The 112,219-nt window shown below is 70.8% G+C and carries 101 protein-coding genes and 1 tRNA gene (1 of these 102 only partly in view); 55 read left to right on the top strand and 47 right to left on the bottom strand.

Features of this window, described 5'->3' with window-relative positions; all coding sequences use genetic code 11:
• The 5 genes from ACIQOU_RS09745 to ACIQOU_RS09725 form a co-directional block, all read right to left on the bottom strand.
• Positions 1-1,064, bottom strand: the 5' portion of a protein-coding gene (locus ACIQOU_RS09745; protein WP_401535596.1) for a peptidoglycan D,D-transpeptidase FtsI family protein. Its footprint begins 424 nt before the window's first position; only the first 1,064 of its 1,488 coding nucleotides appear in the window; the start codon lies at positions 1,062-1,064; its stop codon lies off the left edge, out of view.
• Positions 1,061-2,506: an FtsW/RodA/SpoVE family cell cycle protein gene (locus ACIQOU_RS09740; RefSeq protein WP_401535594.1), complete on the bottom strand. Its 1,446-nt coding sequence runs from the start codon at positions 2,504-2,506 to the stop codon at positions 1,061-1,063. Before ACIQOU_RS09740 ends, ACIQOU_RS09745 begins: the two co-directional genes overlap by 4 nt.
• A gap of 27 nt (positions 2,507-2,533) precedes the next feature.
• The gene (locus ACIQOU_RS09735) at positions 2,534-4,087 is read right to left on the bottom strand and encodes a Stp1/IreP family PP2C-type Ser/Thr phosphatase (protein WP_401535821.1); all 1,554 of its coding nucleotides are present in this window, start codon (positions 4,085-4,087) and stop codon (positions 2,534-2,536) included.
• A 98-nt stretch (positions 4,088-4,185) separates the two neighbouring features.
• Entirely contained in the window at positions 4,186-4,698 is a 513-nt protein-coding gene (locus ACIQOU_RS09730; RefSeq protein WP_401535592.1) for an FHA domain-containing protein, read from the bottom strand.
• A 10-nt stretch (positions 4,699-4,708) separates the two neighbouring features.
• Entirely contained in the window at positions 4,709-5,626 is a 918-nt protein-coding gene (locus ACIQOU_RS09725) for an FhaA domain-containing protein (RefSeq protein ID WP_401535590.1), read from the bottom strand.
• Between the two features lie 488 nt (positions 5,627-6,114).
• Here ACIQOU_RS09725 and ACIQOU_RS09720 point away from each other — a divergent pair.
• From ACIQOU_RS09720 to ACIQOU_RS09680, 9 genes are all read left to right on the top strand, one after another.
• Positions 6,115-6,201: transfer RNA gene (locus tag ACIQOU_RS09720), tRNA-Leu, on the top strand.
• 429 nt (positions 6,202-6,630) lie between these two features.
• On the top strand, positions 6,631-7,377 hold the full coding sequence (locus tag ACIQOU_RS09715; RefSeq protein ID WP_401535587.1) for a GNAT family N-acetyltransferase: 747 nt from the start codon (positions 6,631-6,633) through the stop codon (positions 7,375-7,377).
• A gap of 247 nt (positions 7,378-7,624) precedes the next feature.
• Positions 7,625-8,647, top strand: coding sequence for an LLM class flavin-dependent oxidoreductase (locus ACIQOU_RS09710; protein WP_401535585.1), 1,023 nt, complete (start codon positions 7,625-7,627; stop codon positions 8,645-8,647).
• A gap of 24 nt (positions 8,648-8,671) precedes the next feature.
• Positions 8,672-9,913, top strand: coding sequence for an acetyl-CoA carboxylase biotin carboxylase subunit family protein (locus ACIQOU_RS09705; protein WP_401535583.1), 1,242 nt, complete (start codon positions 8,672-8,674; stop codon positions 9,911-9,913).
• The gene (locus tag ACIQOU_RS09700; protein WP_401535581.1) at positions 9,910-11,133 is read left to right on the top strand and encodes an acetyl-CoA carboxylase biotin carboxylase subunit family protein; all 1,224 of its coding nucleotides are present in this window, start codon (positions 9,910-9,912) and stop codon (positions 11,131-11,133) included. The genes ACIQOU_RS09705 and ACIQOU_RS09700 overlap by 4 nt, the downstream gene beginning before the upstream one ends.
• A gap of 45 nt (positions 11,134-11,178) precedes the next feature.
• Positions 11,179-12,273 carry a glutamate-cysteine ligase family protein gene (locus tag ACIQOU_RS09695; RefSeq protein ID WP_401535580.1) on the top strand — a complete coding sequence of 365 codons (1,095 nt, stop codon included), beginning with the start codon at positions 11,179-11,181 and terminating at the stop codon, positions 12,271-12,273.
• 29 nt (positions 12,274-12,302) lie between these two features.
• Positions 12,303-14,096, top strand: coding sequence for an asparagine synthase (glutamine-hydrolyzing) (asnB, locus tag ACIQOU_RS09690; RefSeq protein ID WP_401535578.1), 1,794 nt, complete (start codon positions 12,303-12,305; stop codon positions 14,094-14,096).
• Positions 14,093-15,097 (top strand): PrpF domain-containing protein, encoded by a 1,005-nt coding sequence (locus tag ACIQOU_RS09685; RefSeq protein WP_401535577.1) that lies wholly within the window; start codon positions 14,093-14,095, stop codon positions 15,095-15,097. The genes asnB and ACIQOU_RS09685 overlap by 4 nt, the downstream gene beginning before the upstream one ends.
• A 2-nt stretch (positions 15,098-15,099) precedes the next feature.
• A complete protein-coding gene (locus ACIQOU_RS09680) occupies positions 15,100-16,371 on the top strand; it encodes an MFS transporter (RefSeq protein WP_401535576.1) in 1,272 nt (423 codons plus the stop codon).
• 181 nt (positions 16,372-16,552) lie between these two features.
• On the opposite strand, the gene ACIQOU_RS09675 is transcribed toward ACIQOU_RS09680, so the two are convergent.
• Complete coding sequence (locus tag ACIQOU_RS09675) at positions 16,553-17,086, bottom strand: NUDIX hydrolase (RefSeq protein WP_401535574.1); 534 nt, start codon at positions 17,084-17,086, stop codon at positions 16,553-16,555.
• Positions 17,087-17,166: 80 nt separating this feature from the next.
• Positions 17,167-17,820 carry an FMN-dependent NADH-azoreductase gene (locus ACIQOU_RS09670; protein ID WP_401535572.1) on the bottom strand — a complete coding sequence of 218 codons (654 nt, stop codon included), beginning with the start codon at positions 17,818-17,820 and terminating at the stop codon, positions 17,167-17,169.
• 150 nt (positions 17,821-17,970) lie between these two features.
• On the opposite strand from ACIQOU_RS09670, the gene ACIQOU_RS09665 reads away from it, so the two are divergent.
• The 4 genes from ACIQOU_RS09665 (at position 17,971) to ACIQOU_RS09650 (ending at position 21,212) form a co-directional block, all read left to right on the top strand.
• Positions 17,971-18,333: a winged helix-turn-helix transcriptional regulator gene (locus ACIQOU_RS09665; RefSeq protein WP_401535571.1), complete on the top strand. Its 363-nt coding sequence runs from the start codon at positions 17,971-17,973 to the stop codon at positions 18,331-18,333.
• Positions 18,334-18,490: 157 nt separating this feature from the next.
• On the top strand, positions 18,491-19,915 hold the full coding sequence (locus ACIQOU_RS09660) for a DUF2252 domain-containing protein (RefSeq protein WP_401535569.1): 1,425 nt from the start codon (positions 18,491-18,493) through the stop codon (positions 19,913-19,915).
• Between the two features lie 82 nt (positions 19,916-19,997).
• The gene (locus ACIQOU_RS09655; protein ID WP_401535566.1) at positions 19,998-20,825 is read left to right on the top strand and encodes a hypothetical protein; all 828 of its coding nucleotides are present in this window, start codon (positions 19,998-20,000) and stop codon (positions 20,823-20,825) included.
• A gap of 57 nt (positions 20,826-20,882) precedes the next feature.
• Complete coding sequence (locus ACIQOU_RS09650) at positions 20,883-21,212, top strand: rhodanese-like domain-containing protein (RefSeq protein ID WP_401535820.1); 330 nt, start codon at positions 20,883-20,885, stop codon at positions 21,210-21,212.
• Between the two features lie 363 nt (positions 21,213-21,575).
• On the opposite strand, the gene ACIQOU_RS09645 is transcribed toward ACIQOU_RS09650, so the two are convergent.
• Genes ACIQOU_RS09645 through paaA form a run of 5 tightly spaced genes read right to left on the bottom strand, consistent with a single transcriptional unit; the run spans position 21,576 to position 25,192 of the window.
• Positions 21,576-22,637, bottom strand: a complete 1,062-nt coding sequence (locus ACIQOU_RS09645) for a 2Fe-2S iron-sulfur cluster-binding protein (RefSeq protein WP_401535564.1) — start codon at positions 22,635-22,637, stop codon at positions 21,576-21,578.
• Positions 22,637-23,191: a 1,2-phenylacetyl-CoA epoxidase subunit PaaD gene (paaD, locus tag ACIQOU_RS09640; protein WP_401535562.1), complete on the bottom strand. Its 555-nt coding sequence runs from the start codon at positions 23,189-23,191 to the stop codon at positions 22,637-22,639. Before paaD ends, ACIQOU_RS09645 begins: the two co-directional genes overlap by 1 nt.
• Positions 23,185-23,907 (bottom strand): 1,2-phenylacetyl-CoA epoxidase subunit PaaC, encoded by a 723-nt coding sequence (paaC, locus tag ACIQOU_RS09635; protein ID WP_401535560.1) that lies wholly within the window; start codon positions 23,905-23,907, stop codon positions 23,185-23,187. Before paaC ends, paaD begins: the two co-directional genes overlap by 7 nt.
• Positions 23,904-24,191 (bottom strand): 1,2-phenylacetyl-CoA epoxidase subunit PaaB, encoded by a 288-nt coding sequence (gene paaB, locus ACIQOU_RS09630; RefSeq protein WP_401535558.1) that lies wholly within the window; start codon positions 24,189-24,191, stop codon positions 23,904-23,906. The genes paaC and paaB overlap by 4 nt, the downstream gene beginning before the upstream one ends.
• Positions 24,188-25,192 (bottom strand): 1,2-phenylacetyl-CoA epoxidase subunit PaaA, encoded by a 1,005-nt coding sequence (gene paaA, locus ACIQOU_RS09625; protein ID WP_401535556.1) that lies wholly within the window; start codon positions 25,190-25,192, stop codon positions 24,188-24,190. Before paaA ends, paaB begins: the two co-directional genes overlap by 4 nt.
• 242 nt (positions 25,193-25,434) lie before the next feature.
• On the opposite strand from paaA, the gene ACIQOU_RS09620 reads away from it, so the two are divergent.
• Genes ACIQOU_RS09620 through ACIQOU_RS09610 form a run of 3 tightly spaced genes read left to right on the top strand, consistent with a single transcriptional unit; the run spans position 25,435 to position 28,176 of the window.
• Entirely contained in the window at positions 25,435-26,208 is a 774-nt protein-coding gene (locus ACIQOU_RS09620; protein ID WP_401535554.1) for a DUF5819 family protein, read from the top strand.
• The gene (locus tag ACIQOU_RS09615) at positions 26,205-27,425 is read left to right on the top strand and encodes an HTTM domain-containing protein (protein ID WP_401535552.1); all 1,221 of its coding nucleotides are present in this window, start codon (positions 26,205-26,207) and stop codon (positions 27,423-27,425) included. Before ACIQOU_RS09620 ends, ACIQOU_RS09615 begins: the two co-directional genes overlap by 4 nt.
• Before the next feature lie 10 nt (positions 27,426-27,435).
• Positions 27,436-28,176 carry a TrmH family RNA methyltransferase gene (locus ACIQOU_RS09610; RefSeq protein WP_401535550.1) on the top strand — a complete coding sequence of 247 codons (741 nt, stop codon included), beginning with the start codon at positions 27,436-27,438 and terminating at the stop codon, positions 28,174-28,176.
• Between the two features lie 6 nt (positions 28,177-28,182).
• Here ACIQOU_RS09610 and paaN read toward each other — a convergent pair whose 3' ends face one another.
• On the bottom strand, positions 28,183-29,874 hold the full coding sequence (gene paaN / locus ACIQOU_RS09605) for a phenylacetic acid degradation protein PaaN (protein ID WP_401535548.1): 1,692 nt from the start codon (positions 29,872-29,874) through the stop codon (positions 28,183-28,185).
• A 148-nt stretch (positions 29,875-30,022) separates the two neighbouring features.
• On the opposite strand from paaN, the gene ACIQOU_RS09600 reads away from it, so the two are divergent.
• Positions 30,023-31,540 (top strand): 3-hydroxyacyl-CoA dehydrogenase, encoded by a 1,518-nt coding sequence (locus ACIQOU_RS09600; RefSeq protein ID WP_401535546.1) that lies wholly within the window; start codon positions 30,023-30,025, stop codon positions 31,538-31,540.
• Positions 31,537-32,127 carry a TetR/AcrR family transcriptional regulator gene (locus ACIQOU_RS09595; protein WP_401535544.1) on the top strand — a complete coding sequence of 197 codons (591 nt, stop codon included), beginning with the start codon at positions 31,537-31,539 and terminating at the stop codon, positions 32,125-32,127. Before ACIQOU_RS09600 ends, ACIQOU_RS09595 begins: the two co-directional genes overlap by 4 nt.
• Before the next feature lie 45 nt (positions 32,128-32,172).
• Here the strand turns inward: ACIQOU_RS09595 and ACIQOU_RS09590 are convergent, their stop codons facing one another.
• Entirely contained in the window at positions 32,173-32,673 is a 501-nt protein-coding gene (locus ACIQOU_RS09590) for an Lrp/AsnC family transcriptional regulator (RefSeq protein WP_401535541.1), read from the bottom strand.
• Between the two features lie 174 nt (positions 32,674-32,847).
• Here ACIQOU_RS09590 and pdhA (ACIQOU_RS09585) point away from each other — a divergent pair, with 174 nt between their 5' ends.
• The 7 genes from pdhA (ACIQOU_RS09585) to ACIQOU_RS09555 are packed head-to-tail and all read left to right on the top strand — an operon-like array spanning position 32,848 to position 41,028.
• A complete protein-coding gene (gene pdhA / locus ACIQOU_RS09585) occupies positions 32,848-33,984 on the top strand; it encodes a pyruvate dehydrogenase (acetyl-transferring) E1 component subunit alpha (RefSeq protein WP_401535539.1) in 1,137 nt (378 codons plus the stop codon).
• On the top strand, positions 33,981-34,985 hold the full coding sequence (locus ACIQOU_RS09580; protein ID WP_401535537.1) for an alpha-ketoacid dehydrogenase subunit beta: 1,005 nt from the start codon (positions 33,981-33,983) through the stop codon (positions 34,983-34,985). The genes pdhA (ACIQOU_RS09585) and ACIQOU_RS09580 overlap by 4 nt, the downstream gene beginning before the upstream one ends.
• Positions 34,985-36,556 (top strand): dihydrolipoamide acetyltransferase family protein, encoded by a 1,572-nt coding sequence (locus tag ACIQOU_RS09575; protein WP_401535536.1) that lies wholly within the window; start codon positions 34,985-34,987, stop codon positions 36,554-36,556. The genes ACIQOU_RS09580 and ACIQOU_RS09575 overlap by 1 nt, the downstream gene beginning before the upstream one ends.
• A gap of 53 nt (positions 36,557-36,609) precedes the next feature.
• Complete coding sequence (locus ACIQOU_RS09570; RefSeq protein WP_401535534.1) at positions 36,610-37,545, top strand: DUF6457 domain-containing protein; 936 nt, start codon at positions 36,610-36,612, stop codon at positions 37,543-37,545.
• Positions 37,542-38,924: a molybdopterin molybdotransferase MoeA gene (locus ACIQOU_RS09565; RefSeq protein WP_401535533.1), complete on the top strand. Its 1,383-nt coding sequence runs from the start codon at positions 37,542-37,544 to the stop codon at positions 38,922-38,924. The genes ACIQOU_RS09570 and ACIQOU_RS09565 overlap by 4 nt, the downstream gene beginning before the upstream one ends.
• Entirely contained in the window at positions 38,921-40,018 is a 1,098-nt protein-coding gene (locus ACIQOU_RS09560) for a potassium channel family protein (RefSeq protein WP_401535532.1), read from the top strand. Before ACIQOU_RS09565 ends, ACIQOU_RS09560 begins: the two co-directional genes overlap by 4 nt.
• A gap of 41 nt (positions 40,019-40,059) precedes the next feature.
• Entirely contained in the window at positions 40,060-41,028 is a 969-nt protein-coding gene (locus ACIQOU_RS09555; RefSeq protein ID WP_401535530.1) for an NAD(P)H-quinone oxidoreductase, read from the top strand.
• Positions 41,029-41,046: 18 nt separating this feature from the next.
• Here the strand turns inward: ACIQOU_RS09555 and ACIQOU_RS09550 are convergent, their stop codons facing one another.
• On the bottom strand, positions 41,047-41,295 hold the full coding sequence (locus tag ACIQOU_RS09550) for a hypothetical protein (RefSeq protein WP_401535529.1): 249 nt from the start codon (positions 41,293-41,295) through the stop codon (positions 41,047-41,049).
• Between the two features lie 322 nt (positions 41,296-41,617).
• Positions 41,618-41,884 (bottom strand): hypothetical protein, encoded by a 267-nt coding sequence (locus ACIQOU_RS09545; RefSeq protein WP_401535528.1) that lies wholly within the window; start codon positions 41,882-41,884, stop codon positions 41,618-41,620.
• 116 nt (positions 41,885-42,000) lie between these two features.
• Between ACIQOU_RS09545 and ACIQOU_RS09540 the strand changes: the two genes are divergently transcribed.
• A complete protein-coding gene (locus ACIQOU_RS09540) occupies positions 42,001-42,540 on the top strand; it encodes a bacterial proteasome activator family protein (protein WP_401535527.1) in 540 nt (179 codons plus the stop codon).
• A 298-nt stretch (positions 42,541-42,838) separates the two neighbouring features.
• Here the strand turns inward: ACIQOU_RS09540 and ACIQOU_RS09535 are convergent, their stop codons facing one another.
• Positions 42,839-44,464, bottom strand: coding sequence for a protein kinase (locus ACIQOU_RS09535; RefSeq protein ID WP_401535526.1), 1,626 nt, complete (start codon positions 44,462-44,464; stop codon positions 42,839-42,841).
• 376 nt (positions 44,465-44,840) lie between these two features.
• On the opposite strand from ACIQOU_RS09535, the gene ACIQOU_RS09530 reads away from it, so the two are divergent.
• Complete coding sequence (locus tag ACIQOU_RS09530; RefSeq protein WP_401535525.1) at positions 44,841-46,424, top strand: protein kinase; 1,584 nt, start codon at positions 44,841-44,843, stop codon at positions 46,422-46,424.
• A gap of 28 nt (positions 46,425-46,452) precedes the next feature.
• Here ACIQOU_RS09530 and ACIQOU_RS09525 read toward each other — a convergent pair whose 3' ends face one another.
• The 3 genes from ACIQOU_RS09525 to ACIQOU_RS09515 form a co-directional block, all read right to left on the bottom strand.
• Positions 46,453-47,493, bottom strand: coding sequence for a phosphotransferase (locus tag ACIQOU_RS09525; RefSeq protein WP_401535524.1), 1,041 nt, complete (start codon positions 47,491-47,493; stop codon positions 46,453-46,455).
• Between the two features lie 65 nt (positions 47,494-47,558).
• Positions 47,559-47,990, bottom strand: a complete 432-nt coding sequence (locus ACIQOU_RS09520; RefSeq protein WP_401535523.1) for a pyridoxamine 5'-phosphate oxidase family protein — start codon at positions 47,988-47,990, stop codon at positions 47,559-47,561.
• A gap of 131 nt (positions 47,991-48,121) precedes the next feature.
• Complete coding sequence (locus tag ACIQOU_RS09515; protein WP_401535522.1) at positions 48,122-48,781, bottom strand: response regulator; 660 nt, start codon at positions 48,779-48,781, stop codon at positions 48,122-48,124.
• A 376-nt stretch (positions 48,782-49,157) separates the two neighbouring features.
• Between ACIQOU_RS09515 and pdhA (ACIQOU_RS09510) the strand changes: the two genes are divergently transcribed.
• The 3 genes from pdhA (ACIQOU_RS09510) to ACIQOU_RS09500 are packed head-to-tail and all read left to right on the top strand — an operon-like array spanning position 49,158 to position 52,768.
• Positions 49,158-50,339, top strand: a complete 1,182-nt coding sequence (gene pdhA, locus ACIQOU_RS09510; protein ID WP_401535521.1) for a pyruvate dehydrogenase (acetyl-transferring) E1 component subunit alpha — start codon at positions 49,158-49,160, stop codon at positions 50,337-50,339.
• Between the two features lies 1 nt (position 50,340).
• Complete coding sequence (locus ACIQOU_RS09505) at positions 50,341-51,321, top strand: alpha-ketoacid dehydrogenase subunit beta (RefSeq protein WP_401535520.1); 981 nt, start codon at positions 50,341-50,343, stop codon at positions 51,319-51,321.
• 10 nt (positions 51,322-51,331) lie between these two features.
• Entirely contained in the window at positions 51,332-52,768 is a 1,437-nt protein-coding gene (locus tag ACIQOU_RS09500; protein WP_401535519.1) for a dihydrolipoamide acetyltransferase family protein, read from the top strand.
• Between the two features lie 134 nt (positions 52,769-52,902).
• On the opposite strand, the gene ACIQOU_RS09495 is transcribed toward ACIQOU_RS09500, so the two are convergent.
• Positions 52,903-53,802 (bottom strand): D-alanyl-D-alanine carboxypeptidase family protein, encoded by a 900-nt coding sequence (locus tag ACIQOU_RS09495; protein ID WP_401535518.1) that lies wholly within the window; start codon positions 53,800-53,802, stop codon positions 52,903-52,905.
• Between the two features lie 210 nt (positions 53,803-54,012).
• On the opposite strand from ACIQOU_RS09495, the gene ACIQOU_RS09490 reads away from it, so the two are divergent.
• Both ACIQOU_RS09490 and ACIQOU_RS09485 read left to right on the top strand, forming a co-directional pair.
• Positions 54,013-54,675 carry a GntR family transcriptional regulator gene (locus tag ACIQOU_RS09490; RefSeq protein WP_401535516.1) on the top strand — a complete coding sequence of 221 codons (663 nt, stop codon included), beginning with the start codon at positions 54,013-54,015 and terminating at the stop codon, positions 54,673-54,675.
• The gene (locus ACIQOU_RS09485) at positions 54,672-55,982 is read left to right on the top strand and encodes a nitrate/nitrite transporter (RefSeq protein ID WP_401535515.1); all 1,311 of its coding nucleotides are present in this window, start codon (positions 54,672-54,674) and stop codon (positions 55,980-55,982) included. The genes ACIQOU_RS09490 and ACIQOU_RS09485 overlap by 4 nt, the downstream gene beginning before the upstream one ends.
• Before the next feature lie 181 nt (positions 55,983-56,163).
• On the opposite strand, the gene ACIQOU_RS09480 is transcribed toward ACIQOU_RS09485, so the two are convergent.
• Positions 56,164-56,988 carry a maleylpyruvate isomerase family mycothiol-dependent enzyme gene (locus ACIQOU_RS09480; RefSeq protein ID WP_401535513.1) on the bottom strand — a complete coding sequence of 275 codons (825 nt, stop codon included), beginning with the start codon at positions 56,986-56,988 and terminating at the stop codon, positions 56,164-56,166.
• A gap of 178 nt (positions 56,989-57,166) precedes the next feature.
• On the opposite strand from ACIQOU_RS09480, the gene ACIQOU_RS09475 reads away from it, so the two are divergent.
• Positions 57,167-57,961 (top strand): carbon-nitrogen family hydrolase, encoded by a 795-nt coding sequence (locus ACIQOU_RS09475; RefSeq protein ID WP_401535512.1) that lies wholly within the window; start codon positions 57,167-57,169, stop codon positions 57,959-57,961.
• 75 nt (positions 57,962-58,036) lie between these two features.
• Here ACIQOU_RS09475 and ACIQOU_RS09470 read toward each other — a convergent pair whose 3' ends face one another.
• Positions 58,037-58,531 (bottom strand): LURP-one-related/scramblase family protein, encoded by a 495-nt coding sequence (locus tag ACIQOU_RS09470; RefSeq protein WP_401535510.1) that lies wholly within the window; start codon positions 58,529-58,531, stop codon positions 58,037-58,039.
• A gap of 106 nt (positions 58,532-58,637) precedes the next feature.
• Between ACIQOU_RS09470 and ACIQOU_RS09465 the strand changes: the two genes are divergently transcribed.
• Positions 58,638-60,512, top strand: coding sequence for an NHL domain-containing thioredoxin family protein (locus ACIQOU_RS09465; protein ID WP_401535508.1), 1,875 nt, complete (start codon positions 58,638-58,640; stop codon positions 60,510-60,512).
• A gap of 72 nt (positions 60,513-60,584) precedes the next feature.
• Here the strand turns inward: ACIQOU_RS09465 and ACIQOU_RS09460 are convergent, their stop codons facing one another.
• From ACIQOU_RS09460 to ACIQOU_RS09450, 3 genes are all read right to left on the bottom strand, one after another.
• On the bottom strand, positions 60,585-60,821 hold the full coding sequence (locus ACIQOU_RS09460; RefSeq protein WP_401535507.1) for a DUF6458 family protein: 237 nt from the start codon (positions 60,819-60,821) through the stop codon (positions 60,585-60,587).
• Positions 60,822-60,942: 121 nt separating this feature from the next.
• Positions 60,943-62,235 (bottom strand): M18 family aminopeptidase, encoded by a 1,293-nt coding sequence (locus ACIQOU_RS09455; protein WP_401535506.1) that lies wholly within the window; start codon positions 62,233-62,235, stop codon positions 60,943-60,945.
• A gap of 212 nt (positions 62,236-62,447) precedes the next feature.
• Positions 62,448-64,274 carry an acyl-CoA dehydrogenase gene (locus tag ACIQOU_RS09450; RefSeq protein ID WP_401535505.1) on the bottom strand — a complete coding sequence of 609 codons (1,827 nt, stop codon included), beginning with the start codon at positions 64,272-64,274 and terminating at the stop codon, positions 62,448-62,450.
• Between the two features lie 143 nt (positions 64,275-64,417).
• Between ACIQOU_RS09450 and ACIQOU_RS09445 the strand changes: the two genes are divergently transcribed.
• Positions 64,418-64,882, top strand: a complete 465-nt coding sequence (locus ACIQOU_RS09445) for an SseB family protein (RefSeq protein ID WP_401535504.1) — start codon at positions 64,418-64,420, stop codon at positions 64,880-64,882.
• Between the two features lie 151 nt (positions 64,883-65,033).
• On the top strand, positions 65,034-66,008 hold the full coding sequence (locus ACIQOU_RS09440) for a pirin family protein (RefSeq protein ID WP_401535503.1): 975 nt from the start codon (positions 65,034-65,036) through the stop codon (positions 66,006-66,008).
• 125 nt (positions 66,009-66,133) lie between these two features.
• Here ACIQOU_RS09440 and ACIQOU_RS09435 read toward each other — a convergent pair whose 3' ends face one another.
• Positions 66,134-67,072 carry a Bro-N domain-containing protein gene (locus ACIQOU_RS09435; protein WP_401535501.1) on the bottom strand — a complete coding sequence of 313 codons (939 nt, stop codon included), beginning with the start codon at positions 67,070-67,072 and terminating at the stop codon, positions 66,134-66,136.
• 145 nt (positions 67,073-67,217) lie between these two features.
• Between ACIQOU_RS09435 and ACIQOU_RS09430 the strand changes: the two genes are divergently transcribed.
• A complete protein-coding gene (locus ACIQOU_RS09430; RefSeq protein WP_401535500.1) occupies positions 67,218-68,291 on the top strand; it encodes an AI-2E family transporter in 1,074 nt (357 codons plus the stop codon).
• On the opposite strand, the gene ACIQOU_RS09425 is transcribed toward ACIQOU_RS09430, so the two are convergent.
• Positions 68,234-70,417, bottom strand: coding sequence for a SpoIIE family protein phosphatase (locus ACIQOU_RS09425; RefSeq protein ID WP_401535498.1), 2,184 nt, complete (start codon positions 70,415-70,417; stop codon positions 68,234-68,236). The two genes, ACIQOU_RS09430 and ACIQOU_RS09425, sit on opposite strands and share 58 nt — an antisense overlap.
• 210 nt (positions 70,418-70,627) lie before the next feature.
• Here ACIQOU_RS09425 and aspS point away from each other — a divergent pair, with 210 nt between their 5' ends.
• The 5 genes from aspS (at position 70,628) to ACIQOU_RS09400 (ending at position 77,340) form a co-directional block, all read left to right on the top strand.
• Positions 70,628-72,391: an aspartate--tRNA ligase gene (gene aspS / locus ACIQOU_RS09420; protein ID WP_401535497.1), complete on the top strand. Its 1,764-nt coding sequence runs from the start codon at positions 70,628-70,630 to the stop codon at positions 72,389-72,391.
• 204 nt (positions 72,392-72,595) lie between these two features.
• Positions 72,596-73,537, top strand: a complete 942-nt coding sequence (locus tag ACIQOU_RS09415) for a dioxygenase (RefSeq protein WP_401535496.1) — start codon at positions 72,596-72,598, stop codon at positions 73,535-73,537.
• 257 nt (positions 73,538-73,794) lie between these two features.
• On the top strand, positions 73,795-75,162 hold the full coding sequence (locus tag ACIQOU_RS09410) for an MFS transporter (protein WP_401535495.1): 1,368 nt from the start codon (positions 73,795-73,797) through the stop codon (positions 75,160-75,162).
• 56 nt (positions 75,163-75,218) lie between these two features.
• Positions 75,219-75,719, top strand: a complete 501-nt coding sequence (locus tag ACIQOU_RS09405; protein ID WP_401535494.1) for a hypothetical protein — start codon at positions 75,219-75,221, stop codon at positions 75,717-75,719.
• A gap of 271 nt (positions 75,720-75,990) precedes the next feature.
• On the top strand, positions 75,991-77,340 hold the full coding sequence (locus tag ACIQOU_RS09400; protein WP_401535493.1) for a polysaccharide lyase family 1 protein: 1,350 nt from the start codon (positions 75,991-75,993) through the stop codon (positions 77,338-77,340).
• A gap of 111 nt (positions 77,341-77,451) precedes the next feature.
• Here the strand turns inward: ACIQOU_RS09400 and ACIQOU_RS09395 are convergent, their stop codons facing one another.
• Positions 77,452-77,799: a hypothetical protein gene (locus ACIQOU_RS09395; protein ID WP_401535491.1), complete on the bottom strand. Its 348-nt coding sequence runs from the start codon at positions 77,797-77,799 to the stop codon at positions 77,452-77,454.
• A gap of 158 nt (positions 77,800-77,957) precedes the next feature.
• Between ACIQOU_RS09395 and lepB the strand changes: the two genes are divergently transcribed.
• A complete protein-coding gene (gene lepB, locus ACIQOU_RS09390) occupies positions 77,958-78,716 on the top strand; it encodes a signal peptidase I (RefSeq protein ID WP_401535489.1) in 759 nt (252 codons plus the stop codon).
• On the opposite strand, the gene ACIQOU_RS09385 is transcribed toward lepB, so the two are convergent.
• Both ACIQOU_RS09385 and ACIQOU_RS09380 read right to left on the bottom strand, forming a co-directional pair.
• Complete coding sequence (locus tag ACIQOU_RS09385) at positions 78,625-79,623, bottom strand: helix-turn-helix domain-containing protein (protein WP_401535488.1); 999 nt, start codon at positions 79,621-79,623, stop codon at positions 78,625-78,627. The two genes, lepB and ACIQOU_RS09385, sit on opposite strands and share 92 nt — an antisense overlap.
• A gap of 281 nt (positions 79,624-79,904) precedes the next feature.
• Positions 79,905-80,375: an ATP-binding protein gene (locus tag ACIQOU_RS09380; RefSeq protein WP_401535487.1), complete on the bottom strand. Its 471-nt coding sequence runs from the start codon at positions 80,373-80,375 to the stop codon at positions 79,905-79,907.
• 156 nt (positions 80,376-80,531) lie between these two features.
• On the opposite strand from ACIQOU_RS09380, the gene ACIQOU_RS09375 reads away from it, so the two are divergent.
• The 4 genes from ACIQOU_RS09375 to ACIQOU_RS09360 all read left to right on the top strand — a co-directional run bounded on the left by ACIQOU_RS09375 (position 80,532) and on the right by ACIQOU_RS09360 (position 82,194).
• A complete protein-coding gene (locus ACIQOU_RS09375) occupies positions 80,532-81,407 on the top strand; it encodes a helix-turn-helix domain-containing protein (protein ID WP_401535485.1) in 876 nt (291 codons plus the stop codon).
• A complete protein-coding gene (locus tag ACIQOU_RS09370) occupies positions 81,404-81,607 on the top strand; it encodes a DUF397 domain-containing protein (RefSeq protein ID WP_401535484.1) in 204 nt (67 codons plus the stop codon). Before ACIQOU_RS09375 ends, ACIQOU_RS09370 begins: the two co-directional genes overlap by 4 nt.
• Positions 81,608-81,784: 177 nt before the next feature.
• Positions 81,785-81,988, top strand: coding sequence for a DUF397 domain-containing protein (locus tag ACIQOU_RS09365; protein ID WP_401535483.1), 204 nt, complete (start codon positions 81,785-81,787; stop codon positions 81,986-81,988).
• Positions 81,985-82,194, top strand: a complete 210-nt coding sequence (locus tag ACIQOU_RS09360) for a DUF397 domain-containing protein (RefSeq protein WP_401535482.1) — start codon at positions 81,985-81,987, stop codon at positions 82,192-82,194. The genes ACIQOU_RS09365 and ACIQOU_RS09360 overlap by 4 nt, the downstream gene beginning before the upstream one ends.
• 5 nt (positions 82,195-82,199) lie before the next feature.
• Here the strand turns inward: ACIQOU_RS09360 and ACIQOU_RS09355 are convergent, their stop codons facing one another.
• The 3 genes from ACIQOU_RS09355 to ACIQOU_RS09345 form a co-directional block, all read right to left on the bottom strand.
• The gene (locus ACIQOU_RS09355) at positions 82,200-83,090 is read right to left on the bottom strand and encodes a TIGR03619 family F420-dependent LLM class oxidoreductase (RefSeq protein ID WP_401535481.1); all 891 of its coding nucleotides are present in this window, start codon (positions 83,088-83,090) and stop codon (positions 82,200-82,202) included.
• 60 nt (positions 83,091-83,150) lie between these two features.
• The gene (locus tag ACIQOU_RS09350; RefSeq protein ID WP_401535480.1) at positions 83,151-83,774 is read right to left on the bottom strand and encodes an NADPH-dependent F420 reductase; all 624 of its coding nucleotides are present in this window, start codon (positions 83,772-83,774) and stop codon (positions 83,151-83,153) included.
• Positions 83,775-83,853: 79 nt separating this feature from the next.
• Entirely contained in the window at positions 83,854-84,588 is a 735-nt protein-coding gene (locus ACIQOU_RS09345; protein ID WP_401535479.1) for an SDR family NAD(P)-dependent oxidoreductase, read from the bottom strand.
• A gap of 338 nt (positions 84,589-84,926) precedes the next feature.
• On the opposite strand from ACIQOU_RS09345, the gene ACIQOU_RS09340 reads away from it, so the two are divergent.
• Positions 84,927-85,517, top strand: a complete 591-nt coding sequence (locus ACIQOU_RS09340) for a TetR/AcrR family transcriptional regulator (protein ID WP_401535478.1) — start codon at positions 84,927-84,929, stop codon at positions 85,515-85,517.
• Positions 85,518-85,605: 88 nt separating this feature from the next.
• Here the strand turns inward: ACIQOU_RS09340 and ACIQOU_RS09335 are convergent, their stop codons facing one another.
• The 4 genes from ACIQOU_RS09335 to ACIQOU_RS09320 all read right to left on the bottom strand — a co-directional run bounded on the left by ACIQOU_RS09335 (position 85,606) and on the right by ACIQOU_RS09320 (position 90,757).
• On the bottom strand, positions 85,606-85,728 hold the full coding sequence (locus ACIQOU_RS09335; RefSeq protein ID WP_401535476.1) for a hypothetical protein: 123 nt from the start codon (positions 85,726-85,728) through the stop codon (positions 85,606-85,608).
• A gap of 653 nt (positions 85,729-86,381) precedes the next feature.
• Positions 86,382-87,785, bottom strand: coding sequence for a LuxR C-terminal-related transcriptional regulator (locus tag ACIQOU_RS09330; protein WP_401535474.1), 1,404 nt, complete (start codon positions 87,783-87,785; stop codon positions 86,382-86,384).
• Between the two features lie 288 nt (positions 87,786-88,073).
• Positions 88,074-89,243, bottom strand: coding sequence for a nitric oxide synthase oxygenase (locus tag ACIQOU_RS09325; protein ID WP_401535472.1), 1,170 nt, complete (start codon positions 89,241-89,243; stop codon positions 88,074-88,076).
• Between the two features lie 233 nt (positions 89,244-89,476).
• A complete protein-coding gene (locus tag ACIQOU_RS09320; RefSeq protein ID WP_401535470.1) occupies positions 89,477-90,757 on the bottom strand; it encodes a PucR family transcriptional regulator in 1,281 nt (426 codons plus the stop codon).
• A 331-nt stretch (positions 90,758-91,088) separates the two neighbouring features.
• On the opposite strand from ACIQOU_RS09320, the gene ACIQOU_RS09315 reads away from it, so the two are divergent.
• Positions 91,089-92,162, top strand: coding sequence for a pyridoxal phosphate-dependent aminotransferase (locus ACIQOU_RS09315; protein ID WP_401535468.1), 1,074 nt, complete (start codon positions 91,089-91,091; stop codon positions 92,160-92,162).
• 346 nt (positions 92,163-92,508) lie between these two features.
• Here ACIQOU_RS09315 and ACIQOU_RS09310 read toward each other — a convergent pair whose 3' ends face one another.
• The 5 genes from ACIQOU_RS09310 to ACIQOU_RS09290 form a co-directional block, all read right to left on the bottom strand.
• The gene (locus ACIQOU_RS09310) at positions 92,509-93,534 is read right to left on the bottom strand and encodes an SAM-dependent methyltransferase (protein ID WP_401535467.1); all 1,026 of its coding nucleotides are present in this window, start codon (positions 93,532-93,534) and stop codon (positions 92,509-92,511) included.
• A 54-nt stretch (positions 93,535-93,588) separates the two neighbouring features.
• Positions 93,589-94,782: a cytochrome P450 gene (locus tag ACIQOU_RS09305; RefSeq protein WP_401535464.1), complete on the bottom strand. Its 1,194-nt coding sequence runs from the start codon at positions 94,780-94,782 to the stop codon at positions 93,589-93,591.
• A 334-nt stretch (positions 94,783-95,116) separates the two neighbouring features.
• Positions 95,117-97,393, bottom strand: a complete 2,277-nt coding sequence (locus ACIQOU_RS09300; RefSeq protein ID WP_401535462.1) for an ABC transporter permease — start codon at positions 97,391-97,393, stop codon at positions 95,117-95,119.
• Positions 97,390-98,064 carry an ABC transporter ATP-binding protein gene (locus ACIQOU_RS09295; protein ID WP_401535461.1) on the bottom strand — a complete coding sequence of 225 codons (675 nt, stop codon included), beginning with the start codon at positions 98,062-98,064 and terminating at the stop codon, positions 97,390-97,392. Before ACIQOU_RS09295 ends, ACIQOU_RS09300 begins: the two co-directional genes overlap by 4 nt.
• A gap of 72 nt (positions 98,065-98,136) precedes the next feature.
• Complete coding sequence (locus ACIQOU_RS09290; RefSeq protein WP_401535459.1) at positions 98,137-98,547, bottom strand: hypothetical protein; 411 nt, start codon at positions 98,545-98,547, stop codon at positions 98,137-98,139.
• Positions 98,548-99,066: 519 nt separating this feature from the next.
• Between ACIQOU_RS09290 and ACIQOU_RS09285 the strand changes: the two genes are divergently transcribed.
• From ACIQOU_RS09285 to ACIQOU_RS09275, 3 genes are read left to right on the top strand one after another with little or no spacing between them, the layout of a single operon-like run.
• Positions 99,067-99,810 carry a hypothetical protein gene (locus ACIQOU_RS09285; protein ID WP_401535457.1) on the top strand — a complete coding sequence of 248 codons (744 nt, stop codon included), beginning with the start codon at positions 99,067-99,069 and terminating at the stop codon, positions 99,808-99,810.
• Positions 99,807-100,658 (top strand): UbiA family prenyltransferase, encoded by an 852-nt coding sequence (locus ACIQOU_RS09280; protein ID WP_401535456.1) that lies wholly within the window; start codon positions 99,807-99,809, stop codon positions 100,656-100,658. Before ACIQOU_RS09285 ends, ACIQOU_RS09280 begins: the two co-directional genes overlap by 4 nt.
• A gap of 28 nt (positions 100,659-100,686) precedes the next feature.
• Positions 100,687-101,472, top strand: coding sequence for an aminotransferase class IV family protein (locus ACIQOU_RS09275; RefSeq protein ID WP_401535455.1), 786 nt, complete (start codon positions 100,687-100,689; stop codon positions 101,470-101,472).
• A gap of 330 nt (positions 101,473-101,802) precedes the next feature.
• Here the strand turns inward: ACIQOU_RS09275 and metG are convergent, their stop codons facing one another.
• Both metG and ACIQOU_RS09265 read right to left on the bottom strand, forming a co-directional pair.
• Positions 101,803-103,521 (bottom strand): methionine--tRNA ligase, encoded by a 1,719-nt coding sequence (gene metG, locus ACIQOU_RS09270; RefSeq protein ID WP_401535453.1) that lies wholly within the window; start codon positions 103,519-103,521, stop codon positions 101,803-101,805.
• A 143-nt stretch (positions 103,522-103,664) separates the two neighbouring features.
• The gene (locus tag ACIQOU_RS09265) at positions 103,665-105,824 is read right to left on the bottom strand and encodes a VWA domain-containing protein (RefSeq protein WP_401535451.1); all 2,160 of its coding nucleotides are present in this window, start codon (positions 105,822-105,824) and stop codon (positions 103,665-103,667) included.
• Positions 105,825-106,057: 233 nt separating this feature from the next.
• On the opposite strand from ACIQOU_RS09265, the gene ACIQOU_RS09260 reads away from it, so the two are divergent.
• The gene (locus tag ACIQOU_RS09260) at positions 106,058-108,124 is read left to right on the top strand and encodes a PhoX family protein (RefSeq protein WP_401535450.1); all 2,067 of its coding nucleotides are present in this window, start codon (positions 106,058-106,060) and stop codon (positions 108,122-108,124) included.
• A 157-nt stretch (positions 108,125-108,281) separates the two neighbouring features.
• On the opposite strand, the gene ACIQOU_RS09255 is transcribed toward ACIQOU_RS09260, so the two are convergent.
• Positions 108,282-109,229, bottom strand: a complete 948-nt coding sequence (locus ACIQOU_RS09255; protein ID WP_401535448.1) for a LysR family transcriptional regulator — start codon at positions 109,227-109,229, stop codon at positions 108,282-108,284.
• A gap of 206 nt (positions 109,230-109,435) precedes the next feature.
• On the opposite strand from ACIQOU_RS09255, the gene snpA reads away from it, so the two are divergent.
• The gene (gene snpA, locus ACIQOU_RS09250) at positions 109,436-110,107 is read left to right on the top strand and encodes a snapalysin (protein WP_401535447.1); all 672 of its coding nucleotides are present in this window, start codon (positions 109,436-109,438) and stop codon (positions 110,105-110,107) included.
• A gap of 155 nt (positions 110,108-110,262) precedes the next feature.
• Here the strand turns inward: snpA and ACIQOU_RS09245 are convergent, their stop codons facing one another.
• Positions 110,263-111,225, bottom strand: coding sequence for a hypothetical protein (locus ACIQOU_RS09245; RefSeq protein WP_401535445.1), 963 nt, complete (start codon positions 111,223-111,225; stop codon positions 110,263-110,265).
• Between the two features lie 409 nt (positions 111,226-111,634).
• Between ACIQOU_RS09245 and ACIQOU_RS09240 the strand changes: the two genes are divergently transcribed.
• Entirely contained in the window at positions 111,635-112,096 is a 462-nt protein-coding gene (locus tag ACIQOU_RS09240; protein WP_401535444.1) for an SH3 domain-containing protein, read from the top strand.
• Positions 112,097-112,219: the final 123 nt, after the last annotated feature.

The raw sequence follows: 112,219 nt of genomic DNA, 5'->3' as shown, positions 1-112,219 counted from the left end.
GAGGCGACCATGGCCATCTGCAACGGGGTCGCGGCGGTGTTGAACTGGCCGATGGAGGAGAGCGCCGTTTCCGAAGCGTTCATGTTGTCGGAGAAGACCGAGGCGCTGGAGCGGACCGGCGTGAACTGCTCCTCGTCGAAGCCGAACTTCTTCGCCTCGGCGAGCATCTTGGCGTTGCCGAGGTCGGCGCCGATCTTGCCGAACACGGTGTTGCAGGAGTAGCGGAGCGCGACGCGCATGGTCGCGTTCTTGCAGGGGATGTTGCCCTCGTTCGGCAACGGGGTCGTGGTGCCCGGCATGATCCAGGGCAGCGGGGTGTCCGTGGCCGAGTCGGGGTCCGTGTAGAGCTTGTTCTCCAGCGCGGCGGCGGCGGTGACGACCTTGAAGGTGGAGCCCGGCGGGTAGGTCTCGCGCAGGGCCCGGTTGAGCATCGGGTCGCTCGCGTCGTTCTTCTTCTGGAGCGCGGTCCAGTTCTTGGAGTCCGTGGTCGTGGAGTTACCGGCGAACGACGACGGGTCGTAGGACGGGTAGGAGGCCAGCGCCAGGATCTTGCCGGTGGACGGGTCGATGGCGGCGACGGCGCCCTTGCCGTTCTGCTTCTTGAGGCCGTTGTAGGCGGCGGCCTGGGCGGCGGAGTTCAGCGTGGTGACGACGTTGCCGCCCTGCTTCTGCTTGCCCGTGACCATGTCGAGGGTGTTGCGGAAGAAGAGCCGGTCGTCGTTGCCGGTGAGGATGCCGTCCTCGATGGACTCCAGCTGGTTGGCGCCGAAGGCCTGGGAGGCGTACCCGGTGACGGGCGCCCACATGGGCCCGTTCTTGTAGGTGCGCTTGTACTCCAGGTCGTTCAGACCGGACTTGCTGGTCTTCGTGGAGCCGGTGATGGGATCGCCGTCGACGATGATGTCGCCGCGCGGGGCGGAGTAGCGGGCGATCGTGACGCGGCGGTTCTTCGTGTCGTTCTTGAGGCTGTCGGCCATGACGTACTGGAGCCAGTTGTCGCGCACCAGCAGGGCGAGGACCAGCAGACCGCAGAAGATCGCGATCCGGCGCAGGGGCTTGTTCACGGGCGGACCACCTGGGTCATCTCGGCGTCGGGGTCAGGGGCGGGCGCGGGTGCGGGACGGCGCGCGGTGTCGCTGATTCTGATCAGGATGCCGATCAGGGCCCAGTTGGCGATGACGGAGGAACCGCCGTACGCCAGGAACGGCATCGTCATACCGGTCAGCGGGATCAGGCCCATGACGCCGCCGGCGACGACGAAGACCTGGAGGGCGAAGGCCCCGGAGAGGCCGATGGCGAGCAGCTTGCCGAACGGGTCGCGGGCGGCCAGCGCGGTACGGATGCCGCGCTCGACGATCAGGCCGTAGACCAGCAGGATCGCCATCAGGCCGGCCAGGCCCAGCTCCTCGCCGAAGGTGGCGAGGATGAAGTCGGAGTTGGCGGCGAACCGGATCAGGTCCGAGTGACCCTGGCCCCACCCCGAGCCGAGGGTGCCGCCGGAGCCGAAGGCCCACAGGGCCTGCATGGCTTGTTCGGAGTGGAGAACGCCATCACTGGCGCCGCTCTGGCTGAGCTTGTACTCGCGCAGCGGGTTGAGCCAGGCCTCCACACGGGTCTGGATGTGCGGTTCGAACGACGCCACACCGACCGCGCCAGCCGCGGACATCAGCAGACCGAAGACGATCCAGCTGGTCCGCTCGGTGGCGACGTACAGCATGATGATGAACATTCCGAAGAACAGCAGCGAGGTGCCGAGGTCCGTCTCGAAGACCAGGATCAGGATCGAGATCAGCCAGACCACGATGATCGGTCCGAGGTCGCGGCCGCGCGGCAGGTACAGGCCCATGAAACGGCGGCTGGCGAGGGCGAGCGCGTCGCGCTTCACCATCAGGTAGCCGGCGAAGAACACAGCGAGCACGATCTTCGCGAACTCGCCCGGCTGGATGCTGAATCCGGCGACGGAGATCCAGATCTTGGCGCCGTAGACGTCGAGCCCGAGGCCCGGGATCAGCGGCAGCAGCAGCAGAAACACCGCCGCCACCATCGAGATGTAGGTGTAGCGCTGGAGGACGCGGTGGTCCTTGAGGAAGACCAGCACGACGGCGAACAGGGCGATGCCCATCGCCGTGTACAGCAGTTGGGTGGTCGCTTTGCCACCGGCCACATGGATCGACTGGAGCAGCTTTGACTGGTCCAGTCGCCAGATGGCCACGAGCCCGAGGCCGTTGAGGAGGGTGGCCAGGGGCAGCAGCAGGGGGTCCGCGTAGCGGGCGAACTTCCGCACCACGAGGTGGGCGATGCCGGCCAGCAGACCGAGGCCGCAGCCGTAGCTCAGCAGACCCGACGGCACCGAGTCGTTGATGGCCAGGCCCACGTTGGCGTAGGCGAACACCGGGATGGCGACGGCGAAGACGAGCATCGCCAGTTCGGTGTTGCGGCGGCTCGGGGCGCCGATGGCGCCGATCGTGGACGTGTGGTGCGTCGGCGAGTTGGTTGTACTGCTCATCGTGTGACGGGGCCTCTCACGGCTTGCCTACTGCTTACCGCACAGCGAGACGACCTTCTGCTCCTCCTCCGAGAGGCTGGGGCCGGGGCTGGGGGTCGGGGCGGTCGCGGACTTGGTCGGGGACGGTGAGGTCGAGGTGCTCGGACTCGGTGTTGCCTTGGACGTGAGCGAGGCGGGGCTGGTTCCCGTGGTCCCGCCGGCCTCGCCCGCACCGGTCTTCGCGCTGTTCTCGCTCTCGGACGCCTGGCGCTCGGACTCCTTCTGGCAGGCGGAGGCCTGCACGGAGAGTTCGTCGATCTTCGACTGGGCGTCGCGCAGACCGCCTTCGGCGATCGTGGCCTTGACCTGCTTCTGCTGGTACACCGGCAGGTACTTGAGTTCGATCTCGGGGTGGTCCTTCTCGACCTTCGAGAGCGAGACCCAGGCCAGGTCCTGGCTGATGCCGCGGTAGAGCGCGATGTGCTCGCCCTGGGTGCCGACGTAGTACTGGGTCTGCGTCCAGCGGTAACCGCTGTACAGGCCGCCGCCGATCACGGCCAGGGCGAGAACGGCGTAGAACGATCTCTTCAGCCAACGGCGGCCCTTGCTGGGCTTGATGAAGTCCTCGTCGCTGTAGGCGCCGAAGCCGCCGGCCGGCAGATAGCCGGTGTCGCCGGAGCCGGGCGGGCCGAACTCGCCGCCCTGTCCGGGGACTTGGCGGCCGAGCCCGGAGGCGCGGCCGGCCGGGGTCTGCATGAAGCTGCCGTCGTGCGTCTGGTGCTGGTTCTCGGCGACGGCGCCGACGACGACCGGGGTGTCGGAGAGCTGACCTGCGAGGGTGTCTCCGGTGTCCAGGTCGAGGACGTCGGCGATGATCACGGTGATGTTGTCGGGGCCGCCGCCGCGCAGCGCGAGCTGGATCAGCTCCTGCACGGTCTCCTGCGGGCCCTGGTAGCTGGCGAGGGTGTCTTCCAGGGTCTGGTGGGACACCACGCCGGAGAGGCCGTCGGAGCAGATCAGATAGCGGTCGCCGGCCCGGACCTCACGGATCGACAGGTCGGGTTCGACATGGTCGCCGCTGCCCAACGCCCGCATGAGCAGGGATCGTTGGGGGTGGGTGGTGGCTTCTTCCTCGGTGATGCGGCCCTCGTCGACCAGGCGCTGTACCCAGGTGTGGTCCTGCGTGATCTGGGTGAGGACGCCGTCGCGCAGCAGGTAGGCGCGCGAGTCGCCGACGTGGACGAGGCCGAGGCGCTGGCCGGTCCACAGGAGGGCGGTGAGCGTGGTGCCCATGCCCTCCAGCTGGGGGTCCTCCTCGACCATCGAGCGCAGCTGGTCGTTGGCGCGCTGGACGGCGACGCCGAGGGAGGTGAGGACGTCGGAGCCGGGGACGTCGTCGTCGAGGGCGACGATGGTGGAGATCGCCTCGGAGGAGGCGACCTCGCCGGCGGCGGCGCCGCCCATGCCGTCGGCGATCGCGAGCAGGCGGGGACCGGCGTATCCGGAGTCCTCGTTGCCCTCCCGGATCATGCCTTTGTGCGATCCGGCGGCGAAGCGCAGTGACAGACTCATGCGCACCTCGCCCGTCGGCTCCGGGTACATCCGCACGGTGCCCACCCTCCGGTCGGGAGCGCGCCGGGGCCCTGGCTGCCGGCCGCCGTTGCGTGCTCGCTCCGCTCGCGCTCGTTCATGACGTGGTACTACTTCCGCAGCTCGATGACGGTCTTGCCGATGCGGATCGGCGCGCCCAGCGGGATCGGCGTGGGAGTCGTGAGCCGGTTCCGTTCGAGATACGTGCCGTTGGTGGAGCCCAGGTCCTCGACGATCCACTGGCCGTCGCGGTCCGGGTAGATCCTGGCATGGCGGCTGGAGGCGTAGTCGTCGTCCAGCACGATGGTGCTGTCGTGCGCGCGGCCCAGCGAGATGGTCTGGCCCTGCAACGCGACGGTCGTGCCGGTGAGGATGCCCTCGGACACGACGAGCTTGGTCGGTGCGTTACGGCGCTGGCGGCCGGCCGCCGGTTGCTGCTGGCGCTGCGGCGGCGGGGTCTGGCGCTGGCCCTGCTGGGCCCGCCCCGCGTCCCGTCGCGAGCCGCGCTGTGTGACGCGCGTTCCGAACAGGTCGCTGCGGATGACCTGCACGGCCACGATCACGAACAGCCACAGTACGGCCAGGAAACCCAGCCGCATGACCGTGAGGGTCAGCTCTGACATTGCCCCCGCTTCACCCTTCGGCTTGCCGGTAAATGATGGTGGTGCTGCCCACGACGATCCGCGAGCCGTCGCGGAGCGTAGCGCGGGTGGTGTGCTGCCCGTCCACCACGATGCCGTTGGTGGACCCGAGATCCTGGATCGTCGAGGGCGAACCGGTCCGGATCTCACAGTGCCGGCGGGAGACGCCGGGGTCGTCGATCCGCACGTCGGCTTCGGTGGAGCGGCCCATCACCAGCGTGGCGCGCGAGATCTGGTGGCGGTTGCCGTTGATCTCGACCCAGTAGCGGGTGCGGGAGCCAGGCGCGGACGCGCCGACCGGGCCGGTGGGACCGGTGGGGCGCTGGGCGGGCTGGGGGTAGCCGTAGCCGCCGGGACGTCCGCCGGGGGGCGGAGCGGCGGGCATCGGCGGGGTTCCGGGCGGGCCGGAGGGGGGGCTCGTGGGGCTCGCGGCCGGCGGGTACCCGTAGCCGCCGGGGGTGCCGCCCGGTGCGGGGCGGCGGGTGGCGGGTGCCGGGTTCGCCGGGGCGGCGGGGCCCGCGGCCTGCTGGTCGGTGGAGGAGGCGAGGGTGCGGCTGCGGACCCGGTAGAGACCGGTGTCGAGGTCGTCGGCCTTCTCCAGATTGACCTTGATCGGCCCCATGAAGGTGTAGCGCTGCTGCTTCGCGTACTCGCGCACCATGCCCGCGAGCTCGTCGCTGAGCTGGCCCGAGTAGGGGCTCAGGCGCTCGAAGTCGGGTGTGCTCAGCTCGACGATGAAGTCGTTGGGTACGACGATCCGGTCGCGGTTCCAGATGGTGGCGTTGTTGTCGCACTCACGCTGGAGCGCTCCCGCGATCTCGACAGGCTGGACCTCGGACTTGAACACTTTGGCGAAGGTGCCGTTGACCAAACCTTCGAGGCGCTGCTCGAACTTCTTCAGGACTCCCATGGGGCACCTCCTCCATAGCGGCTGCCGTAGTGGTTCTTCCCGCCCTGCGGGCGATGCACTGCCTGATACTGCTTACTGATCGTATCCACGCGCCGGTTGATCGGCTGGTTCCCCCTGTCGGCCCCGTCGCGCTCCCGCGCACTCCTTCTGCTGTCTTCTGCCCAGGATGGTAGAGGTGGCCACTGACAAGTGTCCCGCACCAGACTGTGGGCCCGAACCTGCTCCTGGTGAGACGGCCGGTTCCGGTACGAGGTTGATACGTGAACGGATGTTCGTCGATACGGAGTGAAGGGCTCGTCGGTTCGATGATGGCGACGGGTTCAACGGGTTCAACGGGTTCAACGGGTTCGACGGGCCGGTGCGCAGGGCGTCCCAGGTGGGCGGATGCCCCTTCGGAAGCGAGGTGAACCCACCCCTGCCAGCGTGCTAATGTTCTGCGTGTCGGAAGGCGCCGCACCGCAAGGAACGGACCGGAAGACACACCCAATGCGCGGGTGGCGGAATAGGCAGACGCGCTGGATTCAGGTTCCAGTGCCCGAAAGGGCGTGGGGGTTCAACTCCCCCCTCGCGCACCAGCGAGCATCGATGTAGGTGCTCTGCTAGGAACGACGGAACGGCCCTCATCACGATGGTGATGAGGGCCGTTCTGCTGTGTGTGCTCAAGAACACGAGGGCCGCCGACGCCAGGAAGGCGCCGGCGGCCCTCGTGCTGGGGTGCGTGATCTTTGGTTGTCGGGTTCGGGTGCCGGGCCCGGCGTTGTGGGCGCGGGCGGATTCGCCGGCTGCGGAGGGGGTGCCGGACGGAGTTCGGTGCCAGGTCCATGGGGGTCCTGTGAGGAAGGTCTCAGGGGTTGGCGGTGTGGCCCTTGGGGTTCAGGGGGCTGGTGGCTTGATCTTGCGGTGGTGTGCGGGGTGGCGGCGGGACCGCTCGGCGTTCTGCGTGGCGGGGTTGGCTCAGGGGGTGAGCTTCTCGGCGCTGTGGAGATCTCCGCCAGAATCGGGCAATGAGGGAGATCGGTAGTTGCGAGGACCTGAAAGCCTGCTGTGCCGGAGACGCCTTGTGCATGTGGGCGGCGCAGGGTCTGGACGGGCGTAGCCGGGCGTGGGCGAGTGACGATCGGCGTGCGGTTGTCGTCGCCGGAGCGGCCCTCTCGGCGCGGGACCGGCTGGCGGTGTGGGGAGACCCCGACGCCGGAGTCCCGTTGGTCCGGCGGGTGCTGGCCCAAGTGGGGCCTACCTACCGGCCGTTCGGCGACAGCACCTTGATCGACGTACTCGTCCGGGAGATCCCAGGGCTGACAGCGGCCGGCACCTTCGGCTGGATGGACCGGCGGGGATTCGTGGATGACGTGCGGCCGGCCGACAGCGCGGCGGCATGGCTCCCGGGCTGCGCGCTCGGTGAGGTCGAGCTGCTTGTCGAGATGAGCTTCCCGGACTCCTACGCGAAGCCAGAGGTGCCCGGCGTCGAGCGGTGGGCGGGGGTACGGGACCACGCTGGTCGGCTGGCAGCTGTGGGCGCGCTCGCCTGGTGCGCACCGACGGTCGGCTTCCTGTCCGGCGTCGCGGTGCACCCGGGGGCACGCAAGCGCGGATTCGGACAGCAGGTCTGCGCTTTTCTCGTCACTGAGGCATTGAAGGTCCACGGGGCGGCGGCACTGATGGTGAACGACTGGAATCACGCCGCCCGGCGGCTCTATGAAGGCATGGGCCTGCGATACAGGCCTCTGAGCGCGGCTACGCTCCGCGCATAAAGTCTCGTCGGCCATGAGAATCTATTCGTTCTCTGTGGGTACCTTGTTGGCCGAAAAGGGCACTACTGTCACTCGTTGGCTCGTATAGATTTCCGCTGGCTTGCATAACGCAGGGAACGGGTCGGGCGTCGGAGGACTGAGCCAGCGGCTTGGTGACTTCGCCGTCTCGGGGGAAACGGGCGGACATGCTAGACGTCTGGAATGAGCTACCACCGCAGCCCAACGGGTCGTATACGGCGGACCGTTCATGACCGAGTGGTCGAAACGCGTTCGAGCGGGTCTGAATCTCACGGTCCAGTACCCGCCCGGCGAGTCCGCGGTCGCCGCGCTGGCCGATCACCTGCGCATCGTCGAGGCCGTACGTGACGCCGGCTGGGATTCCGTCTTCGTCGCTCAGCACTACCTGAGCGAGGGGATGGCCCACCTCCAACCCCTCCCTCTCCTTGGCCTGTTGTCCTCTGTCGCCGGAGACATGCGACTGGGCGCCGGCATCTGCCTACTGGCCTTGCAGAACCCCGTGGACGTGGCCGAGGCGTACGCCACGGCGGACGTCATCAGCGGCGGGCGACTGGTCTTCGGCGCGGGACTGGGATACCGGGGCGTGGAGTACGACGCGTTCGGCGCGATCGCCGGCAGCCGTGTCGAGCGGTTCACCCGGAATCTGGATCTCGTCACGCGTCTCTGGCAGGGCGAGGCCGTCGACGCCGATCTGCCGTGGTGCCGATTGGACGGCGCCCGGCTCTCCACGCTGCCCCTCCAGCGGCCACGCCCCCCGGTCTGGTTGGCGGCCAACAGTGACAAGGCCGTCCGCAGGGCGGCGCGCCTCGGCGACGCCTGGATGATCAACCCGCATGCGGCGATGACCACGGTGGAGCGGCAGATGGAACTCTTCCGTGCCACGCGGGCCGAGGCGGGACTGCCTCCCGCGGTCGACGTGCCGTTGATGAGGGAGGTCGTCTGCGCACCCGACCGGGCGACCGCCGTGGCTCGCGCGCGCCGTCATCTCGCCGACAAGTACGCCGTCTACCGGCGTTGGGGACAGGACTCCGTCCTCCCCTCGGACGACCGCTTCGACGCCGAACCCACCGAGCTGTCCCGTGATCGTTTCGTCATCGGGGACCCGCAGGACTGTCTGCTCACCCTGCGGGACTGGATCAAGCGCGTCGATGCCACGGAGGTCGTCCTCCGCGTGCACTGGGCGGGAGCGCCCGTCGAGGAAGCCCTGGAGTCGGTCGAACTGCTCAGTACCGAAGTACTGCCCCACCTGTAGGTGGCGATGGAGGAGACGCGCACCATGTCACACAACCCGCGAGTACTGGTGATACGCCCGGCGAAAGAGCGTGAGTCGTCGCTGCGTACGCTGGCTCGCACCGGGGCGGAGATCGTCGTCGCCGACCACCCTGACAACGATCTCTCGGGTTTCGCCGATGTCCAGCTGCCGCTGCCGAGTCTGCCAGGTGCCTTTCGGTCGGGCCGGGTGGCAGACCTGGAGGAACGCATCAGTGACTTCCACGCCCGGTTCCCGCTGACGGCCGTGATGGCGGACTTCGATTATCTGCTGCCCCTCGTCGGTCGGCTCAACGAGCGGCTGGGCCTGCGAGGTCACACCGAGCGGTCCGGGCTGCTGTGCTCCAACAAGCGGCTTCAGCGGGCCGCTCTCGATGAGGCGGGCGTCGCCCAGCCGCGGTGGGCACCCTGCCCGGACACCGCAACGGCCCAGGACTTCGCCAAGTCGGTCGGGTGGCCGGTGGTGGTCAAACCGGCCGACCGATCGGCGAGTTGCGCGGTGTCCGTGGTGCGGGACAAGGACCACCTGGACTCCGCCGTGAACGCGGCGCTCGCCGAGTCCTGGGGCGCGGACGTGATCGTCGAGCAGTACCTGGACGGGCCCGAGTTCAGCGTCGAGGCCGTCATCGCCGATGGCGTAGTGACCACGGTGGCAGTGACCGGCAAAGGCATCGGCGGCCGCACGGGAGTGCTCAAGCTCGACGCGGAGATCCCCGCACGGCTGCCCGCCGGGGACAGGACAGCGGTCGAACAGGTCGCGGCCGAGGCCGTGCTCGCCTGCGGTCTGCTGAACGGCCCCGCGCACACGGAGATCCGCCTGACCAGCTCCGGCCCGCGCGTCGTGGAGGTCAACGGCCGCATCGGTGGCGTGTTCATCAGCCACATGGTCCAGGCGGTCACCGGAGTGGACCTCTACCGGGCCTGGTACGACGTCCTGCACGGCAACTCCCCCAGCCTCGACCCGCAACAGCGCGGGTTCGCGGTCCGCCGTTGCCTGTCCGAGGCGGAGGGCCTGGTCGAGTCCGTGGACATCGGCACACCGTCACCCGAGGTGAGGGAACGGCATCTGCTGACCCGGTGCTTCGTGCGCGCGGGGGACCAGTTGACCGCGATCAGCAACGGCAACGAGATGCGAGCCGTCGTCGTCGCCTTCGCCGAGGACCGCGAGGAAGCCGTGACGGCAGCCGAGGCCCTTGCCGCGCACGTGACCATTCGCACCACTCCGCTGCCGGAGGCGATCGCGCGATGAGCCGCGTACTGATTCTCAACCGCTACCGGCTCCAGTCCGCCGCGTTCCACCGCTGGCTGCACGCCGAGCACGAGCTGTTCCTGCTCAACTGCGCCACGCGAGCCGTCGACCGGCACCCGGAAGCCGCCGCGATCCGGTCCCGGTACCGCGACATCGCGGAGTTCGACGACTACACCACCAGCCCGGCGGTCACCGAGACAGCTCGGGACTGGATTCGCCGCTACAGCATCGACACCGTCATCGCCTTCTCCGAGTACGACGTGCTGCGAGCGGCCCTGCTCCGTGACGAGTTCGGCCTCGCGGGCCAGGGCGTGGCCAGCGCCGAGGCCTACCGCGACAAACTGGTCATGAAGCGGCTGCTTGACAGGGCCGGGCTGCCGATCGTGCCGTACCGTTCGCTGGAGCGAACCGGAGACCTGGAGCGGTTCGCCTCCGACGCGGGATACCCCGTTCTGGTCAAGCCGCGTACGGGGACCGGTTCCCGCGGCATCCGGCGCCTCGACGACGAGCCGTCCGCCGTCGGCTTCGAAGAAGAGCAGGGCGCGAACCTGCGCGATTACCTGGCCGAGACCTTCACCCCTCATGAACTCCTGCACTGTGACGGCGTGTTCGTCGAGGGGCGGGCGGTCTTCAGCGAGGTCTGGTCCTGGTCCACGACGTTCCTGGACATCGTCGAGGGGCCCGTGCCCACCATGGCCATCACCCTGGACCGGGACGACCCACGCCGGGAAACCGTGGTACGGCTCGCCGAGGAGACGCTCCGCGGGTTGCCCACTCCCCGGGTGACCGCCTTCCACATCGAGTTCTTCGACACGGTGAACGGCATCGTCGTCAACGAGGCGGCCAGCCGCATCGGCGGGGGGCGTATTCAGCCGACCCTGCGCCGGCTGCACGGTGTCGACCTCGTGGAGCTGGCCGCCCGTCACCAGACCGACTCCGCTCCCGAATCCCTCGTACCCGGGCCCGCCGCGCCCACCGGGGGCTTTCTGATCGCCTACGACCACGGCGACGTACGCGGCACCGCACCCGCTGAGTGTCCGCTGCCCGGCATCAGCCACTACGAGACCGCCCTGCCGCACACCTCGGGCGACACCGCCGACGTCGCCTCCTCCTCGTACCTGGTCAGCGCGGTGGCTCTCGGTGAGAACCGTCAGCAGACCGCGGATCGCCTGCTGGCCACGCACCACTGGTTCCTGGACAACGTCACTCCGGCCCTCTGACCTCTTCGCCTCGCCCAGTCATCTCCCACGAAGGGACACTTCGCCATGCCCGGATACGACCCCGACGCCTACCGCATGGGTATCGAGTTCGAGTACCAGCTCGTCTCCGCCGAAGGCCGACCGCAGCACTGGAAGGAACTCTCCTTCCCGCTCCTGAAGGACGTCATCGCCAAGTCCAACGCACCGTCCAACGACTACATGGTGGTCAAATACCCCGGCTCCGACCAGCGCAGCTTCTACCTGGAGGGGTACGACCTCACGGACGACGCCGGCGAGATCGTGGACCTGCACGTCAAGGGCATAGAGATCAGCACCCCGATCGCCTCCGACGTGTACGAACAGCAGGAGTACCTCGTCCAGCACTACAAGGAGATGCAGGGCCTGCTCGCGGAGGTCGGACTGCGCAGCAGCGCCTACGGGGCGCACCTCAGCCAGGACGAGTACCGGGGCCCACGTGGTGGCCGAGGCGTCGAGGGCTGGGCCGCAGCCGAGACGGCGATGATGACCTGGGGCATCCACATCAACGTGAGCTTCCCCGACGCCGTCGAAGCCCGCCTCGACCGGGACTATCTGCAAGCGAAGTTCGACTGGTTCGGCCCCGCTCTCATCCTGCTCAGCGCCAACACACCGGTACGGGGCGAAGGCCCCTGGACCGTGGACGGCGTGGTCGGCAAGTCCGAGCGTTCCTACCGGCGCAGCTTCACCCGGCGGCCGATGTACTTCCGAGACGAACAGCACCACCGCAAGGAGGTCACCTGCTTCGACATCACCAACCGGCTCGACCTCATTCGGGGCTACACCGCGCTGGTCGCCGGGTTGATGCTCGAAGGAGGCGACATCGACTACGTGGCCGGCCCGTTCGCCGACCACAATATGCGGTCGGCCGCCCTGCACGGTTATCAGGCGCCTCTGCTCGACCGGCACTTCCAGCCTGTCGACACCGGCGCGCTGGTCGACGACGCCCTGGACCGGGCCACCGCGGGACTCGCCGGTCAGGGCCTGGACAGCGGTCCGCTCGACGTCCTGAAGCTCCTCGCCGCGCAGCGCCGTTGCCCCGCCGACGACACCCTCGACGCCTGGTACGCCCAGCCGGACTGGAACGCCTTCCTCGCGCGGTACAGCGATCTCACCGACCACTGACCTTCCGAAAGAGGACGGATTCCACGCCCATGTGCCGTGTATTCGGCCTGCTCGACCCTCGACTGAACCACGATGAACTGCACCGGCAGGGCCACGAACTGGCCCGGTCGCTGCGCCACGGCGGTCCGGACGGGCACGCACACCGAGTCTTCGACGGAATCCTTGTCGGCGGGACCAGACTGGCCATCTCCGACCCCGAGCAAGGGTGGCAGCCGTTCACCACCGACGGCTTCACGGTCTTCTACAACGGCGAGATCTACAACGCGCCCGCACTGCGCCGCACCCTCGCAGCCAGTGGCGTGCGCTTCCGTACCCGCTGCGACGGGGAGGTGCTGGCGCCGCTCCTGGCCCGGCACGGGGCAGCCGCCGGTGAACTGCTGGATGGCATGTTCACCGTCGTTGCCTATGAGCACCGCACCCGGCGGCTCATCCTGCTCCGGGACCGGTCGGGGATCAAACCGCTCTACCTCTTCCACGAGGGCGGGCGGTTCGGGTTCGCCTCCGAGATCCCGGCGCTGCTGGCGCTGCGCGGCGGACGGGCCCAGCCGGACCTGGACGGACTGGACCGGTACCTGCGTCTGAAGGCCGTCTTCGGCGCCGCGCCCGAGCCGGGGGCACTGGGCGACCCCACCCTTGTGGAAGGGGTGCGCTCGCTCCCTCCCGGACACGCGCTCCAGCTCTCACCCGACGCGCCACCCACCATGACCGCCCTGGCAGAGGTGCCCGCGCGGGCCCGCAGCACCGACCCCGCGGAGGACCTCGCCAAGCGGTTCCCCGATCTGATCGCCGAGATGCTTCCGACGGATGTGCCCTACTGCGCGGTGCTCTCAGGCGGGCTCGACTCCTCGGTGGTCGCCACACTGGCCGCTCGGGCGGGCGGCTCGCTCACGGCCTTCACCGTGGTCCCCCGCCGTCCGTCGGCCTATACCGAGCTGCCCTTCGCTCAGCAGGTCGCCCAGGCCACCGGGGCTCGGCTCGAACAGGTCGCGGTGGGCGGTGCGGACCTGCCCGAGCTGCTGCCCGAGGTGGTCCGCGCGCTCGGCCAGCCCAACTCCGATCCGATCATCGTCAGCACCTACCGGCTGTTCCAGACCGTACGAGCGGCCGGCTACCCGGTGGCACTCACCGGTGACGCGAGCGACGAGGTCTTCGGTGGATACGACCGGTTCCGCTCGCTCGCGCAGAGCGGCGACCTCGGCGCCTACCGGCAGGCGCTGTCCGGGGTCCCTGCCGCATGGCGTCGTCGCCTCTACAGCGAGGACACCCTGCACGCTCTGCACAGCCGCCGACGGCCGGACGACACCCCACTGGACCTGTCGTGCGCCGACCGCGACCCCACGGAGGCGGTGACCACGTTCGAGCTGCGACACCGGCTGCCGGTCTACCACTTGCAGCGGCTGGACCACCTCAGCGCCGCCCACTCCGTCGAGGCGCGCGTGCCCTTCTGCCGCGACGACGTCACCGCCCTCGGCCGATCCCTGCGCACATCCGACAAGCTGGGGCCCGACGGGGCCGTGAAGGTACCGCTGGCAACCGCGGCCACCCGGCACGGGTGGGCCCCGGAATCCGTCGTCGACCGGCCCAAGCAGCCCTTCACCTTCCGGCTGTCCGAGCACCTGTTGGAGGACGGGGGCACGGCCCTGGAATGGGCCCGACAGGTTCTCACGGACCCCAGCGCCCAGCGCGGTCTGTTCGATCAGGAGCACGTGGAGAAGACCCTCGCGGAGTTCGAGGAGCAGCGCAGCGAGTTCCTGGCACACGCCGTGTGGTCCCTGCTCGTCCTGGAGCTGTGGCTGCAACAGATCTCCGGAGGCAGGCGATGACCACGCTCACCCATGAGTCGGTCAGGGCGGTCGGTGTCGACATCGGCCTGTGGACAGTCGGCGGCGCCGCCGCTCCCACGCTCGTCGTCGCCAGTTCCCGTCGCCTCGTCGATCCGCTCCCCGTACTGGAGACCGCCGTCGCCACCATCGGCCGGCCGGTGAGCAAGGTCGCCCTGGCTCACCCGGCGGCCGACGGTCCTTCGGCGGACGCCGAGTACGTCTTCGCACAGGTCGTCGAGCGGGCCGACGGCAAGGCACTCGACCTCACCCCGGAGTGCGGGCACTCCATGCTCGCCACCGCCACCCATCTGTGGGCCCGCGGCCGGGTCCGACCCGCAGGCGGACCGCTCAGACTGCTCACCCACCGCTCGGGCTCGCCCAGGGTGGTGGAGTGCCGGATCGAGTCGCTCGACGCACGAGCCGGTGCCTACACGGCGGGGCTCGCGTTCCCGCTCAACGCTCACACGACGGACGGCGGAGCCAGGTCGGCGGACGAGGACTTCCCGCTGGGCCGGACACCGCTCTGGCTGCGTGTCACGGGCTCGCGCCTTCCCCTGCCCGTCATCGTCGTGCAGAGCGGCAACCCGTACGCCTTCGTGGACGCGTCGGCTCTCGGTATCACCGGCCGGGACGCGCTGATGGCGGCTGGGGAGGACATTCGCCAGGCGCTGCGGGAAGTCCGGGCACAGCTGGCGCCCCGGCTCGGGCTGGGGCAGTCCGAGGTACTGCCGAAGCCGGCTCTGGTGGTCCGCACGGAACAGGGCGACACGTACGCCCGCGCGCTGTCCACCGATCACTGGCACCCGGGACTGGCCCTCACCGGCCTCGTCGCGCTGGCCACGCTGACGGCCGATACCACGACGGAGGACACCGACCTCGTGATCGGGCATCCCGGAGGCACATCGGAGATCGGCCTGCGCACCCGGCCGGATGGTTGCCGGGTGGTGGTGGTCGCCGACCGTCGAGTGACCCGTCTCGCCCAACTGCCCCTGGAAATCTGACCATGCGTCTCATCCCCGATGACCGTACCCAGCGCTGGCTGGCGCTGGGCAACCTCGTCAACATGGCGGGGACGGGAGCCACCCTCTCGGCTCTCGTGATCTTCCTGGCCCAGGTCAAACATCTGCCTCTGGCGCAGGCGGCCTCACTGCTCACCGTCAGTGGCCTGGTCGGCGTCCTGGGCGCCGTACCTCTCGGACAGCTCAGTGACCGGTGCGGGCCGCGGGCTGTGGCCATCGGAGCGGAACTGGTCTGCGCGGCCGCCACCTGCGTCCTGCTGCTGGCCGGGAATGTGTGGATCTGCGCCTTGGCGCTGGCCACCAAACAGCTGGCGACCAGCGGGAACACGGCCGCCCGCGCGACCCTCATGGGCAAGCTCGTACCACCCGAACGGCGCGCGGCCCTGCGTGCCTACCAGCGCAGCGTCACCAATGTGGGTTTCACCGTCGGCGCCCTCGGGTCGGGACTGGTCCTGGCCTCGGACAGCACGGCGGCGATCTACGCACTGCTCGGCGTGGACGCGGTGACTTTCTGTTTCAGCGCCTTCGCCACGGCACGGTTGCCTCGGGTGGATCGCGGCTCCCGAGGGCGCGGACTCGCCGCCGACGCGCTGAGCGACCCCGGCTACGTGTCCGTGGCAGCGCTCAACGCGTTGCACTCGCTGAACCGGTCCGTGGTGTCCGTAGGAATCCCGCTCTGGGTGATCTACGGCTCCTCGCTCCCGCGCTGGGCGGTGTCCGCCGCCATGATCCTCAACACGACCGTCATCGTCGTGCTCCAGGTTCCGCTCAGCAAACAGGCCGAGGACGTCCGCCGATCCGGTCGGGCTCTGCTCACCGGAGGCCTCTGCACTGCGGTGGGCTGCGCCGCGCTGGCCCTCGGCGCCACCTTGCCGACGGCTGCCGTGTGGCTGCTGTTCGTCCTGGCCTGTCTGACACTCGCCCTCGGTGAGATCCTGGGTGCCGCCGCGGGCTGGACGCTCTCGTACGACCTGGCCCCCGATGAGCTGCTGGGACAGTACCAAGGGCTGTGGCAACTCATCGCGGACGGTTCGTCGAAGGCGGCAGGCCCTGCCGTCATCGGCGGGGCGGTCGCGGTCGGCTCCCTCGGCTGGACCGCGCTGGCAGGAGGATGTGCCCTACTGGCCGTGGCCAGTCCCCCCATCGTCAGCTGGGCACCGACCCGGACACGCAGACACCGCACGGCCAAGAACACCGGCCCCGGTGTCGCCGCCGAGGCTGCTGTAGCGGAACGCCACCGTGCTGAACCCACCTGACCGGCGCAGGGTGCCCGCCACAGCCGTGAGTACCTGGCCTCTGTCGCCGCCGAACTCGACAGGCGCCCACGCACAACGCTCGGCCGGGAAACCCCGGCCGAGCGCTCGCCAAGCTGCTCGCGGCTCGATCAACTCACCACGGGTTGCCATGCCCCCTGGAATTCGCCCGGGCCGGGGGTTTTCACGTGGTGGTGGAGGTGAGGAGCAGGGCCATGACGCCTACCAGGGTTGCGCTGCTGACTATCTGGCGGGTGGTGATCATGTGGGGGATGTCGGTCAGGGGAATCCACTCGACGCGGTCGGACTCGTTGCGTTCCGTGGGTTCGCCGATGCGGCGCAGGCCGTCCGCGCGGAAGACGAAGTGCCGGGAGTCGGTGATGCCGGCGGCCGGTTGCGCGTAGACCAACTCCCGCGTCGTCTCCGGGCGCCAGCCGGTCTCCTCCTCCAGTTCGCGGGCGGCGGCCGTGGCCGGGCTCTCGCCGTCCTCGATCAGGCCCATGGGCAACTCCCAGGCCCAGGTGTCCGTGACGAAGCGGTGGCGCCACATCATCAGGACGCGGTCCTGGTCGTCCACGGCCGCGGTGACGGCGAGGTCGCGCAGCCGCACCACGTGGTAGTCGGTGCGGACGCCGTCGGGTTGCTCCACGTCCAGCGAGCGCAGGCGTACCCACGGGGTGTCGTGAATCGTGCGTTCGCCGTGGATCGTCCACTTCATGGCTGCCTGCTTCCGTCCGGGGCCCGCTTCTTCTCGGTGGCCCAGTAGATCGTGAGGCACCGGGAGTCGGTAGGGCGCGGTCAGGCGGCCTGGGGGGTGGACAGGGACGTGGCCTGCTGGGCGGCCTCGGTCAGGGCGCGGGCGCGGGAGGCCTCGTAGAGGGGGATCAGGTCGGCCATCGCCGGGTTGTGCGGGGCCATCGTCAGCTCCGGGACGATGAAGCGCAGGTCGGTGGCGAGGGCGTCGGCGAAGATCGCGCTCAGGTAGTTCTGGACGTACTCGTAGCCCTCGCGCGGGGTGCCGGGCGCGTAGGAGCCGCCGCGGCTCGCGACCACGGTGACCGGGACGCCCTTGATGCGGGAGTCCTCGGCGTTGGCGGTGCGGCCCATCAGGATCACGTTGTCCAGCCAGGCCTTGAGCGTCGAGGGGATCGTGAAGTTGTACATCGGGGCGCCGATCAGGACGGCGTCCGCGCGCTCCAGTTCCTCGATCAGCTCCAGTCGCTCGGCGAACGCCGCCGCCTGCTCGGGCGTGTGCGTCGACGGGTCGGCGAAACCGGCGGTGTGGGCGTCGGCGGTGAGGTGCGGCACCGGGTGTGTGGCCAGGTCGCGGTGGATCACCGTGCCGTCCGGGTGCTGCTCGGTCCAGGCCTGCCGGAAGGCGTCCGTGACGGCGCGGGAGGCGGAGGCGCCGGCCGGGAGCACGGAGGAGTCGATGTGCAGAAGCGTAGGCATGAGGTCTCCCTGGGGGGGCGTGGGCAGGGCGGTAGGCGGAGCGCGGGCCGACGGGCCCGGACGCCTCGCTGAGGAATCGTTCCTAACTATGAATAGCATAGCCACTTACTTTTTTTCATCCGCGTACGGTGAGGCAGTACTCTGGGCGGCATGACGGGCGAGGAACCACACGGCCCCGGGGCGTGCAAGAAGGTCGATGCCGGGATCTCCCGCGTCTTCCAGTTGCTCGGGAAACGCTGGACCGGGCCGATCGTGGCCGTACTGACCGGCGGTCCCGCCTACTTCGTCGACCTGCGACGCGCGGTGCCGGGCATCAGCGAGCGCATGCTCTCCGACCGGCTCACCGAACTCGCCGCCGCCGGGCTCCTGGTGCGGGAGGTGGACGAGGGGCCGCCGTTGCGGGTCTCGTACCGGCTCACCGAGGCGGGGGCGGCGTTGGAACCCGCGCTGGGGAAGCTCAAGGAGTGGGCGGCGGCCCATCTGCCGGAGGAGCAGCGGCCGCAGGGGTGTTGAGGTGCGGGGCGGCCCTGGTTGTCCACAGGGGTGGGCGGGGTGCGGGTGCCAGGTTGTCCACAAGTCGCCGGTTGTCCACAGGGTCTGACACGTTTCGGCCACCCGCTGTACGGTCGGCACGAGTTGATGTCCGTGCGGTGCGGGGGAGGCGGTCGTGGTGACCGGAGTGGATGGCGTCGAGGTTCCGGCGGGGCGGGCGCGGCGGTTGGCGCGGGTGCCGGGGCTGGCGGAGTTCCCGGCCACGGGGTCGCCCAAGGACGAGGGGAAGGCGCTGCGCAAGGCTCTTCCGAGGTCCGCGCACGCCTCGTTCGACGTGGACGGTTCACGGCCGGACGCGGTCACCGCCGTCGAGGAGTCCCATCGCGGCCGGATTCCCGAGCTGACGCCGATACGGGCGGGCCGGATGGCGGCCACACCGTTCGCCTTCCTGCGCGGCTCGGCCGGTCTCATGGCCTACGACCTGGCCCGCACCCCGATGACCCGCATCCGCGCCCAGCTCTGCGGCGACGCCCACGCGGCCAACTTCGGCCTCTACGGGGACGCGCGCGGCGGTCTGGTGATGGATCTGAACGACTTCGACGAGACCGTCGAGGGCCCCTGGGAATGGGATCTGAAACGGCTCACCGCCTCCCTGGTGCTGGCGGGCCGCGAGGCCGGTGCCGACGAGGACCGGTGCCACAAGGCGGCCAGGGACGCGGCCGGTGCCTACCGGCGCACGATGCGGCTGCTGGCCAAGCTCCCGGTGCTGGACGCGTGGAACGCGATCGCGGACGAGGAGCTGGTCTCCCACACCGACGCCCATGACCTGCTCGGCACCCTGGAGCGGGTCTCGGAGAAGGCGCGGGCCAACACCAGCGGACGGTTCGCCGCGAAGTCGACCGAGCCGACCGAGGACGGCGGGCGGCGCTTCGTCGACGCCCAGCCGGTGCTGCGCCGGGTCGCCGACGCGGAGGCCGAGGCGGTCACCGCGTCGCTGGCCGCCTACCTGGACACGCTCTCCGAGGACCGCCTCCCACTGCTGGCCCGGCACGCGGTGCACGACGTGGCCTTCCGGGTCGTCGGCACGGGCAGCGTCGGCACCCGGTCCTACGTCGTCCTGCTCCTCGACCACCGGGGCGAACCGCTCGTCCTCCAGGTCAAGGAGGCCCGTCCGTCGGTGCTGGTCCCGCACCTGGCGACGGCCGGTTTCGAGACGCCCGCCGTCGCGCACGAGGGGCGCCGGGTGGTGCTCGGGCAGAAGCGGATGCAGGTGGTCAGCGACATCCTGCTGGGGTGGACGACGGTGGCCGGGCGGCCGTTCCAGGTACGGCAGTTCCGCAACCGCAAGGGCAGCGTGGACCCCGCCGCGCTCGCCGCCGACCAGATAGACGACTACGGCCGGATGACCGGCGCCCTGCTGGCCCGCGCCCACTCCCACTCCGTCGACCCCCGGCTGATCGCCGGGTACTGCGGGAAGAACGAGGAACTGGACGACGCGCTGGCCGACTTCGCCGTCGCCTACGCCGACCGCACCGAGGCCGACCACGCGGCTCTGGTCGCCGGTGTGCGGGCGGGGCGGGTCGCGGCGGAGCTGGGGGTGTGACCCGGTGCCGGGGCGGTACGCGAGGTGGGGGCGGGTTCGGGCGGCCGGGTTCGGGGGCCGGCGGGTGGCCTAGGCTGGGCGGGTGACGAGCTCCGGATCTGATGGTGAGGCGCAGGCGGCGGCCGAGGGCGGTGCGGCGCGGCCCGAGGAGCGGTTGGAACGGGCGGTCCGGGCTGCCGAACAGGCGCTGATCGAGTACGAGATCGCGGTGGAGACGTTCCGCGTCGAGGTGGAGAACTTCTCCCGGCTGCACCACCAGAAGCTCGGCCCCATGTACACGCGCCTCGACGAGCTGGACGCCCGGATCGCCGAGCTGACGGCCGAGCGCACCGGTGACCCCGAGGACCGGCGCAAGGCGGACGAGGCACGGGCCCGCGTGATGCCGATGCCGGGTGTCGAGGAGCTGTTCCACGGCTGGATGGACGGCGAGGGGCTGTTCCCGGAGGCCGTGGCGATGCTCACCGACCAGCCGGTGCGGCCCCCGCAGCGGGTCCGCCCCAGCGACGAGGTCCGCAAGCTCTACCGCGAGCTGGCCCGCAAGGCCCACCCCGACCTGGCGCCGGAGGACAGCGAGCGGGCGCGGCGCGAGGAGTTCATCACCCGGGTCAACGCGGCCTACGCGCGCGGTGACGAGGCGCAGTTGCGCGAGCTGGCCGAGGAGTGGGCCCGGGGCCCGGTGCCCGAGGAGCGCGGCCCGAGCCACAGCGAGGACCTGTACGCCCGGCTCGAATGGCTGAGCCGGCGCAAGGAACTGCTCACCCTGGTCGCCAAGGAGATGGAGGAGAGCGCGATCGGCTCCATGCTGCGGCTCGCCCCCGACGACCCCGACCAGCTGCTGGAAGAGATCGCCGAGCAGCTGCTCGCCCAGGTCGCCGCGCGCGAGGAAGAGCTGGCCGCACTGCTCGGGTAGGCGGGTGTGGCGCCGCCCGGGTCGGGTAGCGTCAGGGACATGCAATTCGGAGCTGGTGTGCCCACGGTCGAGGTCGGTGACCTCAAGGACGGCGACTTCCTGCTGGACGTCCGCGAGGACGACGAGTGGCAGGCGGGCCATGCCGAAGGGGCCCTGCACATCCCCATCAGTGAGTTCGTGGCCCGGTACGGCGAGCTGACCGAGGCCGCCCCGCAGGACGGCCGGGTGAACGTCATCTGCCGCTCCGGCGGCCGTTCCGCCCAGGTCACGATGTATCTGGTGCAGCAGGGCATCGACGCGGTGAACGTCGACGGCGGCATGCAGCTGTGGGCGGCGGCGGGCCGACCCGTGGTGACGGACGAGGGCGCGACCGGCGTCGTCGTCTGACGAGTACGGGGAGCACGGGGTGCGTGCGGGGCGGGCGCGTGACGTGCGTTCGCCTTGCGGCGGGCGGGAGTTCGGGTTCGTCTCGCGGTGCGGGGGAGCTGGGCTTTCCGGCCTTCGGGCGCAGGACGCCGGGTGCTGGGTGCTGGGTGCCGGGTGATTGGCTCGGCTCCGATGCCGGGTGACGGTCCTGGCTCCGGTGGCCTGTGACTGTTCTGGCTCCGGTGGCGGGTGCTTGGCTTCGGTGACTGGTGACTGGTGCCCGGTGCCCGGTGGCCGGTGCCTGTTCTGGCTCCGGTGGCCGGTGGCCGGTGACTGTTGTGGTTCCGGTGGTGGGGGCTTCTTTTCGGTTCGGGGGCGGTGTTTCTACCGGTCGAAGTCGACCTCCACCTTCTCCGTCACCGGGTGGGACTGGCAGGCCAGGACATAACCCGCCGCCGTCTCCTCCGGTTCCAGGGCGAAGTTGCGGTCCATGCGGACCTCGCCGGAGACCAGGAAGGTGCGGCAGGTGCCGCAGACGCCGCCCTTGCAGGCGTACGGGGCGTCGGAACGGTTGCGCAGGACGGTGTCGAGGACGGACTCGCCCGTCTGGGCCGGCCAGGTACCGGCGCGGCCGTCGAGGCGGGCGGTCACCGTGCTGTGCGCGGGGGCCGGGGTGGCCGACGGCGCGGCGGCGGTGTCGACGTGGAAGATCTCCTCGTGGATGCGGGCGCGGGGGACGCCGATCTCGCGCAGCGCCCGCTCGGCGCCCTGCACCAGGCCGAACGGCCCGCACAGGAACCAGCCCGCCACCGCCGCCACCGGAAGCAGCGCGGGCAGCAGCCCGGTCAGGCGCTCCCGGTCGAGCCGTCCGGAGGGCAGTCCGGCCTGCTGTTCCTCCCGGGAGAGCACCGTGACCAGCTGGAAGCGGCGCGGGTAGCGGTCCTTGAGGTCGGCGACCTCCTCCAGGAACATCGTCGACGCCGTCGTCCGGTCGCTGCGGATCAGGCAGAACCGGGCCTCGGGCTCCCGGGCGAGGAGGGTCGAGACGATCGACAGGACCGGCGTGATGCCGCTGCCGCCGACGATCGCCGCGTACAGGCCGGGTGCGGGGTCGAGGGTGAAGCGGCCGGCCGGGGTCATCACCTCCACCTCGTCGCCGACGTTGATCTCCTTGAGCGCGTGCGTCGAGAACGCGCCGCCCTCCACCAGCCGCACCCCGATCCGCAGGGTGGCCGGGCCGGTGGCGTCGGGGGCGGGGGCCGGGGAGCAGATGGAGTAGGTGCGGCGGACCTCGGCGTCCTCGACGGTGCGGCGCACGGCGAGGTGCTGGCCGGGGGCGTGGCGGTACTGCGCGCGCAGGTCCTCGGGGACGGTGAGGGTGAGGGCGACGGAGTCGTCGGTGAGCCGGTCGACCGCCGCCACCGGGAGGGGATGGAAGCGGGCCATCACAACTCCTTGAAGTGGTCGAAGGGTTCACGGCAGGCCAGGCAGCGGCGCAGCGCCTTGCACGCGGTGGAGGAGAAGCGGCTGAGCAGCTCGGTGTCGGTGCTGCCGCAGTGCGGGCAGGGCACGGGGGGCAGCGTCGGCGCCGGGAGGGCCTGCGTCGGGGTTCCGGTGCGGGTGTGGGTGGGGCCCAGGGTGAGGGGGACCGGCTCCGAGGCGGCGCGGACGCGCGGGGGCGCTATGCCGAACTCCCTTAGCTTGCGGCGGCCTTCGTCGGTGATGTCGTCCGTCGACCAGGCGGGCGCGAGGACCGTGCGCACGGTGACCTCGGTCATCCCGTGGGCGTGCAGCAGTCGTTCGATGTCCGCCGACATCGCCTCGATCGCCGGGCAGCCGGTGTAGGTGGGGGTCAGCTCGACCTCGGCCGCGTCGGTGCCGTGCAGATGCACCGCGCGGACCACGCCCAGCTCGGCGAGGGTCAGCACGGGCAGCTCGGGGTCCGGCACCGAACCGGCGAGGGCCAGCAGCCGTGCCTCCAGGGCGGTGGCCGTCACCATGACGCCCCCGGGTGGCTGCGGTGCAGGTGCTGCATCTCGGCGAGCATCCGCCCGAAGGGCTCGGTGTGCAGGCCCTGTCGTCCCGCACCGGCCGTCCACGCGCCGGAGTCGGGGCCCTCGGGGACCGGCAGGGTGGCCCGGCGCAGGATCGCGCCGACCGATGCGCGCCACGCGGAGTGCAGCGCGTCGGTGTCTACGTCTAGGCCGTCGACCGGCTGGAACATCTCGCCGGTGAACCGCCACAGCGCCTCGCACCCGGCCCGCATCCGCGCGTGGCTGACGTCCGTGCCGTCGCCGAGCCGCAGCGTCCACTGCTCGGCGTGGTCGCGGTGGTAGGCGACCTCCTTGACGGCCTTCGCCGCGAGGCCCGCGAACTCGCCGGTACCGGCGGCGAGTTGCTCGTACAGCAGATGCTGGTAGGTGGAGAAGTAGAGCTGGCGGGCGATGGTGTGGGCGAAGTCGCCGTTGGGCTGCTCGACCAGCTGGAGGTGGGTGAAGGCGCGTTCCTCGCGGAGGTAGGCGAGGTCGTCCTCGTCGCCTGCCGTCGACAGCAGGACCCGGGCGTGGCCCAGCAGGTCCAGGGCGATGTTGGCGAGGGCGACCTCCTCCTCCAGCACGGGCGCGCGGCCCGCCCACTCGCCCAGGCGGTGGGAGAGGATCAGGGCGTCGTCCCCGAGGGCGAGGGCGGCCGTCGTCGTCGCGGTGGTGGCGGTCACAGGTGTTTCACCCCGTCCGGGATCTCGTAGAACGTCGGGTGCCGGTAGGGCTTGTCGGAGGCGGACTCGAAGAACGGGTCCTTCTCGTCCGGCGAGGAGGCGGTGACCGAGGCCGACGGGACGACCCAGATCGAGACGCCCTCGCCGCGCCGCGTGTACAGGTCACGCGCGTTGCGCAGGGCGAACTCCGCGTCCGGCGCGTGCAGGCTGCCGGCGTGGGTGTGCGCGAGGCCCCGGCGGGAGCGTACGAAGACCTCCCACAGCGGCCAGTCGGTGTCGGTCATGCCCGTGCTCCTTGTGCCGCGTCCGCTGTCGGGTCGGTGTGCTTGGCCGCGTACGCGGCGGCGGCCTCGCGGACCCAGGCGCCGTCCTCGTGGGCCTGCCTGCGCTGGGCGAGCCGTTGGTCGTTGCACGGGCCGTTGCCCTTGAGGACCTCGCGGAACTCCGTCCAGTCGATCGGGCCGAAGTCGTGCCGTCCCAGCGCGTCGTTCCACCGCAGGTCGGGGTCGGGGAGGGTGAGGCCGAGCGACTCGGCCTGCGGGACGCAGATGTCGACGAAGCGCTGGCGCAGCTCGTCGTTGGAGTGGCGCTTGATCTTCCACGCCGTCGACTGGGCGGAGTGCGCCGACTCGTCGTCGGGCGGGCCGAACATCATCAGAGACGGCCACCACCAGCGGTCCACCGCGTCCTGCGCCATCGCGTGCTGCTCGGGGGTGCCCCGGCTGAGGGCGAGGAGCAGCTCGTAGCCCTGGCGCTGGTGGAAGGACTCCTCCTTGCAGATCCGCACCATCGCGCGCGCGTACGGACCGTAGGAGCAGCGGCACAGCGGGACCTGGTTGGTGATCGCGGCGCCGTCCACCAGCCAGCCGATCGCGCCGACGTCGGCCCAGGTCAGCGTCGGGTAGTTGAAGATCGAGGAGTACTTCTGGCGGCCGGAGTGCAGCTTGTCCAGCAGCTCGTCGCGGCCGGTGCCGAGGGTCTCGGCGGCGCTGTACAGATACAGGCCGTGGCCCGCCTCGTCCTGGACCTTGGCCATCAGGATGGCCTTGCGGCGCAGCGAGGGCGCGCGCGTGATCCAGTTGGCCTCCGGCTGCATGCCGATGATCTCCGAGTGGGCGTGCTGGGCCATCTGTCGCACGAGGGTGGCGCGGTAGGCGTCCGGCATCCAGTCGCGTGGCTCGATGCGCTCGTCGGCGGCCACGGCGGCGTCGAAGGCGCGCTGGTAGGCACCGGGGTCGGCGGTCTCCTCGCCGGTGTACGTCTCGTGCGCCGCTGCTGTCGCCATGCGGTCCCCCTCGACCTGGGCTGGGTCCGGAACTCTGCTCCCGACCGATCGTTCGGTTCGTGCGATTCCATGGTGGGTCGGGCGTCGTAAGGTGTCAACCGCTGTGGATAACTCGTCGGGGTCGACCTCGGCGGGCGTTGCCCGGGCTGTCCGCGGGGGCTGTGAAGCACGGCCCGGCCTGAGTACCGTTCCCGTGCGAGAGCGGCGGACGGCCGACGGACCGGATCGGGAGACGGGGCGGAATGGACGCGTACGACACGGGGGCGGAGCGGACGCGCGACCCCGGCCTCCCCGTCCAACCGGCGCCCTCGCCCCCGGAGCCCGCCGCCGAGCCCGCCGCCGAGCCCGTCGAACCGGCCCCCGCCGAGCCGCCCCGCACCGGGGTGGCCGCGCTCTCCCCCCGTTACCAGGTCGGGGCCGCGCTGGCGCTCGCCGTCGTCGCCGTGACCGTCTGCGTCCACCTCGGGATGATCTTTCTCCATGTCGCGCCCTCGAACACGCTGACGAAGCAGCACGGCAAGGCGATCGACGACTGGGTGTACCCGGAGTTCGAGCAGAACTGGAAGCTGTTCGCGCCGAATCCGTTGCAGCAGAACATCTCCGTGCAGGTGCGCGCCGATGTCGGCACGGCGGACGGCGTGGTGCGCACCACCGGCTGGTACGACCTGTCGGCGCAGGACGGCCGGGCCATTGACGGCAACCTGCTGCCCAGCCACACCGACCAGAACGAACTGCGCCGCGCCTGGGACTTCTTCGTCTCCACGCACGGCGCGGACAACCGCCCCACCGGTCGGCGCGGCGCGCTCTCCGAGACGTATCTGCGGCGCATCGTGCTGCTGCGGCTGGCACGCGACGACGCGGCCGGCCGGGGCGGCACCGTGCAGCGCGTCCAGGTGCGCTCGCGCACCACCAACGTGCCGCCGCCCCCCTGGAGCGACGAGAAGGTCTCCGACCAGCCGATGTACCGGATGCTGCCCTGGTGGCCGGTGACGGACGACGACGGGAGCGCCCAGTGAACCGATTCGCCGCGTCGGTCTCCGCCGCCATCGCCCGCGTCACCGGGTCCGCGCTCGGGCCCTACCAGAGTGCCGTGATCCGGATCGGGTTCAGCGCGACCTGGCTGCTGTTCCTGGTGCGCGAGTTCCCGCACCGGCAGGAGTTGTACGGCCCGGACGGCCCCTGGGACTGGGATCTGGCGCAGCAGCTGATCGCGGGCAATCACGCCTTCACGGTGCTGATGTGGTCGGATGCGCAGGGCTGGTTCACGGCGGTGTACCTGTTCGCGGTGGTCACCGCCGCGCTGCTGCTGCTCGGCTGGCGCACCCGCACGCTGTCCGTGCTGTTCATGGTCGGCGTGCTGTCGCTACAGAACCGCAGCATCTTCATGGGCGACGGCGGCGACAACGTCCTGCATCTGATGGCGATCTACCTGGTGTTCACGCGCTGCGGCCAGGTCTGGTCGCTGGACGCCCGCCGGGCCTCTCGCGCGCGGGACGCACGCGCGCGGGGCGAGCAGGTCACCGATCGCGTCGGACCCGCGCTGTGGGTCGTCCTCGGCTTCGTGCTGGTCGTCGCCACCTCGGGGGGCCTCCTCGACGACACCGATCCGACCGTGCCGGTGATCCTCTACCTGGTCTGGCTGGGCGTGGCGGTGCGGTGGATCGTCGAACGGCGGGCCACGGGGCGTGAGCCGCGGATTCTGCTGGACGTGATCACCGACGTCGCGCACAACGGCGCCCTGTTGGTGATCATGGCCGAGGCCTGTCTGATCTACGCGACGGCCGGCTGGTACAAGATCCAGGGCACCCGCTGGCAGGACGGCACCGCCGTCTACTACCCGCTGCACCTGGACTACTTCTCCCCCTGGCCCGCCCTCGCCGACCTGCTCGCAGGCAGCGGCACCGTGGTCATGCTGGTCACCTACGGGACGGTGATCGTGCAGGTCGCCTTCCCGTTCACACTCTTCAACCGGCGGGTCAAGAACGTCCTGCTCGCGCTGATGATGGTTGAGCACGCCGTGATCGCTGTCGTCCTCGGGCTGCCGTTCTTCTCGCTGGCGATGATCGCGGCGGACGCCGTCTTCCTGCCGACGTCGTTCCTGCGCCGCCTCGGCGGCTGGGCGGCACGCGCGCGGGGCGCCGTTCCTGACCGGCGCGGCGGCCGGGCGGCGGTGCCCGCACCGCGCTCGGCCGAGGCCACGGTGGCCGCGGACCCGCCATCCACGCGCACGTAGGCTGCACGCCATGACCGACCCCGTGAGCGTCTGGCACCAGCGCGCCGACACCGCCGTCCTGCTCGACGGCTTCCACGCCCTCAAGCATGCCGTGCGCTTCGGTGCCGACATCCCGGTGGCGGTCACCACCGACCGGACGGCCACCCTCGATCTCGCCGACGACCTCGCCCCCGACGTGCGCGACACGCTGGCCGCGCTCCTCACCGAGGTGCCGCAGGCGACGTACACGGCGCTGGTGCCGCGCCCGCATCCCACAGCCGTCGCCGCCCTCGCCGTACGGCCCTCCCGCGCCGCGCAGCTCGGGACGCTGGCGCGGCTGTCGCGGACCGCGCCCGTCGTCGTCCTCGACAACCCGCGCAACCTCGGCAACGCGGGCGCCGTGATCCGGCTCGCCGCCGGGTTCGGGGCGACCGGTGTCGTCACCACCGGCACCCTCGACCCGTGGCATCCGACGGTGGTGCGGGCCGGGGCCGGGCTGCACTTCGCGACCGCCGTGGAGCGCCTGGAGGTGGCGGAGCTGCCGGGTGGGCCGCTGTTCGCGCTGGACCCCGAGGGCGACGACATCCGGGGCGTCACGCTCCCGGACGACGCCGTCCTCGCCTTCGGTTCCGAGCGCAGCGGGCTGTCCGGTGCCCTCCGCGCGCGTGCCGACCGGCTGCTGGCGCTGCCGATGCGGCCCCAGGTCTCCAGCTACAACCTCGCGACCAGCGTGGCCATGACGCTGTACCACTGGAGCGCCGCGACCCTCTGAGGGCCGCTACGCGGGCCGGCGGACCTCGATGACGCGGAAGCGGTTCGCGACGAACGCGGCGTCCGTGAGGGCCGCGTTGGCCGCCGGGTTGCCGCCCGAGCCGTGGAAGTCGGAGAAGGCGGCCGTCTGGTTGACGTACACCCCGCCCGTCAGGTTCAGCGACAGCTGGGCCGCCTCCTGGAGGCAGACCTCCTCGACGGCCCGCTCCACCTCCGGGTCCGTGGTGTACGCGCCGACCGTCATCGCGCCCTTCTCACGGACCGTGCGCCGCAGCAGCTCCACCGCGTCGGCCGCCGAGTCCACGGCGACGGCGAAGGAGACCGGGCCGAAGCACTCGCTCATGAACGCGGCCTCGTCGTCGGGCTTGGCGCCGTCCACCGTGACGATCAGCGGGCTGCGCACGGTCGCCCCGGGGAACTCGGGGTTCGTGATCTCCCGTGAGGCCAGGGCGACTTCGCCGAGACCGGCCGCGGCCTCCAGGCGGGCCTTCACGTCCGGGTTGACCAGCGCGCCCAGCAGGCCGTTGGCGCGCGCGTCGTCGCCGAGCAGGCCGTCGACCGCGCGGGCGAGGTCGGCCACCACCTCGTCGAAGGTGCGCGGCCCGTCCTCGGTACGGATGCCGTCGCGGGGGATCAGTAGGTTCTGCGGGGTCGTGCACATCTGGCCGCTGTACAGGGAGAGCGAGAACGCCAGGTTGGCGAGCATCCCCCGGTAGTCGCCGGTCGACTCGACGACGACCGTGTTGACGCCCGCCTTCTCCGTGTAGACCTGCGCCTGACGGGCGTTGGCCTCCAGCCAGTCACCGAAAGCCGTCGAGCCGGTGTAGTCGACGATCCTGATCTCGGGGCGGACCGCGAGGGTCTTGGCGATGCCCTCGCCGGGGCGCTCGGCGGCCAGCGCCACCAGGTTCGGGTCGAAGCCCGCGTCGGCGAGCGCCTCGCGCGCGATGCGCACGGTCAGCGCGAGCGGCAGCACCGCGCGCGGGTGCGGCTTCACCAGGACCGCGTTGCCGGTGGCGAGGGAGGCGAACAGGCCGGGGAAGCCGTTCCACGTCGGGAAGGTGTTGCAGCCGATCAGCAGCGCGATGCCGCGCGGGACCGGGGTGAACGTCTTGGTCAGCTCCAGCGGGTCGCGCTTGCCCTGCGGCTTGGACCACTCGGCGCTGCCCGGGGTGCGGACCTGCTCCGCGTACGCGTACGCCACCGCCTCAAGACCCCGGTCCTGCGCGTGCGGGCCGCCTGCCTGGAACGCCATCATGAAGGCTTGGCCGCTGGTGTGCATGACCGCGTGCGCGAACTCATGGGTGCGGTCGCTGATCCGCTTCAGGATCTCCAGGCAGACCACCGCGCGGACCTCCGCGCCCGCCTCCCGCCACCTGCCCTGACCGGCTCGCATCGCGGGCAGCAGCACATCCGGGTCGGCGTGCGGGTACGTCACGCCCAGCTCGATGCCGTAGGGCGAGACCTCCGCGCCCGTCCAGTCGTCGGTGCCGGGCTGGCCGAGGTCGAGGCGGGTGCCCAGCAGGGCGTCGAAGGCGGCCTTGCCCGCGGCCGCGTCCAGACTGCCGTGCTCGCCGTAGGCCTTGGGGTGTTCGGGATGCGGGGACCAGTACGCGCGCGTACGGATCGCCTCCAGCGCCTGGTCGAGCGTGGGCCGGTGCTCGGCGATCAGCGCGTGGGCGGACGGTTCGGCGGCCATGCGGGACCAACTCCTCGTCTGGAGAACTCTTCTTCGAGCTCATGACCTGGGCGGAAACAGCCGGACAGAGTTAGAGTAACCGAACGATCGGTCGGGACAAGGGGGACCGCCGCATCTGTGGAAAACCTTGTGCGGGAGGATCGCGGCCATGACAGCACTGGACCTCAGCAGCCCCGTGGCCGTCGTGGGCACCGGCACCATGGGGCAGGGCATCGCCCAGGTGGCGCTGGCCGCCGGTCACGCCGTTCGGCTGTACGACTCCGTCGCCGGTCAGGCCGGGCGGGCCGTCGACGCGATCACCGCCCGGCTCGACCGGCTGGTGGCCAAGGACCGGCTCACCCCCGCCGAACGCGACGGGGCGCGGCGACGGCTGCTGCCCGCCGCGCACCTGACCGACCTCGCCGACTGCGCCCTCGTCGTCGAGGCCGTCGTGGAGCGGCTGGACGTCAAACAGGAGCTGTTCCGGCAGCTGGAGGACATCGTCGGCGAGGGCTGTCTGCTCGCCACCAACACCTCGTCCCTGTCGGTGACCGCCGTCGGCGGCGCCCTGCGCAACCCCGGCCGCCTCGTCGGCCTGCACTTCTTCAACCCCGCCCCGCTGCTGCCGCTGGTCGAGGTGGTCTCCGGGTACGCCGGTGACGTCACGTCGGTCACGCGCGCGTACGAGACGGCACGCGCGTGGGGCAAGACGCCGGTCGCCTGCGCGGACACCCCGGGCTTCATCGTCAACCGCATCGCCCGGCCCTTCTACGCCGAGGCGTTCGCGGTCCACGAGGCCCAGGGCGCCGACCCGGCCACCATCGACGCCGTGCTGCGCGAGTGCGGCGGCTTCCGGATGGGCGCGTTCGAACTGACCGACCTGATCGGCCAGGACGTCAACGAATCCGTCACCCACTCGGTGTGGAACTCCTTCTTCCAGGACGTGCGGTTCAGCCCGTCCCTCGCCCAGCGCCGCCTCGTCGAGTCCGGCCGCCTCGGCCGCAAGACCGGCCAGGGCTGGTACGAGTACGGCGACGGCGCCGAGCCCGCCGAGCCGCACACCGCCGAGCCCGCGCGACGGCCCGCTCACGTCGTCGTCGAGGGCGACCTCGGCCCCGCCGCCGACCTGGTCGCGCTGATCCGCGAGGCGGGCATCCCGGTCCGCGAGGAGGACGAGGACCACGGCAGCCGCCTGGTGCTGCCCGGCGGCGGCCATCTGGCGCTCGCCGACGGGCAGACCTCCGTGGAGTTCCGCGACGTCGTCTACTTCGATCTCGCCCTGGACTACCGCCGGGCCGGCCGCATCGCCCTCTCCGCCTCCCAGGACACCTCCCCCGCCACCCTCGCCGAGGCCACCGGCCTCTTCCAGGCGCTCGGCAAGGACGTCAGCGTCATCGGTGACGTCCCCGGCATGATCGTCGCGCGGACGGTCGCCCGGATCGTCGACCTCGCGCACGACGCCGTCGCCAAGGGCGTGGCCACCGAGGAGGACATCGACACCGCGATGCGCCTCGGCGTCAACTACCCCCTCGGCCCCTTCGAATGGAGCCGGAAACTCGGCCGCAACTGGGCCTACGGCCTCCTCGACGACCTCCATCTGCGCGACCCCTCGGGGCGCTACGCGCCGTCCCTGGCGCTCTACCGGCACGCGTACGCCACCGACAAACGGGAGGGCGGCACCTCATGACCACCGCCAAGCGCGACACCTACACCCCCGAGACGCTGCTCTCCGTCGCCGTCCAGGTCTTCATCGAACGCGGCTACGACGGCACCTCCATGGAGCACCTCTCCAAGGCGGCCGGCATCTCCAAGTCGTCGATCTACCACCATGTGGCCGGCAAGGAGGAGCTGCTGCGCCGGGCCGTCAGCCGGGCCCTCGACGGGCTCTTCGGGATTCTCGACGAGGAGCACGCGCGCGTGGGCGACGCCGCCGGGCGTCTGGAGTACGTCGTGCGGCGGATGGTCGAGGTGCTGCTCGCCGAGCTGCCCTATGTGACGCTGCTGCTGCGGGTGCGCGGCAACACCGACACCGAGCGGTGGGCGCTGGAGCGGCGCCGCGAGTTCGACCACCGGGTGGCCGAACTGCTCGCGGCGGCCGCCGCCGAGGGCGACGTCCGCGCCGACGTGGAGGTGCGGCTCGCGACCCGGCTGGTCTTCGGCATGATCAACTCCATCGTCGAGTGGTACCGGCCCGAGGTCCGGGGGATGGGCGAGCGCGAGGTGGCCGAGGCGGTCGTACGGCTGGTCTTCGGAGGGCTGCGCGCGGACGGGTGAGCCCGGTCCGGGGGCTTGGAGGCGGCTGTCGCGGGGGCGGGGCGGTCAGATCTGCGGGTCCAGGTCCTCTTCCTCGAAGACCAGCAACGTGCGCGTGCTGAGCACCTCGGGCATCGCCTGGAGCCGGGTGAGGACCAGCTCGCGCAGCGCCCTGTTGTCCGGCGTGTGCACCAGCAGCAGCACATCGAAATCGCCGCCCACCTGGGCGATGTGGGAGGCCCCCGGCAACTGTCTCAGCTGCTCGCGCACGGTCCGCCAGGAGTTCTGGACGATCTTCAGGCTGACGTATGCCGAGGTGCCCTGACCGGCCCTTTCATGGTCGACGCGGGCGCCGAAGCCACGGATGACGCCGTCCTCGATGAGGCGGTTGATGCGCGCGTAGGCGTTGGCCCGCGAGACATGGACCCGTTCGGCCACCGACCGTATCGAGGCGCGGCCGTCCGCCTGGAGCATCCGCAGGATGTCGAGGTCGATCGCGTCGAGCGGGCGCGCGGGCGGCGGGGCGCTCCCGGTCTCCGCGTGGTCGGCCATTTGTTCAGGTGCCATGTCCCCCCGCCTCCCTACCATGGACGTAGTGCGTTCATTCCAGGTTGTGGAGAACCGTTTGTCCACAGCCCCGAGGTGCCTGTAGCCAAAATGTGCCGACGACCGAACAATCGGTAGGTGAGGCGCGTCACACCCGTGGCGCGCCCGAAGCCGCTCCCACGAGGAGGTGCCGTCATGACGGTCCTGGAGCAGCGCGGCGCGTACCACCCGTCGCCGCCGCCCGCCTGGCAGCCCCGCACGGACCCCGCGCCGCTGCTGCCCGACACCGAGCCTCATCGCGTCCTCGGCACCGACGCCGTCGCGGACGTCGACCCGGATCTGCTGCGCCGCCTGCACGCCGAGCTGGTGCGCGGACGCCGCTTCAACACGCAGGCCACCGCCCTCACCAAACAGGGCCGCCTCGCCGTCTACCCCTCCAGCACCGGCCAGGAGGCCTGCGAGATCGCCGCCGCGCTCATCCTCAAGGAGCACGACTGGCTCTTCCCCAGCTACCGCGACACCCTCGCCGCCGTCGCCCGGGGCCTCGACCCCGTCCAGGCGCTCACCCTGCTGCGCGGCGACTGGCACACCGGCTACGACCCACGTGAGCACCGGGTGGCCCCGCTCTCCACGCCGCTGGCCACCCAACTCCCGCACGCCGTCGGCCTCGCGCACGCCGCCCGCCTCAAGGGCGACGACGTGGTCGCCCTCGCCCTGGTCGGCGACGGCGGCACCAGCGAGGGCGACTTCCACGAGGCGCTGAACTTCGCGGCCGTCTGGCAGGCGCCGGTCGTCTTCCTCGTCCAGAACAACGGCTTCGCCATCTCCGTGCCGCTCGCCAAGCAGACCGCGGCCCCGTCGCTGGCCCACAAGGCCGTCGGCTACGGCATGCCGGGACGCCTGGTCGACGGCAACGACGTGGTCGCCGTGCACCAGGTCCTCGGCGACGCCGTGCGGCACGCGCGCGAGGGCGGCGGTCCCACGCTGGTCGAGGCGATCACCTACCGCCTGGAGGCGCACACCAACGCCGACGACGCGACGCGCTACCGCGGGGACGCCGAGGTCGAGGCCTGGCGCGCGCACGACCCTCTCGCCCTCCTGGAACGGGAGTTGACCGGACGCGGCCTCCTCGACGACGCCGGAATCGAGGCCGCCCGCGCGGCCGCCGAGACGATGGCCGCCGACCTGCGCACCCGCATGAACCAGGACCCGCCCCTCGACCCCATGGACCTCTTCGCCCACGTCTACACCGAACCCACCCCGCAACTGCGCGCCCAGCAGGCCCAGTTGCGCGCGGAGCTGGCGGCGGAGCAGGAAGGCGCGCACCGATGACGACCGTCGCCCGCAAGCCGGCCACCATGGCGCAGGCCCTCACGCGCGCGTTGCGGGACGCCATGGCCGCCGACCCGGCCGTGCACGTCATGGGCGAGGACGTCGGCACCCTCGGCGGCGTCTTCCGGGTCACCGACGGGCTCGCCGAGGAGTTCGGCGAGGACCGCTGCACCGACACCCCGCTCGCCGAGGCCGGCATCCTCGGCACCGCCGTCGGCATGGCCATGTACGGGCTGCGCCCGGTGGTGGAGATGCAGTTCGACGCGTTCGCCTACCCGGCCTTCGAGCAGCTGATCAGCCATGTCTCCCGGATGCGCAACCGCACGCGCGGGGCGATGCCCCTGCCGCTCACCGTCCGTGTCCCCTACGGCGGCGGCATCGGCGGGGTCGAGCACCACAGCGACTCCTCCGAGGCGTACTACATGGCCACCCCGGGCCTGCACGTCGTCACCCCGGCCACGGTCGCCGACGCGTACGGGCTGCTGCGGGCCGCGATCGCCTCCGACGACCCGGTGGTCTTTCTGGAACCCAAGCGGCTGTACTGGTCGAAGGATTCCTGGAACTCCGAGGAGCCGTCGGCCGTTGAACCCATCGGACGGGCCGTGGTGCGGCGTTCCGGGCGCAGCGCCACGCTCATCACGTACGGGCCCTCGCTGCCCGTCTGTCTCGAAGCGGCCGAGGCGGCCCGGGCGGAGGGCTGGGACCTCGAAGTCGTCGACCTGCGCTCCCTGGTGCCGTTCGACGACGAGACGGTCTGCGCCTCGGTACGGCGGACCGGGCGCGCGGTCGTCGTGCACGAGTCGGGCGGGTTCGGCGGACCGGGCGGGGAGATCGCGGCCCGGGTCACCGAGCGCTGCTTCCACCACCTTCAGGCGCCGGTGCTGCGGGTGGCCGGGTTCGACATCCCGTACCCGCCGCCGATGCTGGAGCGGCACCATCTGCCCGGCGTCGACCGGATTCTGGACGCCGTGGCGCGATTGCAGTGGGAGGGCGAGGGCTGATGGCGCAGGTGCTGGAGTTCAGGCTCCCCGACCTCGGGGAGGGGCTCACCGAGGCGACGATCGTGCGCTGGCTGGTGCGGGTCGGGGACGTCGTCGCGATCGACGAGCCGGTCGTCGAGGTCGAGACGGCCAAGGCGATGGTCGAGGTGCCCTGCCCCTACGGCGGCGTCGTCACGGCCCGCTTCGGCGAGGAGGGGGCGGAACTGCCGGTCGGCGCCGCGCTGTTGACGGTGGCAGTGGACGCGCCGACCCCGACGCCCCCCACCCCGCCGACCTCCACGCCGGACACGGAGACCTCGGGGAACGTGCTGGTGGGCTACGGCACCGGAGCGCCACCGGCCCGGCGCCGGAGAGTGCGGGCGGGCGAGCCGGCGGGAAGCACCCGAAGCGCGGGCGGCGAGGGGGTCAACGGGACTGCGGCTGGGGGGACTTCGGCGGGCGGGGGCGCCTCCGTGGGCGGGGGCGCTTCGGCCGACGGGGCCTCCAACAGGGCCGACGCGGTCGTCAACGGGGCTGTCGGGGGCGTTGCTTCGGTGGCGGGCGTCGACGGGGGCGCCGTTGAGGACGGGCCCGTCGCCGTCATCTCGCCGCTGGTGCGGAGGCTCGCTCGGGAGAACGGGCTCGATCTGCGCGGGCTCGCCGGGTCCGGTCCCGACGGGCTGATCCTGCGGGCGGATGTGGAACGGGCGTTGGGTGCTGGTGCTGGTGCTGGTGCTGGTGCTGGTGCGGGGGCTGGTTCGGCGGTCGCATCGACTGTCGGTTCGGTGGGTGGGGCAGCGGCTGTCTCAGTGGGTGGGGCAACGGCTGTGTCGGCGGCGGCCGTTTCCTCCGGTGGGGTTTCTTCCGCCGACGTGGCCGCGCCGGTCGGTGCCGCCGCTGCCGTGCCGACGCGCGTTGCGCTCAAGGGAGTTCGCGGTGCCGTCGCCGACAAGCTGGCCCGGAGTCGGCGGGAGATTCCGGACGCCACGTGTTGGGTGGACGCCGACGCGACGGAGTTCCTGCGGGCGCGCGGCGCCATGAACGCGGCGGGGGGCCCGAAGATCTCGCTCCTCGCGCTGCTGGCCCGGGTCTGCACCGCCGCCCTGGCCCGCTACCCCGAGCTGAACTCGACGGTGGACCCGGCGGCGCGGGAGGTCGTCCTGCTGCCCCACGTGCACCTCGGGTTCGCCGCGCAGACCGAACGCGGACTGGTCGTGCCGGTCGTCCGGGACGCGCACGCGCGCAACGCCGAGTCGCTGTCGGCGGAGTTCGCGAGGCTCACCGAGGCGGGCCGCGCCGGGACGCTCACCCCACGGGAACTCACCGGCGGCACCTTCACGTTGAACAACTACGGGGTGTTCGGCGTCGACGGCTCCACGCCGATCCTCAACCACCCCGAGGCCGCGATGCTGGGCGTCGGCCGTATCGCGCCCAAGCCGTGGGTGCACGAGGGCGAGTTGGCGGTGCGGCAGGTCGTGCAGTTGTCGCTCACCTTCGACCACCGGGTCTGCGACGGCGGTACGGCGGGCGGTTTCCTGCGGTACGTCGCGGACTGTGTGGAGCAGCCGGCGGTGCTGTTGCGCACGGTGTGACCGGGTGACGGACACGCGTCCCGGGGGAGGCTGACGGCCCGCATACTCGGGGGATGACCTCGCAGGAGTTGTCCGCGGACGCCGGTTACGACGTGGTCGTGCTCGCCGGGGGCGCGGCTCGGCGGCTCGGCGGCGCGGACAAGCCCGGCGTCCGGGTGGGCGGGCGCGCGCTGCTCGACCGGGTCCTCGCGGCCTGCGCCGACGCCCGCACCGCCGTCGTCGTCGCCGACCCGCGCCCCACCGTCCGCCCGGTGCGCTGGACCCGCGAGGGCCCGGTCGGCGCGGGCCCCGTCGCCGCCCTCGACGCCGGTCTGCGACACATCACCGCCGCGCATGTCGTCGTGCTGTCGGCGGACCTGCCGTTCCTCGAAAAGGCCACGGTGCGGCGGTTGTTGACGACCCTGCGGACGGCCGGGGAAGGACGTGCCGACGGCGCCCTGGTCGTCGACGCCGAAGGGCGGGACCAGCCCCTGGTGGCGGCGTACCGGACCGGCGCCCTCCGGCGGGAGTTGGGGCGGCTCGTCGACGCGGCCTCTCCCGGTGACCCCGCGCCGCTCGCCGGGCTGCCGCTCCGTAAGCTGATCTCCACGCTCCACCTCACCCGCGTCCCGGACACCGTCGCGGCCTTCGACTGCGACACCTGGGACGACATCGCCACCGCCAGGGCACGCATCAGGGAGCATGGGCACGTGCTGGATGAATGGATTTCCGCAGCCAAGGACGAGCTGGGGCTCGACCTCGACGTCGACACCGACGTCCTGCTCGACCTCGCCCGCGACGCCGCCCACGGGGTCGCGAGGCCCGCGGCGCCACTGACCACCTTCCTCGTCGGCTACGCCGCCGCCCGGGCCGGAGGCGGACCCGAAGCCGTCGCCGACGCCGCCCGCAAGGCCACCGCCCTCGCCCTGCGCTGGGCCGACGAGGACACCCCCGAAACCCCCGCCGCCCCTGCCCCCTCCGACACCGCGCCCGGACCGGACGCCGGATGACCGCCCGCTCCGCCAGGACCGGCGAGGACCCCGGCGACCTCGACATCGAGGACGCGCTCGCACTCGTGCGGGGGGACCACGGCCGCGCCTCCGGTGCCCCCGGCGCCCCCGACGCCGTTCCCGCCCCCGCACCGCAGGCCGCCGCGCGCCCGGCGGAACGGCGCGACGAGGCTCACCACCGGGCGACCCCCTGGCCCCGGGCCCGTTCGATCGCCGCCCGGGCCGCGCGCGGCGGCGCCCGGCGCTCCCCCGTCTCCGTGCCGCTCGCCGACGCCCTCGGTCTCACCCTGGCCGCCCCGCTCGACGCCCTCACCGACCTGCCCTCCTTCGACACCTCGGCGATGGACGGCTGGGCGGTCGCCGGTCCCGGTCCCTGGGACGTGCGGGACGAGGGCGTGCTCGCCGGACATGCCGAGCAGCCGCCGCTCACCGACGGCGAGGCCGTCCGCATCGCCACCGGCGCCCGCATCCCGCCGGACACCACCGCCGTGCTGCGCACCGAACACGGTCGCGGCGACGACAAGGGCCGCCTGCACGCCGCCCGCGAGGTGCAGCACGGGCAGGACATCCGCCCACGCGGCCAGGAGTGCCGTTCCGGCGACCAGTTGCTGCCCCTCGGCAGCCTCGTCACCCCGGCGGTGCTCGGGCTCGCGGCGGCCGCCGGGTACGACACGGTCACCGTCGTCCCGCGCCCCCGGGCCGACGTGCTCATCCTGGGCGACGAGTTGCTCACCGGAGGGCTGCCGCACGACGGGCTGATCCGGGACGCGCTCGGCCCGCTGCTGCCGCCGTGGCTGCGCGCGCTCGGCGCCGAGGTCACCGCCGTCCGCCGGATCGGCGACGACGCCAAGGCACTGCTGCGGGCGATCAACGCCTCCGACGCCGACGTCCTCGTCACCACCGGCGGCACCGCCGCGGGCCCCGTCGACCACGTCCACCCCACCTTGGAGCGGCTCGGCGCCGAACTCCTCGTCGACAGCGTCAAGGTGCGCCCGGGCCACCCCATGCTGCTGGCCCGCATCAAGGAGAACCAGCACCTCGTCGGCCTCCCCGGCAACCCGCTGGCCGCCGTCTCCGGGCTGCTCACGCTCGCCGAACCCCTGCTGCGCACCCTCGCCGCCCGCCCGGCCCCCGAGCCGTACGCGGTGCCCCTCCAGGAAGCGGCGCACGGACACCCGTACGACACGCGGCTGTTGCCGGTCGTGCTGCACGGGGACACGGCTGTCGCGCTGCACTACACCGGCCCGGCCATGCTGCGCGGGATCGCGGCGGCCGACGGTCTCGTCGTCGTACCACCGGGTGGTGCCCGGGCCGGTCAGGAGCTGGAACTCCTCGATCTGCCCTGGGCCCCGGCCGGGATCGGGGTGTGTTTCACGTGAAACTTCCGGGCCATGACGCCATCGCCCGGCAGGCCGACGAGCACCTCGTGACGCACCGGGTGAAACTCCCGAGGAAGGTCGTCGACCGGCCGATCCGCCAGGTCGGCAAGCGGCTGCTGATGGCGTTGCTGGTGCTGGTCGCGACGGCCGTCATCGTCTACGTCGACCACGAGGGCTACACCGACAACTCGGACGGCTCGGTCGACTTCCTCGACGCCTTCTACTACGCCACCGTCACCCTCTCCACCACGGGCTACGGCGACATCACCCCGGTCAGTGACGGCGCGCGGCTCACCAATATCTTCGTCATCACGCCCCTGCGGGTGATCTTCCTGATCATCCTGGTCGGCACCACGCTCGAAGTCCTCACCGAACGCACCCGGGAGGAATGGCGTCTGAACCGCTGGAGGTCCGTCTTGCGGGACCACACCGTCGTCATCGGCTTCGGCACGAAGGGGCGTTCGGCGATCCAGACCGTCTGCGCGACGGGGCTGAAGAAGGAACAGGTGGTCGTGGTCGACCCCAGTTCCAAGGTGATCGACGCGGCGACCGCCGAGGGATACGCGGGCGTGGTCGGCGACGCGACCCGCAGCGACGTGCTGAAGCGGGCCGAGCTGCAACGCGCCCGGCAGATCATCATCGCGACCCAGCGCGACGACACGGCCGTGCTGGTGACGCTGACCGCCCGGCAGCTCAACCGCACCGCGAAGATCGTCGCCGCCGTCCGCGAGGAGGAGAACGCGCCGCTGCTCAAGCAGTCCGGCGCCGACGCGGTCATCACCAGCGCCAGCGCGGCCGGCCGGCTCCTCGGCCTCTCCGTGCTCAGCCCCGCCGCCGGCATGGTGATGGAGGATCTGATCCAGCAGGGCAGCGGCCTCGACATGGTCGAACGCCCCGTCATAAAGGCCGAGGTCGGCCGCAGGCCACGGGAGACGGACGACCTCGTGGTGAGCGTCGTCCGCGGCCACCGTGTCCTCGGCTACGACGATCCCGACGTCGGCACCATCCAGTTGACGGACCGGCTCATCACCATCGTGCGGGCCTCGCCCGCCACCCAGGTCGCCCCGGACACCCGGCCGTTCCCCCGGGACTGACCTCTCGTTCCCGGCCGGGTCCGAGGAGTAGCGTCGCGGCCATGTATGCGATCACGATTCCCGAACCTGGTGGGCCCGAGGCGCTGGTGTGGGACAAGGTCCCCGACCCGGTGCCCGGCGAGGGCGAAGTCCTGGTCGAGGTGGCGGCCGGTGCCGTCAACCGCGCGGATGTCATGCAGCGCCAGGGCTTCTACGACCCGCCGCCCGGCGCCTCCCCGTACCCCGGTCTCGAATGCTCGGGCCGGATCACCGAGTTGGGCCCCGGCGTCTCCGGCTGGGCGGTCGGCGACGAGGTGTGCGCGCTGCTCGCGGGCGGCGGCTACGCCCAGAAGGTCGCCGTTCCGGCCGGGCAGCTGCTGCCGGTCCCCCAGGGCGTCGATCTGGTGACCGCCGCCGCACTGCCCGAGGTGACCGCGACGGTCTGGTCGAACGTCTTCCAGATCTGTCATCTCCGACCGGCCGAGACCCTGCTCGTGCACGGCGGTTCGTCGGGCATCGGGACCATGGCGATCCAGCTCGGCAAGGCGATCGGCGCCCGGGTCGTGGTCACCGCCGGGTCCGACGAGAAGCTCGCCGCCTGCCGGGAGCTGGGCGCGGACGTGCTGGTGAACTACCGCGAGCAGGACTTCGTCGAGGCGGTACGGGAGTTCGGCGGGGCGGACGTCATCCTCGACGTGATCGGCGCCAAGTACCTGGACCGCAACATCGACGCCCTCGCGGTCAACGGGCGGCTGGTCATCATCGGCTTCCAGGGCGGCGTGAAGGCCGAGTTGAACCTCACCAAGCTGATGGCCAAGCGTGCCGCCCTCGCCTCCACCTCGCTGCGGGCGCGCCCGCTGGAGGAGAAGGCCGCGATCGTCGCCTCGGTGCGTGAACACGTCTGGCCGCTGATCGAGGCCGGCACGGTCAAGCCGGTCATCGACCGCACCCTCCCGCTCGCCGACGCCGCCGAGGCCCACCGCCTGCTGGAATCCAGCGCCCACATCGGCAAGATCCTGCTGCGGGCGTAGGGAGATCTGGCCGGAGACCTAGCCCCGTCGCAGACGCAGGCCGAGGAAGGCCAGGGCCAGGCCGAGGCCGATCAGGACGAGGCCGCTGCCCAGAGGCAGGAGGCGCAGCACGGGTTCGTTCGCGACGTCGGGTTGGCTGGCGTTCTGATCGACGGGCCCGTCGGAGGCGCCCGGGTCCCGGGGAACGGCGGCCTCGTCGGACGGCGTGGCGGTCGCCGACGGGGCAGTGGGCGACGCCGTGGGGCTCGCGTCGTCCTCCGGGGCCACCGCACCCTCGTCGTCCTCGTCGCCGGGCTCGTCCTCCGTGTCCTTCCGGCCGGGCCGCTCCTGTCCCTCCCCGGCCCTGCTGCCGGCCCGCGACGGCTCGGCGACGGGGGAGGCGGAACGGTTGCCGAGCCCGGAAGCGCCGGAAGTGCCGGAAGCGCCGGAAGCGCCGGTAGGACCAGGTCGGCCGACGGCATCGGAGGCATCGGACGCGGCAGCGGGCTTGCGGGGCTGGTGAGGCTCAGGGGGAGCGGGGGGAGCCGCCGACGCCGGGTGGTGGGCGTGGGCCGAGCGGCCGCCGACCTCACCGCTCCCGTCACCCGGCTCAGCACCCGGCGAAGCCGCCCGCGCCCCCGGCGAGGCCGCCCGCACCCCCGGCGCCGACCTCACCGCACCGCTCGCCACCACCGACCCCGCCGCCGAGGCCGCCCTCACCGAGGTCGCCGCCGTTGAGGTCGTCGTAGTCCCCGAGGGCACCGTCACCGTCGAGGTCGCCGTGGCCGCGTGGGCCTGTCCATTCCCGTACGGAATCCCGGTCGCGGTCGATCCGACCACCACCAGCATTCCCGTCGCCCGCATCGCGCGCAGCCATGGAATCACCCCACCAGGCTCGCCCCGCCCCCGGCGATCGGCACTCCGGGTTCGGCCAGAGGGTCGAACGCGGGGGCACCGCGATGATGAGATACCTGGGTGCGAGACAATGAGGGCATGGAGATGCCGAGGAACGACAGGTCGCCGGAGAACCCCCAGATCCTGGTCGTGGGCCAGGACGGTATGGCCATCGGTGGCGGCGCGGACGAGGGCTCCCGCGAGACCCCGGTGACCGAGATGGTCGAGCAGCCGGCCAAGGTGATGCGGATCGGCAGCATGATCAAGCAGCTCCTGGAGGAGGTGCGCGCCGCTCCCCTGGACGAGGCGAGCCGGGTCCGGCTCAAGGAGATCCACGCCAGTTCGGTGAAGGAGCTGGAGGACGGTCTGGCGCCCGAGCTGGTCGAGGAGTTGGAGCGGCTCTCCCTGCCGTTCACCGACGAGGGCACTCCCAGTGACGCGGAACTGCGCATCGCGCAGGCCCAGTTGGTCGGCTGGCTTGAGGGGCTCTTCCACGGGATTCAGACCACGCTGTTCGCCCAGCAGATGGCCGCGCGGGCGCAGTTGGAGCAGATGCGGCGGGCGTTGCCCCCGGGCGTCGGCCACGAGCTGGACGAAGAGGGCCCGGCTACGGGCCGCGTGGGCGGACCGTACCTGTAGGTACAGGCGTACATACCGGTAGTTGCAGCGGTGCCTACCGGTATGTACAGGCCAGTCTGCTGGCCATGAGCACGGAGAGGCCTGTACCTACCAGGAGGTACAGGCCGACGTACTAGTAGGTACAACCCCACCTACTAGTAGGTACAACCCCACCTACCGGTAGGTACACCAGCACCCCAGCCGCCGGACACCGGCCGCGCGCCCACGGCACCGCCGCCAGGCGCCCGCCGCGCGCCCACGGCCCCGCCGCCGGACGCCCGCCGCACCCCCACGGCCCCCGCCCCGCCGCCCTCGGCGTTCAGGACGACGGGTTGCCCGTGGAGACGTCCAGTTGGATGTCCGGCATGCTCTTCGGGTCGACGTCCGTGCCGGCGGCCGGGAACTGGTTGATGACCGCGCCCTGGCCGTAGGTGTTCTCGTCGTAGTCCTTCTTGTCCAGGTGCCACCCGGCGGCCTGGAGGCATTCCTGGACCGACTTGATGTACTTGAAGCGGAAGTCGGGCATCCGGATCTTGTCGGCGTCGGTGTACGACTCCTCCGGCTCCGTGCACTCGGTCTTCTTGATCGTCTTCGAGGTGTCGGGACCCCGGTAATCCGCCGCCTTGGACGCCGAGGCGCTGGCACTGGCGCTGCTGCCGCCGTCCTTGGCATCGGCGTCGCTGCCGTTGGCGTTGAGGGACAGGGCGGCGATCAGGCCGCCGACCGCGAGCACCGCGACCACCGTCGAGCCGATGACCATCGGCCTGCTGCTCCTGCCGGAGCCGGAGCCGCCGGAGCCGGAGACGGCCGTCTGCTGTGGGCCGAGGTGGTAGGGCGGCGGGGTCTGCGGGGCGCCGTAGGGCGAGGGCGTCGGGTAGCCGCCCTGCTGCGGGTAACCGTAGGCCGCGGGCGGCGTCGGGGCCTGGGTGGCGTACGGGTTCTGCGGGTACGGCGTCGGGGCCGGGGGCGCCGGTGTCGACTGGTCGATCGGCGGGAAGACCGCGGAGCCGACGCCCGCGCCGCTCGCGGTCGGCGCGCCGGGGACGATGCTGGGCGCCGTCGCCTGGAAGGACGCGGCGACGCGCAGGCACTCCTCGCGCATGGCGACGGCGGACGGGAAACGGTCGTTGGGGTTCTTGCGCAGGGCGCGGGCGATCAGCGCGTCCACGGCGGGCGGCAGCGACCGGTTGAGCGCGGACGGCACCCCCGGTTCCTCCTGCACGTGCGCGTACGCGATCGCGAGCGCCGAGTCGGCCTCGAACGGGAGCCGCCCGGTGACCAGTTGGAACAGCATGATGCCGACCGAGTACAGGTCGGACCGCGCGTCCACGGCCCGCCCGAGCGCCTGTTCGGGGGAGAGGTACTGCGGGGTGCCGACGACCATGCCGGTCTGCGTCATCGAGGTGACCCCGGACTGGATCGCGCGCGCGATGCCGAAGTCCATCACCTTGACCACGCCGCGCTTGGTCACCATCACGTTGCCCGGCTTGATGTCCCGGTGGACGAGGCCCATCTCGTGGCTGATGTCCAGCGCGGCCAGTACATCGGCGGTGACCCGCAGCGCCTGGTCGGCGGGCATGGCGCCGAGCTGCCGCACGTCGTCGTCGAGCACGGAGCCGAGCGGCCGGCCCTCGACGTACTCCATGACGATGTACGGCGTCGTCGTCCCGTCGACGTCGTCCTCGCCGGTGTCGAAGACCGAGACGATGTTGGTGTGCGTGAGCTTGGCCACCGCCTGCGCCTCGCGGCGGAACCGTTCGCGGAAGGCCTGTTCGCGGCCGAGATCGGTGTGCAACGTCTTGATCGCGACCTGGCGGTCGAGCACGGAGTCGTAGGCGAGGTGCACCGAGGCCATGCCACCTTCGCCGAGCGGGCCACGCAGCTGATACCGGCCACCGGCGAGTGACTTCCCGGCGAAGCGGCCGTGCGCGCCGTCCTGGCTCATGTTTCCGCGTCCCCCGTAAGCCCTCGGGTCCAGGCCCTCGGGCACCACTGTCCTGATCGGCTGTCTGTGATCGGCTGAAAGCCGGTGATCGACACCGCTATTCCCGGCCAAGTCTGCCGCAGGGCACTGACACGTCAAGCAGGGTGCCCGTTCCGTGACCGTAAGAGAAGGAAGCGTCGCGGGAGCGTTACAGAGGCTGTACCGGAGGTACACGGAATTTGCGTCGGGATACGGGATAACGATTTGATGGCCGGTCCGTCCTGTGCGGTTCGCGGCTCCCGTCCCGGACCGGCGGCGCGCACCGAGCCTGTAGCGTGGCCGACGGAGACCGTGACAACACCGCGCGTACCGCGGGCAGAAACGACGGCGAGGACTGATGGCACAGCAGCAGCGCGCTCAGGGCCCGTCCGACCCCGAGGCGGCTGGCGGCGGTATGTCAGATGCGCCGGAGATGTGGGGTAACGGCGGACTGGTCGGGGACGGCCGTTACCGGCTGACCCGCAGACTCGGCCGGGGCGGCATGGCCGAGGTGTTCGCGGCCGAGGACGTGCGCCTCGGGCGGACCGTCGCCGTGAAGCTGCTCCGCGCGGATCTCGCCGAGGACCCCACCTCCAAGGCCCGCTTCACGCGCGAGGCCCAGTCGGTGGCCGGCCTCAACCACCACTCGATCGTCGCCGTGTACGACTCCGGCGAGGACGTGGTGGGCGGCCAGAGCGTCCCCTACATCGTCATGGAGATCGTCGAGGGGCGCACCATCCGTGACCTGCTCCTCAACGCCGAGGCGCCGGGACCCGAGCAGGCCCTGATCATCGTCTCCGGGGTCCTGGAGGCGCTCGCCTACTCGCATCAGCACGGCATCGTGCACCGCGACATCAAACCGGCGAACGTGATCATCACGCACAACGGCGCCGTCAAGGTCATGGACTTCGGCATCGCCCGCGCGCTGCACGGCGCGTCCACGACGATGACGCAGACCGGCATGGTCATGGGCACGCCGCAGTACCTCTCCCCCGAACAGGCGCTCGGCAAGGCCGTCGACTACCGCTCCGACCTGTACGCGACGGGCTGCCTGCTCTACGAACTCCTCGCGCTGCGGCCGCCGTTCACCGGTGAGACCCCGCTGTCGGTGGTCTACCAGCACGTCCAGGACATCCCGACGCCGCCCTCCGAGGTCTGCGACGGCGCGCCGCCGGAGCTGGACGGCCTCGTCATGCGGTCGCTGGCCAAGGAGCCCGACGACCGTTTCCAGACCGCCGAGGAGATGCGCGGCCTGGTCCAGTACGGCCTCCAGATGCTCTACGACCAGGGCGGCCACACCGGCACCTGGAACACCGGCCCGGTCACCGTGCACGACGGCCGGCACACCCCGGCGTCCGGGTTCGCCGGCACCCAGATGATGTCGCACCACAACGACGGCTCCGGGACGACGCAGATCCCGCAGCCGATACTTCCCTCCGGCTACGGCGGCGGGGACGACGGCGGCTTCGAGGGCCACGGCAACCACGGCGGCGGCCGGGGCAAGCTGTGGATTCTCGCGGTGCTGGCGATCATCGCCGTCGCGGCGGGGGTCGCGATCGCCCTGAACAACACGGGTTCGGGCAGCGGCGACTCCGATCCCACCAAGTCGCCGAGCGCCACGGCGTCGACCACGGACGACTCGGCCTCCGAGACGCCCAGCGACGACGCCAGCGACACGGCCACCGACACCAGCACCGCCGACACCGGGACCAGCTCCGGCAGCGACTACACGCCGTCGTACTCGCCCTCGTACACGCCGTCGCAGAGCTACTCCCAGCAGCCGTCGAACCAGCCCAGCGCCGATCCGACGTCGCAGGAGCCGACCTCCGACCCCACCACGAGCAGCCCGACGCAGCCGACCAGCGACCCGACGGACGGCGACGACGACGGCGGCACCGACGTCGGCACCACGCTCGGCGCCACCGGCGGCGGGGTCAACTGACCCCCGGCCGGCCGCCGGCCGCCCCTGCCTAGCCGACGAACGCGTCGCACACCGCGTCGTACTCCCGCGTCCACCACACCGCCAGCGCGGAGGCGGCCGGGAACTGCTCGTCGGCGCGGGTGTCGCCGCGTTCGTAGTGCCAGCGCAGCATCCAGAAGTCGTTGAGGCGCTCCCACCACACCCGGTGCACGGCCGCGCTCAGCTGCGCGCGCGTGGCGCCCGCCGCACGCCGGTACGCGCGCGCGTAGGCGCGCACCCGGGGCAGGTCCAGCGGGCCCGCCGGGCGCACGAAGAAGATCGCGGCGGCCCGGACCGCCTCCTCCGCGCGGGGCCGCAGCCCGAGCCGGTCCCAGTCGACGATCGCGGCGGGCGCGTCACCCCGGTAGAGCAGGTTGAACGGGTGGAAGTCGCCGTGCACCCAGCCCACCGACGATCCGCTCGGCGGGCGTCGGCCCGCGTGCCGGCGCAGGAGCGCGCGGCGTTCCAGGAGGCGGTGGCGGGCGAGTTCGTCGAAGGAGTCGCAGGCGTCGGCGGGGCGGCGCGGGCGGACCCGGCCGAGCAGGTCGTCGATGAGCGCGAAGGTGTCCTCGGGGTCGGCGCTGTCGGCCGGTTCCGCGCACGCGCGCGTGGGCGTCGGCATCACCCGCTCCAGGCTCGCGTGCACGACCCCGAGCAGCGTCCCGAGCCGTTCGCATTGCAGGGCGCTGAGCTGGCCGCCGTGCCGGTGGCGGCCGTCGATCCAGGGGTGCAGCGCGTACACGTGCCCGTCGGCCTCGGCGACCGTGTGCCCGTCGCGCCGGGGCAGCGGGGGCGCCACCGGGACACCGAGGCCCGCCAGGCGCTCGGTCGCGCGGTGCTGGCGGGCGATGGCGGCGGGGTGGGCGGTCTCGGGGTCGAAGTGGTGTTTGAGGAAGTAGCGGCCCCGGGTGGTGCGCAGGCGCCAGCCCCGGTTGAGCAGTCCCTGGTCGACCGGCTCGCAGGCGAGCGCGGTACCGGCGGAGTACTGGCGGAGCAAGACGTTCAACGGGGGCGCGTGAGGCGCCGAGGGGGGTACGGGGGAGCGCGGCACGCGGCCGATGCTAGGACAGCGACCGCCCCCGTGAACTGGGGTTCATCACACTCGGTCACCTTCGATCACGGCAGGTGCGGGAAGGTGTGCTCCAGGGCGACGAAGTCGACGGCGTCGGACTCAACCGACCAGAACCGCGGCTCGATCCGCAGATGGACGACCTCGAACGGCACCCCGTCCGCCCGCCGGGGGGCCGGGCCGAACCGCTCCAGCTGGGCCGCCGTCGGCTCGTGCTCCGCGCACGCCCCCACGAGCTGCACCGACCACCGGCGCTCGCCCTCCCGCGCCACGCCCAGGTTGTCCGCGCCGTACGCCACCACGCTCCCGGCGCACGCCCGGTGGTGGCCGTGCCGGCGCTCCATGCGCAGCAGCACGTGCCCGTCGTCCACGAGGTGCCGGGCGGGCGCGAGCAGCGGCAGGGCGCGCCGGGAGGTGGCCACGCGCCCGTACGCGGCGCGGGCGAGCAGGTCGGCGGCGAACTGTTCGTCGGAGGCCATGCCCTCACTGTCGGCTTCCTGACGGGCTCGCGACAGAGGCGAGTGCCCCTGCCGACGGGGGCCTTAAGTCCCGACCGGAAGTGAAAAGGTCCCGGGGGTTTGGATCTGTGGCGTGCGCTTATTGCGTGCCGTCAATGCCGTTCCGCCTGCATGCGTGCCACATAGGCGGCCGCCTGGGAACGCCGTTCCATATGGAGTTTGGCGAGCAGGCTCGACACATAGTTCTTGATCGTTTTCTCGGCGAGGTGCAGCCGTTCACCGATCGCGCGGTTGGTGAGGCCCTCGCCGATCAGATCGAGGATCTTGCGTTCCTGTTCGGTGAGGCTCGCGAGCCGGGCGTCCCCGCGCGCGGTGCCGCCGTCGCGCAGCCGCTCCAGTACGCGCGCGGTGGCGACCGGGTCGAGCAGCGAGCGGCCGGCCGCGATGTCCCGGACGGCGGTCAGCAGTTCGTTGCCGCGGATCGCCTTGAGGACATAGCCGGAGGCGCCCGCCAGGATGGCGTCGAAAAGGGCCTCGTCGTCGGCGAACGACGTCAGCATCAGGCACTTCACCGACTCGTCCCGGGAGCGCACCTCGCGACAGACCTCGACGCCGCTGCCGTCCGGGAGGCGGACGTCCAAGAGGGCGACGTCGGGCCGGACGGCCGGAATCCGCGCCAGCGCGTCGGCCGCGGTACCGGCCTCGCCGACCACCTCGATATCGGCCTCGGCCGAGAGCATCTCGTGGACGCCACGCCGGACCACTTCATGATCGTCGAGCAGGAATACTGTGATTTTTCCTTGTTCGCGCACATGCGGAGTTTCACACAGGGGCACCCGAATGGCCTGGAAGCAGCACCCTTCCCGTGACGTGGGTCACCGGGATAACGTGCCGTTGTCCCGGCCCCCGCGACGCTGTGACCAGGAATTGCTGGTGACTTTCGCGATTTACTTGGAAATCCGAGCAAAATTGCAGGTCAATAGGGGTTTCCCAGACATGTGCAGCACTGGGTAACGTGCCTGTTGCAGGGCGCTCGCCGGGGCAACCTGTCACGCCTGTATCCGAATGGACCCCGCCACCCCGTGGATCTGTCCGGAACAGGTGGAGCCGCGCCCCACGCTCCGGAACGGAGCAGGGGTCACCCTGCACCCGGCGAACCCGGGATGCCGGACCGACGGAGGAGCACACGTGACCGTGGAGAGCACTGCCGCGCGTAAGCCGCGACGCAGCGCGGGAGCCAAGAGCACGGCCGGCAAGCGCACGACCGCGAAGAAAGCGCCGAACGCCGAACCCGACCTCGTACAGCTGCTGACGCCCGAGGGCGCCCGCGTCAAGAACGCCGAGTTCGACAGCTACGTCGACGGCATCACCCCCGAAGAGCTGCGCGGTCTCTACCGCGACATGGTGCTCACCCGCCGCTTCGACGCCGAGGCCACCGCCCTGCAACGCCAGGGCGAGCTGGGCCTGTGGGCCTCGCTGCTCGGCCAGGAGGCCGCCCAGATCGGCTCCGGGCGGGCGCTGCGCGACGACGACTACGTCTTCCCGACCTACCGCGAGCACGGCGTCGCCTGGTGCCGCGGGGTCGACCCGACCAACCTGCTCGGCATGTTCCGCGGCGTCAACAACGGCGGCTGGGACCCCAGCAGCAACAACTTCCACCTCTACACGATCGTCATCGGCTCCCAGACGCTGCACGCCACCGGCTACGCCATGGGCGTCGCCAAGGACGGCGCCGACAGCGCGGTCATCGCCTACTTCGGCGACGGCGCCTCCAGCCAGGGCGACGTCGCGGAGTCGTTCACCTTCTCCGCCGTCTACAACGCGCCCGTGGTGTTCTTCTGCCAGAACAACCAGTGGGCGATCTCCGAGCCGACCGAGCGCCAGACCCGGGTGCCGCTCTACCAGCGCGCCCAGGGCTACGGCTTCCCGGGCGTCCGGGTCGACGGCAACGACGTCCTCGCCTGCCTCGCGGTGACCCGCTGGGCGCTGGAGCGGGCCCGCAACGGCGAGGGTCCGACGCTGGTCGAGGCGTACACGTACCGGATGGGCGCCCACACCACCTCCGACGACCCGACGAAGTACCGGGCCGACGAGGAGCGCGCGGCCTGGGAGGCGAAGGACCCGATCCTGCGGCTGCGGGCCCACCTGGAGAGCGCAAACCACACGGACGAGGGATTCTTCGCGGAACTCGACGCGGAGAACGAGGCGTTGGGAAAGCGAGTGCGCGAAGTGGTCCGCGCCATGCCGGACCCGGACCCCTTCGCCCTCTTCGAGCACGTGTACGCGGACGGGCACGCGCTCGTCGACGAGGAGCGGGCCCAGTTCGCCGCCTACCAGGCGTCGTTCGCGGACGCAGAAGGGGGAGAGTGACATGGCTGCGGAGAAGCTGGCGCTGGCCAAGGCGATCAACGAATCGCTGCGCCACGCCCTGGAGGCCGACCCGAAGGTCCTCGTCATGGGCGAGGACGTCGGCAAGCTCGGCGGTGTCTTCCGGGTCACCGACGGACTCCAGAAGGACTTCGGCGAGAGCCGCGTCATCGACACCCCGCTCGCGGAGTCGGGCATCGTCGGCACGGCGATCGGCCTCGCGCTGCGCGGCTACCGCCCGGTGGTGGAGATCCAGTTCGACGGCTTCGTCTTCCCGGCCTACGACCAGATCGTCACCCAGCTCGCCAAGATGCACGCCCGCTCGCTGGGCACGGTGAAGCTGCCCGTCGTCATCCGCATCCCCTACGGCGGCGGCATCGGCGCGGTCGAGCACCACTCGGAGTCCCCGGAGGCGCTCTTCGCGCACGTGGCGGGCCTGAAGGTGGTCTCCCCCTCGAACGCGTCGGACGCGTACTGGATGATGCAGCAGGCCATCCTGAGCGACGACCCGGTGATCTTCTTCGAGCCCAAGCGGCGCTACTGGGACAAGTCCGAGGTCGACCGCGAGGCCATCCCGGGCCCGCTGCACAAGGCGCGCGTGGTCCGCGAGGGCACCGACGTCACGCTGGCCGCCTACGGCCCGATGGTCAAGCTCTGCCGGGAGGTCGCCGACACGGCCGCCGAGGAGGGCAGGTCCCTGGAGATCGTGGATCTGCGGTCCGTCTCCCCGCTGGACTTCGACACCCTCCAGGCCTCGGTGGAGAAGACCGGCCGCCTGATCGTCGTCCATGAGGCGCCGGTGTTCTTCGGCTCCGGCGCGGAGATCGCCGCGCGGATCACCGAGCGCTGCTTCTACCACCTGGAGGCCCCGGTGCTCAGGGTCGGCGGCTACCACGCCCCGTACCCGCCGGCGCGCCAGGAGGAGGAGTACCTGCCGGGCCTCGACCGGGTGCTCGACGCCGTCGACCGCGCCCTGGCGTACTGAGGAGAGGGTCGTGACGACGATGACGGAAGCGTCCGTACGCGAGTTCAGGATGCCGGACGTGGGCGAGGGCCTCACCGAGGCCGAGATCCTCAAGTGGTTCGTCCAGGTCGGCGACACGGTCACCGACGGGCAGGTGGTCTGCGAGGTCGAGACGGCGAAGGCCGCCGTCGAACTGCCCATCCCCTACGACGGGGTCGTGCGCGCCCTGCACTTCCCCGAGGGCACCACCGTCGACGTGGGAACGTCGATCATCGCGGTGGACGTGTCGGGCGGCGCCGCCCCCGCACCCGAGGCACCCGCGCCCGAGGCGGCCGGGGTGACCGAGGACCCCGAGGAGAAGAAGCCGGAGGGGCGCCAGCCGGTCCTGGTCGGCTACGGCGTCGCCGTCTCCTCGACCAAGCGGCGTCCGCGCAAGGGCCCCGACGCCGCCGCCTCCCCGGCACCGGCCGCCCCCGGGGCCGACCAGCTGAACGGGCACGGTCCCGCCGCCACCCCGGCCGCCGCCCCCGCCGTCGCCCCGGAGGGTGCGCGGTCCCGGCCGCTGGCCAAGCCGCCGGTGCGCAAGCTGGCCAAGGATCTCGGCGTCGACCTCACCACGGTCGTGCCGTCGGGCCCGGACGGCGTCATCACGCGCGAGGACGTGCACGCGGCCCTCGCACCGGCCGCCGCCCCCGCGCCCACGGCGCCCGCCGCCCCCGGCACCGCCGCCCCGGCACCGGCCGCGTCCTTCGACAGCGCCCGGGAGACCCGGGTCCCGGTCAAGGGCGTGCGCAGGATGACGGCGCAGGCGATGGTCGGATCGGCGTTCACCGCACCGCATGTCACCGAGTTCGTCACGGTGGACGTCACGCGGACGATGAAGTTCGTCGAGGAGCTGAAGCGGGAGCCCGCCACCTACGGGACCGAGGGGCTGCGGATCAACCCGCTGCTGCTGATCGCCAAGGCCCTGCTGGTCGCCGTGAAGCGGCACCCGGACATCAACGCGTCCTGGGACGAGGCCGCGCAGGAGATCGTCCTCAAGCACTACGTCAACCTCGGCATCGCCGCGGCCACCCCGCGCGGGCTGATCGTCCCGAACATCAAGGACGCGCACACCCAGACCCTGCCCCAACTCGCCGAGTCGCTCGCGGAGTTGGTGGCGACGGCCCGGGACGGGAAGACGTCCCCCGCGGCCATGCAGGGCGGCACGGTCACCATCACCAACGTCGGCGTCTTCGGCATCGACACCGGCACCCCGATCCTGAACCCCGGGGAGTCCGCGATCCTCGCGGTCGGCGCGATCAGGCTCCAGCCGTGGGTCCACAAGGGCAAGGTGAAGCCGCGTCAGGTCACGACGCTGGCGCTCAGCTTCGACCACCGGCTGGTGGACGGCGAGCTGGGCTCCAAGGTCCTGGCGGACGTCGCCGCGATCCTGGAACACCCCAAGCGCCTGATCACCTGGTCCTGACCCGGGCGACCGGGAGCAGACCGGCCTGACCGGGACAACGGGAAGGGGGCCCTCCGCCGGCTGCGGAGGGCCCCCTTCCGGTGCGGCGTACCGAGGGTTCGCCGTCAGGCGACCGGTGCGCCGTCGGACGACGATCAGGCCGTCGCGAAGCCGTAGTTGAGGAGCTTCGTGGCGTCCGTGGTGCGCTGGGTGACGTTCGTCGAGGCGAGGACCGTGCCGTACACGGTCTTGCCGTTGCGGGTGGCCGCGAAGACGAGGCAGTACTTCGCCTCGTCACCGGAGCCGGTCTTCACCCCGATGGTGCCGCTGTAGCTGCTGAGCAGCGTGTTCGTGTTCGTCCACGCGGCCATGGTGCGGGTGCCGCCGGTCTTGGTGACCGTCTTCGCCGTGTACTTCTTGGTCTTGACGACCGTGCGAAGGGTGGAGCTCTTCATCGCGTTGCTGGCGAGCTTCGTCAGGTCGCGCGGCGTCGAGTAGTTGGCGCCGCTGCCGATGCCGTCGAACGAGTCGAAGTGGGTGTTCTTCAGACCCAGGGTCTTGGCGGTGGAGTTCATCTTGGAGATGAAGCTCGCCACCCGCTTCGCGCGCGTGGTGCCGGTGCCGAACTTGTCGGCGAGCGCGTAGGCGGCGTCGCAGCCCGACGGCAGCATCAGGCCGTAGAGGAGCTGGCGGACGGTCACCTTGTCGCCGACGATCAGGTGCGCCGAGGACGCGGTCTTTGAGACGATGTAGTCGCTGTACGCCTTCTGGATGGTGACCTTGGCGTCCAGGTTCAGGTTCGCCTGCGAGAGCACGACCTTGGCGGTCATGATCTTGGTGGTGGAGCCGGTGGACCGCTTGGTGTCGGCGGCCTTCGAGTACAACGACTTGCCGTTGGCGTTGTTCATCACGTAGCCGCCCTTGGCGACGATCGTGGGCGTGGTGACGGCCTGCGCGGGTGCCGCGGTGAGGGCTCCGCCCGCGAGCATCGCGCCGGACGTGACGGCGACGCCTGCGGCTCTGCGGATACGGATGCCCTTGATGCCGTTTATCAACTGAGATACCCCGATTACTTTGAATGCCCCTGCGGTACGGCCGAGTTGAACGGGAAAACAGGTGGGCCGCACATGTAAGACACGTATCTAGCACGGATGGTTGTCCGACGAGAGGGGCGGGTCTGACTGAAGGGACGGGGTTGACATATAAGGCGTCCGCATGCTGGACCGCTCCCCCTTATGGATGCGTGTTGTATCTATCCTGTCGGCATGCCCGCAGCCCCGCCCGCGCCCGTGAAACCCCCTCCCGCCGCCGACCGCGTCTACGCCCACGTCAAGCAAGGTGTCCTGGACCGCCGTTATGAAGGCGGAACCCTCCTGACCGAGGGCGAGCTCGCCGACGCCGTCGGTGTGTCCCGCACCCCGGTGCGGGAAGCCCTGCTCCGCCTTGAGGTGGAGGGGCTGATCCGTCTCTACCCGAAGAAGGGCGCGCTGGTGCTGCCGGTGTCCGCGCAGGAGATCGCGGACGTCGTCGAGACCCGGCTGCTGGTCGAGGTGCACGCGGCCCGCAAGGCCGTTCCCGCCCCGGCCGGGCTGCTGGACCGCCTGGAGGCGCTGCTCGCCGAGCAGAAGCGCCAGGCCGCCGCCGGTGACCTGGACGCCGCCGCCGTCACCGACCGCCTCTTCCACGCCGAGATCGTGCGCAGCGGCGGCAACGAGATCCTCACCCGCCTCTACGACCAGCTGCGCGACCGGCAGTTGCGGATGGGCGTCGCGGTCATGTACTCGCACCCCGACCGGATCGCCAAGACCCTCACCGAGCACGAGGAGATCCTCCGGGCGCTGCGCCACGGGGACGCGGAGGCGGCCGTCGACGTCGTCCACCGGCACGTCGGCTGGTTCTCGCACCTGGCCCGGGGTGAGGTGCGATGAGCAGCTCGTCCTCCGCCGGGATATCCCTGCCCGGCGACCCGCCGGGCGGTCGGCGCGCGGTCACCATGTGGGTGATCGGCGTCTCGGTCTACTTCGTCGCCGTCATCTTCCGCACGTCCCTGGGCGTGGCGGGTCTGGACGCGGCGGAACGTTTCCACGTGGGCGCCTCCGCGCTGTCGACGTTCTCCATCCTCCAGCTGCTGGTCTACGCCGGTATGCAGATACCCGTCGGTCTGCTGGTGGACCGGCTCGGCACCAAGAGGGTGCTGACCATCGGGGTCGTGCTGTTCACCGCGGGCCAGCTGGGCTTCGCGTTCTCCTCGTCGTACGGGATGGCGCTCGCCTCGCGCGGGCTGCTCGGGTGCGGTGACGCGATGACGTTCATCAGCGTGCTGCGGCTCGGCAGCCGCTGGTTCCCGGCCCGCAGGGGCCCGCTGGTCGCGCAGCTCGCGGGGCTGGCCGGGATGGCGGGCAACCTGGTCTCCACGCTCGTCATCGCCCGGCTGCTGCACGGCATCGGCTGGACCGCCGCGTTCGCGGGCAGCGCGCTCGCCGGTGTCGTCGTCCTGGTGCTGATGCTGGTCTTCCTCAAGGACCACCCGGAGGGGCACGAGCCGGAGCCGTTCCCGCACCAGGGCGCCGCCTATGTGCGCCGGCAGATCGCCGCGGCCTGGCGGGAGCCCGGCACCCGGCTCGGACTGTGGGTGCACTTCACGACGCAGTTCCCGGCGATGGTGTTCCTGCTGCTGTGGGGGCTGCCGTTCCTGGTCCAGGCGCAGGGGCTGTCCCGCGCCGCCGCCGGTGAACTGCTCACCCTCGTCGTCCTGTCCAATATGGTGATCGGCCTGGTCTACGGCCAGGTCGTGGCCCGGCACCACGCGGCCCGGCTGCCGCTGGTGCTCGGCACGGTCGCGGCGACGGCGGTGGTGTGGGCGGCGGCCCTGGCCTACCCGGGCGACCACGCCCCGATGTGGCTGCTGCTGGTGCTGTGCACGGTGCTCGGCGCCTGCGGTCCCGCGTCGATGATCGGCTTCGACTTCGCCCGCCCGGCCAACCCGCCGGAACGTCAGGGCACCGCGTCCGGCATCACCAACATGGGTGGTTTCATCGCCTCGATGACGACGCTGTTCGCGATCGGCGTGCTGCTGGACGCCACCGGCGACAACTACTCCGTCGCCTTCTCGGTGGTCTTCCTCCTCCAGGCGCTCGGCGTCAGCCAGATCCTGCGGCTGCGCGGCCGCGCGGTACGCCGGGAACGGGAACGCCTGGTCGCCAGCCGGGTGGAGACGGTCCACGTACCGGCGTGAGCCGGGGGGCGGGACGGCGGGCGAGGGCGGCTGGGAGGCCGTCGTCGCCCGCCGTCCCGTTACCGCGTCACCGCCGCGCAACGTCCCTTGCCGCGTCCCTGCCACGCCTCGGCAACGTCCCTCGCCGCGTCCCTCGTGCCCCGGTGCGGCCCTGCCCCCTCCCTCTGCGGGGTGACCGCCCTTACTGGGTCACCGCGAAGTTGCGCAGGATCGCTGCCGTCAGGCGGGGTTCGCCGTCGGCCTTCACGCGGTCGGCCACCGCGTCGGCGGTGACCCGGCCGCAGGCGAGGCGCACGTAGGTCTCCCAGTCCAGGGCGAAGCTGGCGGCGGGGCCGAGCGCCGGGGACGACTCCAGGGTGCCGCGGCCCTGGATGTCGATGCGGATGGTGCGCAGGAACTCGATCGGGCCGTGCACGTCGAAGACGACCGCCGAGCTGCGGGGCGCGTCGGCGTCCTCCGCGACGACCTGCGGCAGCGCCGCGAGCAGCACGTCACGGGCGACGTGCGCGCCGGGGGAGTCGAGGTTGCCGGGGACACCGAGGGCGGCGCGCAGATCCTGTTCGTGCACCCACACGTTGAACGCGTGCGAGCGCATCGACTCCTCCAGCGTCAGGTCGGTGCCGTAGGGGCCCCGGACCTTGGTGCCGGGGTCCCGCGACTCGTTGCGCAGCTGGCGGTTGCGGCGGATGATCGTGAGCTCCAGCTCGGAGGTCATCTCCGGGGAGGTGTGGTGACGGCGGACGTCGACCTGCATCTCCATGTAGCGCTGGCTCTCGTTGGTCACGTGGAAGAGGTCGCGCGGCAGCGTGTGGATCGGGCGGGGGTCGCCGTACATCTCGCTGTCCAGGCCGATGAGATGGGAGACCAGGTCCCGCACCGACCAGCCCGGGCACGGCGTCCGGCGGTTCCACTCACCCTCGACAAGCGGCTGCACCAGCTCGGATATCGCTTCGATGGAGTGGGTCCAGGCGTCGGCGTAGTGCTGGAGAGTGGGATGCAGACTCACGGAACGGGACCCCTCGGCGGTCGGTACACGGGCTGTTGATGGCGGCGTTGCCAGTGGGAGGTGGCTCTCGGCGGGTGTCTTGCACGCTAAGTTACGCTGCTGTGAGGCACCCGGGCAGTGCTTTCGTGTGACGATCGTAGGCCCGTGCGGACGGGGCGAATGCCAGGACGGTGGTAGTGTGCGCGCCTCTCTTCTCCAGATCGGTATAGACGAGGGCGAATCGGTCGAATCGCGTCGGCGTCGGGTCGCGGAGTCGGTGCGGGAGCAGGCCGGGGCCGATCTCGTGGTCCTGCCGGAGCTGTGGACCACCGGGGCGTTCGCCCACCGGCGGTTCGCCGCGGAGGCCGAGCCGCTGGACGGGCCGACGTACGAGGCGATGGCGGAGGCGGCGAGCGACGCGGGCGTGTGGCTGCACGCGGGCTCGATCCCCGAACGGTCCCCCGAGGGCACCCTCTACAACACGTCCCTGGTCCTCTCCCCCTCCGGTGAACTGGCCGCCGCCTACCGCAAGATCCATCGCTTCGGCTTCGACAAGGGTGAGGCCGTGCTGATGGGCGCGGGACGCGACCTGGTGACGGTGCGGCTGCCCGAGACGGTCCTCGGGCTCGCCACCTGCTACGACCTCCGCTTCCCCGAACTCTTCCGCTCACTCGTCGACGCGGGCGCGCAGACCCTGGTGGTGCCGGCGGGCTGGCCCGAGCGCCGCCGCGAGCACTGGACGCTGCTGGCCCGGGCGCGGGCGGTCGAGAACCAGTCGTTCGTGCTCGCTTGTGGAACGGCCGGGGCCCATGCGGGAGTTCCGCAGGCCGGTCACTCGATCGTGGTAGATCCGTGGGGCGAGGTGCTGGGGGAGGCGGGGCCGGGTGAGGAGGTCCTGACGGTCGACTTCGACGCGTCGACGGTGGCCACGACCCGCGACCGGTTCCCCGTCCTCAAGGACCGCGTCCTGGGCGTGTCCGGCCCGGAGCACTGACCTGACCTGACCGGACCTGAGCGGACCTGAGCGGTCCGGAGAGCGGGGTTGCCCGGCCCGGCCCGCCCCGCCCCCTCAGTCGTCCTCGCGTTCCTTGTCCGCGAGGTGGATGACGCAGACCGCCACCGCGATCAGCAGGGCCGGGTCCGCGTCGTCGTGGAGGACGTCGACGCCGTAGGTCTCGCGGAGGTGGAGCCAGCGGCGGGAGATCACCGCGAGGAGTTCACCGTCGTACTCGATGGCGAACTCGCGGTCGAGGATCTTGCCGCTGACGTCCAGCTCGGTGCCGTCGACCAGGGCCACCCGGTAGTGGTTGCGCAGCAGGGAGAGGCGCTTGCGCTTGATGGTGGCGAGGGTGTCGCCGTCGCGTTCGATGACCATCGTGTCGCGCAGGGCGAACATCTTCTGGTGGATGTCGATCAGGACGCGCCCGTGGGTGTCCTTCAACTCGAAGGTGTCCCGCAGCCGCATCGCCTTGCCGTCGACGAGGAACACCTTGTTGCCGTGGTCGTCCTCGATCCAGTAGTCGTCACCGAAGCCGAGGAGCCGGTCGCGTACTTGAAATCTCATGTCTGACGGCTTCCCCGTCGGCGCCCGCCGAAAGCCGCCGGGTGGGCCGACCGGGCCCGATCGGGTGGCCGGGGGCGTTGTCAGTGGGCCGTGGCACTCTGGACCCATGAACGACTCCACTCCACGACGCGTCCGCGTCCGGGCCCCCGAGCTGGTCGGCAAGGGCGGCTGGCTGAACACGGGCGACGCCCAGTACACCCTCGCCGACCTGCGAGGGCGCATTGTCATCCTGGATTTCTGGACGTTCTGCTGCATCAACTGTCTGCATGTCCTGGACGAGCTGCGGGAGCTGGAGGAGAAGCACGCCGACACGGTCGTGGTGATCGGGGTGCACTCGCCGAAGTTCGTGCACGAGGCGGAGCACGCGGCCGTGGTCGACGCCGTCGAGCGGTACGGCGTCGCCCACCCGGTCCTCGACGACCCCGAGCTGGCGACGTGGAAGCAGTACGCGGTACGCGCGTGGCCGACGCTGGTGGTGATCGACCCCGAGGGGTACGTCGTCGCGCAGCACGCCGGTGAGGGGCATGTGCACGCCATCGAGCGGCTGGTCGCGGAGCTGGAGGCCGAGCACGCCGCGAAGGGGACGCTGCGGCGCGGCGACGGCCCGTATGTGGCGCCCGAGCCGGAGCCGACGGTGCTGCGCTTCCCCGGCAAGGCGATCCTGCTGCCCGGCGGGACCTTCCTGGTCAGCGACACCACCCGGCATCAGCTCGTGGAGCTGGCGGCGGACGGCGAGAGCGTGGTGCGGCGGATCGGCTCGGGCATGCGCGGGTTCGCGGACGGCCCGGCCGCGCACGCCGCGTTCAGCGAGCCGCAGGGGCTCACCCTGCTCGACGACGACGCCGTGATCGTCGCCGACACCGTCAACCACGCGCTGCGCCGCGTCGACCTCGCGACCGGCGCGGTCACCACCCTGGCCGGCACCGGACGGCAGTGGATGCAGGGCGACCCCACCTCGGGCGCCGCGCGTGAGGTGAGCCTCTCCTCGCCGTGGGACGTGGCCCGCTTCGACGGCCGGGTCTGGATCGCCATGGCCGGCGTGCACCAGCTGTGGGCCTACGACCCCGGCGCCGGTACGGTCGCCGTCACGGCCGGCACGACGAACGAGGGCCTGGTGGACGGCCCCGGCGCCGACGCCTGGTTCGCGCAGCCCTCGGGGCTCGCCGTCGCCGCGGACGGTGAACGGCTGTGGATCGCCGACTCGGAGACCAGTGCCCTGCGCTGGGTGGACCGCGAGGGCGTCGTCCACACCGCCGTCGGCACCGGCCTGTTCGACTTCGGGCACCGGGACGGCGCGGCCGGGCAGGCGCTGCTCCAGCACCCGTTGGGCGTCACCGTGCTCCCCGACGGCTCGGTCGCCGTCAGCGACACCTACAACCACGCCCTGCGCCGCTACGACCCGGCGACCGGCGACGTCAGCACCCTCGCCACCGACCTGCGCGAGCCCAGTGACGCCGTGCTGGTCGGCGCGGACATCGTCGTCGTCGAGTCGGCGCGGCACCGGCTGACCCGGCTGCGGCTGCCCGAGGAGGCGGTGCGGGTCGACGCGGTCGCGCATCGCACGCGGCGTGCGGCCACCGAAGTCGGCCCCGGCGGGCTCCAGTTGGACGTGATCTTCCAGGCTCCGGCCGGGCAGAAGCTGGACACGCGGTACGGGCCCTCGACCCGGCTGCTGGTCTCCGCGACCCCGCCCGGCCTGCTCCTCGCGGGCGACGGCGCGGGCACCGACCTGTCCCGTCCGCTGGAGCTGGACCCGGCCGTCACGGAGGGCGTCCTGCACGTGTCCGCGATGGCCGCGTCCTGCGACGACGACCCGGCCAACGCATACCCGGCGTGCCATGTCCACCAGCAGGACTGGGGCGTGCCCGTACGGCTCGTCGAGGGCGGCACGCGGCGCCTCCCGCTGGTCCTGGCAGGCATGGATGAAGGGGCTGAGGGGGCTGAGAGGGCTGACGAGGCCGAGGGGGCCGACCGCCCTTGACGGAGCCGACCTGGACAGTTCAACCGGCGCCGACGACATGGCCGTTGGCGACGGTATGGCCGTCGAGGGAGGTCAGAGGCCGTAGCCGTCGCGGCGGGGGTGCCGTTCCTCCTCGATCACCGGGGTGGCGGACGGCACCACCACGCGGCGGCGGCGGGCGATGCTGCTGAAGGTGGCCACGCCGATCAGCCCGACGATCATCAGGATCACGCCGACCAGATGCAGGTTGACGCTCTGAAGGTGCCAGTCCGTCGCGAACGTGAGGATGGCTCCCGCGGCGATGAGGATGATGCATCCACCGAGGCCCATGAGTGTCGCCTCCCTGTCCGGAAAAAAGTCCGGTCCGGTCTCTCCGGCCCGCAGCCCGAGTACCCCGGCAGCCAACGCCCATGCGCCCCGGCCCGCTTGACGCACCGCCAGGGGCCGGGGCTCAGCCCTCCAGGAAGGCCACCAGGGCGCTCGTCAGCAGGTGCGGGTCGTCGGCGCCGCACAGCTCGCGGGCGCTGTGCATGGAGAGGATCGCGACGCCGATGTCGACGGTCCTGATGCCGTGCCGGGCGGCGGTGATCGGCCCGATCGTCGTCCCGCACGGCATCGAGTTGTTGGAGACGAACGACTGGAACGGCACGCCCGCCTTCTCGCACGCCGCCGCGAACACCGCGCGCCCCGAACCGTCGGTGGCGTACCGGTTGTTGACGTTGACCTTGAGGATCGGGCCGCCGTTGACGCGCGGGTGGTGGGTGGGGTCGTGGCGCTCGGCGTAGTTGGGGTGCACGGCGTGGCCGGTGTCGGAGGAGAGGCAGACGGTGCCGGCGAAGGCCCGCGCCCGGTCCTCGTAGGAGCCGCCGCGCGCGAACACCGAGCGCTCCAGGACGCCGCCGAGCAGCGGCCCGTCCGCGCCGGTGTCCGACTGGGAGCCGTTCTCCTCGTGGTCGAAGGCGGCGAGCACCGGGATGTACGGGGGCTCACCGCCGGCCGCGGCGGTCAGCGCGACGACCCCGGCGTGCACGGAGAGCAGGTTGTCCATGCGCGGCCCGGCGACGAGTTCCTTGTCGCGGCCCAGATAGGCGGGCGCCTCCACGGAGTGGGTCATCAGGTCCCAGCCGGTGACCTCGCCCGCGCCGAGCCCGGCGGACTCCTCAAGGAAGGCGATGAGGTCGCCGTCGCGGACGTCGTTGCCCAGGCCCCAGATGGGCTGGAGGTGGCGCTGCTTGTCGAGCTTGAGGCCGTCCGCGGTCACCGAGCGGTCCAGGTGGATGGCGAGCTGCGGGACGCGCAGCAGCGGCCGGTCGACGTTGACCAGGCGGGTCGAGCCGTCCCGCAGGGTCAGCCGGCCGGCGAGGCCGAGGTCGCGGTCGAGCCAGGAGTTCAGCAGGGGCCCGCCGTAGATCTCCACGGCGACCTGGCGCCAGCCGTGCGCGCCGGTGTCGGGCAGCGGCTTGACCCGCAGGTTCGGTGAGTCGGTGTGCGCGCCGACGATGCGGAACGGCGTGTGGGGCGCCGCGCCCTCGGGGACGTACCAGGCCACCAGCGCGCCGCCGCGCAGCACGTACCTGCCGCCGCTCGTGCCGTCCCAGGCGTCCGTCTCCGCGACCTGCCTGAAGCCTGCCTTCTCCAGCCGCTCGGCGGCACTGGCCACCGCGTGGTACGGCGACGGGCTGGCCGTCAGGAAGGACATGAGGTCGTCGGTGTGGCCGCGGTCGAAGCGGTGGGGTGCGCTCATGGGGTTCACCTTAACGACGTACGAGGGCCCACTCCGCGTGCCCGGAGCGGGCCCTCGTGAGGGCGGTGTGGAGAGTTCTGGCTACCCCGAACGGGTGACACGTGAACGCGCTCCCCGCGCCGCCCGGCCGGGTTGCCCGGAAACCGTCCCGGGCCCCGGCCGGAGGCGTTCGCCGTGGCCCGGGAGGGCGCCGCCGAAAAAGCCGCCGGGGCTCAGAAAGCGGCCTCGTCCAGCTCCATCAGGTCCAGGTCGACGCCCTCGGCGAGCTTGCGGGCGCCGGTGACGCCGGGCAGCACGGTGGCCGCGAAGAACTTCGCCGCCGCGATCTTGCCGGTGTAGAAGGGCACGTCCTTCGACGACGCCGTCTGGAGCTTCTCGGCGGCGACGGCCGCGCCCTTCAGGAGCAGGTAGCCGACGACGACGTCACCGGAGGCCAGCAGCAGCCGGGTGGTGTTGAGGCCGACCTTGTAGATGTTCTTGACGTCCTGCTCGGTGGCGGCGAGGTCGGTCAGCATCAGGCCGACGATCGCCTCCAGCTCGACGGCGGCCTTCGCGAGGTGCTCGCGGGCACCGGCCAGCTCCTCGCCGCCGGTGGCCAGCGCGAGGAACTTCTTGATGTCCTCGGCCAGCGAGTTCAGCGCGGCGCCCTGGTTGCGGACGATCTTCCGGAAGAAGAAGTCCTGGCCCTGGATGGCGGTGGTGCCCTCGTAGAGGGTGTCGATCTTGGCGTCCCGGATGTACTGCTCGATCGGGTACTCCTGGAGGAACCCGGAGCCGCCGAAGGTCTGGAGCGACTGCGCGAGCTGCTCGTAGCCCTTCTCGGAGCCGTAGCCCTTCACGATCGGCAGGAGCAGGTCGTTGAGGGCGTGCTCGGCCTTCGCGTCCTCGCCGTTCGCCTCCTTGACGGCGATGGCGTCCTGGACCGAGGCGGTGTACAGCACCAGCGCGCGCATGCCCTCCGCGTACGCCTTCTGCGTGATCAGCGAGCGGCGGACGTCGGGGTGGTGGGTGATGGTGACCTTCGGCGCGGCCTTGTCCATGAAGTTCGCCAGGTCGGGGCCCTGGACGCGCTCCTTGGCGTACTCCAGCGCGTTCAGGTAGCCCGTCGACAGGGTCGAGATGGCCTTCGTGCCGACCATCATGCGGGCGAACTCGATGATCCGGAACATCTGGCGGATGCCGTCGTGCCGGTCGCCGATCAGCCAGCCCTTGGCGGGCTGCTGGTCGCCGAACGTCATCTCGCAGGTGTTGGACGCCTTGAGGCCCATCTTGTGCTCGACGTTGGTGGCGTGGACGCCGTTGCGCTCGCCCAGTTCGCCGGTCTCGAAGTCGAAGAGGAACTTCGGCACGAGGAAGAGGGACAGGCCTTTGGTGCCGGGGCCCGCGCCCTCGGGGCGGGCGAGGACGTAGTGGAGGATGTTCTCCTCCAGATCGTGTTCACCCGAGGTGATGAACCGCTTCACGCCCTCGATGTGCCAGGAACCGTCCTCCTGCTGGACCGCCTTGGTGCGCCCGGCGCCCACGTCGGAACCGGCGTCCGGCTCGGTGAGCACCATGGTGGAGCCCCAGCGCTTCTCGACGGCGACGGAGGCGGCCTTCTTCTGCTCCTCGGTGCCCTCCTCGAAGAGGATGCGCGCGAAGGCGGGACCCGACGCGTACATCCAGATCGCCGGGTTGGCGCCCAGGACCAGTTCGGCGTAGGACCAGATCAGGGACGGCGGGGCGGTGGTGCCGCCGATCTCCTCGGGCAGGCCCAGGCGCCAGTACTCCGAGTCCATGAACGTTGTGTAGCTTTTTTTGAACGAGGCCGGGAGCGGGGCGGTGTGCGTCTGGGGGTCGTAGACCGGGGGGTTGCGGTCGGCGTCGGCGAAGGACTCCGCCAGCTCGTTCTCCGAGAGGCGGGTCAGCTCCTCCAGGACGCTCTTCGCGGTCTCGGTGTCCATCTCCTCGAACGGGCCGGTGCCGTACAGCTTGTCGCGCCCGAGAACTTCGAAGAGGTTGAACTCGATGTCGCGGAGGTTGGACTTGTAGTGCCCCATGGCCACAGCTCCGTAGAGAGATCGGCGAGGCACTGGAATCCTCGCGCCCGTTCACGTACCAGCAAGTAGCTACGATGATGCTACCCACCAGTAATAAGAAGCAAGCCTGATCCCGCCATCTGTGACTGAGTACTCTTTCGACCATGTACGGCTACGACCAGAACGTGGGTTCCCAGCAGCAGTACGCCGGGACGCAGCAGCAGGGGCCGGGCGGCTACGGGCAGCAGGCGCCGCTGTACCCCGAGCCGTCGCCGCCGTCGCTCGCGGACGCGGTGCGGGCGTTCACCACCGGGCAGTTGGCGGCGGAGGACTTCCAGCAGGTCTTCGCGACGTCCAAGGTGTACTGCCCGCGCGGTGACAACCCCGGCTTCCTCGCCCTGCACAACACCCAGCAGCCGGTGATCCCGATGTTCAGCTCCCTCAAGGAGCTGCGCCGGTACGCGGGCAAGGAGTCCAAGTACTTCGTGATCACCGGCGCCGAGGTGATCGATCTGCTGCCGACGGGGTACGGGTTCGTCCTCGACATGGAGGGCGAGCACCGGATGGTCTTCGACTCCAAGGCCGTCGAACAGATGGTCGAGTTTGCGATGCGCCGCATGTACGGCTGACATCCGCGCGCGCGGCCGACCCGTCCATCTGGGCGGCCGGCGCGCCTGTCGTCTCCACGGAGCCCGGAGGGAATGCCCTCCGGGCTCTTCGCGTTGTGACTGGCAGAAAGTTCAACGCTCAACTAAAGTGGCCGTACAAGGAGGTACCGACATGCCTGCAGTGACCGTCGAGAACCCGTTGACGCTTCCGCGCGTGACCGCGCCCGCCGACGCGGTGACCCGTCCCGTGCTCACCGTCACGACCGCGCCGAGCGGTTTCGAGGGTGAGGGCTTCCCGGTGCGCCGGGCGTTCGCGGGGATCGACTACCGCCATCTCGACCCGTTCATCATGATGGACCAGATGGGCGAGGTGGAATATCAGCCCGGCGAGCCGAAGGGCACGCCCTGGCACCCGCACCGCGGGTTCGAGACCGTCACCTACATCATCGACGGCGTCTTCGACCACCAGGACAGCCAGGGTGGCGGCGGCACCATCACCAACGGCGACACCCAGTGGATGACCGCCGGTTCCGGGCTCCTGCACATCGAGGCCCCGCCGGAGGCCCTCGTGGTGTCCGGCGGCCTCTTCCACGGGCTCCAGCTGTGGGTGAACCTGCCCGCCAAGGACAAGATGATGGCGCCGCGCTACCAGGACATCCGGGCGGGCAACGTCCAGCTCCTCACCACCGCCGACGGCGGCGCGCTGCTCCGTGTCATCGCCGGTGAACTGGACGGCCACCAGGGTCCCGGTGCCACCCACACGCCGATCACGATGATCCACGCGACGGTGGCGCCGGGCGCGGAGGTCACGCTGCCGTGGCGCGAGGACTTCAACGGCCTCGCCTACGTCCTCGCCGGACGCGGCTCGGTCGGTGCCGATCGGCGCCCGATCCAGGTGGGGCAGACGGCGGTCTTCGGCGCCGGTTCCGCGCTCACGCTGCACGCGGACGAACGGCAGGACGGGCACACGCCCGACCTGGAGGTCGTCCTCCTCGGCGGTCGGCCGATCCGCGAACCGATGGCCCACTACGGCCCGTTCGTCATGAACACCCGGGCCGAACTCCAGCAGGCGTTCGACGACTTCCAGAAGGGCCGCCTCGGAACGATCCCGGCAGTTCACGGAATGACCCCGGGCGGGCCCCGCTAGTCCGCTACGGTACGAGACAGCCCCGAAGCCGCAGTTTTGGGATGCGACTTCGGGGCTGCTTCATGCCGTCAGGACGGTGGCGTCCATGCTGCGCCGTCCGTTGCTACGCCGTCCGTTCCGTGCCGTCACGGCAGCACGTAGACCGGGGCTCCGTCGTCGGCGCATCCGGACTGGCGCATACAGCCCCGCTTGATCAGCATCCGCAGACTGTCGTGGACGCGGTCGTGCGACAGCCCGGTCCGTACGGCGATCTCCTCCACCCGGTAGTGGGCGCCCCCGCGTAACAGGGCCGGGGCCAGGTAGGCGGCCACCGCGTGGATGTCGTCGGTGACGACGAGGTTCTTCGCCCGCCAGGCGCCGAGGAGTTCCCGGGGCGTCAACTCCGGTGCGGCGTCGTCACTCTGAGGGCGCTGCTTCAACGACCCGGCGATGTCCCGCAGGCTGTCGTTGATCTGCCGCAGCAGTTCGTTCTGCTCACCGGCGATGGTCATCTGCCTGCGCAGCAGGTCGTTCCGCTCCCCCGTGAGGGCGGCCTGCGTCTCGTCCGCCTCCAGGTTGCGCCGTTCCAGCCGGACGATCGCGTCGGCGACCTGCTCGGGCATCGCGTAGGCGGCGACACCGGTGGCGGGAGTTTGCGCGGGCGACGGCTCCAGACTGTAGGAGCCGTCGCGCTGGATGGTGGCGATGACCTCCGAGACCCAGGTCTTGAAGGGCTGGGACTCCGGTTTGGTGCAGCTGTTCACCAGCCGGATCAGACCTTGGAGGTTCACCAGATTCATGTCTCGGCGCCACTCTCGACCTGCGGGAATGGCGAGAGTGTGCCTGTGAAGCACGCTCTCGACACTGTCGAAGTTGGTGGCGTCCGCAATGTTCCTCAGAGTGGAACCCACGTGGACGTAACCGAGGTTCTTGCACACGTCGACGGCCGGGAACCAGTGCTCCCCGTCCGGTGTCGTCAGCCTTCGCACTCGCGCACCCGTGGCCGCGAACACGAAGTCGTTGATGTCGATCGCGTCCTGCTGTCGTTCCGCCGATTGCGGCGGCATGTCGTTCTGCTCGTACATCGAGCATCACCTCCGCCACGGAAACTAGGCAGCGAAGTATGCGGATGAGGTGCATAGAACGATGATTCACCCGTTTGGCGGATAGATGAAACGATTCTTCCGATGTCTGCCGAGGGGCCGGGGGTGGGCGTGTTCGGGTGGGGGGATGGTGTTGCTTCCTGAAGGTGTGCGGCGGTTGGCCGGGTGGTGCGGGGTGGTGCTGCTGGTCGCCGGGGTCGGTTACGTGCTGGTGCGGTTGTGCGCGGAGCTGCGGACCGCCGTGGTGCCGGTGCTGCTCGCGCTGCTCGGGGCCGCGCTGCTCGGGCCGCTGTACCGGTGGCTCGTCAAGGTCAAGGTCAATCCGTCCCTCGCCGCCGGACTCACCTGCGTCGCCGTGGTCGCGGTCGTCGGCGGCGCCGTCTATATCGTCGTCGCCGCTCTCATCGACACCGGCGACCAGATCGTCAGCTCCCTCAAGGCCGCCGGGAACGCGGTCGCCCGGCACTTCGGGGCCGCGGGGACGTCGTTGGACGACCTCGCCGCCCACGCCAAGGAGTTGCTGGCCAAGTTCGGCGGTACGGCGGCCTCCAACGTCATCAGCGGGGTCAGTGTCGTCGCCGAGGTCATCGCCATGGCCGTGCTCGCGCTGCTCCTCGTCTTCTTCTTCCTGCGGGACGCGCACCGGGCCGCCGGTGCGCTGCGCTCCCTCGCGCCGCGCGGCACCGCCGATGTCGTCGAGGCCATGGCGCGGCGGGCGTTCGAGGCGGTCGAGGGGTTCATGCGGGGGACGACGATCATCGCGTTCATCGACGCGGTGTGCATCACCGTCGGACTGCTGGTGCTACGGGTGCCGGGGGCGGTCGGGCTCGGGGCGCTGGTCTTCGTCGGGGCGTTCATCCCCTACCTCGGCGCGTTCCTCTCCGGCGCCGTCGCCGTGCTCGTCGCGCTGGCCGACCGGGGGGTCGTGGTCGCGCTGTGGACGCTCGGGGTGGTGCTCGCCGTGCAGGTGCTGGAGGGGCATGTGCTCCAGCCGATGATCCAGAGCCGCACCGTGCAGATGCACCCGGCGGTCGTGATGCTCGCGATCACCGCGGGCGCCTCCGTCGCCGGGATTCTCGGCATGCTGCTCGCCGTGCCGCTCACCGCCGCCGCCTTCGGCGTCCTGCACGAACTGCGCGATGTCTACGGGGAGTCGGGGGAGACGGGAGCCTCCGGGGCCTCACCGGTCTCCGACGCGTAGAGCTCGAACCAGATGCTCTTGCCCTCGCCCCTCGGCTCCACGCCCCAGCTGTCGGCGAGGAGTTCGACCAGGACGAGGCCGCGCCCCGAGGACGCCAGCTCGCCGGGGCTCCGCTTGTGCGGGAGGTCGTCGCTGGTGTCGGTGACCTCGATCCGCATCCGGCGCCGACCCGGCTCGCCGCGCACCTCGGCGATCAGCAGCGCGTCGGCGTCGGTGTGCACAAGGACGTTGGTGAGCATCTCCGACACCAGCAGGACCGCCGAGTCGACCTGGTCGGCGGAGGGCCAGTCGTGCAGCAGCTCGCGCAGTTGCTGCCGGGCCACCCCGACGCGTTCCGGTTCGGCCTGCGCGACCGAGAACACGGTCCGGCGGACGGCCGGATAAGGGGACGTCGGCCCGTCGGGCCCCGGGCGGCTCAGCAGCAGCACCGCGATGTCGTCCTCGCGGCGATCGGCGAGCGGCCCCGTGGTGTGGTGCGACGACGGACCGTGCACGCCCTGGACGAGCGCGTCGGCGAGTTCCTCCAGGTCGCCCTTGTGCTCCTCCAGGATGGTGCGAATCCGCTGCCAGCCGGTCTCCAGATCGTGGCCGCCGGTCTCGATCAGACCGTCGGTGCACAGCAACATCGTCTCGCCGGGTTCGAGAATGATCCGGGTCGTCGGGTAGTCGGCGTCCGGGTCGATGCCCAGCGGCAGACCGCCCGCCGTGGCCCGCGACAACACCGTCCCGTCCGCCATCCGGATCGCCGGGTCCGGGTGCCCCGCGCGGGCGATGTCGAGGGTGCCGCCGGCCGGGTCGGCCTCGATGTACAGGCATGTCGCGAAGCGCAGGTCGGACCCGTCGTCGCCGTCGGGCGTGCCGTAGGTCATGCCGTGCAGGAAACGGGAGGCCCGGGAGAGGACGGCGTCGGGACGGTGACCCTCGGAGGCGTAGGCGCGCAGGGCGATGCGCAGCTGGCCCATCAGACCGGCGGCCCGCACGTCATGCCCCTGGACATCGCCGATGACCAGGGCGATCCGGCCCGCCCCCGAGCCGGCCCGGGAGCCGCCGGGCAGCGGGATCATGTCGTACCAGTCGCCGCCGACCTGGAGGCCGCCGCCGGTGGGGACATAGCGGGCGGCGACATCCATGCCCGGTATCCGGGGGCCGAGCGTCGGCAGCATGGAGCGCTGGAGGCCGTCGGTGAGGGCGCGCTCGGTCTCGGCGGCCCCGGCCCGCGACAGGGCCTGCGCGAGCATGCGGGCCACCGTCGTCAGCACGGCCCGCTCGTCCGGCGTGAACGCCACCGGATACGCGAACCCCGCCATCCACGCCCCCAGCGTCCGCCCCGCCACCGTCAGCGGCAGGAACGCCCAGGACTGCCGCCCGAACGGCTCGGCGATCGGCCAGGTCACCGGGTAACGCGCCTTGTACTGCTCCGGCGTCGAGAGATAGACGGCCCGGCCGGTGCGCACCACCTCGGTGGCCGGATAGTCGGTCTCCAGCGCCAGGTGGGTGAGCGGCTCGTCGTCGCCGGGGCCGCCCGGCTGTTCCCGGTGATGACCGATGAGGTTGAGGCGGTCGCCCTCCAGGGCGAAGAGCGCCAGGCCGTCCGGGCTGAACCCCGGCATCGACAGACCGGCCGCGACCCGCAGCACCTCCGCCGTGGACCGCGCCTCCGCCAGCGCCCGCCCCGCGTCCAGCAGGAACGCCTCCCGCGACCGCCGCCAGTCGCCGGTCACCGCACTGCGTCCGGCGGGCGTGCCCGGCGTCGGCTCGGTGACCTCCTGGAGCGTGCCGATCAGCCGGAAGGAGTGGTGGGCCCGGTCGTACGACGGCTTCGAGCGGGAGCGGACGAGCCGGATCACCCGGCCCTGCTCGTCCATGACCCGGATACGGACCTCGGCGAGGGTGCTCTCCGCGACGGCGAGACCGACGACGCCGATGATCTCGTTCCAGTCGACGGGGTGCAGCCGGGCCCGGGCCTGGGCCTCGGTCAGCGTCGTCGCGCGGGCGGGCAGCCCGAGCAGCCGTGCGGCCTCCGCATCGACCGTGACCAGCTCCGTGGCGGTGTCCCAATGCCACAGTCCGGTCGCGAGAGCGGTCAGGACCTCCCCCACGGCGGGCAGGGGCTCACCAGTGCGCATTGCCCCACTTTAAGAAAAAGTGATCGCGAACGGCCACTGGTCGGCGGAACGGTGACCAAGTGGTTGCCTGTTCGCGGGCTGTTCCGTACCTATGCCCCGGCCCGCTCCCTACGCACGCAATGGTGGGAGGCCGATCATGGGGTCCCCGGTAGGCTGGAGCGTGTTTCACGTGAAACACGACCCCGATCCGCGAAGGCTGGATGAACGACGATGCATCGGTACAGGTCCCACACCTGCGGCGAGCTCCGCTCCTCTGACGTCGGCACCGACGTCCGGCTGAGTGGCTGGCTGCACAATCGGCGCGACCTGGGCGGCATCCTCTTCATCGATCTGCGTGACCACTACGGCATCACGCAGCTCGTGGCCCGTCCCGGCACCCCCGCCTACGACGCCCTCGACAAGGTGACCAAGGAGTCGACCGTCCGGATCGACGGCCAGGTCGTCTCGCGCGGCGCCGACAACGTGAACGGTGAACTGCCGACCGGCGAGATCGAGGTCGAGGTCGCAGAGGTCGAGCTGCTCGGCGCCGCCCAGCCGCTCCCCTTCACCATCAACGCCGAGGACGGTGTCAACGAGGAACGCCGCCTGGAGTACCGCTTCCTCGACCTGCGCCGCGAGCGCATGCACCGCAACATCATGCTGCGGTCCTCGGTGATCGCCGCGATCCGCTCGAAGATGGTCGCCCTCGGCTTCAACGAGATGGCGACGCCGATCCTCTCCGCGACCTCCCCCGAGGGCGCCCGTGACTTCGTCGTCCCGTCCCGGCTGAACCCCGGCCGCTTCTACGCGCTGCCGCAGGCGCCGCAGCAGTTCAAGCAGCTGCTGATGATCTCCGGGTTCGACCGGTACTTCCAGATCGCGCCCTGCTTCCGCGACGAGGACGCCCGCGCGGACCGGTCGCCGGGCGAGTTCTACCAGCTCGACGTGGAGATGAGCTTCGTCGAGCAGGAGGACGTGTTCCAGCCCATCGAGCGGCTGATGACCGAGCTGTTCACCGAGTTCGGCGGCGGCCGTGAGGTCACCTCGCCGTTCCCGCGCATCCCGTTCCGCGAGTCGATGCTCAAGTACGGCTCCGACAAGCCGGACCTGCGCGCCCAGCTCGAACTGGTCGACATCACCGACGTGTTCGCGGGCTCGGAGTTCAAGGCGTTCGCCGGAAAGCATGTGCGCGCCCTCGCGGTGCCGGACGTCTCCGGGCAGCCCCGCAAGTTCTTCGACCAGCTCGGGGACTACGCGGTCTCGCAGGGCGCCAAGGGCCTGGCCTGGGTGCGGGTCGCCGAGGACGGGTCGCTGTCCGGCCCGATCGCGAAGTTCCTCACCGAGGAGAACGTCGCCGAGCTGACCAAGCGGCTGTCGCTGGCCGCCGGGCACGCGGTGTTCTTCGGCGCGGGCGAGTTCGACGAGGTCTCGAAGATCATGGGCGCGGTGCGGGTCGAGGCCGCCAAGCGCGCCGGGCACTTCGAGGAGAACGTCTTCCGGTTCTGCTGGATCGTCGACTTCCCGATGTACGAGAAGGACGAGGAGTCCGGCGCGATCGACTTCTCGCACAACCCGTTCTCCATGCCGCAGGGCGGTCTTGAGGCCCTGGAGACGCAGGACCCGCTGGACATCCTGGGCTGGCAGTACGACATCGTCTGCAACGGCGTCGAGCTGTCCTCCGGCGCGATCCGCAACCACGAGCCCGAGATCATGCTCAAGGCGTTCGAGATCGCGGGCTACGACCGGGAGACCGTCGAGGACAAGTTCGCCGGCATGCTGCGCGCGTTCCGCTTCGGCGCCCCGCCGCACGGCGGCATCGCCCCCGGCGTCGACCGCATCGTCATGCTCCTCGCGGACGAGCCCAACATCCGCGAGACGATCTCCTTCCCGCTCAACGGCAACGCCCAGGACCTGATGATGGGCGCGCCGACGGAGCTGGAGGAGGCCCGCCTCAAGGAGCTGCACCTCTCGGTGCGCAAGCCCCAGCCCAAGTAGCGCGGCCCAAGCAGCGCGACCGAGGCGACCGAGGCGGAGCAACGCGGTTGAGGTCACGCAGTTGACGTCACGCAGGTGAAGTGACGCAGAGTTGGCAAAGGGCTCGAAAACCGGCGTCGGTTTCGAGCCCTTTCGCATGCGCCCCTTCATTCACAGGTTCCTCCGATGTTTCTGCCGACCCCGGCACTTCTAGCGTCCCGGTTCATGACGGGACATCAAGAAGCAGACCACAGACAGCAGTTGGGGCGCCGGACGGTCCTCGTGGCCGGAGGCGCGACCGTGGCCGCGCTGGGCGTCGGGGGCTCCCTCGCGGCGACCGCCTCGGCCGAGGACAACAGCACGCGGAGTGACGGCGCGGGGTCCGCCGCGCGCGCCGAGGCCTGCTACGCCCTCACCACGGAGACCACCGAGGGCCCCTACTACCTCGACGCCGACAAGATCCGCCGGGACGTGACCGAGGACGAGGAGGGCATCCCGCTCGCCCTGAGCCTCAAGGTGATCGACGCCGAGACCTGCCGCCCGGTGCGCGACGCGGCCGTCGACATCTGGCACTGCAACGCCGTCGGCATCTACTCCGGCTACGAGGAGCAGGGCAGCGGCTCAGGCGGCCCCGCCCCCACCGGACCGCCCCCCACCGACGGCCCGGGCGGCCCCGGCGGCCCCGGCGGACACCAGGAACCGACCGACGACGAGCGGTATCTGCGCGGCACCTGGCGCACCGACCGGCACGGCTACGTCGACTTCCGCACCGTCTTCCCGGGCTGGTACCAGGGCCGCTGCGTGCACATCCACGTCAAGGTGCACGTCGACGGTAAGTGGACGGACGCCGGGTACGAGGGCGGGCACACCTGCCACACCGGCCAGCTGTTCTTCGACGAGACGTCGGTGCTGCTGACGGAGAGCGTGGCGCCCTACGCGTCCAACACGACGGCGCGCACCACGCTCGACGAGGACACCATCTACCCCGGAAACGGCGTCGAGGGCGGCCTCCTGCACCTGGCCTACGACGCCCGGCACATCGACCGGGGCGTGCGGGCCCGGCTGACCATGGCCGTCGCCCCGGACGAGACGCACGACAGCACGGACACCCCGCCGGGCGGCACGTCCCCCAGTGCCTCCCCGAGCGTGAGCCCCAGCGCGGGCTGAGAAGCCGTCCTCCCCAGCGCGCTGAGAAGGGCCCTCCCCAGCACGACCGGGGAGGGCCCTGGCCGTGCCGAGGAGGGGCCCCACCCGCCCCCTCACCCACCCCCCTCACCCCACAGCCCCCACCCATCTCCCCCGTCCCGCACCGTCGTTCACATACATAGTCGTATGAACAACCCATTGACCAGGAGTTCCGGTCTCCCTATCGTGCTCAAGCACGTGAAGGGTTTTCCTGTATGTGAACAGCGTGGGAGACAACGATGTCAGATCCGTCCACGGCCGTCTCCGCCCCGGCGGGCGAGCCCGATGCCCAGCGTCGGGCGGTGGCCAAGTTCCTGCGGCGCATGATGCCGTTGCTGGTCCTGATGCTGCTGATCAACAACCTGGACCGGACGAACATCGGCTTCGTCCAGGACGAACTCCAGGCCGATGTCGGGATCGGCGCCGCCGCCTACGGGCTCGGGGCCGGGCTGTTCTTCATCGGGTACGCCCTGTTCGAGGTGCCCAGCAATATGATGCTGGAACGTTTCGGCGCCCGGGTGTGGCTGACCCGGATCATGATCACCTGGGGTGTGGTGATCATCGCGATGTGCTTCATCCACAACGTCACGATGTTCTACGGCATGCGGTTCCTGCTGGGCGTGGCCGAGGCGGGCTTCTTCCCCGGCGCGATGCTCTACATGACGCAGTGGCTGCCGGACTCCGCGCGCGGCCGGGCCAGCGCCATCTTCCTGGGCGGGTCGGCCGCCGCCGGGATCATCACCGGGCCGATCACCGGCGCCCTGCTCGAACTGCACGGCACGGGCGGCTTCGCGGGGTGGCGCTGGATGTTCGCGCTGGAGGGAACGTTCTCCGTGCTGGTCGGTGTCGCGGCCGGGTTCTTCCTGGTGACGCGCATCCAGGACGCCCGTTGGCTCACCGAGGAGGAGAAGGACGCGCTCGGCGCGGCGGTGGCGCAGGACCAGGAGGCCCGCGCCCGGGCGCCGAGGACCTCGCGCCTGCGGCTGATCGCGCACCCGCAGGTCGCCCTGCTGACCGGCGCGTTCTTCGCGATGACGCTCACCGGGTACGCGATCACGTTCTGGCTGCCGAGCCTCATCGAGGAGATCGGCGGGCTGTCGTCGTTCCAGGTCGGCCTGCTCTCGGCGATCCCCGCGATCTGTTCGATGATCGCGATGTACTCGATGAGCCGGTTCACCGACCGCGCCCCCGACCGCCGGCCGTTCCTCGCGATCACCCTCGTCGTCTCCGCGACCGGCACGTTCCTCGCGACGCTGGGCTCGCCGTGGTTCGGGCTCGCCGCGATCACGCTGGCCGGGGTCGGCTCGAAGTGCGCGGCCACCCTGTTCTGGCCGATGGCGCAGTCCGGCCTGGACCTGAAGATCGCCGCGCCGGGGCTCGCGCTCATCAACTCCATCGGCAACCTCGGCGGGTTCGTCTCCCCCACCCTCTTCGGGTACCTCAAGGACACCACCGGCAGCACCAACGGTGGCATGTACACCCTGACGGCGGCCTCGCTGCTCGCGGTGATCGCGGCCCGATACATCCGAGGCGCCCGGCCCGCCGAAACTTCACCGGATGCGCACAGGAACGCTGAGGGGCAGCCACAGCGGCCTGTCGTCTCATAGGGACACAAGGGACGACAGGTACACGTCGGCGGGTCCGGCGGGCAAGGGAGGCAGTCATGGGGTTCGCGATCGTGCTCGCGGCAGTGTTGATCGCCGGGGCGGCGGGTGCGGTGTTCGCGCAGCGCCGTTCGCGGGCCCGGGCCGCCGCTGACCCCGACGGTCCCGGAGCCCTGGCCGACCTGTCCGAGCTGGACGCGGAGGCCGAGGCCAACAGATGGCTGCTGCGTCTGGGCGGCAGCCTCGTCCCGCCGGACGCGCCGACCTGGGCGACGGCGGGGGAGGCGGCGGGCCGCGCGCTGACCGACGCGTCCGAGTGTCACCGCGCGGCCCGCGTCCAGCTGGCCAAGGCCCGCACGGCGGCCGAGTACGCGGAGGTCACGCGGACCGCCCGGCGAGGGCTCGGCCATGTCCGAACGGCACGGGAGGCGCTCGGCGTCGCGCCGGAGACGCCCGCCGAGGTGAGCGGAGTGGGCGCCATTGCCGGGGGCAACTCCCTTGCGGGGGAGGCGTTTTCGGGCAGCGTAGGAGTCAACGGACCGAAGCCCGCGCTGATTTAGAACGTCACACACATGGGGTGCGCGAACGGCGGCGCCCGGGAACCTGGTGGAAGGGTTCCCGGGCGCCGTTTGCGTTCAAGTCGCCGCATGGCAAGGCGAGTTGGGGCAATGCGGGATGTGAAGGACGCGCAGACAATTCGTGGAGAACGACGGCAACCCCTGGGCGTCCGGCGGCAACTGACGGGGCGTGAACTCCTGCTGAGGGGTTCGCGGTCAGCTCGGTGACGCGACCTGGTCGGTCACTGGATCTCCCGTACGTGAGGAACTCGCCTTGCCCGCTCCCTCTCACCGCCGGTCTCTTCGCAAGCGCCGCGCCCTGGTCGTCTCCGCCGCAGCCCTGGTCGCGGGCGCCTCCGCCGGTGCCCTGGTGCTGAACGCGAACGCCGGGACCGTCGATCTGTACCACCAGACCCTCGCCGCGAAGGACGGCTGGGCCTCCTCGGGTACGGGTACCACGGGTGGCACGAAGGCCGACGCGGCGCACGTCTTCACCGTCTCCACCCGGGCGGAGCTGGTGAAGGCGCTGGGTTCGACGTCGGACAAGACGCCCCGGATCGTCCGTGTGAAGGGCACCATCGACGCCAACACCGACGACTCCGGCAAGAAGCTCACCTGCGCCAACTACGCCTCGGGTACGGGGTATTCGCTCGCCGCGTACCTCAAGGCGTTCGACCCGGCGACGTACGGGCGGTCCAAGCTGCCGTCCGGCACGCAGGAGACGGCGCGCGAGAAGGCGCAGGACAAGCAGGCCAAGAACATCGCCTTCAAGGTGCCCGCCAACACCACGATCGTCGGCGTGCCCGGCAGCAAGGCCGGGATCACCGGGGGCACGCTGGAGATCCAGAACGTCGACAACGTCATCGTCCGCAACATGACGTTCTCGGCGACCGAGGACTGTTTCCCGCAGTGGGACCCGACCGACGGGGACGACGGCAACTGGAACTCCGAGTACGACTCGGTGACGTTGCGCGGCGCCACGCATGTCTGGGCCGACCACAACACGTTCACGGACGCGCCGCGCCTCGACAGCGCCAACCCGACCTATTTCGGACGGGAGTTCCAGGTGCACGACGGTGCCCTCGACATCACCAAGGGCTCGGATCTGGTGACGGTGTCGTACAGCCAGTTCGCCAGTCACGACAAGACGATGCTGATCGGGTCGAGCGACACGGACAGCAGCGGCAAGTTGCGGGTGTCCATCCACCACAACGTGTGGAAGGGCATCGTGCAGCGCGCGCCGCTGTCCCGGCTCGGGCAGATCCACGTCTACAACAACTTCTTCGACACGACGACGCTGAACGGCTACGCGCCGCAGTACAGCATCTACTCACGCGCGAAGGCGCAGGTCGTGGCGGAGAGCAACTTCTGGAAGGTGCCGTCGGGCGGCAAAGTCGCCAAGCTCCTCAAGGGTGACGGCACGGGTTCGGTCGCCGGGGGCGGCAACCTCGTCAACGGCACGACGACGGATGTGGTCGCCGCGTACAACGCCGCGAACTCCAAGAAGATCAAAACGACGGCCAACTGGAAGCCGACCCTGACGGCGGGCCTCCAGACCTCGGCACAGAACCTGCCGACGGAACTGGCGACGACGACGGGCGCAACGGTCCTGAAGGTCTCATAACCCGCAAGCGGAACCGTCCGGCGGCCCGGGAGTCATGGACTCCCGGGCCGCCGTTCTGCGTTTCGGGGGCAAGGGAGGTACGGGGTACGGGAGTTCGGCCTCACGTCCGGCTCAGGGGCGCACCGCCGTCATGGCTTCGTCGAGGACGGTGCTCAGTTCCTTCAAGGCGTCCCGTGCGACGGTGGGGTCTTCGTCTTCGAGTTGACCCTCCGCGCTGGTGAGACGGGCGGACAACTCGGGGCGGCGGGCGATCTCGATGTCCCTGGCCCAGGCGAGGACCCAGCTCCGTACCGGGCTCAGCGACCGCCACTCGACGGCCAGGGTGAAGGCCTCGTCCTTCGTTCTCCGCATCTCGTCCAGACGATCCGGGGCGACGGCGGCCAGCGCGGTGCGCAGGGCATCGGGAGTGTGCTCGGGGCGCGGGATCAGTTCGTCTCCGCGGTCGGCCTGCGTGCTCATGGTGTCCTCCATGGGGTGCCCCGGCGGGGCTGTCCGCCCGGGAGCACCCGGGGTCTCGGTGGTGCTGGGGTGTGGTGTGTTGGGAACTTTTGGGGTGGGGGGCTCGTTTCTGTCGCGCGACAGAGTGAATGCTGACGAAACAGACGAGAGGGCCTGCTGTGAACGTGCTCAGCCGGGTGCGGTTCCCCTGGAAGCCGCGCGGTTCGGCGCAGTCCCCCGCTGCGGAGGAAGGCCCGCAGCGGCCGCCGAGACCTTTTTGGAAGGAACTGCCGATCCTGGTCGTGGCCGCCCTGGTGCTGGCGTTGCTGATCAAGACCTTCCTGGTGCAGGCGTTCTCCATCCCTTCGGGTTCGATGGAGGACACGCTGCTGGTCGGGGACCGGGTCCTGGTCGACAAACTCACCCCGCACTTCGGTGACAAGCCGTCGCGCGGCGAGGTCGTCGTCTTCCACGACCCGAGCGACTGGCTGGCGGGTGAGCCCGGTCGGCAGCCCAGCAGCGATCCGATCGTCCGGGGCCTCCAGAACGGGCTGTCGTTCATCGGCCTGATGCCCTCGGCGGATGAGAAGGACCTGATCAAACGGGTCATCGCGGTGGGCGGCGACACGGTCGCCTGCCAGGGCGACGGCCCCGTCTACGTCAACGGCAAGGCCCTGAATGAGCCCTACCTGTACCCGGGAAGCACCCCCTGCGGCGACCGGAACTTCGGCCCGTTGAAGGTTCCGGCCGGCTCGATCTGGGTGATGGGCGACAACCGTCAGCACTCCGCCGACTCCCGGTACCACATGGACGAGTCCGGCGGCGGAGCAGTGCCGGAGAGCAAGGTCATCGGCCGGGCGATCGCGGTGGCCTGGCCTCTCTCGCAGTGGAAGACCCTGCCGATCCCGGACACCTTTCATCAGCTCCGGAGTCAGTGACCGGGGCTACCGGGTGTGTGGGGGCGGCCAGTTGGGCTGTGCAGGGGTGGCAGGTGCCTGGGGTGGGGGAGCGGAAGGCTCGGTCGCAGGAGGTGCAGTTCTGGAGGGGGTGGGTGACGGGGCGGGGAGTCGAGGTGCGGAACGGGGGAAGCGGGGGGAGTTTTTGGGTGAGGCGGTGGGACAGGAAGGCCGCTGGGCGGCGCAGGTCTTCGGGCGGTAGGTCTTCCGACAGGGCGCGGGTCACCGCCGTCGGCGTGAGGTCCCGTTCCAACCAGGCGGCCACCCCTGGAGCCAGGTGTTCCACGTCCGTCGCCGACAGGAACAGGCGTGGTTCGCGGCGGCGCAGGCCTGCCAGGACGTCGGTCGCTGTGGCGAGCAACTCCGGTGCCGGGTAGGTGGGTTGGGGTACCGGGGGGAGGGCTGTTCGGCGTGGGGGGCTGGGGGTTGCGGCTGTTGCGGCTCGGCGGGCCGGGGGTTTGGGGGCCTCGGCCGTTTCCTTCGCTCGGTTCGAACGGCCGGGCTGGTTGCAGGAGATCGTGCGGGTGACGATGCGGCCGTCGGAGATGCGTTCGCGTGGGCGGCGCAGATAGCCGTGGGCTTCCAACTCGCGTAACGCGGCGGCGATGCGGGCCGTGCTCTCCGGGAAGCGAGCCGAGAGCGTCTTGATGTCCACGGGCGTTCCGGCCTGGAGCGACTGGATGTGGACGGCCAACCCGATGGCGAGGCCGGAGAGTTCGGCGTGCTGCGCGAGGTGGTTGCCGATCACCGTGAAGCGGCTGGAGTGCTTGGTGTTGTCGTGGACGACCCCGACCGTGTGCGTGCTCGGCTGAACCGGGCAGCGGGGGTGGTTTTTGCCACTGGTACGCGACTTGGAGTGCGGGTGCACGCTAGTGTTTTGGGTGTCCATCGGGAAGGTACGACTTCCTTGGTGGTCAGGCCCTCGCCAATGGGATGCCAGTCCCGGCGGGGGCCATTGTCTTGTGTGGAGTTGTGCTGCGTCTGTGGAGCTGTGTTGCTTGCGATGAGCGTAGGGCACGCAACAGGGCCTCGATCCACCTCAGTTACACCCCATCACCCGGATGGGCTAACGGTCGCCGGTGCGGTCACCGGTGCGGGTGCCGGTGCCGACGCCTGTTCCGCGGGAGGGAGGGGTGGGGTTTGGTGGGGGTTCTTTCCCTCTGGTGTTTCTTACCTATGACCGTTCAGGGCACCGAAGTTCAGGTTTCCGGGTGCCGGTGAGAGGTCGAGTTCGGCCCACACCGTTTTGAGGGGGAATGGTCCGATTTCCACGCCCCAACGGTCCGACAACGCCTCCACCAGCAGCAGGCCCCGCCCCGACTCCGCCTCGTCCGACGGCACCTGGACGCAGGGGAGTTGCTCGCCGAGGGTGTCGGTGACCTCGACGCGGAGGACGTTGTCGTGGACGGCGAGGGCGAGTCGGAAGTCCCTGCCGGGCACTCGACCGTGGTCGGCGGCGTTCGCGGCGAACTCGGCGATGAGGTGCTGGGCGGTGTCGGTGGTGCGGGGCGGCAGGTCGCGCAGGCGTAGCCACTCCGTGGCGAGGAGCCGGGCGAGTCGGGCACCGCGCGGCGTCGGCGAGAGACGGAGGCTGAAGTGGCCTGCGGGGCGGCGGGGTTGGGTGGAGGTTTTCTGGTTCACGTGACCGAGAGTGGCCGTTCCGGCTTACGGTGCGCCAGTGACGAAGCGGTTGCGTAGGGTCACTGTCCAAGGCTTGTCCAGTGCTGTCCGGGCTGTCTTAACGGGCCTTATGGGTACCGACGTTGCGAAAATGGCGGACCAACGGAGGGACGTGACATGACGGTCGATGACGAGACGGGGCAAGTGAACGACGAGGCGGACGAGCCGGGTTGGGAGGTGGACCCGGACGACGCGTGGGGGCTGGCGGTGCTTGAGGCTCTCGGGCGCCAGCTGAGGATGCAGCGCGAGCAGGCGGGCATCAAGGCCGCCACGTTCGGCCGGGCCATCGGGTACGGCGAGGCCATGGTCTACAAGGTCGAGGGCGGCCGGCGGATTCCCAAGCAGGCCTACCTGCTCAACTCCGACAAGGTCCTGAAGGCCAACGGGGTCGTCGCGGCGATGTGGGAGGACTTCAGCAAGATCCGGTACCCGAAGACCATTCGGAGACTGACCGAATTGGAGGCGCGAGCGGTTGAGCTCCAACTGTACGATCCGCTGACCGTGCACGGATTGCTACAGACACCTGAGTACGCGCGTGCGTTGTTCCAGATGCGACGGCCCGCCTACTCAGCGGAGCAAGTCGAGGATGCTGTGGCTGCACGGATGGCCCGGAGAGCCGCCTTCGAGCGGAGCCCCGCACCTGAGCTGAGTTTTGTCCAGGACGAGTGGACTCTTCGGCGGTGTCTGGGGGGAAAGTTGGTGCTGCGTCGACAGCTCGAACACCTGCTTGTAGTGGGGCAGATGAGCAACGTCGAGATCCAGATCATGCCGATGGACCGTGAGGAGCACGCCGGCGTGGACGGGGGGATCGAGGTACTGAAGTTCAGCGATGGAACCGCTACCGGGCGCTCGCCGGGGATTTTTAACGGCCGTCCCGTTTCGGAGCCGAAGCAACTCCGTATCCTGGAGCTGCGATTTGGCATCGTCCGGGCGCAGGCTCTCACGCCGAGGGAGTCGACAGGCCACATTGAGCAATTGCTGGGAGAGACATGATGCGCAACGCCCCCATGGGGAAAGCTGCCGAGCTGGACTGGTTCAAGAGTAGCTACAGCAGCGGCGCCGAGGCCGACTCCTGCGTGGAAGTCGCCACTGCTCCCGGCACCGTTCACGTCCGTGACTCCAAGAACGTCGAGGGGCCTCGCTTCGCCGTTGCCCTGACCGCGTGGACGGACTTCCTGCAACTCCTTGGCTGACGGCGGTTCTTAGGCTCTGTGCCGGGGCGCGGCATGGCAGCGAGGCCAACTCGGCTGTCGTGATTGCTACTTCCCCCCGGCGCGGTGCATGTGCGTGACTCCTAGTACGCGGAGGGCGCTCGCCTCGTCGTTGGCGCGGGCGCCCAGGTCGGACTTCGTTCGAGCGACGGGAGAGTCATGAGCGGCAAGCCCATCTCCGGAGACGCCTCCAAGTTGGCGTGGTTCAAGAGCAGTTACAGCGGGGGGACGTGCGGTGAGTCCTGCGTGGAGGTTGCTGTCGTGCCGGGCACGGTGCATGTGCGGGACTCCAAGGTCGTTGACGGGCCTCGGTTCGCGGTGGCCTCCGCTGCGTGGGCGGGTTTCGTGCGGGTGCTGGGATGACCGGCGTCCAGCAGACCAGTGCCGGGGGTGCTGCCCAACTGGCCTGGTTCAAGAGCAGTTACAGCAGCGGGCCCAATGGGGAGACCTGCGTGGAGGTCGCCGTTGTGCCCGGTGCGGTGCATGTGCGGGACTCCAAGGATGTCGGCGGGCCTCGGTTCGTCGTTGGTGCGGTTGCGTGGGGTGGCTTTCTGCGGCTGGTTGGCTGACGGCGTCACAACTGGTCGGTGTGTGCGATCAGTTGGGCGGCGAAGTCCAGCAGTTGGGTGAGGTCGGGGAATGGTGCGAAGGCGTCCACGAATGCCTCGTCCGCACCGGATTCCGCGATGCGCTTGAGCTTGTCGGCCAGCGACTCGACGGACGTGCCCGGTTCGACGTTGATCCGTATGGCCTTCTTCAGCGCGGCGGGATCGCGGCCAGCCTCCTGCGCCGCCTCGCACGCGAGCGACCACAAGCGGTCGGCGACCTCGTCCGGCAGGAAATCGACCCCGAGCCAGCCGGTGCCGCTGCGGCCCACCCGGCGCATCGCGGCCTCGCTGGTGCCGCCGATCCACAGGGGCGGTCCGCCCGTCTGCACCGGTCGCAGGTCGGCGTGGACCGGCGGCAGTGAGAAGAACTCGCTGTCCCAGGAGACCGGGTTGGTCGTCCACCACGCGTGCAGGAACGCCAGCACGTCATCGAGCATCCGCCCGCGCCGGTGCCAGTCCGCGCTGCGGGAGATGTCGTGCTCGTCCTTCATCCAGCCGAGTCCCACGCCGACTTCGAGGCGGCCGTCGCTGAGCACGTCGAGCGTGGTCAGCGTCCGGGCCAGGTGCGGCGGCTCCCAGTAGAAGGTGCTGAGCGTGCTGGCGTTCAGCCGCACCCGGCGGGTCGCCGTCGCGGCGACGGTCCACAGCAGCACCGGATCGAGGTAACGCCTCATCTGCGGCGGATACGGCTGCTCCTTGCCCGGATAGACGCTGTGCATGTCGACCGGCTGGACCAGGCGATCGCCGACCCACAACGTGTCGTAGCCGAGATCCTCGATCCCCCGGCAGAACGTGCTCAGGCCCGCCGCGCCACTGATGGCGGGCCCGATGAGGGGAAGTGCGAAACCGAGCTTCATGGCGAGCCCCTTCGGTGTTCCGTGGCGGCGTTCCGTTTCGGGTTCCGTCAACCGGGTTGGTCAGGCGGGGAGTTCGGTGATGCCGAGAGCGAAGTCCAGGTTGCCGACCCCGTGGTTGGCGAGGCCCACCGTGACCACGCCCGCTCCCTCCAGCCAGTGCGCCATCGCCAGGCCGCCGACATCCAACGGGCGCATCCCGAGGCTCTCGACGAACGCCTCCACCCTCGCCTTGGCGTGCGCGTCGTCGCCGGCGAGGAAGACGTCGGGTCGGCCCTTCTCCAGGACGTGGCGGAAAACCGTGTTGAACGCCTTCACCACGCTCGCGCTCGCCGGGGCGGCCTTGGCGACCTCCCGCGCGATCGAGGTCTGCTCGCGGTGGGCCAGCCCGTCGAAGGCGGAGTTGAAGGGGTTGCTGATGTCGACGATGACCTTGCCCGCGAGGGCGTCGCCGTACTGGGCGACGGTCGGCACGACGCCGTCGTGCAGCAGGGCCACGATGACGATGTCCCCGGCCGGGGCGGTGCCCCATGCGCCCGCCGTGGTGCCGCCGCCGAGATCCTGGGCCAGGGCGGTGGCCTTGGACTGATCGCGGCCGATGACCTCGACGGCGTTGCCTCCGGTTATCGCCCGTGCGCCGAGGGTGCGGGCCATGTTGCCGGTGCCGATGATGCTGATGCTGCTCATGAGGTGTCCTGACCTGGTGGGTGGTGGGTGGTGGGTGGTGGGTGGTGGGTGGTGGGTGGTGGGTCGTGGGCGGGCTGGTTCAGATGGCGGTGGTGCCGCCGTCGGCGACGAGTTCCATGCCGTTGACGTAACTGGAGTCGTCGGAGGCGAGGAAGAGCGCGGCGGTGGCGATCTCCTCGGGGCTGCCCATCCGGCCCCGGGGAATGAGGGACTCGAACTGGCGCTTGGTGGCCTCGTCGAAGAGTTCCGCCTGCTTGGCGGTGGCGACCTGGCCGGGGGTCAGGACGTTGACGCGGATGCGGCGGTCCTTGAGTTCGTTGAGCCAGACGCGGGCCCAGGCCTGCTGGACGGCCTTGCTGCCCGCGTAGACGCTCCAGCCGGGGAAGGCGCCGAGGGAGGCGTTGGAGCCGGTCATGAGGATGGAGCCGCCGTCGTTGAAGAGCGGCAGGGCCTTCTGGACGGTGAACAGGGTGCCGCGCGCGTTGAGCCCGAACCAGGTGTCGAACTGGGCCTCGGTGATCTCGCCGAGCAGGGCGGGTTCGCCGCCTCCGGCGCTGGCCCACAGCACGTCGAGGCTGCCCTTCTCCCGCTTGACGGTGTCGAACAGGCGGTCCAGGTCGGCCAGATCGGCGGCGTCGCCCTGCACGCCGGTGACGTTGCGGCCGATCTGCCGCACGGCCTCGTCCAGGGCGTCCTGGCGGCGGCCGGTGAGGAAGACGTGCGCTCCCTCGTCGACGAACAGCTTCGCGCCGGCCAGCGCCATGCCGGTGGTGCCGCCGGTGATGACCGCGACCTTGCCGTCGAGCTTTCCCATGATCATTCCCTTGAGTCGGTGGTGCCGGGTGCGTGTGTGGGTGAGTGGGTGGGCGTGAGTGCGTGTGCGTGAGTGGGTGGGCGTGAGTGGGTTCGTGTGAGTGGGTGGTGCCGGGTGCGTGAGCCGGTGGTGCTGTGTGCGTGAGTCGGTGGTGCCGGTTCATGAGGCGGTGGTGCCGGGATCATGAGGCGGTGGTGCCGGGATCATGAGGCGGTCGTGCTGGGTGCGCCTGGGGTGGCAGATTTATGTGCACCGACCTGTTTACTTAACGTACGGGGTGGGAGGCTGAGGCGCAACTATGTACACCGGTCGTTACCTCGCTCGGTTACGATGGGCCCATGACGGAGTTGGAGAAGGGCCCCACGGGCAGCCGCCGCGGCCGGGGTGCCCGCGAGCGCATCCTCAGCGCGTCCCAGCGGCTCTTCCGCGAACAGGGCATCAACCGCACCGGCATGAACGAGCTGTGCGCGGCCGCCGAGGTCTCCAAGCGCACCGCCTACCAGCACTTCACCGGCAAGGACGAACTCGTCGCCGAGTACCTGCGCCGGTTCGACCCCGCCGTGCTGTCCGGCGTGTTCGACCGCCCCGACCTCACGCCCCGCGAACGGCTCCTCGCCGCCTTCGACATCGACCCCGGCACCCCGCTGTGCCCCTACATCGCGGCCGCCGTGGAGCTTCACGACCCCGAGCACCCCGCGTCCCAGTACGCGCGCGACTACAAGAAGGCCGTCGCCGCCCGGCTCGCCGACACCGCCCGCGAAGCCGGTGCCGCCGACCCCGAGCAACTCGGCGAGCAACTCGCCCTGCTCCTCGACGGCGCCGCCGCCCGCACCCGCGTCCTCAACGCCGACGCCTTCCCCGCCGCCGCCGCCATCGCCGCCGTCCTGATCGACAACGCCGTCTCCGCTGCTGCGGGGGGCGACGGCTGAGGGGGAAGCGTTGAGGTGGCCGTCTCGCCGCCTCGCCGTCTCGCCGGGTTGCCGGGTCCGGCGAGGGGTAACTCGGTTCGCCGTTGGGTCAGTTCGTGCGGACGAAGTTGATCTCGACCGACGCCAAGAACTGCTCGACGCCGACGCACTGCCAGCCGACCGCTTCCACGGACCGGATGATCAGGTCGATCTCCTTACGGATCTTCCTCATCGTGATTCCTCGGACGTCCACGTCGAAACCGGCGCAGAAAGTGAAGTCGCCCCGCGCGTGAGAAGCTCGCGCGTCCGCGACCAGTTTTTGCATACGTAACGCATGGATCAGACCCATGTCTCTCCCCGTAGTTGATCCGACCAGGGGGAGCGCAGGGTGGTCGATCCTCGCGAGAATCCTGGGCCCAACAGCCCTGCGATCCTGCGTACCCCCTACTGGAGTATCGACAGGAACCGCCCCGGTCATTCACGGATCGCGAAGACCACGCCCGCCTCAACTCCCTTGCGGCGTCAGGGAGGAGGTCGTGCGACCCGTTGTCGAGTGTCGGCGCCGGTGGGTGTCGTCGCCCGGCTCGGCCCGGGTCGGTGGGGCGGCGAGCTTTCCGATCGGCCGCCCTGCCCGCCACGCCCCCCCCGTGCGCACGCACGTCGCTGCCGGGGTGCGGTGGACCGCACCCCGGCAGCGGGGCCCGACGACGGTCGGGGTCTTTCTCGGGCGTCTGGACGAGCACTACTGCGCAGGTGCTCGGCGGGACGCCGCCGTCTCAATCATCAGTGGAGGTAGCGCATGTCGTGCCTCCTTTCCCTTGAGCGATGACATCACTTTATTGCGGGAACGGGACCGCCCATAAGGTGGTCGGTCGGAAGCCTTTCTCACGCTCCCTTTCTGATTCTCGGCAAGAGCGAAGAGGGCTCGCCCGGCGTGTTTGTGTACGCATCTCGCGGGAATACTCGGGAGAGTTGTGTACGGGAGCTGATATTCAGGGTGCTGAATATCTTGTTGAGGTGGTAGCTCACCGTGTGCGGGGAGACGCCGAGCCTCCTGGCCACCTGCTGGTTGGTCAATCCCTGCGCCACCATCGAGGCCACCAGCGTCTGCTTGGCGGTCAAGAGGTGAAGGATCTGCGCGGACTCCGGCTGCTGTTCCGTCGGGAGGGCGGCGGGGCCCGCGGATTCCGTGTCGCATTCCCGCAGCGCCTGTTGCAGGAGAACGTTGGTGAAGGCGATCCGGCCCTCGTGGTCCTGCCGCACCACGCCGGCCCGCACGACCTCGTCGATCAGCGGCCGGACGGCCACCGGCATCGTCCCGAACGACCGCACCAGGTGCTCGACCGTGCACCCGTCGGGCTGCGACGCCGCCACGTGGAGCAGCGACTGCGCCGGTGCGGGCAACGGCTTGAGCGCGTTGGCGCAGGCGAGAATCAGCCGTTTCGGAAGCCCGGCGCGGGTGAGGGTGGCGCGGGTGCCGGTGATCTCGACCCGCCCCTCCTCCTGGAGCCCGCGCATCAGTTCGACCGCGAGAGACGGCACGCCCCCGGTCTGTTTCAGCAGGTCAGCGAGGTCCGGGTCCGGCTCGGCGCCCAGCAGATCGGCCGCCAGCGCCAGAAGCGCGTCGTCGTCCAGCGGGCCCAACTGGATTTCGGCCAGGTCGAATCCGCACATGCGCGCCATCGACCGGGTCCCGGTCCCGGAGGAATCACTCGCCGGAACCAGGATGCACAGCGGTGGCCTGGGCCGATTGCGTTCGGCGGCCAGGACGAGGAGCAGGAACTGCTCCCATGGCTGGATGTCTTCGAGGACGACCAGGGTCGGGGTGGCGTGCGAGGTGGTGAGGGCGGAGGCGCCGTCCGGGGTGGGTGACCCGTTGTCGGCCGGGGTGGGGGACCCGTCACCGGCCGGTGCGGCCGGTGTGCCGGTGCCCGCAGGGGTGGGTGCGCCCGGGTCGTGAGAGGCGGGTGCGCCCGTGTCGTCGGAGGTGCGTGCGCCCGTGCTGTCAGGAGTGAACGCGCCCGTGCCGTCGGGACCGGGCGCGGCCGTGCCGTCCGTGGCGGGCGCGTCCGTGCCGGTCGGGTCGGGGGTGCGGCCCGACCATTCCGTGTGGAATCCCTCAGCCTCCGCGAGGGCGATGAATTCCGACAGAACTCGCCTTTTTCCGATTCCTGTCGGACCGGTGAGGACGACGAGTGGATTCCGGCCCGCTCTGAAACCGGCGAGGGCGTCGGAGAAAACCGTCAGCTCACTGCTCCGGCCCCTCAGTACGGGCGTCTTCTGCTGCACGTTTCCTGCCTTCCCTGCATCGATCACCGCAGTGCGTCACCTGTGCCCCGGCTGTACCTTTCAGGTCGGTACAGCCGGTTTTCAGGTGTGCGGACGCCGCCCCCCGACTCGCTTAGGTGCCGGGCGGCGGACCCCTTCTAGGGATTCGATGAGGAATCTATGGCAGCTTCGATTAAAAGTTCAAGGACGCTGTGGCCCAGGGCTGAAGTATGAGTCGCACGTCACGATGTCGCGGCACAACCCCTATACCCTTACGGCACCCCCTATTTCGGAATGCGGATTTTTTGTTCAAGAAGAACGCGGCCCTTCTTCGTCCGCTGCCGCCGCCCTGATCGTCAGATGCGGGCAGCGCCCCCGCGCCCGCGCCGTCGCCTCCTCGTCCAACTGGAAGTCCGGACGGAGGTCGCCGTCGTCGTAATAGCGGTGGAAGACCGGCGTCAGGCCCCCGGACATCGGCGGCACGATCCACGACCAGTCGGCCGGCACCGGGCGGTCGGCCTTCTCCTCCCGCTCGATGTGCTGGAGGAAACGCCGCGACTCGGTGTGGTGGTCGGACATCCGCACGCCCGCCTCCCGGAACGAGTGCAGGACGGCGACGTTGATCTCCAGCAGCGCCCGGTCCCGCCAGAGCCCGGCCTCGTCGCCGGTGTTCAGGCCGAGCCGCTCCGCGACCAGCGGCAGCAGGTCGTAACGGTCCGGGTCGACCAGGTTGCGCGCCCCGATCTCGGTGCCCATGTACCAGCCGTTGAACGGCGCCAGCGGATAGTCGATCCCGCCGATCCGCATCCGCATGTTGGAGATCGCCGGTACCGCGTACCAGCGCAGGCCCAGACCGGCGAACCACGCGTGGTCGGGGTGGGTCAGCGGCACCTCCAGGATCGCGTCCCCGGGGATGTCGAACATCCGGGGTTCGCCGCCGTGCGCGCCGATGACCAGCGGCAGCATGTCGAACGGCGTTCCGGCGCCGGTCCAGCCCAGCCGCTTCACCAGGTCGGTGAAGTCCACGTTCCCGCGGTCGCCGACGACTGTCCCGTCCACCCCGCGGTGCCCCGCGTACCCGAGCAGCTGGCCGTTCCACACCCGGGGCGCGGGGCGGCCCGGCGCGTCCGGCGCGAACACCGTCATGAAGGGCCGCACCCGGCCGTTCGCGGTGGCCCCGCGCAGATGCTCCACCAGGTGACGGTGGATCAACTCCGGTTCCGTCACCTGCCGTTGGTCCACCACGCGCAGACTGTTCCAGTACAGCCGCCCGATGCAGCGCTTGCTGTTGCGCCAGGCCACCCGGGCGCCGAACTCCAGCTCGCGCGGGGTGTGCCAGTAGGTGCCCGTCTCGTAGATCTCCCGCTGCACGCGCTCAAGGCGCAGGCGCAACGGCTGTGCCTGGTCGGGGTTCTCGTGGTGGAAGAGGGACAGGAACTCCTTGGCCTCGGCGGGGTCGGCCGGGTTGATGTGCGCCACGGTCGGGCGGCGCCGCGCGGACCCGGCCGACGGCCCCGAGGGGAGACCCGTAGGGGTACCCGGGAGCGGGGCCGGGGGTGGACCCGGGAGGGGGCCCGGTGATGGCTCTCGGCGGGTACGGGTACCGGGTACCGGCTGGAGAGGGTGCGGGGTGGCGCGGGCGGCCGGGCGCGGCGCGGGAAGCGGGGACGAGTGCGGGGAGGAGTGGGGGGCGGGGTGGGGGGACGCCATGGTTAGTCCTCGGGCAGGGGCCGTTGCGGCCAGTTCAGGGCGCGGGCGCCGCGCAGGGCCGCCTCCAGCACGAACCGCTGTGCCGGGACGTTGACGTCATGGCCGGTCAGCGCCTGCACCCGGGCCAGCCGGTAGGTCACGGCGCGCACACTGAGGTGCAGGGCCTCGGCCGCCCTGGTCGACGTACAGCCGACGGCGAAGTAGGTCTCCAGGGTGTCCAGTAGGGGTGCCGGACCCTGCCGGGCCTTGGTCAGGGGCGTCAGGACGGACGCGACCAGGTCCCGGATGGCCGTGTGGTCCCGGACCAGCACCCGGCGCAGCAGCAGATCCGAGGCATAGGGGTCGAGGGCGTCCGCACCCGTGTGCAGCCCGAACTCCAGTGCCTCGCAGGCCTCTTGGTAGGAGGCGCGGAGACCGGGGCCACCCGCCCGGGGCCGCCCGAGCGCGATCCGCAGACCCGGCGCGTGCTGCCGGACCGGCCGCAGCGCCCGCTCGACGCTCCTGGCGACGGCCCGGCAGGCCGCGCTCCCCGTCGACGGCGCCGTCGGGACGAGCGCCACCACGGTGTCCTCGTAGGGCGCGACCAGGCAGGTGCGGGCGCCGGGGGCGCGGCCCACGTTCTGGAGGGCCCGGACCACCTGCTCGACGGCCGGACGGCTCTGCCCGCCGGTCACGACCACCGCGAACTCGACCCCTAGGGGGAACCCCACCTGGGCGGCCCGGCCCGCGAGTTCGTATGCCGGGATACGGTCCGCCAGCAGGTCGACCAGGAACCACGCCCGGCTCCGGTCGTCGGGGCCAGGGGCGCCGGGGTCGTCGTCCTCGTACCCCGAGATCAGGGCCGCCAGCGCCCGCTCCGACGCCACCCGCAGCGCCGCCGCCGGGTCGTGCCGCAACCCCGGCGGACCATGGTGATGCTGGTCGTGCTGGAGCCGCGAGAGCCGGTAACAGATGTCGGTCGCCTCCGCCGTGCAGTGCTTGACCACCAGATGCAGCGGAACGGCGGACCGTGCGCACGCCCGGCCGAGGGCGCGGCCGACCCGGGTGTCGGCGGCGGACGGGGGCGTTCCCGCGACCGCCGTGTTCAGGAGCATGCGGGCGTAGTGGGCGATCGCCGCGTCGAGCGGGTCACCGGAGCCGTTCCCGGAACTGTCGGCGGAGCCGTCCGTGGGGCTGCCGAGGGGGCTGCCGGCGGGGCTTGTGACGGGACTGGCGGCGGTACTGCCCGTGGTGCCGTCCGGCCGCGGGACACCGACGAGGTCGGGGGCGGTCGCATCGGACATCGCGTCAGGGGTTCCCCCAGGGGTCGCGTGAGGGGCTGTCGCGACAGGGGTCTTCTGACTTTTTTCCCATAACGGGGACGGGCCACCGAACAAAGCGGTGAGTGATGCTTCGCCGACCAACAACGTGGCCTCCTGGATCGATTCTCGTGGTCCCCGCACTGATGATTACCCGGACGTCACGGACAGGAACACTGTCAGAATGCACAGGTTTACTAGGAGTGCCTGTAGTCGACGCGCGCAGCCGCTCGCCCGGTGCATTCCCTCTGCTTTGATGACGTACGGAAGCTGTCCGTCCGCACGTCATGCGGTAAGAAGGGGCTGAAGGCGCATTATGTCCGGAGTGACGTTCAGTAATAATCTGCTGGAATCGAAGGCTCTTGTTCTGACGGACCCCGACGGTCTCGACCGGACGGCCTGTCTGCGCCTCGACCGGAACGAGAACACCAGTCCCCTGCCGCCGCCGGTCACCGCCGCGATCAGCGGTTATGTCAACGGCGAGGGCTGCCAGTGGTATCCGTCGGACCGGCCCTACGCCGCCGACGTGGCCGCCTACGCCGGTGTTCCCGAGGCGTCCGTGCTGCTGACCAACGGCTCCGATCAGGGCATCGACATCACCCTGCGTGCCTTTCTCGGCGGCGGCGGTACCCTGCTCACCGCCGTTCCCGAGTTCCTTCCGTTCCGCCGGATATCAGGAATTCTCGGGGCCCGCATCGCAGGTATTCCGTATACCGAGGACTTCACCTTCCCCTACGCCGAGTTCAGGACGGCCGCCGCAGCCGAGCGGCCAGAACTCATCGTCTTCACCAACCCGAACAACCCCACCGGCACCCCGATCGACGAGGAATTCATCGAGGAGGTGCTCGCCCTTTACCGCGAGGTGCCGGTGATCGTCGACGAGGCCTACCACGAGTTCGCCGGCCGCACGGTGGCCCACCTGGTCGGCAGGTATCCCAACCTCATCGTCCTGCGCACCTTCTCCAAGGCGTTCGCCATGGCGGGACTCCGGCTCGGCTATCTGCTGGCGCATCCCGACGTCGTCGAACAACTCGGCAAGCTGCGCAACCCGTTCGACGTCAACCAACTGGCCCTCGTCGCGGCCCGAGCCCACCTCGCGGACCCCGAGGCGATGCGCGAGCACGTCCGGGAGACGATGACGAAGGTCAAGCCCGAGGTGGTCGGGTTCTTCGGCGACCTAGGGGTTCCCGTAGTGGACGGCGCCGCCAACTTCCTCCTCGTCCGCCCCGCCGACCTCGACACCACCGTCCGCCGACTGCGCGACGCCCACGTCCTGGTCCAGCCTCTGCACGCCCCGCTGGTCGCGGGCATGTTCCGGCTGACGCTCGGCAGCGCGGAGGAGATGCGCCGGTTCATGAGCGTGTACGGGGAGATCCACCGGGAGGGGTAGGGGGACGGGGACGGGGTGGAGGGGGGTAGGGGTAGGGGGCTATGGGGGGCGACTTCGCGGACGCCCCTCGGTACCCGTAGCACTCGCTGCGTACCCCGTAGTACCCGTAGCACTCGTTGCGTACCCCGTAGTACTCGTGCCCGAAAGCAACGGCACCCCGGCCTCCTTCCCTCCCACTCAGAGGGGTTGGAAAGCCGGGGTGCCGTCGGGTGAGGGGCCGCCTCCGGAGAGGTCGCCCCCTCTACTCGGAAATGGCCTCGGGGGAAGACCAGTTGGGGATCTGGCGGAGACCTGGTCGGGATCTGTTCGGGACCAGGTCGGGACCTGGTCGGGATCTGGTCGGGACCTAGTTGGGCACGAGGTGGAACATGTAGCTGTTCGCCGGGGTGTCGATCAGGTGCCGGTCCGCGCACCGCCAGCCCGACTCCGCGAAGACGTCGTCCCACTCGTCCAGCGTCGGCAGGTAGACGCCCATCACCGCGTGCGCCATCTCGAACCCGAGGCTGAAGACGGGGAGTTGACCGTCGGGCACCCCGGTGACGCGGGCCGTGTCCGCGAGCAGGAAGTGCTTCACGTCGGGGAAGCACTCCCGGATGCGCTTGAAGGAGGCCACGCACGCCTCCCGGGGCCAGAAGTCATGCGCCATCATGAAGCTCGTCACCAGGTCGACGCCCACGAACTCCGGACTCGCGTCCAGCTCGGTGGCGTTGGACCGCACCAGGGTCACCCGGTCCGACAGCCCCGCCTCCGCCACCTCACGGCCGGCGAGTTCGAGGACGCTCTCCGACAGGTCGACGCCGATGCCGCGCACGCCCGGCCGGTTCCTCGCGATGTCGATCAGCCGCTCCCCGCTGCCGCAGCCGAGGTCCGCGACCGCCGAGAACTCCAGCTTCTCGATCACCGGGGTGAACGTCGGGTCGAAGAAGACCCGGTTGTTCTCCCGGCAGGCGACGCCGATCGCGGCGCCGTCCCGCCGGTAGAACTGGCCCGTGCGGTTGCCGTTGTGCAGCAACTTCGGCAGCTCGCTGAAGAGTTCGCCGTAGCCGCGGGTCAGCCAGTAGAAGAAACCCTTGTCCCGGTCGACGGCGGCGAAGTGCGGTCCGGGCGTCACCGCGTCGCCGTCGCGCACGACCACGCCCACATGGGCCAGCGACGCGAACACCTCCCGCAGCGCCGGGTGGTCGAGGTCGTGGCGCTCGGCGAAGTCCGCGACGTCGAGCCGGCCCGCGTCACGCAACGCGTCCAGGGCGCCGATGCTCCAGGCCGCGCTGATCCCGGCCGCCGCGAGCGCCGAGTTGAAGATGTCCGCGCTCACCCGCTCGGACGAGGCCGGGTCCGCCGGGACGGGGATTCCAGTGCTGTTCAGTGACATGCCAGTGCCTCCGAGGGGGCGTCGAACGAGGAGCGGACGAGGGGGAGTTGGGGCTCAGCCCAGTTCGACCGGCAGGTTGTACAGGCCGCGCAGGGTGGCGTTGCGGCGCTGGACGACGGGGCCCGCCGCGCGCAGGTTCGGCGCGTGCCGGACGAGGGCGCCCAGGACGGCCTTCGCCTCGGCGCGGCCGACCATCGCCCCGAGGCAGGAGTGGGCGCCCCGGCCGAAGCTGAGGTGGTGGTTGGAGGTGCGGTCGAGCCGCAGCGTGTCCGGGTCGGCGAACTGCTCCGGGTCACGGTTGGCGGCGCCGATCAGCGCGACCACGATGTCACCGCGCTTGATCACCGTCCCGCCGATCCGGGTGTCCTGCGTGCAGGCGCGGCTGAGGGCGTGCACGGGTCCGGCGAAGCGGATCAGCTCCTCCACCGCGGGCCCCGTCTCCACCCCGGCCTTCAGGGCGTCGAACGCCTCCGGCTGCCGCAGCAGCGCGTGCACGGCGTTGGACAGGAAACGGCTCGGCACCTCGAAACCGGCGTGGAAGAACGCCCGGATCGAATTGACGACCACTTCGACGGGGACCTTGCCCTCGGCCTGGTGCTCGGCCAGATAAGCGATCACGCCCTGCTCCGGCGGATTGGCGAGCCACGATTCCACCAGCGCGTTGAAACGGGCCCGCGCGCGAATACCGGCCGCCTCGGCATCCGGGTCGAACCCGGAGTCCATGCTGTGGTCGAGATCCTTGTTCAGCGCGTGGAACGTCGCGTCCTCCTCGGGGCCCCGCACCCCGAGCAGCCGCGTCATCGCCGTGAGCGTGAAACGGTCGCTGAAATCCTGTACGAAGTCGAAGGAACCCCGCTCCGCCAGCTTGCCGAATTCCTCGTCCGCCAACTGCTCAAGGTCGGCGCCGAACGCCCCGAGATCCTGTGCGCGCAACGTGTCGAGACCGAGGTGGCGCAGCGGAGTCTGCTCCGGCGGGTCCAGCGTCTGGAGGCTGAGCAGGGTGTCCGGGGTGGGAATGCCGATGCGCCTGAAATCCGCGGCGAACGTCTGCGAATCCTTCAGCACCTCCTGGCAGTCCGTGAACCGGGTGAGCAGCCAGGCCTGCAATTCCTCGTGCCAGTACACGGGAGCTTCCGCGCGCAGCCGGTGATAGGCCGGGTGCGGATCGGCGACCATCTCGTCGGACAGAGGGTTGAAGTAGGGGTCCGCCTGCTGGCCCGGCAGCTCAGGAGCGATGGTTTCCGACAAGGGAGTTTCCTTTCCAGCACATTGCGAATTCACGTGGGGGCGAAATCCGCGGGGTACATCTGGGCGGGCAGAGTAATGCGCTGCTGCTTCGGGCTTCAGCCTAGTCCGGCAGGCTCACAGGCCGGTATTGCAGTGGCCGGAAAAGCCTCACAGCCAGCTTTTCCGAACACCGGCAACCTGGATTTCCCACACCGAGTTCTGAGGATTCTTCGAGGATATCGCCGGGGTGGGGGAGAGGGCGTGCGGGAACGGCGATGAGGGCGCCCCCTGAGCAGGGGGCGCCCTCATCGCCGTTGCGTATGCGTAGGTGCACTCTCACGTGCGTGCGGCCGGGTCAGTCGCGGCGGATCAGCTCCGGGTCGATGCGGCGGCCCACCAGGGGCATGGCGCTGACGGCGGCCGCCGCGACCACGCCGAGCGCGGCCAGCGCCAGCAGCGGGAGGCCGGCCAGGTCCCAGCGGATCGCGCCGCCCCCGGTGATCAGGTAACTGGACTCCGCGAGCTTGCCCGTGACCAGCGCGAGCAGCAGCCCGAGGCCCAACGGCAGCACGACCTGGGCGCATTGGACCGCCCGCATGGTCGTCGCCCGCGCGCCGATCAGCGTCACGGCGGTGACCTGCGCCCGGCGTTCCACGGCCCGGTCGGTGACGGACACGACGAACGCGGCCACGCCGATGATCATCCCCATGATCATGCCGAGGGCGAGCAACGTCTTCACGACCGCGATCTGTTCGAGGCCCTGCACGTTCAGCCCGACGGGCTCGACCTCCGCGATCGGGGCGATGGCGGCGATGCCGTCGAGAGTACGGCGGACCTGATCGGGGTCGGAGCTGCCGGCCAGCAGAAGCAGACCTTGGTCGCGCGGGACGGCGCCGGGGGGCAGGACGGAGGGCGGCACGATCATGTCGGCGTAGCCGACGGCGTTCACCGAGGACCCGCTGTAGACGATCCGGTCGGCGGGCACCGAGATCTTCACGGTCTTGTGCCGTCCGTCGGCGAGACGGATACGGAAGGGGAACGACGTGCCGGTCTTCTGGCCGAAGTCCGCCGCCTCGACGTCGACGAGGCGTTGCACCTTGCCGTCCACACAGCCCTCGGTGCGCTGGTTCATCCGCTTCAACTGGGCGCAGCTGCCCACCAGTACGGTGTCCCGGACGGCGTCGGTGTTGGGGTCGGCCCAGGAGTCCATCAGCACGGCGTGCGCGCGGACCCCGGACACATGAGTGAGGGTCCGCTGCTGCTCGGTGCTGAGTCCCGCCAGCGGCACGGTGTAGTTCCGGATCGTCCCGTCAGGACGGGTGACCTGCTCCAGTTGGATCAGGACGCCCTGCGCGAGTGAGGCGACGTAGACCAGCAGCACGAGGCCGGTCACGACCCGCATCGTGCTGCCCGGCTCCGCCTCGTTGCGGCGCATCGCCAGGTTGAGGGTCAGGGACTGTGTCGAACGCGCTATCCGGCTGGACAGCGCGTACGAGAGCAACGGCAGCGTCAGGACGAGTCCGATGCCGGTCGCCAGGACGCCGACGACGATAAGTACCGCGTTCAGCCCGCGACTTGAGGCGGGATGCGCCGTGAAGGCCGTCGCGCAGTAGCCGCACACGAGTCCCAGGCCGACGACCAGGAGGAGGCCGACCCACTTGGTGGGCGGGCGCGGCACCGCTGTGCGCCGGACGGCGAGGGGGTTGGCGGTCGCCTCCCGGGCGCTCTTGCGGCCGACGAACCAGGCGAGCGCCGGAGCGCCGATCAGACAGACGGCGACGGTGCTCCCCGAGAGGGCGCCGTCGCCCGGGAACCAGCGCAGCGCGGGCAGGCCCACCCGGGACATCACCTGGTTGAGCAGCCAGAACTCACCGAGTCCCAGCACCGCGCCGAGCAGTGCGGCGACGACGGTCTCGGCGGCGTTCACCCGTTGGGTGCCCCGGGTGCTCAGCCCCAGCAGGCGCAGCGACGCGAGGCGGCGCATGCGGCTGGCGGCGGAGAGCCGGGCGCAGACGGACAGGAAGATCCCCAACGGCAGCAGGACCAGCGTCGCCAGCGCGAACCGTACGTCCGTGAGGGTGGAGGAGTCGATGGCGGGGGACGGCGCGTAGCTGTAGCCGAACCCCTTCAACGTCCTTCCCTCGTCGGCGAGTTGGGCGCGGGTGGTGCCGATGTAGACGTACAGCTCGTCGGGTTGGGAGAGCCCGGCTGCGCCGATCACGCCCGCCACGTGGCCGGGCAGCCGTCCCTTGATGCCGGGTGCCTCGCGCAGCAGCTCGCGCACCTTCGGGGAGACGAACACCTCGCCGGGGCGCGGGAGTTCACGCAGTCCGGGCGGTGCCTCCTGGGTGCCTCCCGTGCCCCGGGCGATGAACACCCGGGTGAACGGCTGCGAACCGTAGGCGTCGTCACGCTGCAACGTGAGCGTGCCGTTGGCCGGGCCGTTGGACGAGGTGAGGGGCTGCCGTGCCGCGTCCCGGCCGTCGTGGGCGTCGAGGATCGCCGGGATGGTCAGGACCAGGGCGAGGCAGCACACGCCGATGGAGCCGCCCGCCGCCATCAGGAAGAAACGGATACGGCTGCCGCGCCCCGAACCGAACAACAGCCGTAGCCCCAGCAGGAATTCACTCACGCCGCACCTCGCGGGCCGAGGACTCCGTCGGCCATCGTGTAGTGGGTGTCGGCCTGCGCGGCGATGCCGGGATCGTGCGTCACCAGGATCACCGCCGTGCCCTGCGAACGCGCCAGGCCGAGGAACTCCTTGAGAACGGCGTCGGCGTTGGCGCTGTCGAGCGACCCCGTCGGCTCGTCCGCGAAGACCAGGGCGGGCTGGTGGACGAGGGAGCGCGCGACGGCGACCCGCTGGCTCTGGCCGCCGGAGACCTGCCCGGGCCGACGTTCGCGCAGCTCGCCGAGGCCGAGCCGGTCGAGCACCTTGCCCGCAGCCGCGAGCGCGGGCTTCTTGCGCTGTCCGGCGAGGCGGAGCGGCAGGGCGGTGTTCTCCTCCACGGTCAGTTCCGGGAGCAACTCGCCGTACTGGAAGACGAATCCGAAACGTTCCCGGCGCAACGCGCTGATCTCGTCGTCGGTCAGTTCATCGAGCGCCTGCCCCTCGAACCGCACCTGGCCCCTCGTCGGGGGCAGCACCCCGGCGAGGCAGTACAGCAACGAGGACTTGCCGGAACCGCTCTGCCCGGTGATCGCCACGACTTCCCCGGGAGCGACCGAGAGATGGGCATCACGGACAGCGAGCTGCTTGCCATAGGAAAGGTCAACTCCCGTGGCAGTAAGAATGTCTGACATGCTGTTGGCTTCCCCCAAAGAAGCGTGCGGGCCCAGGGGTGCCCTGGGCCCGCGATCTTGCCGAGTGACCGACTACCTCTTGTAGTGCTTGGTCGGAGAGCAGTTGTCAGGGTTCAACGAGCCCTTGTCCCGACAGACGCGGATGTATGCGTTGTCGGTGTGCAGCGCCGCGCCGTCCCAGTTCAACTTGTGGAGGGCCACGGTCTTCTTCTGCTTGCCGTTGTACCGGCTCCAGCTGTAGCCCTCGACCCGGACCTGCACGTAGACGTTGTTCCCGTCCGTCTTGCCCGAGTCCTGAAGGTTTCCCTTCCACTCGAAGGCGCCGTGCTTGCTCCCCGGGGGCTGAAAAACGTACTTGCCCCCCAGGAACCTGGCGCCCCCCGTTTCGACTGTCGGCATGTTGTGCCACGAGGCCGCCATCGCGGTCCCAGCACTTAGGGCGAAGAGTCCGCCGGCGAGCACGCCGACTGCCAACTTGCGCATTATTTCATCCCGTTACTTGCATGGCCCGGGTCGGTCGTGTCTCTCCCGGAGCCGCAGTGAAGTTAACAGGAGGTAAGGAAAGGTAAGGAAGGATTAATCGAATCCCGTTCCGTTTTGCCCTGTCTTGACCGTGTAGTTTTTACCTTCTGTTGGTGAACTGGTCGGTGAAGGGCGCATTCTGCACGGTATGTGCAATATTCGGATGCGGAGTGATGGTTCTGTGGCGACGTCGGTGTGGCTTGTCGGACGCGGCGATTCGCGGGCCCTCTGTTGTTCGGAGCGTGTCATGGGAGCTGGGGTGGCCCGTTGGTTTGTTGTGGTTCCGAACCTGTGCGCGAGGGGGTTCACGCTAATGGGCAGGTGGGTTGGACTCCGGGAAGTTGAGCACGTAGAACTGCGAAAGCGGGTTCTTCAGGAGGTCGGTTTTGAATCCGCGTGAGGTTTCTTATTTGTGCGTGAATTGACTCCGTGATCAATCGGGCGGAGCCTTGTCCGTTCCCCGAGGGATTTGTCAGAGGTATGGGCGTTCTTATTCACCGACGTGTCGGCAAGTACCGTCTCTCGGCGGTGCGGGGCGCCTCGGTCCTGACGGTCGAGAGCGTCACCGGCGACCGTGCCGACGCGTCGAAGCGGGCCCAAGTCGTGCGGCTGCGCCGCGAGTTCGGGTTCCCGGTGCCGGGTCCCGGCTGGGACGACGAGGACGACGAGGGGCTGGTCCTGCTGGCCTCGGCCGGCGGGCTGCCGGTCGCCACCATGCGCGTCACCCGGCACCGCCCCGGAACGGGCGAACACCCCTATATGACACCGGAGTTGGACGCCCTGCTGCCGCCCGTGCCGGACGGGATCGGACTGATCGGCCGGCTGCTCGTCGTGCCCACCCACCGCATCCTCTATCTGCCCGGCCTGGTGGCCTACGCCGGGGTGACCTGGTCCGCCGCCTGCTGGCCCCTCCACTATCTGGCCTGCGTCACCGCACCGAACTTCCCCGGCGCCCGCAGGCTGATGGACACCGTGCTGGCCCAGGCCGACGTGCCGTTGGCCGGGCACGACCGTCCCGGGCGCTTCATGGTCACCTCGGTCGACGACATGCAGCAGCACCTCCGGCGCTGCCTGGCCCGACGCGGCTGGCGGCTGGCCCCCGGAGGCACCGGTGCCGCCGCTGTCGCCGGTGAGGAGGAGGCGGGCGGTCGGACGCCCTTCGACACGGCCCCTGTTCAGGTCGGCGGCGCCTCGACTCACGTGGAAACAGGAGGTGTTCGGTGAGCGCTCACGCCGATGCCGGTCCCGTCGTTCCGGAGGCCGCCGCAGGGCCCGGGCCCCTGACCTTCCTCGCCTGGGCCAACGTCACCATCGGGGCCACCGCCGCCGCGATGACCTGGGTCACCAGCCTCGCCCTGCACCGCCCCGCCGACCCGCTGACCGGCCTCTTCGTCTTCTGTTTCATCGCCGCCCTGCACACCCGCGACCGGTTGCAGTCCGCCGGTGACGGCACCAGCGAGCGGTCCGCCTGGATGGCCCGGCACGCCCGCCGCCTCACCCGCTGGGCCGGGGTGTGCGTCGCCGTGCTGCTGGCCCTCGTCGTCGCGCGGCCCTGGTGCGGCGCGGCCCTCGCGACGGCCGGTGCCATGTCGTGGTTCTACGCCACGCCCCTGCTGCGATGGCGGGGCCGGCGTCTGGCACCCCGCCAACTGCCGGGCCTCAAGCTCCCGTTCGTCATGACCGTCTGGGTCGTCGTCGGCGTCCTGCTGCCCGCGGCCCAGCAGCACCGGCTGCCCGACCCGCGCACCTGGTACCTGGCCCTGGCCGTCCTGCTGATCGGCGGCGTCACCACTCTCCTGAACGACCTGCGCGACCTCGACGCCGACCGCCGGGACGGCACCCGCACCCTGCCCGTGCTGCTCGGCGAGCGCCGCACCCGCCTCCTCGCCTACACCATGGCCGCCTGCGGAGTCCTCGTCGGCCAGCTCGTACTGCCCGTGCCGATCACCCTCTGGGCCCTCTACAACGTCACGATCCTCGCCCTCTACCGCCCCCGGCCCGGCGTCCACCCCCGTCCGTGGGCCGACGCCCAGGGCCTGCTGTTCCTCGCCGTCACCCTCCTCGCCGGGTGATCCGGGCGGTGCTGCCATCCTGGTCGGCATGGTCACTCTCGACGGGAAGCCCGTCTCCGTGGACGATCTGCTGCCGCTGGCCCTGACGAACGTCGGCCACTTCACCTCCATGCGCGTGGACGAGGACGGCGGCATCCGTGGTCTCGCCCTGCACCTCGAACGGCTGGTGCGGGACAGCGAGTTGGTCTGGGGCGTCGGCCTCGACGCCGGACGCGTACGGGAGTACGTGCGGCGGGAGTTGGCGGAGCGCGGCGGCGGGGCGTGCGTCGTGCGGGTCACTGTCTACGACCCGGCCGTCGACCTCGGGCACCCCGGTGACGCCGGTGATCTGCACATCCTGGTGTCCGTGCGGGCGGCCGGTCCGCTGACCCTGGCGCCGCTGCGGGTCAAGAGCGTGCCGTATGTGCGGGATCTCCCCGAGGTGAAGCACGTCGGTCTCTTCGGCACCCTGCACGCCCGGGCCGAGGCACAGCGCGCGGGGTTCGGTGACGCCCTGTTCGTCGGTCCCGACGGGCTCGTCAGCGAGGGCGGCACCTGGAACGTCGGGTTCGTCGACCACGACGGCACCGTCATCTGGCCGCAGGCCCCCGTGCTGCCGGGCGTCACCGTGGCCCTGCTCCAGCGGCACACCGCGTACCGCACGGCCCCCGTCACGCTGGCGCGGGCCAAGGGGATGGCGGCGGCCTTCGCCACCAACACCGGCATCGGCGTCCGCCCGTTGTCCGCCATCGACGACACCGGGTTCGCCGTCGACCATCCGGTGCTGGAGCGGTTGCGGGAGGCGTATGCGGGGGTGCCGGGGGAGCGGGTGTAGGGAGGGGCGGGGCCCTTGGGGGCCGTCCCTTACGGGGTGGGGCCGTCCCGTGGGGTGGGGGCCTTCCCTTACGGGTGGGGATGACGCTTAAGGGTGGGGGCCTTCCCTTACGGGTGAGGGTGACCCTTAAGGGTCGGTATGGCCCTCACGGGCAGGGGCGACCCGTAAGGGGAGGGATACCCCCTACGGGTCGAGCCCCCTACGGGTCGAGCCCCCTACGGGTCGAGCCCCCTACGGGCCGGGTTCCCTCTGGGCCAGGTCCCCTACGGGCCGGGCGCCCCACGCCCCAGGTCCCCTACGGGCCGGGCGCCCCACGCCCCGTGCCCGGGGTTACTCCGAGGCGCCGCCGAAGCGCTGCTTGTACGTTTCCAGGTCCTCGTCCGTCAGCTTGGCGAAGAGGACCGGCGGGACCGTGAAGGGGACGCCCGGGGCGAGAGTGGTGAGGGACTTCGCCTCGGCCGGGGTGACCCACGTCGCCTTGTCGTCGGCCAGCGCGAACGCCGCCCGCATGACCTGCGCCTTCGCCGGGATCAGCGGCTCGGAGACCACCGCGTACAGGTGGATCAGGTTCATCGCCGTGCGCAACGTGAGCGCCGCGCCCTCCTGGTCCGTCTTGATCTGGAGCCAGGGAGCCTTCTCCTCCAGGTAGGAGTTGCCCGCCGACCACAGCGCCCGCAGCGCCGCCGCCGCCTTGCGGAACTGCAACGCCTCCAGCTGCTCCTCGTACTCCGCGAGCAGCCGCGCGATCTCCTCGCCGAGCCGCGTCTCCGGCTCCCCCGGCTCGCCGCCCGCCGGTACCTCGTCACCGAAGCGCTTCTTCGAGAACGACAGGACGCGGTTGACGAAGTTGCCGAGGGTGTCCGCGAGGTCCTTGTTCACCGTCGCGGTGAAGTGCTCCCAGGTGAAGGAGGAGTCGTCGGACTCGGGGGCGTTGGCGATCAGGAAGTAGCGCCAGTAGTCCGCGGGCAGCACCTCAAGGGCCTGGTCCGTGAAGACGCCCCGCTTCTGCGACGTCGAGAACTTGCCGCCGTAGTACGTCAGCCAGTTGAACGCCTTGACGTAGTCGACCATCTTCCACGGCTCGCGCACGCCCAGCTCGGTCGCCGGGAACATCACCGTGTGGAACGGGACGTTGTCCTTCGCCATGAACTCCGTGTACCGCACGTCCTGGGCGGCCGGCCCGTACCACCACGACTTCCAGTCACGGTTCTCCGGGTCCTCGTCCGACCACTCCTTCGTCGCGCCGATGTACTCGATCGGGGCGTCGAACCACACGTAGAAGACCTTGCCCTCGGCCGCCAGCTCCGGCCAGGTGTCCGCCGGGACCGGAATGCCCCAGTCCAGGTCACGGGTGATGGCCCGGTCGTGCAGGCCCTCGGTCAGCCACTTGCGGGCGATCGACGACGCCAGCTGCGGCCAGTCGGCCTCGTGCCGGGCGACCCACGCCTCGACCTCGTTCTGAAGCTTCGACTGGAGGAGGAAGAGGTGCTTGGTCTCCCGCACCTCCAGCTCCGTCGAGCCCGAGATCGCCGACCGCGGGTTGATCAGGTCGGTCGGGTCGAGGACCCGCGTGCAGTTCTCGCACTGGTCGCCGCGCGCCTTGTCGTAGCCGCAGTGCGGACACGTGCCCTCGACATAGCGGTCCGGCAGGAAACGCCCGTCGGCCGGCGAGTACACCTGCCGGATCGCCCGCTCCTCGATGAAGCCGTTGTCGTTCAGGCGGCGGGCGAAGTGCTGGGTGATCTCCGCGTTCTGCGGGCTGGAGCTGCGGCCGAAGTAGTCGAACGCCAGCGCGTAACCGTCGTACACCGCCTTCTGCGCGTCGTGCGCCTCGGCGCAGAACTCCGCCACCGGCACGCCCCGCTCCTTCGCGGCCAGCTCGGCGGGGGTGCCGTGCTCGTCGGTCGCGCAGATGTAGAGGACGTCGTGGCCGCGCTGGCGGAGGTAGCGGGAGTACACGTCCGCCGGGAGCATGGACCCCACCATGTTGCCCAGGTGCTTGATTCCGTTGATGTACGGAAGGGCGCTGGTGATGAGGTGTCGAGCCATCGTGGGATGCTCCCGGGTCGGTCGTTGGATGAACTGAAATCGTATCCGACACGGCTCGGCCGCCCGCCTCCCGTTGTACGGGGTGGGAAGCGGGCGGCCGGGGGTGGTGCGGGGCTGTTCCTCGTGACCGGTGCCGGGTTTTTCTACGGGCGCCAGTTCGCGAGGAGGCCCTCGTAGAGTTCCGCGTCGGTCAGCTCGCGCGGGGTCGGGCCCGCGTGGAAGAACGACGTGTTCGGCGTCTTCAGCCGCCGCAGGTAGTCGAACGCCTTGTTGTCGTGCTCGCCGAACGCGACGAACGAGAAGAACAACGTGGGGTGGTTCGCCGCCGCGTCCGTCAGCGACTGGGTCGCCGGGGTCTTCGCGTCCGGGGCGCCGTCCGTCTGGAACACCACCAGTGCGGGGGTCTCTGGGGTCGGGCGGTGCTTCTCGTGGTGGGCGACGATCGCCTCGACGGCCGCGTGATAGCTGGTGCGGCCCATGCGGCCCAACGACGCGTGCAGGTCGTCGACCTTGTTCTCGTGGTCCGTGAGACCGAGGTCGGCGGTGCCGTCCAGCTCCGTGGAGAAGAAGACGACGTGCACGGGGGTGTCGTTGCCGGGGTTCAGGTGGGCCGCGAGCGCGAGGGTCTGCTCGGCCAGCGCCTGCGCCGAGCCGTCCTTGTAGTACGCCCGCATCGACGCGGACCGGTCGAGAACCAGGTACACGTCCGCCCGCGTCCCGGCGAGACCCTGCGCGGCAAGGGTGGCGGCGGCGCTGGCGTGAGCGGTGGCGAGGGTGGGGGGTACGAGGGAATCACCCTGCGGGACTACGGGGGGTACGGGGGCTTCGTCCGCCTCCGGCGTGACCTCGGTGATCGGCTCCGGCTCAGGTACGACCTCGGCGGTCGGCTCGGTGGCGGGCGCCTCCGCCACAGCGGGCTCAGCCTCCGGCTCCTCAACGACGCCTTCGACCTCGGCCTCGGGCTCAGCGGCCGTCGGCTCAACGACGACGGCAGCGGGCGTCGGCTCAACGGCGTCGATCTCCGACTCCGGCTCAGCCGTCACGTCGGCAACCGGCACCTCGGGCTCGGTCACCGTCGGCTCCGAGACGACCTCGGCGACGGGCGCGACCTCTGCCTCGACGGCCTGCGGCTCAGCCGCCGACTCCTCGACAACCGGCTCGGCCTCCGCCTTGGCCTCGGGCGCCGCCTCGACCGTCGGCTCAACGACGACGACGTCGGCCTGTGCCTTCTCCGGCGAGGCGTCCGCCTCAACGACAGCCTCGGTGACCGGCGTGGGCGTGGCCGCCTCGGCCTCGGGCGCCGTTGCCGCCGTTTCCGGCGTGGACTCCTCGACCTCGGCCGAAGCCTCGACCTCAGCCGCCACCGGGGCTTCGACCTCGACCGGGGCTTCCACCTGGGCCTCGACCTCGACCGGCGCCTCAGCGTCAGCCTTCGCCGGAGTCTCGACCTCGACCGGCACCTCAGCCTCAGCCGTCACCGAAGGCTCGCCCTCAGCCTTGACCGGCTCCGGAGCCTCGACCGCGACGGGCGCCTCGGCCTCAGCCGTCACCGGAGTCTCAGCCTTGACCGGCACTTCGGCCTCAGCCGTCACCGGGGTCTCGACCTTGACCGGGGCTTCGGCCTCCGCCTCGATCGGCGCCTCGACCTCAGCCTTCGCCGGAGTTTCAGCCTCGACCGGCGCCTCGGGCTCAGCCGGAGCCTTGGCCTCCGCCTCGATCGGCGCCTCGACCTCAGCCGTCACCGGAGTTTCAGCCTCGACCGGCGCCTCGGGCTCAGCCGGAGCCGTGGCCTCCGCCTCGACCGGCACCTCAGCCTCGACCGGAGCCTTGGCCTCCGCCTCAGCCGGCGCCTCTGCCTCGGTCGGCGTCTCCGCCTCCGCCTCGGGCTTGGCCGGGGTGGTGGCCTCTGGCCTTGCCGGGGTGGTGGCCTCTGCCGTTGCTGGGGTGTCCGCCTCTGTCCTTGCCTGGGCTTCTGCTTCTGCTCTTGCTGTGGACCTTTCCTCGCTGTCGGCCCGTGAGCGTTCTCTCTTGGTTCCCTCTTCTGTGCCCTCGGAGGTGGTGGTGGGGCGGGGGACGGTGACGTTGGTGAAGGCCGCCGTGACGAGGTCGTGTTCGTCTCGGGGTTCGGGGACCGTGGCCCGGGGGGCCGGGGTGGGTTCGGGGGAGGGGGACGGGACTGTCGGTGTCGCCGGAGACTCCGTGACCGGTGTCTGCGAAGAGGTACGGTCCGCACCCTCCGCTTCGGCGTCACGCCCCTTGCGTGACCTGCCGAACGCGTTCCGCAGGAGAGTGAGAATGCCCATGTGCGCAACCCTTCGCGTGAGTTGAAACCCGTCAATCGCTGGCCTAGACGGACACGTAAGGTTAGCGGCCCCGCGTGGGGATCTTGGGGAGGGTCGGAACGCGCGAGAGGCCGTTCTGTCAAGACCCCCACAGATTCTCCGGGTTCACCCCTAGTTCATCTATGCGCCGCGCTCCCGCACAGGGGCCCCCTTACCGTCACGCCCATACCAAGGGACTGCAAGGGGAGAGTAAAGTGCGCAAGCTGCTGCCGCTGATCGGAACGCCGTCAGGTCCGCACCCGGGTGGGCGTTCCGCGCTGACCTGCCGTTACCGGTGTGGTGATGCCTGTTTCCACGAGGTGCCCAACACCAGCTCCAACGCCTACGTCGGTGATGTCATCGCCGGCGCCCTCAGCCGTCGTTCCATGATGCGGGCCGCCGCCGTCGTCACGGTGGCCGGTGCCGCCGGGTCCGCCATCGTCGCGGAGGCGCCGAAGGCCACCGCCGCGGAGCGCGGCAAACCCGGGCACGGGAAACCGAAGGGAGCCCGCGGGCTGCGCTTCGCGCCCGTCGCCCCGAACACCGCCGACGCCGTCACCATCCCCGACGGCTACCGCCAGAACGTCGTCGTCCGCTGGGGCGACCCCATCCTGCGCGGCGCTCCCGCCTTCGACCCCGAGCACCAGACCGGCGCCTCGCAGGCCGGGCAGTTCGGGTACAACAACGACTTCCTCGCGCTGCTGCCGCTGCCCGGCGAGCGGCGCCGCCAGGTGCTCGTCGCCAACCACGAGTACACCGACGAGGTGTTGATGTTCCGTGGCTACGACCCCGAGAACCCGACCCGGCAGCAGGTCGAGGTGGGCTGGGCCGCGCACGGGCTCGGCGTGGTCGTCGTCGAGGAGGACCGCAGGACCGGCGCGCTGACCGCAGTTCCCCGGCATCACCTCAACCGGCGTGCCACCGCGACCAGTGAGTTCCGGCTGACCGGGCCCGCCGCCGGGTCCCCGCTGCTGAAGACCTCCGCCGACCCGACCGGGCGCAGGGTGCTCGGCACCCTCAACAACTGCTCCGGCGGCACCACCCCGTGGGGCACCACCCTGCACGGCGAGGAGAACTTCAACCAGTACTTCGCCCACGGGACCCGTAGTACCGACAAGCGGTACGGGCTCGGCACCGGTGCCACCGAGCGCAAGTGGGAGCGGTTCGACCGGCGCTTCGACGTCGCCCAGGAGCCCAACGAGTCGCACCGCTTCGGGTACGTCGTCGAACTCGACCCGTACGACCCCGAGTCCACGCCCCGTAAGCACACCGCGCTCGGCCGCTTCAAGCACGAGGGCGCGACCGTGCGGCTCACCGACGACGGCCGGCCCGTCGTCTACACCGGTGACGACGAGCGGTTCGACTACTTCTACAAGTTCGTCGGCAGCAAGCGGATGAAGAAGGGTTCGTCCCGGGCCGTGCGCGAGCACAACCTCTCGCTGCTCGACGAGGGCACCCTCTACGTCGCCAGGCTCACCGGCGACTCGCCCGCCATCGAGATCGACGGCACCGGAAAGCTGCCCGCCGACGGGGAGTTCGACGGCGGCGGCGAGTGGCTGCCGCTGGCCACCGCCACCGCGAAGGGCGCCGTCTCGCACGTCGACGGCATGTCCGCCGACGAGGTCTTCGTCTTCACCCGGCTCGCCGGTGACAAGGTCGGCGCCACCAAGATGGACCGGCCCGAGGACATCGAGCCCTCCCCCGTCACCGGCAAGGTGTACGTCGCCCTCACCAACAACACCAACCGCGGGGTCGGCGCCAACCCGGGCCCCGACGAGGCCAACCCGCGCAACGCCAACAAGCACGGGCACATCCTGGAGCTGACCGAGCGCTGGAACCGCGCCGACAGCACCCGGTTCGGCTGGTCCCTCTTCCTCGTCGCCGGTGACCCCGAGGACCCGGCCACCTACTTCGCCGGGTTCCCGAAGGCCGACGTCAGCCCCATCTCCTGCCCGGACAACGTCGCCTTCGACCCGCACGGCAACCTGTGGATCTCCACCGACGGCAACCAACTCGGCTCCCACGACGGCCTGTTCGGCGTCGCCACCCGGGGCGAGCGGCGCGGTGAGCTGAAGCAGTTCCTGACGGTTCCGAACGGCGCCGAGACCTGCGGCCCGCTCGTCCAGGACCGGCGTGTCCTCGTCTCCGTCCAGCACCCGGGCGAGGTCTCCGGCGCGAGCGTCGAGAAGCCGGCCAGCGTCTGGCCCGACGGCCCCGGCAAGATCGTCCGCCCGGCCGTCGTCGCCGTCTGGCACAAGGACGGCGAGGACATCGGGGTCTGAGTCATCCCCTACGGGGGTGCTCCATCCCCTACGGGGGCTGACTCGTCCCCTAGGGGAGGGGGCTGAGGGGCCTACGGGTATTACGGGTAGGCCCTAGGGAGAGCCACGGGTACTGCGGGTCCTGCGGGGCCTACGGGGCCTGCGGGTCCTGCGGGTCCTACGGGAAGGCTGGGGTCGGGGGTGTGGTGGGGGTGGCCTCCGACTCCAGCCAGGCTCTGTAGGCCGGGGCCTGTCTCGCCACCTCCCAGTACGCCTCCTCCAGCGCGGGCAGCGCCCCGTCCAGGTCCGTTTCGGTGCGGGCCGCCAGCAGCAGCCGTACGCCCAGGGGGTCGCCGGCGATGCGGCGGACGGCCATCTCGGGGTGCGGCAGGCAGGACGGCTGGCAGACGGTGACGACGTCGCCGGTCGCCACCAGCGCGGCCGCCGTGTGGTAATCGCCGTGCAGGACAAGCGGGTTGATGCCGGCCGCGCGGAACATGTGCTGCACCGCGTCCCACTCGCCGTCCACCGTCGGGTCGATCATCCAGCGGTCCTGGGCCAGGTCACGCAGGTCGACCACCGGGTCCCGGGTCGCCGGGTGGTCGGCCGGCAGGGACACGAACTGCGGCTCCCGGCCGACCAGCACCCGCAGCCGCAGCCCCTCCGGCACCCGCAGCGGCAGGCCCTCCACCTCGTGCACGAACGCCACGTCGAGCTGGCCGTCGGCGACCATGTGGAGCAGGGCGTTCGACGAGACGTTCATGTGCAGGGTGGGGTCCTGGCCGCACGCGCGCAGTCGGCGCAGCCAGCCCGCGAGCGCGCGGCTCGCGGTGGAGCCGACCCGTGGCGCGGGCCCGCCGGTCGCCGCCGCCCGCGCCTCGCTGACCAGGGAGCGCAGGTCGGCCACGAGCGGGCGGGCGCGGCTGAGCACCAGGCGGCCCAGCGGGGTGGGTCGGCAGCCGGTGCGGGCGCGGGCGAACAGCGAGCCGCCCAGTTCCTGTTCGATGCGGCGCAACTGGGTGCTCAACGACGGCTGGGCGACGCCGAGTTCGCGGGCGGCCCGGTGCAGACTGCCGGTGTCGGCGATGGCGCACAGCGCGCGGAGATGCCTCACCTCAAGCTCCATGCGATCGGAGCGTAAAGCGGATTCACAGCTTTCACCAGATGAGCAAATCACCCTGAGTGTGGCTCAATCGGGGCGGGTGAGTGACCTGTTTCGGCCGGGTGGCGTCGCCGATAGGGCCGTGCTATCGCCCGTTGCCATCATCACAGCCGCGCCGGGGGCGCCGAAACTCCTCGATGACGACTCACCCCCCACCCTAGGAGTCATCGATGGGCAACTCCCTTTCGCGCGCTGCCATCGCGGTCGGCCTCAGCCTCGGCCTCGCCACGCTCGGTGCCGCCGTCCCGGCCTCCGCCGCCACGCCGACCGCCCCGGCCGGGCTCACCGCCTACAACGGTTCGGCCGCCGAGGCCAAGGCCAACAAGGCTTTCTTCGAAGCCGTGTTGGCGTCGGTCGCCGAGAAGCGCGCCGCGAACCCGACGTCCACCGCCGCCGTCACCGTCGTCTACAACGCGTCCGCCGCACCGACGTTCAGCGCGCAGATAGCCCGCAGCACGGCGATCTGGAACGGCGCGGTCACCAACGTGAAGCTCGCCTCGGGCTCCGCCGCGAACGCCGACTTCAGCTACCGCGAGGGCAACGACTCGCGCGGCTCGTACGCGTCCACCAACGGGCACGGCAGCGGCTATGTCTTCCTCGACTACGCGCAGAACCAGCAGTACGACTCCGTGCGCGTCACCGCCCACGAGACCGGGCACGTGCTCGGCCTGCCGGACCACTACACGGGCCCGTGCAGCGAGTTGATGTCCGGCGGCGGCCCCGGCACCTCCTGCACCAACTCCAGCCCGAACGCCGCCGAGCGCGCCCGCGTCAACCAGCTGTGGATCAACGGCCTCGCCGCCGCCCTCGACAAGCAACTCGACAAGAGCCTCACCAAGTAAGCAGAGCTCTAGCCGAGTTGGACAAGGGTCTGCCCAACGAGCCTGCCAGGCAAGGCCCTTGACATCGACTGCCCTCGCACACCCCCCACGGGGTGCGGCCCGCCCCCTTGGTCAGGAGGCGGGCCGCACCCATGTGCGCGTTCGGCGGCCGTCGTTCAGCCGGGCATCGGAGGGTCGCCCGGCCCCGCGACCGTCATGTTCGGCGGCGCGGCCGGGGCGGGCGCGGCGAGTGTCTTGAGGGGGCCGGGGGCGGCGCGGCGGCGGGTCAGCCAGGTCGCCAACGCCACGACCAGGCCGAGGGCGACCAGCAGCCAGGCGGCGTACCGCAGGGTCTCGGTGAGCGCGTCGTAGACGGCGCCCGCGGCCGGTCTGCGGGCCTCCTCGGGCAGGTCGGCCAGGGTCAGCCGGCGCCCGATCGCCACCGCGAGACCGAGGAACGCGCCCCCCAGCGCCGTTCCCAGCGCGGTCGCCGTGATCGCGCGGCGACGGCAGGCGGCGACGGCGATCCCGGCGACCGCGAAGGCGACGGCCGCCGACGGCAGCCAGAACCCGGCGAACTCCAACACCCTGAATCCCCTTCGGAACCGGTCCACCTCCTGCGCCGGGAGGACCGAGACGGTGGTGTGCTCGACCGGGATGCGGTTCGCCAACGGCATGTGGTCGTCGGTGAGTTGGCGTTTCATCTGCGCGGTGACCGGCGCCAGGTCCACCGTCACGTCCTGCGGGCGGCCGCCGCGTTCCTCGCGCAGGGCGCGCAGCACGGCGTCATGGACGGCACGGTTGCCGGCGTCCCAGGCGGCCCGGAACGCGGCGGTGCGGGTGAAGGAGACGACCGCGTCGTGGACGAACGGCCGTACCGCGCCCGGCATCGGACGGACGTCGGGCCGCCCGTCGACCTGCGCCATGATCCCGTCGCCGACGGTGTCCGCGACCACGTCCCGCACCGCCGGGTCGGCCGCAAGCGGCGACATCGCCGTGACGTAACGGGCGGTGTCGGCGAGCCCGTACGCCGCCCACGCCGCGAGCGCGCCGCAGGGCGCCAGCAGGCAGGCGAGGGCGATCAGCGCCGCCGACAGGGCGCCGCGCACACGGAGCGAACGGGAGGGACGAGGGGCCACTCCCCCAGGCAAGGCCCGCCCGGCGCCGTGCGCGAGCGGGATGACTGCATCTGGGGGCACGACACCCACCGAACGAGCACGGGAGCGCGGGGAGCGCGGGGAGCAGGGGGCACGGGGAGCAGGGGGAGCGCGGAGCGAACGTCGGCGGGCCCCTGGGGAGTCGCCCTAGGGAGTCGAGTCGCCTGGGGAGTTACCCAGGGAGTCACCTAGGGGGCGCTGGAGGGGGCGCGTATGGGGGACGCGGATCGGGGCCGAATGGGGGGTGAATGGGGGGTCAATCAGGGTTTCAGTGGGCGTGCGATCCGTCGGGAAAGTGGCCCTGAGCTGCGGTTAGTTCCCCTGACGGGTGCTCGGGTGGAGGGCTGACCCGAACGGGTGTTTCCTGGTGACGGGGAGAAGGAGGCCGATCATGCGCACCACTCCAGCCCTGCGGATTCTGACCGCGGCCCTGCTCACCGGTGGTACCTTCGCCGGCGCTGCGGCGGGCACGACAGCAGCAGCGGCGACCCCGCCGACCTATGCCGACGGACACGGAGGCGACGGGCGCGGCGGCGGTCCGATCTGGGGAACCATCGTCTCCCGTACCGAACTGAGCGTCCGGGCGGCCCCCAGCGTCCATTCCCGCGTCGTCGACCGGCTCTCGCCCGGCAGCCAGGACCGGGTCCAGTGCCGGGCCCAGGGGCAGAGCTTCAACGGCGACGCCTCCTGGTACTGGTTCGTCGGCGCCCAGGGCTGGGTGCCCGCGGCGTACGTCGACACCGGCGGCCGTTGGGTGCCGAGCTGCGCGGACCCCTGCCCGCAGTGGCGCAACGGCAGCGGGGACCACCGCGCCGACCGCAACGACTCGAACTGGTCCGGTTCCTGGAGTTGAGGACAGGAAAGGGTCGGGGGCCCGCGGGGGGGGGGGGGGGGCCGCCCCCCGGGGCGCGGGGGGGGGGGGGGGGGGGGGGGGGCGGGGCGGCCCGCCCCCCCCCCCCCCCCCCCCCCCCCCCCC

The organism is Streptomyces sp. NPDC091279, from assembly GCF_044757465.1.
Lineage (GTDB): Bacteria > Actinomycetota > Actinomycetes > Streptomycetales > Streptomycetaceae > Streptomyces.
Note: the sequence above shows the minus strand (reverse complement) of the source record. Positions and strands in the feature narration are given on the sequence as shown.

What these genes read in the sequence shown, in the direction of transcription:
- ACIQOU_RS09415 (WP_401535496.1), top strand. Translation starts at nt 72,596, where the DNA reads ATGACGGGACATCAAGAAGCAGACCACAGACAGCAGTTGGGGCGCCGG.
- paaB (WP_401535558.1), bottom strand. Translation starts at nt 24,191, where the DNA reads ATGACCGACACCGACTGGCCGCTGTGGGAGGTCTTCGTACGCTCCCGC.
- ACIQOU_RS09590 (WP_401535541.1), bottom strand. Translation starts at nt 32,673, where the DNA reads ATGGCACCTGAACAAATGGCCGACCACGCGGAGACCGGGAGCGCCCCG.
- ACIQOU_RS09355 (WP_401535481.1), bottom strand. Translation starts at nt 83,090, where the DNA reads ATGAAGCTCGGTTTCGCACTTCCCCTCATCGGGCCCGCCATCAGTGGC.
- ACIQOU_RS09610 (WP_401535550.1), top strand. Translation starts at nt 27,436, where the DNA reads ATGACCGACCCCGTGAGCGTCTGGCACCAGCGCGCCGACACCGCCGTC.
- ACIQOU_RS09530 (WP_401535525.1), top strand. Translation starts at nt 44,841, where the DNA reads ATGGCACAGCAGCAGCGCGCTCAGGGCCCGTCCGACCCCGAGGCGGCT.
- ACIQOU_RS09595 (WP_401535544.1), top strand. Translation starts at nt 31,537, where the DNA reads ATGACCACCGCCAAGCGCGACACCTACACCCCCGAGACGCTGCTCTCC.
- ACIQOU_RS09315 (WP_401535468.1), top strand. Translation starts at nt 91,089, where the DNA reads ATGTCCGGAGTGACGTTCAGTAATAATCTGCTGGAATCGAAGGCTCTT.
- ACIQOU_RS09675 (WP_401535574.1), bottom strand. Translation starts at nt 17,086, where the DNA reads ATGAAGTGGACGATCCACGGCGAACGCACGATTCACGACACCCCGTGG.
- ACIQOU_RS09375 (WP_401535485.1), top strand. Translation starts at nt 80,532, where the DNA reads ATGACGGTCGATGACGAGACGGGGCAAGTGAACGACGAGGCGGACGAG.
- ACIQOU_RS09580 (WP_401535537.1), top strand. Translation starts at nt 33,981, where the DNA reads ATGACGACCGTCGCCCGCAAGCCGGCCACCATGGCGCAGGCCCTCACG.
- ACIQOU_RS09730 (WP_401535592.1), bottom strand. Translation starts at nt 4,698, where the DNA reads ATGTCAGAGCTGACCCTCACGGTCATGCGGCTGGGTTTCCTGGCCGTA.
- ACIQOU_RS09340 (WP_401535478.1), top strand. Translation starts at nt 84,927, where the DNA reads ATGACGGAGTTGGAGAAGGGCCCCACGGGCAGCCGCCGCGGCCGGGGT.
- pdhA (WP_401535539.1), top strand. Translation starts at nt 32,848, where the DNA reads ATGACGGTCCTGGAGCAGCGCGGCGCGTACCACCCGTCGCCGCCGCCC.
- asnB (WP_401535578.1), top strand. Translation starts at nt 12,303, where the DNA reads ATGTGCCGTGTATTCGGCCTGCTCGACCCTCGACTGAACCACGATGAA.
- ACIQOU_RS09265 (WP_401535451.1), bottom strand. Translation starts at nt 105,824, where the DNA reads ATGGGCATTCTCACTCTCCTGCGGAACGCGTTCGGCAGGTCACGCAAG.
- ACIQOU_RS09395 (WP_401535491.1), bottom strand. Translation starts at nt 77,799, where the DNA reads ATGAGCACGCAGGCCGACCGCGGAGACGAACTGATCCCGCGCCCCGAG.
- ACIQOU_RS09535 (WP_401535526.1), bottom strand. Translation starts at nt 44,464, where the DNA reads ATGAGCCAGGACGGCGCGCACGGCCGCTTCGCCGGGAAGTCACTCGCC.
- ACIQOU_RS09255 (WP_401535448.1), bottom strand. Translation starts at nt 109,229, where the DNA reads ATGGAGCTTGAGGTGAGGCATCTCCGCGCGCTGTGCGCCATCGCCGAC.
- ACIQOU_RS09320 (WP_401535470.1), bottom strand. Translation starts at nt 90,757, where the DNA reads ATGTCCGATGCGACCGCCCCCGACCTCGTCGGTGTCCCGCGGCCGGAC.
- ACIQOU_RS09455 (WP_401535506.1), bottom strand. Translation starts at nt 62,235, where the DNA reads ATGAGCGCACCCCACCGCTTCGACCGCGGCCACACCGACGACCTCATG.
- paaD (WP_401535562.1), bottom strand. Translation starts at nt 23,191, where the DNA reads ATGGTGACGGCCACCGCCCTGGAGGCACGGCTGCTGGCCCTCGCCGGT.
- ACIQOU_RS09405 (WP_401535494.1), top strand. Translation starts at nt 75,219, where the DNA reads ATGGGGTTCGCGATCGTGCTCGCGGCAGTGTTGATCGCCGGGGCGGCG.
- ACIQOU_RS09450 (WP_401535505.1), bottom strand. Translation starts at nt 64,274, where the DNA reads ATGGGGCACTACAAGTCCAACCTCCGCGACATCGAGTTCAACCTCTTC.
- ACIQOU_RS09430 (WP_401535500.1), top strand. Translation starts at nt 67,218, where the DNA reads ATGGTGTTGCTTCCTGAAGGTGTGCGGCGGTTGGCCGGGTGGTGCGGG.
- ACIQOU_RS09715 (WP_401535587.1), top strand. Translation starts at nt 6,631, where the DNA reads ATGAGGGAGATCGGTAGTTGCGAGGACCTGAAAGCCTGCTGTGCCGGA.
- ACIQOU_RS09345 (WP_401535479.1), bottom strand. Translation starts at nt 84,588, where the DNA reads ATGGGAAAGCTCGACGGCAAGGTCGCGGTCATCACCGGCGGCACCACC.
- ACIQOU_RS09385 (WP_401535488.1), bottom strand. Translation starts at nt 79,623, where the DNA reads ATGGACACCCAAAACACTAGCGTGCACCCGCACTCCAAGTCGCGTACC.
- ACIQOU_RS09735 (WP_401535821.1), bottom strand. Translation starts at nt 4,087, where the DNA reads ATGTACCCGGAGCCGACGGGCGAGGTGCGCATGAGTCTGTCACTGCGC.
- paaN (WP_401535548.1), bottom strand. Translation starts at nt 29,874, where the DNA reads ATGGCCGCCGAACCGTCCGCCCACGCGCTGATCGCCGAGCACCGGCCC.
- metG (WP_401535453.1), bottom strand. Translation starts at nt 103,521, where the DNA reads ATGGCTCGACACCTCATCACCAGCGCCCTTCCGTACATCAACGGAATC.
- snpA (WP_401535447.1), top strand. Translation starts at nt 109,436, where the DNA reads ATGGGCAACTCCCTTTCGCGCGCTGCCATCGCGGTCGGCCTCAGCCTC.
- ACIQOU_RS09440 (WP_401535503.1), top strand. Translation starts at nt 65,034, where the DNA reads ATGCCTGCAGTGACCGTCGAGAACCCGTTGACGCTTCCGCGCGTGACC.
- ACIQOU_RS09600 (WP_401535546.1), top strand. Translation starts at nt 30,023, where the DNA reads ATGACAGCACTGGACCTCAGCAGCCCCGTGGCCGTCGTGGGCACCGGC.
- ACIQOU_RS09540 (WP_401535527.1), top strand. Translation starts at nt 42,001, where the DNA reads ATGGAGATGCCGAGGAACGACAGGTCGCCGGAGAACCCCCAGATCCTG.
- ACIQOU_RS09350 (WP_401535480.1), bottom strand. Translation starts at nt 83,774, where the DNA reads ATGAGCAGCATCAGCATCATCGGCACCGGCAACATGGCCCGCACCCTC.
- ACIQOU_RS09665 (WP_401535571.1), top strand. Translation starts at nt 17,971, where the DNA reads ATGACGGGCGAGGAACCACACGGCCCCGGGGCGTGCAAGAAGGTCGAT.
- ACIQOU_RS09360 (WP_401535482.1), top strand. Translation starts at nt 81,985, where the DNA reads ATGACCGGCGTCCAGCAGACCAGTGCCGGGGGTGCTGCCCAACTGGCC.
- ACIQOU_RS09290 (WP_401535459.1), bottom strand. Translation starts at nt 98,547, where the DNA reads ATGCGCAAGTTGGCAGTCGGCGTGCTCGCCGGCGGACTCTTCGCCCTA.
- ACIQOU_RS09520 (WP_401535523.1), bottom strand. Translation starts at nt 47,990, where the DNA reads ATGGCCTCCGACGAACAGTTCGCCGCCGACCTGCTCGCCCGCGCCGCG.
- ACIQOU_RS09490 (WP_401535516.1), top strand. Translation starts at nt 54,013, where the DNA reads ATGCCCGCAGCCCCGCCCGCGCCCGTGAAACCCCCTCCCGCCGCCGAC.
- ACIQOU_RS09435 (WP_401535501.1), bottom strand. Translation starts at nt 67,072, where the DNA reads ATGTACGAGCAGAACGACATGCCGCCGCAATCGGCGGAACGACAGCAG.
- ACIQOU_RS09485 (WP_401535515.1), top strand. Translation starts at nt 54,672, where the DNA reads ATGAGCAGCTCGTCCTCCGCCGGGATATCCCTGCCCGGCGACCCGCCG.
- ACIQOU_RS09410 (WP_401535495.1), top strand. Translation starts at nt 73,795, where the DNA reads ATGTCAGATCCGTCCACGGCCGTCTCCGCCCCGGCGGGCGAGCCCGAT.
- ACIQOU_RS09365 (WP_401535483.1), top strand. Translation starts at nt 81,785, where the DNA reads ATGAGCGGCAAGCCCATCTCCGGAGACGCCTCCAAGTTGGCGTGGTTC.
- ACIQOU_RS09620 (WP_401535554.1), top strand. Translation starts at nt 25,435, where the DNA reads ATGGACGCGTACGACACGGGGGCGGAGCGGACGCGCGACCCCGGCCTC.
- ACIQOU_RS09470 (WP_401535510.1), bottom strand. Translation starts at nt 58,531, where the DNA reads ATGAGATTTCAAGTACGCGACCGGCTCCTCGGCTTCGGTGACGACTAC.
- ACIQOU_RS09710 (WP_401535585.1), top strand. Translation starts at nt 7,625, where the DNA reads ATGACCGAGTGGTCGAAACGCGTTCGAGCGGGTCTGAATCTCACGGTC.
- ACIQOU_RS09645 (WP_401535564.1), bottom strand. Translation starts at nt 22,637, where the DNA reads ATGGCCCGCTTCCATCCCCTCCCGGTGGCGGCGGTCGACCGGCTCACC.
- ACIQOU_RS09575 (WP_401535536.1), top strand. Translation starts at nt 34,985, where the DNA reads ATGGCGCAGGTGCTGGAGTTCAGGCTCCCCGACCTCGGGGAGGGGCTC.
- paaA (WP_401535556.1), bottom strand. Translation starts at nt 25,192, where the DNA reads ATGGCGACAGCAGCGGCGCACGAGACGTACACCGGCGAGGAGACCGCC.
- ACIQOU_RS09445 (WP_401535504.1), top strand. Translation starts at nt 64,418, where the DNA reads ATGTACGGCTACGACCAGAACGTGGGTTCCCAGCAGCAGTACGCCGGG.
- ACIQOU_RS09555 (WP_401535530.1), top strand. Translation starts at nt 40,060, where the DNA reads ATGTATGCGATCACGATTCCCGAACCTGGTGGGCCCGAGGCGCTGGTG.
- ACIQOU_RS09565 (WP_401535533.1), top strand. Translation starts at nt 37,542, where the DNA reads ATGACCGCCCGCTCCGCCAGGACCGGCGAGGACCCCGGCGACCTCGAC.
- ACIQOU_RS09740 (WP_401535594.1), bottom strand. Translation starts at nt 2,506, where the DNA reads ATGAGCAGTACAACCAACTCGCCGACGCACCACACGTCCACGATCGGC.
- ACIQOU_RS09670 (WP_401535572.1), bottom strand. Translation starts at nt 17,820, where the DNA reads ATGCCTACGCTTCTGCACATCGACTCCTCCGTGCTCCCGGCCGGCGCC.
- ACIQOU_RS09545 (WP_401535528.1), bottom strand. Translation starts at nt 41,884, where the DNA reads ATGGCTGCGCGCGATGCGGGCGACGGGAATGCTGGTGGTGGTCGGATC.
- ACIQOU_RS09370 (WP_401535484.1), top strand. Translation starts at nt 81,404, where the DNA reads ATGATGCGCAACGCCCCCATGGGGAAAGCTGCCGAGCTGGACTGGTTC.
- ACIQOU_RS09335 (WP_401535476.1), bottom strand. Translation starts at nt 85,728, where the DNA reads ATGAGGAAGATCCGTAAGGAGATCGACCTGATCATCCGGTCCGTGGAA.
- aspS (WP_401535497.1), top strand. Translation starts at nt 70,628, where the DNA reads ATGCATCGGTACAGGTCCCACACCTGCGGCGAGCTCCGCTCCTCTGAC.
- ACIQOU_RS09240 (WP_401535444.1), top strand. Translation starts at nt 111,635, where the DNA reads ATGCGCACCACTCCAGCCCTGCGGATTCTGACCGCGGCCCTGCTCACC.
- ACIQOU_RS09685 (WP_401535577.1), top strand. Translation starts at nt 14,093, where the DNA reads ATGACCACGCTCACCCATGAGTCGGTCAGGGCGGTCGGTGTCGACATC.
- ACIQOU_RS09295 (WP_401535461.1), bottom strand. Translation starts at nt 98,064, where the DNA reads ATGTCAGACATTCTTACTGCCACGGGAGTTGACCTTTCCTATGGCAAG.
- ACIQOU_RS09310 (WP_401535467.1), bottom strand. Translation starts at nt 93,534, where the DNA reads ATGTCACTGAACAGCACTGGAATCCCCGTCCCGGCGGACCCGGCCTCG.
- ACIQOU_RS09460 (WP_401535507.1), bottom strand. Translation starts at nt 60,821, where the DNA reads ATGGGCCTCGGTGGATGCATCATCCTCATCGCCGCGGGAGCCATCCTC.
- ACIQOU_RS09680 (WP_401535576.1), top strand. Translation starts at nt 15,100, where the DNA reads ATGCGTCTCATCCCCGATGACCGTACCCAGCGCTGGCTGGCGCTGGGC.
- ACIQOU_RS09505 (WP_401535520.1), top strand. Translation starts at nt 50,341, where the DNA reads ATGGCTGCGGAGAAGCTGGCGCTGGCCAAGGCGATCAACGAATCGCTG.
- ACIQOU_RS09705 (WP_401535583.1), top strand. Translation starts at nt 8,672, where the DNA reads ATGTCACACAACCCGCGAGTACTGGTGATACGCCCGGCGAAAGAGCGT.
- ACIQOU_RS09570 (WP_401535534.1), top strand. Translation starts at nt 36,610, where the DNA reads ATGACCTCGCAGGAGTTGTCCGCGGACGCCGGTTACGACGTGGTCGTG.
- ACIQOU_RS09700 (WP_401535581.1), top strand. Translation starts at nt 9,910, where the DNA reads ATGAGCCGCGTACTGATTCTCAACCGCTACCGGCTCCAGTCCGCCGCG.
- ACIQOU_RS09285 (WP_401535457.1), top strand. Translation starts at nt 99,067, where the DNA reads ATGGGCGTTCTTATTCACCGACGTGTCGGCAAGTACCGTCTCTCGGCG.
- ACIQOU_RS09275 (WP_401535455.1), top strand. Translation starts at nt 100,687, where the DNA reads ATGGTCACTCTCGACGGGAAGCCCGTCTCCGTGGACGATCTGCTGCCG.
- ACIQOU_RS09465 (WP_401535508.1), top strand. Translation starts at nt 58,638, where the DNA reads ATGAACGACTCCACTCCACGACGCGTCCGCGTCCGGGCCCCCGAGCTG.
- ACIQOU_RS09695 (WP_401535580.1), top strand. Translation starts at nt 11,179, where the DNA reads ATGCCCGGATACGACCCCGACGCCTACCGCATGGGTATCGAGTTCGAG.
- ACIQOU_RS09425 (WP_401535498.1), bottom strand. Translation starts at nt 70,417, where the DNA reads ATGCGCACTGGTGAGCCCCTGCCCGCCGTGGGGGAGGTCCTGACCGCT.
- ACIQOU_RS09725 (WP_401535590.1), bottom strand. Translation starts at nt 5,626, where the DNA reads ATGGGAGTCCTGAAGAAGTTCGAGCAGCGCCTCGAAGGTTTGGTCAAC.